Genomic DNA, 115,343 nt, shown 5'->3' with positions numbered 1-115,343 from the left:
GGGGACGGCACCACCGCGGCGCTTGTCGGCCTCGACGGCACCATCCCGTGGATGTGCCTGCCCCGGTTCGACTCCGACCCCGTCTTCTCCGCGCTGCTGGACCACGCCCGGGGCGGCCACTTCACCGTGACGCCCGAGAATCTGCGCGAGGCCCGGCAACGGTACGAACCCGACACCGGGGTGCTGCACACGGAACTGCGCAGTGACACCGGACTGGTGCGTGTCACGGACGCGCTGGCCCTGCGCTCCGGAGCCGACCTGTCCGACGACGCGCCGTCCGGCCGCGGGGAACTCGTCCGGTCCGTACTGGTCCTGGAGGGACGGGTACGCCTCAAGGTGGAGATGGAGCCGCGCGGCGGCGCCGACGCCCACCAGCTGTACAGCGGACTGGAGGTACGGCCCGCCCGCAACGAGGGTCTGCGCCTCCACCTGCGTTCCAACCGCCCTCTGAGCGGCTTGCGGACCGTGCAGGACCTGGAGCAGGGCGACCGGCTCGACCTCGTCCTGTCCTGGGGGCGCTTCCACCGCCACCACCGCTTCGACCCCGACGCCATGCTCCACCAGACGGCGGACGCCTGGCGGCGGTGGATGCGCAACTGCGACTACGCCGGCCCGCAGGAGGCACTCGTCAGGCGGGCCGCGATCACCCTGAAGCTGTGCGACGACTGGGCGAACGGCTCGCTCGTCGCCGCCCCCACCTCCTCGCTGCCCGCGCCCATCGGAGGCGTCCGCAACTGGGACTACCGCTACGCCTGGATCCGGGACGCCGCCTTCGCGGTCTTCGCCCTGCGCCGCATCGGCTTCGGCGGCGAGGCCGACGCCTTCCTCGGCTGGGTCCTCGACGCGTTCGAGCGCAGCCGCCGGCCGCTCATCATGTACACCCTGGACGGCGGCCGGGTACCGGACGAGATCGAGGACGCCGGGCTGGAGGGATACCGGGGTTCCTCGCCCGTCCGCTGGGGCAACGGCGCCGCCGACCAGCGTCAGCATGACGTGTACGGCGAGATCCTGGACTGCGCCGATCAGTGGCTGCGCCGGGGCGGCGAGATACAGCCCGCCATGTGGGCCAGTCTGGCCGGGCTCGCCGACACGGCCGCCCACGCCTGGCGCCGGCCGGACCAGGGGCTGTGGGAGATCCGCGGCGAGGGCCGTCCGTTCACCTACTCCGTCGGCCTGTGCCAGGTGGCCCTGGACCGGGCGGCCAGGATCGCGGAACGCTACGGCCTGCCCGGCAACGTCGGCCAATGGCGGCGGGAGGCGGACCGGTTGCGTGAACTCATCCTGGAACAGTCCTGGGACGAGGACGCGCGGACACTCAGCGTGTACATGGACGGCGGCGGCGTCCTCGACGCCAGTCTGCTGAATCTGCCGCTGCGCCGGGTCGTGCCGGTCGACCACCCGCGCATGGTCGCGACCACCCGGGCCGTCGCCGAACGGCTGTCGGCCGGCGGCGGACTGCTCTACCGCTACCTGCACGACGAACATCCCGACGGCCTCCCCGGCGACGAGGGCGCCTTCGTCCTGTGCAGCTTCTGGATGGTGGACAACCTGGTCGGCCAGGGCCGTCTCGACGAGGCCGAGGAACTGTACGACTCGCTGTGCTCACGGGCGAGCCCCCTGGGGCTGCTGTCGGAGCAGATCGACCCCACGACCGGAGTATTCATGGGCAACGCACCCCAGGCCTTCAGCCATATCGGGACCATCGCCAGCGGAGTCAATCTCGAACGGGCGAGGAGTGCCGCGCGATGACCATCCGACGACTCGTCGTCTTCGGGGGGACGGGCGACCTCACGGGCCGCTATCTCCTGCCGGCACTGGCCGCTCTGTACGCGGCGGGACACCTCGACGACCGGTTCACCCTGCTGGCCGCCAGCAGGGAGGACTGGAACGGCGCACGGTACCGCGAGTGGGCCGAGGAGCAACTCGACCGTCACGCAACCGGTTTCCCGGCCGACGCCCGGCAAGCCGTCACGGCGTCGGCCGACTACCGCAGGGCCGACGTCACCGATCCCGCGGACGTGGCCGCGGCCGTCGCCGGTGACGACCCGGTGGCCGTCTACCTCGCCCTCCCGCCGGCCCTCTTCCCGGCGACGGTCACCGCGCTCCACCGGGCGGGACTGCCCCGGGGCAGCCGCATCGTCCTGGAGAAGCCCTTCGGGGAAAGCCTCACCGACGCACAGGAACTCAACGGGCTGCTCTCCGAACTCCTGCCGGAGCGCGCCGTCTTCCGGGTGGACCACTTCCTGGCCATGACGACTGTCCAGAACGTGCTCGGCAGCCGGCTCGCCAACCGGGTGCTCGAACCGATCTGGAACAGCACCCACATTGCCGAGATCGAGATCGTCTGGGACGAGACCCTCGCCCTGGAGGGGCGGGCCGGCTACTACGACCAGGTCGGCGCGCTGAAGGACATGGTGCAGAACCACCTGCTGCAACTGCTGTGCCTGGTCGCCATGGAACCACCGCTCACCCTCGGCGAGCGGGACCTGCGCGACCGCAAGGTCGACGTCCTGCGATCGGTGCGGCCGCTGACCGACTACGACGTCGTACAGCGTACCCGCCGCGCCCGCTACTCGGGCGGACGAGGCGTCGACCACGAGGTGCCCGCCTACGCCGACGAGGCCGGGGTCGACCCGCGGCGCCGGACCGAGACCTTCGCCGAGATCACCTTGGAACTCGACAGCTGGCGGTGGGCGGGCACCCGCTTCCGGCTGCGCAGCGGCAAGGCCCTCGGCAGGGACCGCAAGGAGGTCGCGGTGCGCTTCCGTTCCGTCCCGCACCTGCCGTTCGGGCAGGACCAGGACGTCCGGCCCAACGTGCTGCGCTTCGGACTGGAACCGGAGAGCCTGAGCATGGATCTGACCGCGACGGGGTCCCGTCCCGAAACACTCAGCCAGCTCTCGTTGACCGCCCGGATGGACGCCCCCGACCTGCCGGCCTACGGCCGTCTGCTGCTGGACGTCCTGCGGGGCGACCCGGCCCTGTCCATCCGCGGCGACGAGGCCGAGGAGGCGTGGCGTGTCGTCGAGCCGGTCCTGTCCGCCTGGGAGATGGGGCTGGTGCCCCTGGAGGAGTACCCGGCCGGCTCGCAGGGACCACCGCCACGCCACGCCACGCCCGAGCGGCGGGACGACCTGCTGCACGAGGAGTCGGTCATGCCGGCGGAGTGAGCACGCGGTGGTCCCTCGGCCGGCCGAAGGACCACCGCCGCGCGCACGAACGCGCACGCCTGGGGCGGACCCGGCCGCACACGGGCTGAACGCACGGCCGACCAAAGGCGGGACATCAGCCCACGGAGAGCCTGATCAGCCCGTCGTGTGCGTGCGGTGCGCCCTGCACCGTCACCGCGACGTACCGGACCGACCCCGCACGGGTGAGCCGGCGTACCCGTCCGCGGCCGTCCAGGGTCCCGGCACGCCGGTAGCTCACCCCGTCGGTGCTGAACTCCACCAGGGCCGCCGGGGCCGCCCCCGTCTTCCACTGCGCCTCCACCCACCGCACCTCGGTGCGTGCGCCGAGGTCGACCACCATGCGGCCGTCCCGGCCGGGGCGCCACGCCGTCTCCGGGTCGCCGTCCACGGCGGCGTCCGGACGGGACATCCCGGTCGGCAGCGGACTCGTCGGGAAGGTGTTCCGGCCCAGGGCGTGGTCGTGGTGCGGGAAGGCTTGTGCGCCACGCAGCGTCACCCGGGTCTCGCGTTCGCCCCGCACGGTGGCGTCGGTGCCGCGGCCCTGCGCCTCGATCCGCAGCCGGCAGTGCGCGCCGGACAGGAGCAGGGTCGCCCCGTCCACCACCCGGACCCGCAGCCCGGACGGCAGCGACCGGCCCGACAGCGCGGTGAGGGTGAAGCGCGGCGCGAGCAGCGCGGCCGACGCCGCGTCCAGCCGCGCGCGGTAGTCGACACCCTCCCGCGTCACCGTCTGCTCGCCCTCGTAGACCTCTCGGCGTCCGCCCTGCTGGGGCACCACGACCCGCGTCTCCACCTCGTCGGCCGAGAGGTTGAACAGGGCCAGGTACCCGTCCGTCCGCGCCGCGCGGACCCGGTCGTCCGCGGCGCGGGCCGCGGCGCTCTCCGCCAGCACCCGCAACTCGTCGGCGGACACCCCGCAGTGGCCCTCGATCACGACCGGTCCCCGTGCCCCCTCGGCCGGGACGATCGTGTCGGCGTACACGGCCAGCGTGTGCTCGTCCCCGCCCCGTACCACCAGGCCCGCACGGCCGTCGACGTCGAGCCACCCGCCGCGACTGCGCAGCGACGGGGCCGGGCCGGTCGCCAGATCGGTCCACTGCTCGCCGTCGGACGATCCCTGGATCCGATACGAGCGGCCGGCCGCCGCCTCCCAGCGCAGCGTGACCCGGTCCAGCGCACGCTCGGCGCCCAGATCCACGGCCCACCAGCTGTCCGCCCGCTTGCGGTCCTCGCGGGAGACCGCCCAGCGGCTTCCACCGTCACCGTCCACGGCCAGCTCGGGCCCCATGCCGGCCGACCGCGACGAGGCCGTCGCCGTGCCGCCCCGCGCGAGGTCGGGGCCCTCGGCCCCGTCCCGCGCCTCGACCGCGTACAGCGAGTACCCGTACGTCGGATCGGGCTGTACCCCCAGCATGCGCAGGTGCCGCACCGTCGTCCCGGGGAAGGTCAGTTCGTCGACGCGCCCCGCCGCCGAGGACGTGGCGTCCTGCGCGCGGACCGTGGCCGAACCCTCCGCGAACCGGTAGGTGCGGCTGCCGTCGAGTCCTGCCAGACCCGGCATGGTCAGGTTGTGCACCTCCAGCCGCGACCCGGCCGCGACCGGGCCCTCGCACGCGTAGACGACCCCGCCCGTCGGGAGCGTCGCGTACCCGGCCAGGCCCTCGCCCAGCCGCAGCACCGTGACGCTGCCGTCGAAACCGTCCCGCAGCGCGGTGTGCACGCGCACCGTCCTGCCGGTCACCTCCGCGGCCGTCGAGGGCAGGAACATCGGGGTGTCGCCGCCGAGCCGGAACAGCCAGTCGTCGTGCGCCGGCTGCCAGGCGAACTTCACGAACCCGGGCTTCGTCACCGCACCCGCCCAGGCCGCGGGGGACTGGTGGGACACCAGACCGGGACCGGTCCCGAAATCGGTGACTCCCGACGCGTGCGCGAACAACTCCTCGCGCGACAGGGGACGCACCCGCGGCCCCGCGTCCGGCCACACGTGCAGCAGATAGCTGATGGCGAGTTCCGCCCGCGCCTCGGGTTCGTACTTCGGCTCGCCCGAGAACTTCGCCAGCCGGTACTCCGGCGGGTACGCCTGGTAGGCCTCGAGCCGCGAGGCCAGCTCCGTCTCCGCGCGGGCCGCCGCCCGGTCCCCCACGACCCGGGAGAGGAAGGCCAGCGGTATGACGTCCCTGCCGTACAGGTGCTCGCGGTCGTCCACCATCGGCATCAGCGGCTCGCCCGCGTCCGACATGACGCCCAGCAGCGTCCGCCACAGTGGCTCCGCGTTGGGCTGCCGGGTCAGGACCTCGGGCAGCGGCCGGCCCGCCGCGAGGAAGTGCGCCGCGTTGCGCCCCGAGGTGCGCCACATCTCCGCCTGGTAGTGCGGCCCGAACGAGCCGTGGTTCTCGACGATGAAGGTGTCGTACGCGTTGTGCGCGGTGTTGCGCGAGACGGGGACCCCGTCCACCCGTGCCGGGTTGGCCAGGTCGGCGGGCGGCAGGCCGCCCTCGTTGCGCGACCAGGTGCCGTAGTCGGTCGCCCACTCGGAGCGGCGCCGGTCGTCCGGCGCCCAGGCCAGCGCCGGAGCGAGGGTCTGCGCGTAGAGCCCCATCTCCTCCAGCTTGGTGTCGCCGACGTACCCGCCGTTGAGGCCGTTCGGGGTCCAGTCGCCGGAGTACGGATCGTCGCCCGTGCCCAGGGAGTGCGTGTACGCAGCCTGTTCGCGGGTGATGGTGTCCACCGCGGAGCGGGTGCCGGCGTCGAGGTCGTCCCACAACAGGTGCGCCGCGAGGACGAAGTACGACTGGAAGGTGGTGTCGAAGAACAGCGTGCGGCCCCACTGGGTGCCGCCCGTGAGCCGGTTGGAGGCGGCGAAGTGGCGCAGGGTCGCCAGGGTGCGGCGCCTGAGCGTCTCCCGGTCGATGCCGGCCGCTTCCTCGTCGAAGGTCCCGTGCGTCAGCAGCACGGCGTGGCCGAGGACGACGGCGAATCCGAAGTTCCGGTCGGTGTACGTCCCCTTGGCCTCGTCCCACTGCGTCTCGGACCAGCGGGTGTGCCGCAGGAGCACGCGATGGTACGTGGCCGCGACGTCGTCCGGCGGGTCGACGGGCCGGGCGGAACCGGAACCGGAACTGGAACCGGGGCCGGAGGCGGGGGAGTCGGCGACCGAAGGGGACCCCAGCGCGGGTTGGAGGGCGGCCGCGGCGCCGGTCGCGCCGAGGAGCCGCAGCAGGGGCCTGCGGCCGAGGGGGACGGAAATGGGGCCCATGATGGTCCTCTTCACCAGACGACAACGTTGTCAGCGGGCTCATCCTCGGACGCCCCGGAGCAGCGTGTCAATGGGTGTGGATCGAGCGGCCCGAGCGGGTCCGAGCGGTGCCCCTCAGCCCCGCTGCGGTGTCCGGTCGTGCTCCCGGACGGCGATCCTGGCCAGTTTGGTCAGCATCATGCCGTTGCGGACCTCGACGAGGTAGTCCACGGGCAGTCCGTGCATCCGGATGCCGGGACCCCTCAGCGCGTGCCAGTCGAGAACGAAGAGTGTGGCATCACCCCATGGCATCAGCTTCATGGCGATGCGCGCTGCGCCGAACGGTTCGGCCTTCGCCTCCAGTTCCAGGCGACGCCCGGGTTCGCAGACGCGCACGACGCAGGTGTCGTCGAGGACCAGCGGGCCCACACCGACCCTGACGCGCAGCCGGGCGCCCACCTGCGGCCAGTGCGGGTCCGCGGCGAGGACCTGCTGGGTGCCGGTCACCCATTCCCCGTAGCGGTGTCCGTCGGACAGCAGGCTCCAGACCTCGGACGGGGTACTCAGGATCAGGCGGCGGTTGCGGGCCAAGCTGAACACGCTCCCTCGGGACGACGGAACGCCGACACTAGCCCGGTGATCCGGCCGCCCCGGGGAACGCGCCGGGACACGCGGCCGTCCGGAGGAACACCGCGGGAACGGGCCGTCGCGTTCGGCTGCCGAGCCCCCCGGGGACCCCGGCTGCGGCCCTACGCCTCGGAGAACCGCCGCGCCAGGTCCCGGTGATGTGCCGATGCCGACCGCCCCTGAGCGGGACCGATCGCCGACCCCGGCATGCCGCTCAGCCGTTCGACCTCGTCGGCGAAGCGCAGGTGCTCGCGTCGCGCGTGCTCACGGCAGGGGAGGCAGGTGACGCGATCCGGGCGCGCCGAGGTCGCCGCGTACGGCACGCGCAGCCCGCACCCGGTGGTGACGACACCGGGCAGGTCGCCGGCCAGGCCGAAGGCGGAGGCCAGGACGTTGCGGACCGCGGCGTCGTCGGAAGGCACCTTCGCCACCACGTGCACGTGCGGATCGTCCCCGCTCACGGGTCCTCCCTCACCGGTGCGGGGTCCGCGCCGGCTCACCGGCACGGTGCGCTTCGCGCGGGTCGCTCCGCCGGCCGAGCCACTGCTCGGCGTCCCAGGCCCGGAACCGCTCGACCTCGGTGAACCCCAGCTTCGCCGCGAGGCGCATCGAGCCGGTGTTGGCGGTCTGGGTGGTGAGCACCACCGGTTCGCCGGGCAGGACACCGTCGAGCCAGTCGAGTGCCGTCGCGCACGCCTCGGTGGCGTATCCGCGTCCCCATGCCCGCGGCAGGAACAGATAGCCGAGATCGACCTTCCCCACGGCGGCCGGGCAATGGTGTTCCGCGGTTCGCCTGAGCAGGATCTGGCCGATCATCGCCCCGTCGAGATCGACGACGAAACTCCCCGGCCACCGGGCGGGTGTTCCGGGCAGCTCCCGCTCAAGCTCCTCACGCGGCCGGGGGCCGCCGAGATGGGTGTGCACCTCCGGCGACGCCAGCAGCTCGACGAACGCCGCACGGTCCCGGGCCTCGGGAGCACGGAGCACGAGTCTCGCGGTCCTGATCGGCGCGGGCGGCCAGGCGATGGAACCCAGGTCTGACATGCGCGGAGGCTAACAGCCCCGGGCCCACCGCAGGGTCGGGTTCCGCGCGTTGTGCGCGTACGGCTGTCAACCCTGACGATCGTCAAGGGCCGGTGTAGCCGTTCGGCCCGGGTTCCGCGCGGCACGCGCTTCTACGTTCAGATCATGGAACGAGAACCGCGAAACAAGGTTGGGACCGGACGGCTGCTCGGCGTGCCGGCCCTTCTGGGTGGGGGAGCAGGGGCGGTCGCGTGGCTGTCCCCCGGCGGACTGGGCGAGCCCGGTGCCGTAGAGGTGACCAGTGGGGCTTCGGCGTCCGCGTACCGGTCGGTGACGGGGGTGTTGGCGGACGCGCCGGCGTGGACGGGGGCCGTTCTGGAGGTGGCCACCGAGGGTACGCTCGTGATCCTGGGACTGCTGCTGCTCGCCGTGTGGTGGACGGCGGTCCGCCGCAAGGACGCGCGAGCGGCCGCCGGGACGGTACTGACCGGGCTGGGCACCGTGGCGGCCTACGCGGTGAGTGAGGCGGTGAAGCTCGTGGTGGACGAGGAGCGTCCGTGCCGGGCGCTCGGCGCCGGGGTCGAGGCGGTCGCCGAGTGCCCGGTGGCGGGGGACTGGTCGTTCCCGAGCAACCACGCCACCCTGGCCGCCGGGCTGGCGGTCGGCCTCACCGTGCTGCGCCCCCGCCTGGGCGTGGTCACGCTGCCGCTGGCCGGGGCCGCCGCGCTCCTGCGCGTGCTGGTGGGGGTGCACTACCCGCACGACGTGCTCGCCGGCGCGGCGCTCGGCGGGGCCGTGGTGGCCGCGGTGCTCCTCGCGTCGCTGCCCCTCGCCCAGCGGGTGGCCTCACGGTGGGGACGGCCGCGGCGCGATGATGCCGGCCTCGTGGGCCACGACCGCGGCAGCGGCCCGGTTGTCGACGCCCAGCCTCGCCAGGATGGAACTCACGTGGGCCTTGACCGTCCCCTCCACCACATGGAGTCGCCGGGCGATCTGCCCGTTGGACAGGCCGCCGCCGAGCAGGGCCAGGACCTCTCCCTCCCGGGCGGTGAGCGCCGCGACCCGCCGGCGGGCGGCGGAGCGCCGGCCGGCCAGGGCGCCCGCGCCCGTGGCGGCGAGGTGCGCGACGACCCGGGCCGCGACCTTCGGTGACAGGTAGGCGGCGCCCTCGGCCACCGCGCGGACTCCGGCGACCAGTTCCTCGGGTTCGCCCGACTTGATCAGGAAGCCCGCCGCACCGCCACCGAGCGCCTCGAGGATGTAGTCGTCCTCGCCGAAGGTCGTCAGCATGATCACACCCGTGCCCGGCACGGTGGCGCGGATCTCCGCGGCGGCGTCGATGCCGTTGACGCCCGGCATGCGGATGTCGAGGACGGCCACCGTGGGACGATGCCGTCGGACCAGTTCCACGGCGTCGCGCCCGTCGGCGGCCTCCGCGACGACGTCGATGTCCGGATCGGTGGCGAGGACGGCGCGTACCCCGGCACGGATCATCGGCTCGTCGTCGGCGATCAGCACCCGGATCATCGCGCGCTCACGGGGTGACCGTGTCCAGGGACACCAAGGTGCCCCGGCGGAAGCAGAGCCGGTAGGCGTCGCCGGACCGGTCGTCGAACCGGTCGGCGGTCATCGCGTAGTACTCGCACGTCGTGCCGTCTCCCGTGGGCTCGTCGGCCGGCTGTCGGTGGTCGGTCTGCCGCTCCGGAAGGAGACGCCGTACCTCGGATCGAGGTTGCCCCACCTCCAGGCGGGCGTAGTCCCGGGGGTCCAGGACCGACTGCGCCGCCGACCTCGTCTCCCAGACCACGACCGCCCCGCTCAGCAGGGCTCCCGTCACGAGGGGCACCATCACCGCGGCCACCGCGGTCCGGCCGAGCCGTCGCCGGGCACGGCGGTGTTCCTGCGGCAGGGTGCCACCGCGGGGGACCGGGGGCGCAAGCGGCGGCTGTGCGGGCGGCGAGGGGGCGTGCGGGATGCGCGCGACGACCGCGTAGCCGCCGTCGCGCGGTCCGTGGCCGAAGGAACCGCCGGCCAACCGCACACGTTCTTCGAGGCCGATCAGGCCTCGTCCGCCACCGCCGGGCGGGAGGTGCCCGCAGGCCGGGTCCGACGGCGGGCCGTTCGCCACGACGACCTCGGTTTCCGTCGCCGTGTGGGTCACGCGGGCGGTCGCCCTCGCGCCCCGCGCGTGTTTGGCCACGTTGGTGAGGGCCTCCTGCACGACCCGGTGAGCCGCCCGCCCGACCACCGGCGGCAGGTCGTCCGCCTCGCCGTCGATGCGCAGCTCCACGGCGAGCCCGGCCTCGGCCGCCTCGGTGGTCAGCCTGGTGAGACTGGACCCGTCGGCGCCGGGCGCGGTGGTGCCGGTCTCCTCCCGCAGGACACCGATCACCTCGCCGAGGCGGTCCACCGCGGCGGCCGCTCGCGCGCGGATGTCCGCCGCCGCCCGCTGGTGGTGTTCCGCGAGGTCCGGCGCCAGCTTGAGCGCGCCGGACGCCAGCGCGATCAGGCTGAGGTCGTGGCCGAGTACGTCGTGCATGTCCTGCGCGATGCGCGCCCGCTCGCGCGAACGGGCCTGGTCGGCGATCAGCCGCTGCTCGCGCTCCAGTTGACCGGCACGCTCCCACCCGGCCCGGACGAGCTGCCGGTACTGGCACCAGAACCGGCCCGCGAACCAGGGCAGCATCGTGGCGGCGACCACCACGGTCACGAACCGGCCCGCCAACGGGAGCCACGCGGGAACGACCGACAGGGCGGTCACCCCGGCCGCGAGGATCGCGACCAGGGCGAGCGCGGTCGGAGCCGTCCGCCCGGGCCGCCGCCCCGCGAGGAACGCGGTGACGGCGGTCGGGACGGACCACCACAGGTTCGTCGCGCTCAGACCGGCCGTCAGCGCGGTGGCCGCGGTGAGCAGGGTCCCGGGGTCTCGTGCCCACCGCGTGACGGCGGTTCCGGGGTCCCGAGTCCACCGCGTGACGGCGGTTCCGGGATCTCGAGTCCACCGCGTGACGGCGGCTCCGGTCGTCGGTGCGGTCACGCTGTCGGTCGTTGTGCTCTCCACGGAGGCGACGGTACGGACCTCGGGTCCCGTCCGACCACTGCCGAAAGTCCAATCCGCGCCCGCCCCGCCCCGCGCCGCGTCGGCCCGCACGCCGGACGGCGGCCGTCCCGCCCGACGAACGTGTTCGTTACGATCGGGACCATGTCAGAGAGAAGAGACCCGGTCAGCCGCCGGGAGCGCCCGGCGAAACCCGCGCTGTCCCGGCGGTGGATCGTGGACACGGCGGTGGCGATCATGCGCGCGGAGGGCCTGGGGAAGGTCACCATGCGCCGCCTGGCGCAGGAGCTGGACACCGGTCCCGCCTCCCTCTACGTCTACGTGGCCAACACCGCCGAACTGCACGCGGCCGTACTGGACGCGCTGCTGGGCGAGGTCGACCTCACCGGTGCGGGCGCCGAGGACGACTGGCGCGAGCAGCTGCGCGCCGTGCTGACGTCGTACACCCTCGTCCTGTTCGCACACCCTCAGCTCGCCCGGTCGGCGCTGGTCGCCCGCCCCAGCGGCGAGAACTACCTGCGGCTGGTGGAACGGATCCTCGAGCTGCTCTCCCGCAGCGGAGCCCCTCGGGCACAGGTCGCCTGGGGCGTCGACAAGCTCTTGCAGGACGCCACCGCCACCGCCGCCGAGCACGCGTCCCACGAGCACGACCCGGCGTCCGTCGACGACTGGAACTCCACCGTCCGAGCCCTGCGCGCCGCGGACCAGACCACCCACCCCGCGATCACCGCGCACATGCCCGACCTGATCGGCGGCTCCGCCCAGGACCGCATGCGCTGGTCCTTCGACGTCCTCGTCAACGGGATCACCCGCACACCCGTCCCCGGCCCGGCGCAGGGCACGGCCGGCTGAGAGCCGCCGGGCACATCACGGCCACAACACGCCCCGGCACACCACACCACGCCACGCCATGTAGACCGGCCGACCGGCTGGTCGGACGACTCACGACCCGCTGCGAACTTGTTCGCTACGAACATGTTCGTTAAGCTTGAGGCGGGGCGACCGAAGGTCCGCCCCCCCCCGTACCCCGCCAGCGCACCCTCCGGAGGCCGCCATGAGCAACGAACACCACCCCGTCGCGATCATCGGCGGCGGCCTCGGCGGTCTCACCGCCGCCCGAGTCCTGCACGTCAACGGGATCGAGGCCGCGGTCTTCGACCTGGAGGCGGGCCCGCAGGCCCGCACCCAGGGCGGCATGCTCGACATCCACGAGGAGAACGGCCAGCAGGCGATCCGCGCCGCCGGCCTCTACGACGAGTTCCGGAAGATCATCCACGGCGGCGGTCAGGCGATGCGGGTGGTCGGCCCCGACGGCACCGTCCACGTCGACATGGCGGACGAGGGCAACGGCGGTCGTCCCGAGGTCGACCGAGGCGACCTGCGGGACCTGCTGCTGAACTCCCTGCCCGACGGCACCGTCCACTGGCGCCGCAAGGCCACCGGCGCCCGGCCGCTGGGTGACGGCCGGCACGAAGTCGCCTTCGCCGACGGTTCCACTCTCACCACCGACCTGCTCGTCGGCGCCGACGGCGCCTGGTCCCGCATCAGGCCGCTGCTCTCGGACGCCGAACCCGCCTACACGGGCATCTCCTTCGTGGAGACCGACCTCCACGAGGCCGACACCCGCCACCCGCGGGGGGCGGCCCTCGTCGGCGGCGGCTTCTTCATCTGCCTCGGTGACCGGCGCGGCTTCCTCGCCCACCGCGAGACCGACGGCAGCCTCCACGCCTACACCGCGCTCAAGGTGGACGAGGGCTGGCTCGACACCATCGACTTCACCGACCAGGCCGCCGCCAAGGCCGCGGTCCTCGCCCACTTCGACGGCTGGGACGAGGGTCTGCGCGGCCTGGTCGCCCACGCGGAGACCATCACCCCGCGCCGTATCCACGCCCTTCCCGTCGGTCACCGCTGGGAGCGGACGCCCGGCGTCACCCTGCTCGGCGACGCCGCCCACCTGATGTCCCCGTTCGCGGGCGAGGGTGCCAACCTCGCCATGTACGACGGTGCCGAACTCGCCCTCGCCCTCGCCGCCCACCCCGGCGACACGGAGGCCGCGCTCACCGCGTACGAGCGGGCGCTCTTCCCGCGCGGTGAAGCCTCCGCCGTCGAGTCCGCCGGCAGCCTGGACGCCATGTTCGGCGAGGACGGCCTGGAGCGAATGATCGGCTTCTTCACCTCCGGCCCGACGGAGGGTGCCTGAACACAGGGCCACACCTTGCCTGGCCTATCGAAAAACGATAGATTCCCATCGTGGTTCGATCGAAGGAGTGGCGATGGGAAAACTGACCGTGCTCGCACTGCGTGCCGTGCTCGTGGCACTGCTCGCCGGATCGGTGTTCGTGCAGACGGTGATGGCGGTCCTGCTGGCCGTCGACGTCGAGGACAGCGACCTCTCCGGCCGAGTCGTCCCGATCCTCGCGATCGTGGTCCTCGGCGTGGTGGCGGCCCAGGTGGTCCTGGTCTGCGTGTGGCGGCTGGTGACGATGGTGCGTCGCGGCACCGTCTTCTCCCTCGCCGCGTTCCGGCACGTGCATCTGATGATCGGTGCGTTCCTGGCCGCCTCGCTGCTGGTGTTCGCGCTCGGGGTCGTGCTGGCTCCGGGCGAGGCCGTCGCTCCGGGGATCGTGCTCCTGCTGGGCGGAGCCGCACTGGCCGTCTTCGGGGTGGCGCTGGTCGTCCTGGTGCTGCGGATGCTGCTCGCCCAGGCCGTCGCGCGGGACGTGGAGGCGTCGCGGATGCGGGCCGAGCTGGCCGAGGTGATCTGATGCCGATCGTCGTGGACATCGACGTGATGCTGGCCAGGCGGAAGATGTCGGTGGGCGAGCTGGCGGACCGGGTCGGCATCACCCCCGCCAACCTGGCCGTGCTCAAGAACGGCCGCGCCAAGGCGGTGCGGTTCACCACGCTCGCGGCTCTGTGCGAGGTACTGGAGTGCCAGCCGGGGGACCTGCTGCGCTGGGAGACCGGAACACCGGCACAGACCGTCGACTCCGGTACGGCGTCGGCCGGTCCGGGCTCCTGACTTCCGCGCACCGCGGCGGCAGCGAGGGGCGGACGTCCTCGGCCGGTCCGGGCTCCTAGCTCCCGCGTCCCGCTGCCGGGCTCACCTCACCGCCCGGTGGAGTCGGCCGCGGACCGCCGCTGCCCGGCGTGCAGGGAGCCGAGGAGTGCCAGGGCGTGAGCGGACGGGCTGCCCGGCTCGGCGTGGTAGATGACGAGTTGCTGCCCCGGCGCGTCGCGGACGTCGAAGGACTGGTACGTCAGTGACAGCGCGCCGGCCTCCGGGTGGAGCAGCTCCTTGGCGTCCCGCGTCTTGCCGCGCACGGAGTGCTCCGCCCACAGGCTCCGGAACACGGCACTGTGCTCGGTGAGCGTGTCCACGAGGTCGCGCAGACGCGGGTGTTCGGGATCGAAGCCCGCCGCCTGGCGCAGGTTGGCGACGACGGCTTCGGCGGCCCGGTCCCAGTCCCGGTAGAACTGCCTGCCCGCCGGGTCGAGGAAGATCATGCGGGCCAGGTTGTCCGCCGGCGTGAAGGGGGTGAAGAGTGCGTCGGCCAGGGCGTTGGCGGCCAGGAGGTCCAGGGCGCGGTTCATCACGAAGGCGGGGGTGTGGGTGTAGCCGTCCATCAGCTGACGCAGCGCCGGACCGACCTGTTCGGTGACGTGCGACGAGCCTCGGCCGGCCGGTGCCACCCCGGCCAGGCGGTGCAGGTGGAGGAGGGCGTCCGTGTCGAGGAGCAGCGCACGCCCGAGAGCGTCCAGTACCTGCGCGGACGGATGACGCTCGCGTCCCTGCTCCAGCCGGGTGTAGTAGTCGGCGTTGACCCCGGCCAGGACGGCGACCTCCTCGCGGCGCAGCCCGGCGACCCTGCGCACACCGTGGCTCGCCATGCCGACGTCCTGCGGCCGCAGCCGGGCGCGGCGTGCCCGCAGGAACTCCCCGAGGTGGTTGTCGTCCATGCCCCCAAGGCTAGGCGGTGGACCGCCGTCCTTCCCGGGTGTGCCGCACCCAGGCAGCGAACGCCCTGGCAGCACCAGGGCGGCCTGCGCAGACTCGGTCGGGCACACACCGCTCACCGAGAGGGCAATCCCGATGACAGCGAACGCGCCCGGCAACCGGAACCCCGAGAACGCCGACGTGGTCGGCACATGGGTGACCGCGGACGGCCACATACGTCAAGAACTCCTGCCGGACGGACGCTACGACGAGGCCCGGGGGAACCGGCGCAGCGCGTACACGGGCCGGTACACGGTGACCGGCAACCACCTCGACTACGTCGACGACACCGGCTTCACCGCCACCGGCGACCTGCGGGACGGCGTGCTCCACCACGAACACCTCGTGCTGTACCGCGAGCAGGGGCCCGCGTGAGCGGACCAGTGCTGTGCCCGGACGGGCACAGGGCCTCGGGGGTCAGCCGGCCGGCGTCACCAGCTCCGCGTTGGCCCGCTCGGTGACCAGGGCGAGGACGCGCCCGGCGGCGGCCAGGTCGGCGGCCGGTATCCCGCCCCAGATGCGGGCGGTGAAGGGTGCGGTCTCCGCGCCGACGGCGGCCAGCAGTTCGTGTCCCGCGTCGGTGGGGCGAAGGTGCGGGCCGTCGGCGACGAGCAGCCGCGCGGCCAGCAGTTCGTCGAGGGTGGCGCGGATGCCGGCCGGGTCGGCCTTGAGGGAGTCCTGGACCCGGGTGACGAGATCGCCGGGCGTCTGCGGGGCGTCGGCGGTGGCGGCGGCGCGCAGGGCGACCTGCTGCTGGAACGTCACGCCGTGCCGGGCGAGGACCTGCTCCAGGACGCCGCGGGCCGCGTAGTGGGTCAGGGCGAGGACGCGGGAGTCGGCGGCGGGTGCGGTGGTGGTCATGGGGTCGTCCTCCGGGTGCGCTCGTGGTGCGGCGGGGATGGAACGAGGGGTACGTCGAGCAAGGCCGTCAGCTCGTCGGTGAACGCGCGCGTCCGAGGGGTGTCGAGGCCACCGAGCGGCTCCAGCAGCTGCCCGAGGAGTTCCTGGACGACCACGATGGCCCGACGCGTGACGGACTGCCCCTCCTCGGTGAGAGCCAGCTGGACCGCGCGCGGGTCGCGCGGGTCGCGGGTGCGCTCGATCAGTCCGGCCGAGTCCAGGGCGCGAGCGAGCTTCGAGACGTACAGCGCCTCCAGGCCGGTGTGGTCGGCGAGTCGGCGCTGGCTGGGCCGCTCTCCGCCACGCTGCATGCCGTGCAGCGACGCGACCAGTACGTACTGCGCGTGAGTGAGTCCCAGTGGAGCCACCGCGCGGTCGACCGCGACGCGCCACTTGTTGGCGAGCCGCCACACCAGGTAACCGGGCGTGGGGCCCGTCGAACCTTTGCTCATGACGAATAGAGTACATAGCTACTATCGCCATGGCTACTATCTGGACCGTCGACTGCGAACTCCGGTGCCGCGGTGGCTCGTTTCCCGGGCCGGTACGGCCGGGAAACGACGTTGCCACCGCCGGTGCCGGTCACTAATGTCGACCGGGTGACTGCCGGGTCGGCCATGGGCCACGCACGAGTGAGGTTCCCGGCCTCGGCGTGAGCGCGAGGCGGGCAAGAGCCCCGCCCCCCTTCTCCGCTTCCGAGTCCCAGCGCCCGCACAGGGCGCCTCAGTCCAGCGGCTCCCCAGACCGGAGACACCCCACTGATGTCCACTGACCAGCAGTACCCGCTTGCGTCCGACCTGTCGGCGGCCGGCGTCCAGTTGAATCACACCGCCGTCTACGCGAGCGACCGGCACCTGTCCGCGGAGTTCCTCGCCGCGGTCCTGGGCGTGCGGGTCGGCGCCCCGTTCGGGCCGTTCCTGCCCGTCGACCTCGGCAACGGCGTGACCCTCGACTTCTACGAGAAGAGGGACGAGCCGATCCAGTCGCAGCACTACGCCTTCCTCGTTCCCGACGAGCGGTTCGACCCCGTCGTCGCCCGCCTGGAGACGCTCGGGGTCACCTACTACGCCGACCCCGGCCACACCGAACCCGGCAGGATCAACCGCCTGTTCGGTGGCCGCGGCGCCTACTTCGACGACCCGGACGGTCACAACATGGAGGTCATGACCCGGCCCTACACCCGCCCTTAGCGGCCGAGCAGCTCGGCGGAGACGGTCCAGAGGCGCTCGGCGGTGGCGGGGTCGAGCGCCCACTCCTTGACACCGTGCGGGTGTCGCGCGAGGTCGGCGTCGTCGGGCACCGTGCAGGCCTCCTGCCCGTCGTCGAGATAGTGGCCTCCGGAGCGGGCGAACTCGGGAGCGACGGCGGCGACGACAGTGGTGGCGGACCCCTGCTCGACCGTCTTGTAGGTGAAGACTCCGGCGGCCTCGGCCGCGTCGAGCGACGCCTTCTGCTCCGGCGTGAAGTTCCGCTGCAACCCCGTCGCGACACCGCCGGGGTTCACCGCGTTGGCGACGATCCCGTCGGACGCCCACAGGCGGGTCGCCTCCACGGCGAAGAGGGAGTTCGCCGTCTTCGACTGGGCGTAGGCGAGCTGCGGGTGGAAGGGGCGGCGCACGAAGTGGAGGTCGTCGAAGTCGACGCCGGACCGCATGTGCGCCGTCGAACTGACGGAGACGATCCGTGCTCCGTCGCGGTCCGCCGCTCCCCGGGCCAGGGCATGGTGCAGTCCGACGGCCAGGGCGAAGTGGCCGAGGTGGTTCGTCGCGAAGTGCAGCTCCCAGCCCTCGGGTGTCCGCTCGAGACCGCCGGTGACCACGCCGGCGTTGTTGATGAGCAGGTGGAGCGGACCGCTCCACGCGTCGACGAACCGGGCGACGGTGTCCCGGTCGGCGAGGTCGAGCCGCACGACGCGGGGCCGGACCCGGCCGGTCGACGTACCGATCGTCTCGGCGACGGCGTCACCCGCGGCGGTGTTCCGGACCGCGAGCGTCACGTCCGCCCCGGCAGCGGCCAGCGCGCGAGCCGTCTCGGCGCCGAGCCCCGAGGAAGCTCCGGTGACGATCGCGCGGACGCCGGTGAGGTCGAGGCCCGCCACCACGTCGTCCGCCGTGCTGGAAGAGGTGAAGGGCGTGGAGATGAGCCGGCGAGTGTCCATGCCGCCACTATACGAACTAGACGACATTTGTATAATGCGACTGGTGCTCGTATGCTCGCCCCATGAGCAGTCCCGACGGCGGCCGCCCGTCCCCGACAGCAGCTGACGCCGACCGCCGGACGATGGTCCTGGAGTCCGCCATGACCACGTTCGCGCGATTCGGCTACCGCAAGACGTCGATGGAGGAGGTGGCGCGGGCGGCGCACATCTCCCGGCCCGGCCTCTACTTCCTCTTCTCCTCGAAGGAGGCCCTGTTCCGCGCCGCAGTCACCCAGACCCTGGACCGCGACATCGCCGCGGTCGAACAGGTCCTCGCGGACAGCGGCCGCCCCCTGCCCACGCGACTCGTCGAGGCGTTCGACCAGTGGGCGGGCCGCTACATCGGTGGTCCACTGACCCACGATGCCGCGAGGGTCATCGAGGACAACCCCGGCATCCTCGGGGAGATCGTCGAGACCGCGCCGCGGCGCTTCGAGCAACTGATCGCGGACGCGATCGCCGCCGAGTCGGGACGGAAGGCGGCCCTCCCCGTCGCACAGACGCTGATCAGCACGTCGATCGGCCTCAAGCATCAGGTCCCGTCGAGGGACTCGTACCTCGAACGCCTGGCCGTGGCCATCGGTCTCCTGCTGCGCTGAGGCCGCGGACGGCCGGGCGCGGCGACCGTCGGTGCTGGGACCTCCGCGCCTTCCCGGCGCTCTAGGGGGTGACGAGCGCGGCGCCTTCCGGGCCGGGCAGAGCCTGCGCGTCAAACGCCTCATCCTCGTCGTCGGCCCCGACCGCGTCGTACGGCATGACGGTGAGATGACAGGGACGGCAGTACTGTCCGACATCCACGGGATGCCCGGGCAGCTGCGGCCCGACCACCAACGACCGTGGAGGTCGAGGGATTTGGTCCTATTTTGTTCTGCCACGCGACCCCGCGCGACGGCAGGTGCACCGCGTCAACCGAAGGAGGCCACCAGTGAGTCGCAGGAAGAGGGCCGGCACGCAGGCCCACGCGCGGGCAACGCGCACGGCCCGCTCGACGAGAGTGGTGGCCTGAACAGTGACCGGTTTCGAAGCACGGATAGCGCAACTCGCCTCCTACCCGGTCAAGGGCTGTGCCGCCGTCCACCCCACCACGGCGGTGATCACGCCGGCCGGGATCACGCACGACCGTGCCTTCCTCGTCGTGGACGGGAACGGCGTCTACCGCACCCAGCGCCGCCATCCGCAGCTCGCACTCATCACGCCGGAGGTGAGCCCGGACGGTTCCCGGATGTCGTTGCACCACCCGGACCTGGCACCGCTGTCCTTCGCCGTCGTCCGGGACGGTCCCCGCCGCTCGGTGGACCTGTTCGGCAAGCCCTTTTGCGGCATCGATCAGGGGCCCGTCGTGGGGGAGTGGCTGTCGCAGGCGGTCGGCGAGGCCAGCCGCCTGGTCGGAGTGCCGCCGGACCACCGGCGCGTGACCGACGGACACACACCCGGTACCTCAGGCTACGCCGACAGCAGCGCCGTTCACCTCCTGTCGGAGGCTTCCGTGGCCCTGCTCAACGACAAGCTGCGGGCGGCCGGGAAGCCGGCGGTTCCGATGGAGAGGTTCCGGCCGAACATCGTCGTCGACGGCTGGGAGCACGCCCACACGGAAGACCTGCTGCGCCGCGTGACGATCGGCGACTGCGAACTGGGTTACGCGAAACTCGCTCTGCGGTGCGTGGTCACCACCGTTGACCAGCGCTCGGCACGCAGAGTGGGGCCGGAGCCGCTGCGCACACTGGCCCGCTATCGCCGTACCGAGGGCGGGCTGGCGTTGGGCGCGAAGTTCGCCGTCGTCCGACCGGGGACGGTGTCCGTCGGTGACCCGGTGGTGGTCACCCGGTGGGGAGCCTCGGAGATGTGAGGCGACGGCCGCGGTCCGGCCGCGCGGACCGCCCGCCGGTCCGTGCTCGTGTGTGCGGGGGAGGCCGCCGCCCTGGGGCCGGCGGCCTCCCCACGGGTGCCGCCGCCTGGGACCGGCGGCCTCCCCCGCCAGGCACCGCTACTCGTCGATCGCGGCCCCGAACAGCGCGTTGGCCGTCGGCGCTCCGAGACGCGCCCCGTCGTAGGTCCAGGTGCCGCGGGCGACGAGGCCCGACGACGACGCGGGCACGACCCAGACGAAGCCGTCGTCGGTGTTCTCGCCCGGGGCCGCCGCCAGGAGCCCGAAGAGGCCGTCCTTGTTGGCGTCGATCAACCGGGCCTGGCCGCCCCAGCGGTCGGACTTCTCCGCCACCCCGGGGATGTCGGCGAGCTGCTGGTCGAAGCTCTTCACCCCGACGCCGCTGAACCCGGTCGGATCGCCGCGCAGCACCCACACGGCGCCCGCGTCGGCCACGGTGCCGATGTCCTCGCCGGGCGCACCGACGGCGAGGTCGGGGTGGCCGTCGCCGTCCGTGTCCCCGGCCGACAGCTCGGCGCCCCACTGGTCACCCGCTTCCGCGGTTCCGGGCACGCCGGGAGAGTCCTGCGTCCAGTACTGCGCCGGCTCGGGCTCGAGGCCGGACAGGTCGCCGCGGCCGAGGTAGAGGGTGATGCCCCCGCCCGTCGGGGCGCCGGCCGCGGTGTTGCCGATGACGAGGTCGTCCTGTCCGGTGCCGTCCCAGTCGCCGGAGACGACGGCCGGACCACCCGGGAACGTACCCCCGTCGCCGAGACCGGAGATGTCCGGTGCGCCGTGCAGGACACGCACCGTGCCGACGCCGGGCTCCTGGCCGGTGGTGACGCCGGAGACGGCGAGGTCGGACCAGGAGTCCTCGTTGTAGTTGCCGTGCGTGAGGCTGCGGAACTCGAAGCCGGTGCCCGCCGGGGCGAGGTCGCTCGCCCGCACGCGGTGCTCCGACAGCGTCGGGCGCTGTGCCGCCTGACCGGGCGTGAGGGTGAGGAACAGCAGGGCGTCGTCCTCCAGGACGGCGAGGGAGTCACGAGGGTCGGCGTTCGGGTCCGCCGGGTCGGGGGCGGAGTACCGGGCCGCTTCCACCGCCCGCCCGAAGTGGGCCCCCGCCCGTGGGTCGCCGCTCTCCAGCCAGGTGCTGTCGGAGACGTGCAGCCCGGTCGGTGACCCCCAGAAGACGACGGCCCCGCCCGTGTCGGGCAGTCCGGCCAGGTCTTCGCCCGGGATACCGACGACCGCGTCGTCGTACCCGTCGTTGTCCAGGTCGCCGGAGGCCACGGCCCCGCCGAAACGGTCGCCGGTCTCGACGCCGCCGGGCACGCCGGAGACGTTCTGGTGGAGCACGCTCTTCTTCGTCGTGCTCAGTCCGCTGGACGAGCTGTACTGCACGGTGACGTAGCCGGCGCCCGAAGCACCGCTCACCGTGGCGCCCGGGGCGCCGGTCAGCACGTCGTCGAAGCCGTTGCCGTCGTAGTCGCAGTTGCGCTGCTGCCACCCGATGGACGGGAAGGGCACAGCGGCCTGGGACGCGGGCGCTGCGACGACCGCGCCGCCGGCGAGGGTGATGAGTGCGGCGGCGGTGACGGCCGCTCGTCTGAGGTGATGCACGGGAGGGCCTCCCTGGTCCAAGAATGCCCACGGCTGCCCGGTGGGGGCACGGACCGTGCTGCGTTCACCGAGTAGACATCCCCGGGTCGCCGAAGGTTGTACGCGCCCTTCCGCCACGATGACGACCGACGGTCGGAGCCGGTCAGTACGAGTGGCGGCGGGTACGGGTACGCAGCCGGAAGACGAGCAGGCCGGCGACGGCGAACGCGGCGGCCCAGGCCAGGCCGACCCAGGACGGCCGCTCCTGCCGGGACACCGAACCCCGACGCGGCCGCCCCGCCGGGGTCTCTATGATCCTGATGATCGACACGAGCGGGGTGCGGCCGGGGCAAGCCCGGCGCCCTGCCGGTCCGAGGTGGGGGGAGGAGCCGTGGGGCAGACCTGGGGTGCGCTCGTGGTGGCCGTCGTGGGTGTCATCGGCACCCTGGGCGCGGCCCTGCTGACCCAGAGCAGAGCCGACCGGCTCAAGCGTCATGAGCTGGACGTGACCGCCCGCCAGCAGCGCGAGGACCGTGCCCATGCCGAACAGGTACGGCAAGAGGAAGCCCGCAGCACGGCGCGACGCGAACTGATCGATCTCCGCCGGGCCTGCTACATCGCCCTGAACACCACGGCGCGTCAGTACCAGACCGCGCAGATCAATCTGATGCACGTACTGCGCGCCCGGGACGGCGCGGAGATCGACGCGTGTGTCGCGCAGCTCGAGGAACGGCGCCTGGCCCTGCGCGACAGCTACGCCGAAGCACAGATGATCGTGCCTGCCGCCGTGCTGGCGGACGCCCGGGCGGCCAACCATCAGCTCAACAGCACCTACGGCCTGCTGAAGAGGCTGGCGGCGGGCGGCGGTCCCGACGACGAGGCACTGCGTGCTTTGGAGGTCGAGACGGAGATGTCCTGGGCCCTGTTGTCCGACCTGAGAGCCGCCATGCGCCACGATCTCGGAGTCGACGAGGCGTCCGAGGAGTAGAGGACCCGGCCGGCACTGCCACCGGCCCGCACTCGGCAGCGCAACCGGCGGAACGGCCGGCCGTCTTCAGCGGGGCCGCGGCCCCGCCGCCGCGTGCCGGTCCCGCGCGCCGACACGCTGGGCGACCGCGCCGAGGGCCACGTCGACGACGGCGCGCAGCTGCTCCGCGCTCGTTCCGGCTCTGCTCATGACGGCGAGCGACTGGTTCACGGCCGCAAGGTGGGTCGCGAGGGAATCGGCCGCCTCGTCGTCCAGGCGGCCGGCCTTCAAAGCGGCCCGCAGCCGAGTGTGCTGGAAGCCGATCGCCTCACGTGCGCGCGCCGCGACGCCCGCGCTCAGTGCAGGGCTCGCCATGACGGTCTGGGCCACCAGGCACCCGTCGGGCAGGCCGGGGTCCGCGATGCGCTCCAGCGTGACGTCGAAGAACGCCCGCGCGGCTGCCAGCGGCCGGTCGGCGGCGCAGGACAACGCGGCGTCGTACTTTTCGCCGTAGCGCGTGCTGTAGCGCTCCAGGCAGCGCAGGAAGAGGGTGTCCTTGTCCCCGAGGGAGGAGTAGATGGAACTGCGGTTCAGTCCCGTCGCCCGGGACAGGTCGTCCACCGACGTGTCCGCGTAGCCGGCCCGCCAGAACTGGATCATCGCGGCATCGAGCGCCGCCGCGATGTCGAACTGCTTCCTGCCCGCCATCCCGGCGCCTCCCGCGTGCTCTGCCTCCTCGGTGGAGACCATCCTCCCATCTTGAACCAACCAGTTCAAGATGGGTTAGGGTCAGGACCTGAGCGCGGCCCGCCCGGCCGGCACGCCTGACGCCCCCGGCAGGCCGCCACACACCTCGCACCCGTGGAGGAGAGTCATGAACGACCCCGCAAGCGCCCCGCGCGGCTTCGACAACCCGGTCCGCGACCTGCCGTTGCCCGGCCTGGCCGGGTTCACCCACCGCTGGGTCGACGCGGGAGGCGTCGGGCTGCACGCCGTCGAGGGCGGTCGGCCGGACGGTCCGGCGGTCGTGCTGCTCGCCGGGTTCCCGCAGACCTGGTGGGCCTGGCGCAAGGTGATGCCGAACCTGGCTGGCCGATGCCGGGTGATCGCGATCGACCTGCCGGGCCAGGGCCACTCCGAACGCCCGGACATCAGCTACGACACGCACACGGTCGCCGCGCACGTCCACGCGGCGGTCGAGGCGCTCGGCGTCTCGACATACTGGCTGGTGGCCCACGACATCGGCGCGTGGGTAGCCTTCTCCCTCGCCTTGCAGCACCCGGGTCGGCTGCACGGCCTGGCGCTGCTCGACGCCGGCATCCCGGGCATCACACTCCCCGACGCCATACCGACCGACCCCGAACAGGCGTGGAAGACCTGGCACTTCGCCTTCCACCTCGTGCCCGACCTGCCCGAGACACTGCTCGCCGGCCGCGAACGGGAGTACGTCGGCTGGTTCCTGAAGGCCAAGACCCTCTCCTCCGACACCTTCGACGACGCCGAGATCGAGCGGTACGCCGCGGCCGTGGCCGCCGACGGCGGCCTCCGGGCATCCCTGGCCTACTACCGGGACGCCGCTGAGTCGGCGCGGAAGAACCACGAGGCGCTGGAACGACAGCGCCTGACGGTCCCGGTGCTCGGGATCTCCAGCAGCAACGGTTCCATCCCCGACATGGCAGCGTCCATCCGGCCCTGGGCCGACCGCGCCACCGGCGTCGTCGTGCCGGACGCGGGACACTTCATCCCCGACGAACAGCCCGCTGCCGTTGTTGCCGCACTGACCGCCTTCATCACCGATGACGACTGAGACCCGAGGGCGAGACGCCCGGAGCCGAGGCGTCCGGGCAGGGACGTGGCGGCCCGGCCCCGGAGGCCGGGCCGGTCAGTCGGTGGTGGTGATGCCGCCGGTGACGGCGATGATCTCGCCGGCGGTGAAGCTGGAGTCGGCGTCGGAGGCCAGGTACACGTAGGTCGGCGCGATCTCCTCCGGCTGTGCCACCCGCCCGAGCGGGCCCTCGGTGCCCAGCTGGGCCAGACCGTCCTGCGGCATGTGCGGGTCGGCGACGTTCAGCACCGTCCAGGTCGGACCGGGCGCGACCACGTTCGCGCGGATGCCGTCCTTGGCGAGATGCTGGGCGATGGACTTGGTGAAGTTGACGAGCGCCGCCTTCGACGCCCCGTAGTCCAGCATGGTGTCGCTGCCCCTGAGGGCTTCTTCCGAGGCGGTGGCGATGATCGTGTCGCCGGCCCGAAGGTGCGGGCGTGCCGCCTGTACCAGGTGGAAGTAGGCGTACACGTTGACCTTGAAGGACCTGTCCCAGTCCTCGAAGCTGAGCTGCGAGAGGTCGGTCTGGCTGTTCAGGTGCGCCGCGTTGTTCACCAGGATGTTCAGACCGCCCAGTTCCCGCACGGTCCGCTCGACCGTCTCCCGGCAGAACGCGGCGTCGGCGAGGTCACCGGGCAGCAGCAGGCACCTTTGTCCCGCGGCCTGTACCGCGTCGCGGGTCTCCTCGGCGTCCGGTTGCTCCTCGGGGAGATAGACGACGGCCACGTCCGCGCCCTCGCGCGCGTACAGCAGCGCGACGGCACGGCCGATACCCGAGTCACCGCCGGTGATGAGCGCGACCTTGCCGCGGAGCTTGTCCGCCGCACGGTAGCGCTTCGCCTCGTAGCGAGGCCGCGGGCGCATGTCACGCTCCAGCCCCGGTGCCTGCTGCCGCTGCTTGGGGTAGGGCGGTTTCGGCTCGGCGCCCACCTGCGGGTCGGTGTCTGCGGTCCGGTCGTCGTGCTGCATGTCCGTGAGCCTCCTGAGGACGTGGGTCACGCTCGGCAGCCGGGTATCCCACCGGACCCCCGGTACAAACCCGGCCGTACCCGCCCGCGGTTTCGGGCACGGATGCCCGAGTGGCGCGGCCCGCGTAATGCGGTTGAGGAGGAGGCGGACCATCGGTGAAGATCCGAGGCATGTTCTCGCGCAGGAATCGCCGCCCGAAGACTCCCGAACTCCTCCAGGCCTGGCACGCCCTCGACGAGGGTGACGTCCCGGGCGCCCTGCGCCAGTTGCGGCACGGCACCGACGACCTGCCGCTCGACGAGCTCGCCCTCGTGGTCGCCCGGGCCGCCGAAGGCGCCGGCTTCGACGATCTGCGCACCGCGTCCGAAGCCCTGACCGCCCGAGCTCCCAAGGTCCCCGTCCTCTACGACTTCGGGTACGCCTGCATCGAGCGCGGCGTGCCCTACCTGGCGATACCCGCCCTGCGCGCGGCGCTGCGGCGGGCGCCGGACGCCGCGGGGATCCTGCGGGAACTGGTCGCGGCGTACGAGCGCGAGGGCCGGCACCGCGAGGCCGTCGACGCCCTCGTCGCGCACGAGAGCGGACTCATCGACTGGCCGGACCGCTATCTGCTGGTCTTCAACGCCGTCATGGCCGGCGACCTCCCCCTGGCCCGCCGGCACGACGCGCGGCTGCCCGAGCCGCGGGAGGAGGTGTGGCTGCCCGCGCGGGCCCGCCAGCGCGCGATGCTGGAGCGAGCCACCGGGGCGGGCGGGGTGAGCCCGCTGGACGCCACCGATCTGCGGGGCTGGCAGTACGTGATCGGCGGCACGGTGCTCACCACCCTGTCCCCGTACGGGTTCGACGCGGGGATGACCGGACGGTACGCCTGGCTCCAGGACACCCACGACCAGTGCCTGCGCGGCCTGGTGCGGCTGAAGGCGGTCCTCGACGCCGCCGGAGCGCGCCCCACGTCGGTGTCCCTGCTGCCCGACCGGGGCAGCCGCATCCTCGGACTCGCGGCGGCCCGACTGCTGGACCTGCCGGCGAAGCCCTTCGCACCCGACCGCGAGGACACGCTCGTCGTCGCGTACGACCTGAAGCAGCTGGCCGACGCCGAGCAGGGACCCGAGATCCTCGACCGCCTCCACGAGCGGACGCCGGGCCAGATCCTGCACGAACACGCGAGCAACTGGACCCACCCGCCGGCGGTCACCGCCGACTGCGTCACCCTGCTGCACCAGTCGGCGACGGCACCCTGGGCGGGGCAACTGCGCGCCGGCGAGGACGGCGACGTGGAGCGCGGCGCGCCCGACAGCAGGCCGGAGGAGGAGATCGCCGCGGACATCCTGGCCGCCGACGCCACACCCGACGAAGGGGACGGCTCGACACCCGCCGACCCGGTCGGCGCACTCACCGACTTCGTGTCCGCCGTCCGCGGCACCTGGCTGCGGGCCGACCGCGCCGGCCTGTCCTCCGCGGGACCGGTCTCCAGCTCCCGCTTCCGCTGACGCGCCCACCGGCACCCGGGTGTGCCTGATTCGGGGCCGTCCTCCCCACCCCCGTGGCGGGAGGACGGCCCCGGTCTTGAGGAGCCCGCCCGCTCAGTACAGCTTGGCGACGGCCGTGCTCGTGGTCTTCTTGAAGGCGGCCACGGGCGCGTCGTGGAAGTCGCCCATCTGTCCCCACTTGACGACGGTGACGGTCCTGCCGTCCCGCCCGACCGACAGCAGGGCGATGTCGGTGGCGCCCCAGGACGTCTCGGTGTGCAGGCCGCGGACGCGCGCGCCCTCCTCGACCGGCAGCGTGCCGTAGTCGCGGCCCTCGGCCTCGACGTCGGGCGAGGACTCCTCGATGCGGTCGGCGCAGGTGCGGACCAGGTCGTCGTAGTGCTTCGCCAGGGCCTTGGCCTGAGCTGCTGTGCCCGTCACGACGGTCACCTGCACGGCGCCGGTGTCCAGGTCCGTCCAGAACTGCCGGTGCCGGTAGTCGTAGGCGGGCACACCCTCCGTGCCCACACACAGACCGAGTGCGTCCGGGAACCCGTGGGCGACCGGCCCGGCGGTCCAGGACGAGGTCGGGTGCGGCGGCAGTTGGGACGCCGACAGGAAAGCGGGCGCGCCGGCCCGCGGCGCGGCGCCCGCGGTCGGTGCCGTGAGGACCGAACCCGCCGCGAGGGCGGCAACGGCGAGAGCGGTGAGAGCGCTCGTTCGACTGCGCATGGACATGGGCGTTCCCCCGTGCGTGAGTGCGTGGACGTGGATGCCGCGGCAAGGCCGGCTGGTCGGCCCGGGCCTGCTCGACGCGGCACCAAGAGCATCAGCCGTCCCGGCGTCCGGGCGCAACAGCCGACGCCGGATCGCACCCGGTGGAACCATCCCAGCCCGTCTGACGTGCAGGTACATGAAGTGCCTGGGACACCGTCCCGGGCCGGGCGGGGTCGTACGAGGACGGGTGGACCTGTGACGGCACAGGACGACGGCGACGGCATCGACGCGGTGGCCGAATTCGCGGCCCTGCTGCGGGCGTTGAAGGAGCGCACGGACCGCAGCTACGGCTCGCTGGCCCGCCGCCTGGGCATGAACACCTCGACGCTGCACCGCTACTGCGCGGGCGACGCGGTGCCGCTCGACTTCGCCCCCGTGGAACGCTTCGCGGCCCTGTGCGGGGCGAGCCCGGAACAGCGCCTGGAACTCCACCGCCGTTGGCTCCTGGCCGTGGCATCCCGCCACCGGCCCCGTACGCCGGACACGACGCGGAGCGCGCCCGACGCCACGGCGGCGCAGGCCGTGAACGACGCGGCGGAAGGATCGGACCCGGCGGGGGAGGGCACCACCGGACCCCGTACGGCGCCGAAGGCCGACGGGGACCCGGCCGCCGCACCGGACGCAGCGCCGAGGGCCGCCGGCGGCCCGGCCGCCCAAGCGCACCCTGCGCGCCGCCCGTGGTACCGCCGTGGCCGCGTCGTGGCCTCGCTGGCCTGCGGCTGTGCCGTGCTCGCCGCGCTCGGTGCGCTGGCCGCGCCGCCGGAGGGGCGGCGGACGTCGGCCGACGGTCCCGCTCGGGTCGCCGGTCCGACGGCGTCCGGTCCGGCCGAGGCCAGGGCGCCCGGGCGACGGGAGACCTCGCCCGGCCCGAGCACCGCCCCGACCGCCCCCACCGCCACCGAGCGGGCCCCGGGCACCGCCACCCCGAAGAGGAAGCCGGGCGCCGCTCAGCCGTCCGGCGCGACATCCGCCCCGTCCCCCGGCGGACGGCCCGCCGCGCCGCCGCTCACCTGGTCGGCCAACTCGCAGGCCTGGGAGCTGGGTTGCGGCCACGATTACGTCGTCGCCAAACCCCCGGGCCAGGTCCCCCCGCCGCCCGCACCCCAGGACGCGGCGCCGTGGGCGGCGACGCAGAACGCGGTGCACGGCCGCGAGACCCTCGTGCAGCTGTCGGTGCAGGGGCGGAGCGACACGGCCGTCGTGCTGGAGGAGTTGCGCGTGCGCGTGGTCGGCCGTACGGCGCCGGCCGGGGGGAACGCCTACGCCATGGACCAGGGCTGCGGCGGCTCGATCACTCCCCGGTACTTCGCCGTGGACCTGGACCAGGACCGTCCCATCGCCCGCGCCGTCGCCGGCAACGACTCCGGCACTCCGATCCCGGCCGTGCGCATGCCTTACCGTGTCTCCGCGAAGGACCCCGAGGTGCTGCTGATCACGGCCGAGACCAGTTCGTGCGACTGCCGTTGGTACCTGGAACTGGACTGGTCCTCCCAGGGCCGCACGGGCACCGCCCGCATCGACGACAACGGTCGCCCGTTCCGCACCAGCGCCATCGAGGGCCTGCCCCGATACACGTACGACACCCTGGAACGCCAGTGGAGGCCGTACAGCTAGCGGAAGCCCGTGAGCTGCTCGGCCGGCTGTCCCGGATGCCCCGGCCGCGGTGCTCGTAGGATGCCTGGATGCCCAAGTCATCTCGGACGAGCCGCCGTACGTGGGCCGCTGCGTGGGTCCTGTTGGGCGCAGCCGGTATCGCGACGACCGCCGCCCTGAATGCGTCGCCGTCACCTGATCCGCAGTCCGGGCGGAACGAGAAGCCCGTCAGTGCCGAGTGCGCCGGGTACATCGCGCGCATCGAGGCGCAGTTGGCCGAGAACAGGCAGGAAGGCAGTGATGACGGCGGCGTGCTGGCCTTCACACGGTCCCGGGCCGGCGCCGAAGACTGCGGCGACGAGGTTCGCGACCACTTCAGCGGCGACCGGAGAGCCGTGGCACCGGAGCCGGAGTCTGTACCGACGCGGGTGTACTCCTCCTGCCTGGCCGTCGACACCGAGCCGGTGCCCGCGGGCGGGGACCCGTGCGGCGGCCGGTGAAGAGGCGCCGAGGGAGGCGTTCCATACGGCACGCGGGACTGGACGCCACCGGCATCCGCACCGTCGACGCCATGCGACGGGCGAGGTGAGGTGAGGGAGTTCCTCGTCAACCGGCAGAAGGCGTGGGACCCCGTGAGTGAGCGAGGGCGCCCGACGTTCCCAAGGTGCTCTCCCGTTTCTCCAGCCGGTACCCCGGCCGGATACGCCGGCCTCGCTGCTCCCCGCCGTTCAACTGGGCGAGGACCGACTCCACCGCCATCCGGGCGATCGCCGCCTTGTCGGGTGAGACGGACGTCAAGGTGACCGCCCCGAACCGTCCCTCGGCCACGTCGTCGAAGCCCACCACCGCGACGTCCTCCGGCACCCGCAGTCCGCGTTCGGACAGGGCACGCAGTGCTCCGATCGCGATGAGGTCGTTGTAGGCGAACACGGCGTCCGGACGACGGCCGGAGTCCAGCAGCCCGGCCATGGCCCGCGCGCCGTCGGCGTGCTCCCACCCGTCGGTCGCGGCCACCAGCCGGGAGTCCGCGACGAGACCGGCGGCGTCGAGTTCGTCGCGCCACCCGCGCAGGCGCAGATGCGCGGGCTGGCTGTGTCCCCGGCGGGCGCCGATGAACGCGACGTTCCGGCGCCCCAGCCCGATGAGGTGCCGTACGGCGGCACGGGCCGCGGCGACGTTGTCGATGGCGATGTGGTCGTGGGGCAGGTCGTACTCCCGTTCGCCGAGCAGCACCAGCGGCACCTGCTCGGTCCGTGACCGCAGATCCTCCGCCTCCAGTTCGATGGGGCTCAGCACGAGACCGTCGATCACGCGGGTCCGGAACCCCTGACTGACGAGGATCTCCTGGTCCCGTCTGCCGCGGGTGTGGTCCAGCAGCACGGTGTAGTCGTGTTCGGCCGCCGCGTTGATGATCTCCGTGGCGAGCTCGGCGAAGTAGGGATTGCCGAGTTCGGGCAGGGCGAGGGCGATGATGCCCGTGCGTCCCTTGCGCAGATGACGTGCTGTGAGGTTCGGCTGGTAGCCCAGCTCGTCGATGGAGGCCTGGACCCGGGCGCGCATCCCGGGGGTGACGTGCTGGTAGTCGTTGACGACGTTCGAGACGGTCTTGATGGACACGCCCGCGTGCAGGGCGACGTCCTTGAGGCTGACCCGCATCGATGTTCCTTCCGCCGCCCGACCGTCTGCCCGGGGCCGCGGGCCGGATCCTGGCGTCCAGGGGGAAGGCTCGCGCCAGGCTCGCATCGTTATACGTCGCAAGCCTTCCCGCTGACAAGGAGATTGTGCGGCGCCCGCGGAGCACGGAAGGTGTCCGGCGTCAGACGAACCGCCACAGGTGGTCGGCGGTGCCGTTGTCCTCGTACTGGACGATGTGGGCGCTGTTGGCGGTGGACATGTTGTCGACGCCGAGCACCTTCCCGCTGTGCCGGTTGCGTACGAGGAACCATCCCTCGCCGCGGTCCTCCAGGGTCCACAGGTGGTCGGCGGTGCCGTTGTCCTCGTACTGGACGACATGGGCGCTGTCGTCGGTGGACATGTTGTCGACGCCGAGCACCTTCCCGCTGTGCCCGTTGCGCACCAGGAACCATCCCTCGCCCTTGTCGATCAGCTGCCAGGCGTGGTCGCCGGTACCGGAGTTGTCGTACTGGACGACGTGGGCGCTGTTGGCGGTCGACATGCCGTCCACGGCGAGGACCTTGCCGCTGTGCTTGTTCAGCAACCGCCGGAACGGGGGTTCCGGAGTCCACGCGTGCCCGTCCTCGGTGGCGGTGGGGAAGGCGCAGACGCGCAGGCGCGCGGCCCCCATGGGAATGAGGGTGACCGTCTCCACGGGCGCGTCGCTGCGGGCCGGACTCTGTTGCAGGGGCGCGACGACCCGCTCGGTGTCCGCGATCCAGCCGTCGATCGGCCGGGCCTGCGCCGTGATCCGTACGGGTGCCGTGCCGTGGGTGAAGGGGTTGTCGGCGACCGGGCCGTCCAGCGGGTGGAACGAGAGGGGGGCGCCGGGGACCAGCCCGTAGTTCCAGGGGGTGGTGGCGTGCACCTCGTACTCCGGGAAGGAGTCACCGCCCGCGTAGCGCTCGTAGCGCTCGCCGATCCGCAGCGCGTAGCTGAGCGGCCCGCGGTCGACGCCGACCGCACCGTGCTGATCGGACCAGGTGCGCAACACGGTGCGCTGCGGAAGCCGCAGGGTCACCGTGTCCCCGTCGCGCCAGACGCGTTCGACGCGTGCGAAGGCCGGGCCCTGCGGAGCCGCGACCGCCGTCCCGTTGACCTCGAGCTCCGGATCGGGACACCAGCCCGGGATGCGCAGGAGCAGCGGGAAGGAGACGCGCCGTTCGGTGGATACCGTCAGCCGGACGGTCTCGGAAAAGGGGTAGTCGGTCTCTTCCCGCACCCTGACCCGTACGCCCTTTCCGACCTCGGCGGTCACCTCGCAGGGGGCGTAGAGTGCCGCGGCGAGCCCGCCGTCCGGCGTGCCGAGCCACAGCTCCTCGCTGAAGTACGGCCAGCCCATACCGTAGTTGTGCGGACAGCAGCGGTATTGGTCGACGCCGGGCTGGTAGGACTGCATGGCGAAACCGTTCTGGAACTGCCCCTGGGTCTTGCGGTCCCTGCCGAGGTCGACGCAGTTGGCGCTCGTGATGTAGTGCACGCCCTTTCCGTCGGGATCGAGGGAGGCGGGAAGGAGGTTGAAGGCCAGGTCCTCGCACCGGTCGGCCCAGACCGGATCGCCGGTGGTGCGGGTGAGCAGTTGGTGACTGGCCATGAACTCGACGATGCCGCAGGTCTCGAAGCCCTGCCGCGGGTCGGTGAAGCCGGGCCGGATGTTCTCGTCCCCCGCGAAGCCGCCCCCGGGGAACCGGCCGTATCCGTTCAGCACCTGCTCGTACGTGCGATACGTGGCCCGGATCAGTTCCGGGTCGCCCGTCAGCTGCGCGTACTGGGCCGGTTCCCGGAATCCCTGCGCGATGTTGACGTTGTGCTGGTTGGGCAGCCCGCCCGTCCAGTCGGCGCCGTAGGTGTGCATCTTCCTGGCGAGGTCGAGCAGGAAGGTGTCGCCGGTGCGGCGGTGCAGCCACACGGCGACGTCCAGTCCGTCGCCCCACCGCAACGACACCCAGCTGGAGTCGAAGGCACCTTGGCCCTGGCCGTTCATGTAGTGCAGGAAGCGGGTCGTGAACGGCACGATGCGGCGGTCGCCCGAGTACTCCTCCCAGGTGCGCAGGGCCATGAGCAGGGGCAGGAAGGGCCAGAAGTCCGGCCCCCCGTTGAGTGCCGTGCGCAGGGCCCGTGGGCCGAAGAACCCGTCCGGCTGCTGGGTGGCGAGGACGGCGTCGATCCATCGGCGGGCGTTGGCGAGCGCGTCCTGGTCCCGGGTGGCGATGGCGAGCGGTACGTATCCGCGCAGCCAGTAGGGCAGTTCCTCCCAGCCGCCGTTCTCCGGGTGGACCCAGCCGGACGTGGCGAAGTCGAGGAAGTGGGAGACCTCCTCGTAGCGGCCGCACAGTCCCGTCAGCTGGAGCCTCAGCTGACCGGCGAGCCAGCCGTGTGCGGCGATGCTGCCCGGCGGCAGCCTGAGCAGCGCGTCCGGCGCCAGAGCCCCCGTCACGGCGGACGGGGGCGCGGGTGCCGCCGACGCGGACGCGGCGACGTACGGCGGAACGGCCGAGGCGGCGGTCACGATCAGGGCGGTGTCGCGCAGGAGGCGTCGTCTGGGCAGGGACATGCGGATCCTCCGGTCGGTGGCGGGGCCCTCGTCGACGGGCGGGCGTGAACGACAGAGGTCACGGTTCGGACGCGCAGGCGGGGGCGGTTCGCGCCTACAACGTTGGAAAGGCGACCCTGGCATGACAGCACGCCCGCACTCGGCCGTCCAGGAACATGACAAAGAGGCGATCCCTTGTCTCGATCCCGTCCTTCGGGCAGTCCCAGCCACTGGGCACTCGCCCGGCCTCGGCCCACCACCCCGTCGAGCGGTCCATCATCCCGTCGATCGGCCCGTCACCCCGTCGAGCGGCCCATCACCCGGCGTTCGCCGCCGGCACCGCCGCCGTCCGGTGGCTTCACGAGCTCCTGCGGGGGAACACCGGTGTCTCCCTCGTCCTGCCCGGCGCCTCGGCGGCGAACCGGCGGGTGATCCAGGCCGGGGCGTGCCGCACCGTGGACGTGATGTAGACGCCGTCGCTGCCGTCCTTCCAGAGGTCGATGACGGGCAGTCGGAGCCTCCCGGCCACGGCGCGTACGTCCCCGGGCCCGTTGAGCCGGACTCCGACGGCACCGCCGTCGGCGGCAGCCCGGGCCATGGCAGCCATCATCTCGGCTCCGTGCAAGGGGTCCCCCTCACGTGGCTGGCAGGAGACGACGAGGCCGCCCTTGATGGCGTCCACAGGGTCCGGGCCGGGAAGGGGGAGCGCCGGTCGAGGGGGGCGCTTTCGGGTCACACGTGGCAACTCCGCATGGTGGTGGATGAATCAGAGGAGGACGAGAGGGAGCGCGGCGGCACCGACGACCGCCGCGAGGGGCCCCAGGGACGCCGGTCTGAGCGGTACATGGGCGAGGCCGGGAAGCAGTTCGGTGTGGTAGGCGGCGCTCAGCGGCTGCCAGTAGGGCGCGCCGCAGGACACGACACCACCGCCGACGACGACCGCCTGCGGGTCCCACAGATTGACCAGGCCGCCCAGTGCACGGCCGAGAACGGTCGCGCCGTCGTACAGGACACGGCCGGCAACAGGCTCGCCCTGCGCCGCGCGCCGGGCCACCATGTGCAGCGGGACGCGTTCTTCTCCGCCGGTAGCAAGGCGGTAGGCGTTCTCCCCCACTCGTCCAGCGCCACGCGTCGGACGTGGAAGGCGGTGGCGCCCGCGGGGACGCCCAGGAGGATGGCGCTTCGCTCGTCCAGGGAGATCGCGGTCCACACCTGGTCGGCTCTGACGAGCCGGAGGGCGTACTGGTTCTGGAGGATGTCGTAGAGGGAGGTGTTGAGGTCGAGGGAGAGTAGGCCGGGGCCCCGGTCGGCGCGCAGGTGCACCGTTTCCAGGCACATCGGCCGGTCGTCGGCGGTCCGCAGCCGGATCAGGCGCAGAACGCGGTGGTCCGGGGCGGTGCGCAGTTCCTCCCCGATGCTCCGCCCGGCCACGGTTTCGTCGGCGGCGATCAGCCGGGTGCCCGGTGTGAGGCCGCGGGCGTGCATGTCCTCGGTGAACGACGTCAGGGTGTGGGACTTGGAGATGGTCTGCGCGGCGACGAACGTGCCGGCCCCGTGCACCCGGTAGACGATGCCCGCGTCGGCGAGCGAGTCGAGCGCCTGGCGCACGGTGGACCTGCTGACCTCGGGGCGGGCGGACAGTTCGCGTTCGGTGGACAGGGCGGTGTGCGGTTCGAGCTTGTCGATCTCGCTGCGCAGCCGCTGCCGCAGTTTCCCGTGCCTGCGCGCCGGGGGCACCTCCGCCGGACCGCCGAGACCGCCGAGACCGCCGGGACTGCCAGGACTGCCGGACCGCCTGCCCCTGACGCGTCCCGCCCCCGACGGCCCGCTCGGGGCCGTCAGGACGTCTGTGCGGTGGGGTCGGTGCTCCCGCGGACCACCAGCCGGTGCGGGATCGTCAGATCCGATGCGGGCACCTCGTTGTCCGGGCTGTAGATGCGGTCGGCGAGGCATTGCAGAGCACGCTGGGCGATCTGGCGTTTGTCGGGGGAGACCGTGGTCAGCGCCGGGTGGCTGTACCGGCCGTCCTCGATGTCGTCGAACCCGACGATCGCCAGATCCTGCGGCACCCGCAGCCCCCGAGCGTGCGCCATGTGCAGTGCCCCGAGCGCGAGTTCGTCCGTGAAGGCGAAGACCGCGTCCGGCACGACGTCCCCGTCGAGCAGCTCGGCCATGGCCCGCGCGCCGTCCTCGCGGTGCAGTGCGCCGACCGTCCGCTCCCACCGCGGCTCGGGCGCGAGACCCGCCCGGCGCAGCGCCCTGCGGTAGCCCTCGGCGCGCTGTTCGGCCGTGCCGTTGTGCAGGTGCGGTTGCAGACCGACGGCGGCGATGCGGCGGCGTCCCAGCGTCAGCAGGTGGGTGGTCGCCTGGTCGGCGGCGGCGACGTTGTCGACCGTCACGCGGTCCGCCCGGCCCTGGGGATTGCGTTCGCCGAGCAGCACCACGGGCAGCGGGCGCGCGATGTCCGCCACCTCCTGGGCCTCCAGGGCCCACGGGCTGATGATCAGGCCGTCCATCACCCGGCCGCCGTCGCCCTTGAGCAGCCGTCGTTCCGCCTCGGCGTCCCCGTGCGTCTGGTCGATGATCACCGTCCACGACCGGCGTCCCGCCTCGTCCACCAGGAGGCCGGCGAGCTCGCCGAAGTAGGGCGAGTGCAGCTCGGGGATGGCGAGACCGATGATGCCGGTCCGGCCCGCCCGCAGACTGCGGGCGGCGAGATTGGGGCGGTAACCGAGCTCGTCGATCGCCTCCTGGACCCGCCGGCGGGTCTCCTCGGAGACCCGGGAGGCCCCGTTCACCACGTTCGACACGGTACGCGCGGAGACCCCGGCGCGGGCGGCTACGTCTTTCAGGCTGCTGCTCACCCGGACATCGTGACATGGCGCGTCTCGTTGGCCAAGATCGCTGAGGAAGGGTATTGCCACGTTGAATTCAACGATGCAACATGTGCAGGAAAGTTTCGCTGCATGTGCAAGGAGGCACCCATGAGCCAGCACGCCTACCCCGGTATCGCCCCGGCCGACCTCGATGTGGACGTGACGGCCGACGTCCGGGCCCTGTACTCGGACGGCATCACGGCGCGCAAGGGTGCCTTCAGCCGCGAATGGGCCGACCAGCTCCACGAGGACATCGCCGTGGCGTTCCAGGAGGCCCGGACCCGGCCGGGCGGCGCCGTGGGCCGCGGACCGCACCGGTACTACGTGGAGATCCACCCCGAGCAGCTGCGCGGCTTCGTCGACCTCGTCGACCACCCCTGGGTCCGCTCCGTGTGCACCGCCGTGCTCGGCCCCGACTACCGCATCGTCGAGCTCGGCTTCGACGTCCCGCTCGAGGGCGCCGTCAACCAGCCCTGGCACCGGGACTTCCCCATGCCGGAGGAGACCCGTGCCGAGCGGCGGCTGACCTCCCTCGCCTTCAACGTGACGGCCGTCGACACGGAGGAGGACATGGGGCCCTTCGAGATCGCGCCGGGCACCCAGTGGGACGACAGCCCGGAGTTCGGCCACGGCATGTTCCCGCCCCGGCCGCACTACCCGCGCTACGAGGAGCGGGCCGTGCGCAAGTTCCCGCAGCGCGGCGACATCTCCGCGCGCACCGCTCTCACCATCCACCGCGGCACCAGGAACAACTCCTCGAAGTCCCGCCCCGTGCTGGTCCTGGGCGTCGACGGTCCCGAGGCCGGCAACGGCGACCGGCACGACACGGCCGTCACCCGCGCCTACTGGGAGTCCCTGCCCGAGCGGGTCCGCCGCCACCTGGACTGCCCCGTCGTGGACGTGCTGGAGCCGGTGACGCAGAAGCACACCATCGAGGGTCTGGTCATGGGCGATGCCTGAGCTCGTCACGGCTCCCGGACCCACCGACGATCCCGCCGGGGATCCGCGGAAGGTGCCGGCCGCGGTGTACGCCGTGTCGGCCGTGTCCGCACTCGGCGGCCTGCTCTTCGGCTACGACACCGGCATCATCTCCGGGGCCCTGCTGCACCTGCGGGACGACCTGCACCTGACCTCCCGTGAGCAGGAGATCGTCGTCAGCGTCATCCTGCTCGGCGCGATGGCGGGCGCACTCCTCGCGGGGCGCCTGGCCGTGCGCCACGGACGCCGCAAGGTCGTCATCGCAGTCGCGGCGGTCTTCGCCCTGGGTGCCGCGGCGGCTGCGGCGGCACCCGGCACGGGCAGCCTCGTCGCCGCGCGTTTCGTCCTCGGCCTGGCCGTCGGCGGCGCCTCCAACATGGTGCCGGTCTACATCGCCGAGGTAGCCCCCGCCCGGATCCGGGGCCGGCTGATGGTGCTGTTCCAGCTGATGGTCGCCTGCGGGCAGCTCATCGCGTACGTCTGCGGCTGGGTGCTGTCGGACACGGGCGGCTGGCGCCTGATGTTCGGCCTGGCCGTCGTGCCCGCCGTGGTCCTCGGCGTCGGCATGCTGTTCCTGCCGGAGAGCCCGCGCTGGCTCGTCGAGCGCGGCATGCGCGAACAGGCGGCGTCGGTACTGACCCGGCTCCGCCCGCCCGGCACGGACGTCCGCCACGAGATCGACGAGATCGCGGAGGTGGCCGCGGCCACGCCCGTCGGCGGCTGGCGCGACCTGAGGCAGCGCTGGATGCGTCCCGCCCTCCTGGTCGCGGTCGGCATCGCCGCCTTCTCCCAGCTGACCGGCATCAACGCCGTCGTCTACTACGCGCCGACGATCCTCGCCGACGCCGGATTCGGCGACTCGGTCGCGCTCCTCACCGGGGTCGGGATCGGGGTGATGCTGGTGATCGCCGGTGTGGTCGGCGCGGTCGCGGTGGACCGGATGGGCCGGCGGCGCATCATGCTGTGGTTCCTGCCGGGGTCCGGTCTCGCCATGACGGTCATGGCACTCGCCTTCCTCGGCCCGGAGGGCTCGGCGGCCCAGCGCTGGACGGTGATCGTCGCCCTGTTCGCGTACATCCTGTTCAACGGCATCGGAATCCAGGCGGTGGTCTGGCTGATCGGCCCGGAGATCCTGCCGCTGAGCGTGCGCGGCCCCGCGACCAGCCTGGCCACCGTCACCCTGTGGGGTGTCGACCTGCTGATCGCGGTGACCGCCCTGACCGCCATCCAGGCGATCGGCCGCTCCGGCACCTTCTTCGTCTACGCGCTGATGAACGTCGCCTGCATCGTGTTCGTGGCGGCGAAGGTGCCGGAGACCCGGGGCCGATCCCTGGAGAGCATCGAGCGCGCCCTGCATCGCGGAGGCTCCTTCCGCAAGACGCTCGAACGCTCCTGAGCCCGGTCGGCGGCCACGACTGCCCGTGGTGTCCCAGCGGGGCCCGGGCTCCCTCGCCAGGGAGCCCGGACCCCGCCTTCAGCGCTTCCGACCGGGACGGAGCCGGTTGACGGTCACGGCAGGGTCCACTTCTGGTTGGGCCCCGTGTGGCAGGTCCACAGGTGGACCGGGGTGCCGTCGTTCCAGGTGCCCCCGGACGCGTCCAGGCACTTCCCGGACTGCGGGTTGCGCACCGTGCCGTCGGCCTGCGGCGCCCACGTCTGCGCCCCGCTGCCGTTGCACGTCCACAGCTGGATCTTCGTCCCGTCGGCGGTGCCGCCACCCGACACGTCCAGGCACTTGCCCAGGGCGCGGACGGTTCCGTCACCGGGCAGCGTCCACTGCTGGGCGCCGGTCCCGTTGCAGGTCCACACCTGGACCTCGGTGCCGTCGGCGGTCTGGGAGTTGTCGACGTCCAGACACTTGCCGTTGACGCCCTTCACCTCACCCGTCCCGGACGCGACCCCCGGCAGCTTGTTGAGGGTGTACCAGGCTTCGGTGCTCCACAGTGTTTCGCCGTCCGCCGAGCTGAAGGGACGGGGCGAGCGGACGTGGACCACGCGGTCGGCCTTGAGACCCGGGACGGCCAGGGTGACGGTTTTGCGGTCGGCGGACAGCGTGGCCGACTGCGCGCCGAGCGTCTCCTCGTCGACCTTGGGGCCGCCGTAGTCGGCCGTCGGCACGTACCGCCACTGCTTGATCTTGTAGCGGATGTCGAAGGCATTGGCACCGTTCGGGCTGAGCTTTTGCAGGCCGTAGGTCAGCTTCCCCTCCTGGCCCCAGTTGCCGCCCGCGCCCAGCCCCCCGGCGTAGAGCGCGCCGTCCGGGCCGAGGCTGATCCGAGTGACCCCGGCCTCCAGGCCCTGGGTGAGACGGAAGACCGCGCCCTGGTACTCGCCGCCGACCTTCTCCAGGAACCCGCGCTGGATTCCGCCGTAGGTCACGTCACCGAACAGCATCTGGCCGGCGAAGGGCCCGTCCTTCAACTGCAACGGCGTACTGGGCGAGTTGGCGATCTCGTTCTGCGGCAGCCACAGGACCGGCTTGGTCACCGGCTGGGAGTCGAAGGGCCCGTCCGGATTGGTGTAGTGGTTGAAGAAGCGGTTCTGCTTGATGTGGACGAGCTTGGACGACGGCAGCCATCCGCCCTGGTTGTCGGTGACGAACAGGTCGCCCTCGGGGCCCCAGCCGATGCCGTTCGGGGTGCGCAGACCACCGGCGACGTAGGAGACCTCGCCCGTCTCCTTGTTCACCTTGATGGTGGTGCCGCGGTTCTGGGCGGGCTGCGGGTCCGTGGTGGCGCCGCCGTAGTTGATGGCGACCGACAGGTTCAGGTAGAAGAACCCGTCCTTGTACAGCAGGCCGAAGGCGAACTCGTGGAAGTTGCCGCCGAACGGCCAGGTCGCCACGCGCCGGTACTGGTCGGTGACCTCGTCGCCATTGGTGTCGTTCAGCTCCGTCAGCTCGTGTTTCTGGGAGACGTAGAGCTTGCCGTCGACGTGCTTGATGCCCATCGGCTCCTTGAGGCCGGAAGCCACCTTCTTGGCCGTCACCTTGCCCGGCCCGGTGTCGCCGGTGACGTTGCTCAGCAGGTAGACCTCGCCCGCGGTGTTGTTGCTGCCGCCCCAGGTGGCCACGGCCAGACGTCCGTCCGGGAGCCAGTCCATCGCGGAGACCTGCGGCTCGAATCCGCTCGGCCGCAGGTCGGTGAGGGTGTAGTCCGGATGCACACCGGTCAGCGGCAGACCGTCGCCCGGCGAGTCCGTGCCGCCCTCGCACTCCTTGCGTCCGGGCGCGGTCACACGGACGACGTCCGCGTCGGTGCTGAGCGCGGAGTTCGGTACGACGCCGAAGTCCGAGGCGCCCGGCGGCTTCCAGGCCAGGGTGAGCTGCTGACCGCCGTCGCGCTCGAAGTGCTCGATGCGCAGCGCGTGGGTGCCGGCCGTCAGGTCGACCGTCGCGTCCTTGGGCTCGGGTCCGTGCAGACCGTCGTGGTCGACCACCAGTTGGTCGCCGATCCAGAGACGGGACCCGTCGTCGCTGGTGAGCCGGAAGGTGTAGCTGCCCGTCTGCGGTGCGCCGAGGTTGCCGAGGACGTGGGTGACGAAGTTGCTCTCCAGACCGAAGTCGTCGGCCGAGGACCAGTCGACCACGGGCATCAGCTTGTCGATGTTCGGCGTCTGGCCCGCCTTGAGGGTGCAGATCCCGCTCAGCGGGGCCTGTACGTCGAACACGCGCAGCGTGACGCCCGGTTCCTGCGGGGGAAGATCCGCGGCGGCCTCGTCGTCCGCCGGGGACGGGGACGACGACAGGCCGACGACGAGTAAGGAAGCGATGACGGTTCCGGCCAGGCGTCTGCCGAGCCGGCGGGGGTACAGCCGTGGATACACGTGACCTCCTGACGGCCCCTCGGGCACGAGGGACTCGGTCGGGCAAGTGGGGGATCCACCGCTGCCGGGACGCGCCGTCGTCCCGGATACGGGGGGGTGGCCGTGGGCCCGTGCGGGCCCAGCGTCGCACCGGACACAGTAGGGACTTCCGCATGAGCCGTCCACGCTTTGTCATCGGTGAGGGAAAAGGTCCGGCCGGATCGATCTCCGCCCCCGGACACCATGCGGCCGCGGCACCCGCACGCCACCTCCGGGCGCCGGGAGACGGGTGCATCAGCCACTTTGTCCTACGTGCGGAAAAAGTATGAAGATCTTGTGCGAAATGGGTTCCGGGGTGCGATGAAGCCAGCTAACTTCCCTGCGAAGTACCGGTCGCGGACATCGGACCGGAATCACCGGCGCGACGGCGCGCGCCGCACGAAGCCCTCGGCAGCCCGGCCAGGCCTGCCGTCACCCCCCACCCCCTCGGGAGAGCTCTGTGCGCACGAGACCGTTCCATCGCAGACGTGCCCGTCTCTTACTGACCGCCGCGGCCTGCGCCGTCGGCTGTCTGCTGCCCGTGTCCCCGACGGCCGCCGCCCCCGCGGAACCGGAGGGCGGGGCCGCAGCGGCAGCCGCCGCACCGGAGTTCCAGCAGGTCACGCTCGCCAAGGGCGTGGCCGAGACGGGTGAGCCCATGACGCTGGCGGTGCTGCCGGACCGCTCGGTCCTGCACACCTCGCGCGACGGCACCGTCCGCCGGACCGACGCCGCGGGGACGACCGGCGTCGCGGGCAAACTGAACGTCTACAGCCACGACGAGGAGGGCCTCCAAGGCGTCGCCGTGGACCCGGGCTTCTCGTCCAACCGGCACGTCTACCTCTACTACGCCCCCCAGCTCAGCACACCGGGCTCGGACGCGCCGGCGGAGGGATCGGCCGCGGACTTCGCACCGTACGACGGAGTCAACCGGCTGTCCCGCTTCGTCCTGAGGACGGACGGCACCCTCGACCTCGCCAGTGAGAAGAAGATCCTCGACGTCCCCGCCTCCCGCGGCATCTGCTGCCACACCGGCGGCGACATCGACTTCGACGCGGCGGGCAACCTGTACCTGTCCACCGGCGACGACACCAACCCCTTCGCCTCCGACAACTTCACCCCGATCGACGAGCGCCCGAACCGCAACCCCGCCTACGACGCCCAGCGTTCCTCCGGCAACACCAACGACCTGCGCGGCAAGGTCCTGCGCATCAAGGTGAACGCCGACGGTTCCTACGCGATCCCCGACGGCAACCTCTTCGCGCCCGGCACCGCGAAGACCCGCCCCGAGATCTACGCCATGGGCTTTCGCAACCCGTTCCGGATGAGCGTCGACAAGGCCACCGGCATCGTCTACCTCGGCGACTACGGCCCCGACTCGGGGGTCGCGCGGCCGGACCGGGGCCCCGAGGGGCAGGTCGAGTTCAACCGCATCACCAAGGCGGGCAACTTCGGCTGGCCGTACTGCACCGGCAAGAACGACGCCTACGTCGACTACGACTTCGCCACCGGAACCTCGGGCGCCACCTTCGACTGCGCGGCACCCAGGAACACCTCGCCGCGCAACACGGGACTGACCGACCTGCCGCCCGCACAGCCGGCCTGGATCCCGTACAACGGCGACAGCGTCCCCGAGTTCGGAGGCGGCTCGGAGTCCCCCATGGGCGGGCCGGTCTACCGCTACGACGCCGCCTCCGCCTCCGACGTGAAGTTCCCCGCGGAGTACGACGGCGACTACTTCGCCGGGGAACTGGGCCGCCGCTGGATCAAGCGCGTCGAAGCCGGCGGCGACGGCACCGTGCAGTCCATCAACCCCTTCCCCTGGAGCGGCACCCAGGTGATGGACATGTCCTTCGGACCGGACGGCGCGCTGTACGTCCTGGACTACGGCACCGGCTACTTCAGCGGCGACGAGAACTCGGCGCTGTACCGCATCGAGCACATCACGGACGGGCACGCGCCCGTCGCGCAGGCCAAGGCGAACGTCACCTCCGGCAAGGCACCCCTGCACGTGTCCTTCTCCTCCGCGGGCAGCACCGACGCCGACGGCGACGCCCTCACCTACGCCTGGGACTTCGGGGACGGCGCCACCTCCACGGCGGCCGCGCCCTCCCACACGTACACCGCCAACGGCCAGTACACGGCCACCCTCGAGGTGACGGACACGACCGGCAAGTCGGCGACGGCCTCCGTCCAGATCACCGTCGGGAACACCGCGCCGACCGTGACACTCGACACGCCCCTCGACGGGCGCATCCACGACTTCGGTGACGAGATCCCGTTCAGGGTGACGGTGACCGACCCCGAGGACGGCGCCGTCGACTGCTCCAAGGTGAAGGTCAACTTCATCGTCGGGCACGACAGCCACGGCCACCCGCAGACCTCGGCCACCGGCTGCACCGGCACCCTGAAGACCCTCGCGGACGGCGAGCACGACCCCGACGCCAACATCTTCGGCGTCATCGACGCCGAGTACACCGACAAGGGAGCCGGCGGACAGCCCGCGCTGACCACGCACGACCAGCACATCACACAGCCCAGCCACCGGCAGGCAGAGCACCACGGCGACTCCTCCGGCGTGCAGGTCGTCAGCCACGCCCCCGCGCACGGCGGCAAGACGGTCGGCCACATCGACAACGGCGACTGGATCTCCTTCACGCCCTACGCCCTCGACAACGCGACCGGCTTCACCGCGCGGGTCTCCTCCGCGGGCGCGGGCGGCACCGTCGAGGTACGCGCCGGCTCCGCGACCGGCACCCTCCTCGGCACGGTGACCGCGCCGGTGACCGGCGGCTGGGAGACCTTCCAGGACGTCACCACCACCCTCAGCAACCAGCCGTCCGGCTCCACGACGCTGTACCTCGTCTTCAAGGGCGGCAGCGGATCCCTGTTCGACCTCGACGAGTACTCCTTCACCACGTCCGGCGGTCAGCAGCCCGGCCCGCGCTCGGGCGAGGTGAAGGGGGTCAACGGCAAGTGCCTGGACGTCGACGGCGCGAACACGTCCGACGGCACCCAGGTCCAGATCTGGACGTGCAACGGGAGCGGTGCCCAGAAGTGGACGGTCCAGGGGGACGGTTCGCTGCGGGCGCTCGGCAAGTGCCTGGACGTCTCCGGCGGCGGCAGCGCGGACGGTACGAAGGTCCAGCTGTGGACGTGCAACGGCAGCGGGGCGCAGACGTGGGCGCCGCAGGCCGACGGCACGGTGCGCAACCCGCAGTCCGGGAAGTGCCTGGACGCGTCCGGCGGCACCTGGAACGACGGCACCCCGGTCCATCTGTGGACCTGCCATGCCGAAGCCAACCAGAAGTGGACCCTGCCCTAGCGAGGAGGTGACGTACGATGCGCAAGATCTCCAAAGCGGCCCTCGGCCTGTTCGTCGGCGCCACGATGTGCGTGGCACCCCAGGTCACGGCCCTGCCCGACGGGGCCGGCCACACCCTGACCGTGGAGGCCGGACCGCGTGCGGCGGCCGACCCGGCCTACCAGGTCCTCGTGTTCTCCAAGACGGCGGGCTTCCGCCACTCCTCGATCGACGACGGCATCGCGGCCCTGCGGGACCTCGGCACGGCGAACAACTTCACCGTGGACGCCACCGAGGACGCCCAGGCCTTCACCAGCGGCAACCTCGCCCAGTACGAGGCGGTCGTCTTCCTGTCGACGACCGGTGACGTCCTGGACGGCGCCCAGCAGACGGCGTTCGAGCAGTACGTCAAGGACGGCGGCGGATACGTCGGCATCCATGCCGCGGCCGACACGGAGTACGACTGGCCCTTCTACGAGGGCCTGGCCGGCGCCCTGTTCCACTCGCACCCCGCCATCCAGTCCGCGACCGTCGAGGTCGAGGACCGCGCGCACGACGCCACCGCTCACCTCGGTGGTACCTGGCAGCGGACCGACGAGTGGTACAACTACCGCACCAACCCGCGCACCACCGCCCGAGTGCTGGCCTCCCTCGACGAGTCCAGCTACTCCGGCGGGAACATGAACGGCGACCACCCGATCGCCTGGTGCAAGGACTACCAGGGTGGCCGGGCCTTCTACACCGGCGGCGGTCACACCGACGAGTCCTACACCGACCCCGCCTTCCGCCGGCACCTCCTCGGCGGAATCCGCTGGGCCGCCGGGACGACGAACGCCGACTGCCGTCCCGAGACCGGCTACACGGCCCTGTTCGACGGCTCGTCCACCACCGGCTGGAAGCAGGCAGGCCCCGGCGGCTTCACCCTCGCCGACGGCACCCTCACCTCGCACGGCGGACTGGGCATGCACTGGTACACGGCCAAGGAACTCACCGGCGACTACTCGCTCAAGCTGGACTGGAAGGCGGCCGGCGACGACAACTCCGGCGTGTTCATCGGCTTCCCCGCATCCGACGACCCGTGGTCGGCGGTGGACAACGGCTACGAGATCCAGATCGACGCCACCGACGCCGCCGACCGCACCACGGGCGCCGTGTACGGGTTCCAGTCGGCCGACATCGCCGCCCGCGACGCCGCACTGAACCCGCCGGGGGAGTGGAACACGTACGAACTGCGCGTGACCGGCGAGCGGTTGGAGATCTTCCTCAACGGCAGCAAGATCAACGACTTCACCAACACCGACCCGGCCCGGAGCCTCGAGGACGGACACATCGGCATCCAGAACCACGGCGACGGCGACGACGTGTCCTTCCGGAACATCCGCGTCAAGCAGGGTGACGGCCAGCAGCCGGGCCCCCGCTCGGGTGAGGTGAAGGGCGTCAACGGCAAGTGCCTGGACGTCGACAACTCCCAGACGGCCGACGGCACCGAGGTCCAGATCTGGACGTGCAACGGGACCGGTGCCCAGAAGTGGACGGTCCCGGGCGACGGTTCGGTGCGGGCGCTCGGCAAGTGCCTGGACGTCTCCGGCGGCGGCAGCGCGGACGGTACGAAGGTCCAGCTGTGGACGTGCAACGGCAGTGGGGCGCAGACGTGGGCGCCGCAGGCCGACGGCACGGTGCGCAACCCGCAGTCCGGGAAGTGCCTGGACGCGTCCGGCGGCACCTGGAACGACGGCACCCCGGTCCACCTGTGGACCTGCCACACGGGGCCCAACCAGAAGTGGACCCTGCCCTGACGGCCACCGGCCGGTGAACCAGCCGGCCGGCCCACGGGAGTTCACCCCGCTCGGTGCGCGGGGGGGCCGGGCTCGCCGTCACACGCTCCTACTGGTCATCACCGGCCGGTTCCACGTCGTAGGGCTCGAACGCGATGTACTCCAGGGGGTCCTCGTCCCGCCGTCCGAGCGGGGGGAGGCCCTCGGTCGCGAACCGGCCGCGCAGCCATTCCAGCAAGGTCCCGGTGAGGCCGGTGCCGAGCGGTGGCCCCTGGTCGGCGTGGCGCGGCAGCACGATCAAGGGCCAGTCGTCCGGAGTGGCGCCTTCGGTCAGCCAGCACAGTTGGTCGCCGTCGATGGAGTCGGCGAAGGGCAGGAACCCCCCGGGCTCGGGGTGTACGGCCAGCGGGTGGTACTGGGGAAACTGGGCTCGCTGCTCCTGGTAGGTCTTCCCGTACCACTCGGCCCACGGCGCGAGCGCGTACCGGTCCTCGTCGAAGGGGACGCTGAAGCGCAGCCAGCCGCACCAGGAGCCGGCCCCGTACCGCTCCATCAGTCGTACGTACTCGCCGGGCAGATGGGTGCCCAGCCGTTCGTACAGCCAGTCCCAGTGGTGCTTTCCGAGCAGGGGTGCCTCCGGCGGCGGGACGAGCGTGAGCAGAGTGTCCAGTCCGCTGCCCGCGGTGAGCGCCGCCCGCTGCCGAGCGGTTGGCTCCGGTCGCCGGGGCGGCGGCGTCCACGGAGTGTCCTCCGGTTCGGACTGCATGCCGCTTCGGACGGCCACCGGGCGCATGCCGTCGGCCACGAGCCGGGCCAGTGTCGGCACGAGCGGGGTGGTGAAGCGCCGCCAGGGGTCGCGGCCCGCGTTCTCGTCGTCCTGACAGTGCATGACGACCGGCCACTGATCGGGGTCGTCGGATGCCGTGGTGTCCCAGTAGAGGGTGTCGGCGGTACGAGTCGCGCCGAAGGGAAGGACGCCGGGGGCGGCACGTCGAGCCTGCTGCACCCAGGCTCCGTAGTCGAACCAGCCGCGGTTGACGCAGGGGACGTGGAGCCAGAGCCGGGCGCCGATGTCGAGGGGGCCGTACGCGGCGGCGACGGCCTTGTAGTCGGCGGGCAGGCCCGTCCCCAACCAGGACTCGACCGCGGCCCAGTCGACAGGTACGGCGAAGTCGGCCGGTGGGTCGCCGAAGATCTCGGCGAAGGCGTCGACGTGCGGGTCTGAGGCATTCACGGTTCTGTGGACCTTCACCCTCGAGCGGCAGTGCGGCGGGGCTGATCATATGTCCGAGCCCCCGGCGGGTTCGCGGCCGGGAGGGCCGTCTCCCTCAGGTCCGGGCGGTGCCGGCGCGTGACCGGCCCCGTGAGAGACGGTAGGAGTCCGGCAGGTCCCGTACCACCACCGACAGGTCAACTGCTTCTAGGCCGGCCTTGCTCAGGTGAGTGGCGATCAGTTCCAGCACGCCTTCGGACAGGTGTGCCTTCACCGCCGGGGACCGTCCGTGCAGGAGGGCGACTTCGACGTGCAGCACCATTCCGCCGCCGTACGTCTCGACCGGGCTCATCGAGGTCTTGGACACCCCGCTGGAGCCACTGCGGTCGACCACGAGCGCGTTGAGAGCCGTCACCAGGTCCGAGTGGTCGAGGACGTCGGTGATCCGCGGCGAGAGGGTGATGTGGACGTGCGGCACGGCACTCCTTCCGGTGATTGGTTGCTTTGGGCGACGATCTGTTCGGAGGGCTGTCCCCGCGTCCTTCGCCGCGGATGGCCGCACCGGGTCGGTGACCGGCTGCGCGGGAGATCCGAACCGGCCGGCTCGCTGCCGTGGCCAGGGGAGAGGGCGGCCCACGAGGCGGCGGTGCGCCGCGGTGGTCCCGGTGCCGGTCAGCTCAGCGCCGTGCGTACCGCCCCGGTCACCTCGGGCCGCCGCTCCAGCTCGGCCTGCACCTCGGCCAGTGTCTGGCCGGCCAGCGCCTGACGCCAGGCGTCCTCGGCGCGCACCATGGCCATCTTGACCGGGCAGGGCTCCGTGGGCGCCGGGGCGATCTCCCCCACGCGGCCGCAGCACCGGATCTCGGCGCAGTGAAACATGCGGGCGTCACCCTCGATCGCCTCGACCACGTCCAGCAGCGTGATCCGGTCCAGCGTCCTGGCGAGCTGGAACCCGCCGCGCGCACCGGGAACGGAGGTCAGCAGGCCGGCCTTGACCAGAGCCTGCAACTGCTTGTTGAGGTACGTGGACGACAGACCGTGCACGGCGGCCAGCTGCGCGTTCCCGACCGGACCGCCGCCGGTCATGTGGAGGTTCAGCAGTGTGTGGAGGGCCCACTCGACGCCCTTGCTCATACGCATGATGTGGACAGCTTAAGTCCTGGCCGGCCGGCCGAGGGCGACGGAGACCGAATCTTGACAATCAGTATCCAGGATATTTAGTGTCCAGGTTGTGGGTTTCGACGAAGCCTGCGTGACACGCTGAGAGGACACGCACGACATGACACACATCCTGGTGATCGGTGGCGGATTCGCCGGCGTCTGGAGCGCCGCCGGAGCGGTCAGGGCCGCGCGCGCGGCGGGCCCGGCGGGTGACGACATCCGCGTGACGCTCATCAGCGCAGGGGACGACCTGGTGATGCGACCGCGGCTGTACGAGGAGGATCCGGGCTCGATGCGCGTTCCGCTGGACCGGGTCCTCGGCCCCATCGGGGTGCGCAGGCTCGCCGCGACGGTCACGGCCGTCGACACCGACGCCCGTACCGTCCGCGCCGTCACCCGGTTCGGCGAGGAGATGGAGCTGGACTACGACAAGCTGGTCCTGGCCACGGGGAGCCGGCTCGTGCGAGCGCCCTTCCCGGGCGCGGAGCACCTCTTCGACGTCGACACGCTGCCCGCGGCGACCGTGCTCGACCACCACCTGCGGCGGCTGCCGGAGCGCGAACCGTCCGCCGGGCGTCACACCGTTGTCGTGGTCGGCGCCGGCTTCACCGGGCTGGAGGTCGCCACGGCCATGGGTGAGCGACTGCGCGCCATCGCGGGACCGCACGACGCGCACGACGAGATCCGCGTCGTCCTCGTCGACCGGGCCGACGTTCTCGGCCCCGAGCTGGGAGCCGGCCCCCGCCCCTACATCGAGTCGGCCGTCGAGGCCCTGGGTGTCGAGCTGCGGCTGGGCCGCACCGTGGAGTCCGTCACCGCCGACCAGGTCGTGCTCTCCGACGGCGAGGTCATCCCCACGTCCACCGTCGTGTGGACCGGCGGGACCGTCGCCAGCCCGCTGACGGCCCAGATCCCGGGCGAACGCGACCGCCTGGGCCGCCTCGCCGTCGACGAACACCTCCGGGTCAAGAACGTGCCGCACGTCTACGCGGCCGGTGACACGGCCGCCGCACAGGCCGAGGACGAGCACGTCGCGATGCAGAGCTGCCAGCACGCGCAGCCCATGGGCAAGTTCGCCGGACACAACGTCGTGGCGGACCTCCTGGGCAGCGATGCCCGCCCGTTCGAGCCCGACCCGTACACCACGTGCCTGGACCTGGGCCCCGACCACGCCGTCGAGACCGTCGGATGGGACCGGACCATCGACCTGACCGGAGAGGAGGCCAAGACGCGCAAGAGGAACATCAACGCCCGCTGGATCTACCCCTCCGTCGACGACGCGGAGGCCATCCTCGCCCACGCCGGACGCTTCGCCAACGGCGCCAACAAGCAGACCGCCGAGGTCCGCTAGTCCGTCCGGCGGGAACCGACGACACACCCTCGCCCGGCGGGGCGGGCGGCCCGCAGACGCCGTCCGCCCCGCCGGGCACCCGCACCATCACCGCCTCTCCGAACCGGCGAAAGGAGGGGGAGACATGACGGTCCCCCCGACACCGACTCGTGGCCCCGTCGGTCTGACCGGCCGCCCCGCCCGACTCTTCTCGGTCCACGTCGCGCGCAACACGAGACTCACCCCGCACATGATCAGGGTGACTCTGCGGGGCGAGTCCCTCACCGCATTCGTGGGGGACGGCCCGGACCAGCGCATCAAGCTCCTCCTGCCCCGTCACCCGTCTCAGAGCCTCGACGCGCTGCACAGCCTGACCCCGAGACAGATGCGTGAACTGCCGGACGCGGAACGCCCCGTCATGCGGACCTACACCATCAGGAGCCATGACCCGTCGGCCGGCGAAGTGGAGATCGACTTCGCACTGCACACGCCGGTGGGGCCCGCCACCCGGTGGGCGATCGACGCGGTCCCCGGACAGCCGGCCGCCTTCTTCGGCTCCGTCGCCGCCTACGACCCGCCCGCCGACACCGGGTGGCAACTCGTCGTCGGCGACGACACCGCGCTGCCCGCGGTCGCGGCCATCCTGGAATCGCCTTCCGCACCGGCGACCACCCATGCCTACGTCAGCGTGACCGATGCCTCCGCGGTGCTGCCCCTGACCACCCGCGTCGGTACGACGGTCACCTGGCTCCCCCGGGACGGCGGCAGCGGATCCGGCGACGACGACCACGGTGCGTCGCTCGTCTCCGCCGTCCGCCGCGCCAGTCTTCCGACCGGACCGGGATACGTGTGGCTCGCCGCGGAACAGTCGGTCGCGCGGGACATACGCGCGCATCTCGTCCACGAGCGCGGCATGGACCGGGAACGCGTGTACTTCTCGGGATACTGGAGCCGGGGCAGGGCCGAGGGCGAATGAGCCCCACCGCTCGGCCCGTGACCGCAGGCCGAGCGGTGGATCGGCGTCCTCGTCCCGGCTCAGTCCGGGAAGTCGAAGAGACGGTAGCGGTACGCCGCCGTGAAGCCGAAGCGCCGGTACAACGGTTCCCCGGCGGGGCTGGCCACGAGCGCGGCGAAGTGCATCCCGCGCTCTCGCCCCACGCGGAGCGCGGCGGACGTCAACGCCGTCGCGACCCCCTGCCGGCGCAGCTCCGCGGCCACGTGCACGAGGAAGATCCCCGCCACGGAATGCGCGGTGATCACCACGGTCGTCCCGACCACTCGGCCGTCCAGCACCGCGGCCAGCCGGACGATGTCCGCGTTGTCCCCACGCTGCGACTCGGCGCGCACCATCCCGGCCTCGGGCCCCGGGCCGATACCCATGGACGTCCGGTAGGTCCGTACGAGTTCCCGCAGTCGCCCGCCGTCCCGCACCGGCTCCACGCGCAGGCCGGACCGGGTCCGCGCGTCGTCGTCCGGCCGGTCGTGCCCGGCGACCGGGCCGCCGAGCGGCCGCACCATCACCGGCATCACGGTGAGCTGTCGTCCGCCGTGGTGCCTCAGGACGTCCGCGGTCTCCTCGGGGCTGTCCGGCCCCACCCACCACCACCAGGGAACCCCCGCCAGCTCCCTGCGCACGGCCGCCACGTCCGTCCCGGCCGTCGATCGTACGCGGACCACGCCGTTGAACTGCGGAGCCGCCAGCCCGCTGCGAAAGAGGTCGGCACCGAGGTCCGGGTGGTCCGCGGCGCCCCATCCCATGAGGTACTGGCGGAAGTTGGCGAACACGGACCCCATGGCCGGGGAGGCCGCCACGCCGTCCTGGATCCGCACTGTGTCGTGCGACGTACCGGCCGCGCCGGTCGAATCCACCATTGACACTGTTCCCTTCACATCGTGATGTCGGTCCCACTCAGTGTGAGCCATCGCCGACCGGGGTGTTCCCCTGTGTCACACATCGGCCGCCCGTCCGGTCAAACGCTCAGCCGATCGCCGGTGGACGCACCGACACCGTCCCGTGGCTGCTCGCACGGTCCGATCGGTGGCACAAGGCCAGGAGGGTTAGTCGTATGAAGGTCGTGGTGGTCGACGGTGGAGGCCTCATGGGCGTCGAGACCGCGCTCTGCGTCAGGGACCACGGACATGAGGTCGCCCTCGTCCAGGCCCCCGGCGACCCGCACGCGCCCGTCTCCGACGAGGTCGCCGAGGCACTGCGGGGCTGCTCCGTGCTCGTCGACCTCGCCCATCAGCCGTCCGCCGGCATCGGCACCCTCTCGGAGGACCACGGCCTGGTCGTGGACGAGGCGGCCCTCGTGGACTCCTGGGCCGGATCCACTGGCGCACTCCTCGCAGCCGGGGCCGCCGCCGGCGTCCGGCACCATGTGTGCCTCTCCGTCGTCGGCGTGGACCGTATCGGCGGTGAGGGGGTGTTCCGGGCGCTCGGGAACCGAGAGGCCATGGTCCGGCGGTCCGGGATCCCGTACTCCATCCTTCGCGCCACACAGACCTTCGACGCGGCGGAGGACATCGCGACAGCGGCCACCGAGGACTGGATCGTGTGGGTCCCGCCCGCCGAGGTGCGCCCGGTCTCCCTCACCGAGGTGGCGACGCTGCTCGCGCACACCGCCGTGACGCGGCCTGTGAACGGGGTCCGTGAGATCGCGGGCCCCGAGCAGTTCCGGCTGGACGCGTTCGTGCGCACGGCCCTGCTGACGGAGGCGGAGTACCGGCAGGTCCGAACTGACGCCCTCAGCCCCTTCTACGGCGCGCGGCTGCGGCCCCGGGACCTGCTGCCGGGCCCCGACGCCTTCATCGCGCGAACCACCTACCGGCAATGGTGCGCCGGCCGGCCCGCGCCGGACACCACCTCCTGACCCCGACGACACGAACGGCACGAGAGAGAACCGCTGATGACGACCCTCAACCTCACGCTGCTCGGCGCGTTCCGCGAGATCACGGCCGCCGAACTGCCTCCCGTCACCTCCGCCCACAGCGGCCGGCCCCTGCGCCGGTACGCCCTGCAACTGCACGTACCCGACGAACGGCACCAAGAACTGGACGCCGAACTCGAGGCGGCCGCCACCCCGGACGGAGACCACCTGCAAGGGAGCGACGCGGCGTGGCGCGTCTCGGCGGGCTGGACCGCATCCTCCCAGGGCCGCCGGCCGGAGATCTTCGTCTACCGGATCGAGATCCAGGAGGTCGAGATCCTGTACGCCGACGCTCTCGAGGTCGAGGGACTGCGCATCGTCCCGGGCATGTACAGGGAACGGGCCGACGAGGACACCATCACGGTGACCGTCGTCGCGGAGCTGAGCGGTGAGGACGACGAGCACCTGGAGGAACTCCTCAGGGAGCCCGGTGCCTGGTACGACGTCACGCGCCGGGGCATCAGCGACACACCGGTGCGGATGCGCTTCGGACGTTGTGTGTGGCAGCGGACCGAGGAAGGGGGCCGGCGGCATCACCTGGAACTCGTCGGCGACGAGGACAGCCCCGAAACGGCACCCTCCGCGCTGGACCTCGCAGCCCGGCCACGGCTGGACCGGGCCCTGGAACAGGTCGCGGCGCACACCGACGCCCTGTCCAGGCTCCTCGCGGAACTGCGCGCCGGGGGAGTACTGGGCGAGGACGCGGTCAAGGCCGTCGAAGCGGCCGCCGCCCCGCGCCCATTGACCCCGCGGGAGCAGCGTGAACTGTCCCGCACCGACCGGCTGAGCGACTACTGGAGCTGAGTCCGTCCTTCGGGAGACCGGCGCCGGCACACTTCGCGCAAAGCGGAGCATATGTGTCACATCGGTCGGACGAAGCCGGTCTTCAGGGACGAGAGTTCGCCCACACCGTCCCGGCAGCGTTGCCGGTAGCCCGAGGAGTTCACGTGGCCAGCACATCGCAGGCACCCAGTTCAGGAGCCAGGACGGCTCACCCCGATCATCTCGGGCACGTCGTCTTCATCGCGGCGGCGGCCGCGATGGGCGGTTTCCTGTTCGGTTACGACAGTTCCGTGATCAACGGCGCGGTCGAGGCGATCCGGGACCGCTACGACGTCGGTTCCGCGGTGCTGGCGCAGGTCATCGCCGTCGCGCTGATCGGCTGTGCCATCGGTGCCGCGACCGCGGGCCGCATCGCCGACCGCATCGGCCGGATCCGCTGCATGCAGATCGCGGCGGTCCTGTTCACCGTCAGCGCCGTGGGCTCCGCGCTGCCCTTCGCGCTGTGGGACCTGGCGATGTGGCGTGTCATCGGCGGGTTCGCCATCGGCATGGCCTCGGTGATCGGCCCCGCCTACATCGCCGAGGTGTCCCCGCCCGCCTACCGCGGCCGGCTCGGCTCCTTCCAGCAGGCCGCGATCGTCATCGGCATCGCCGTGTCCCAGCTGGTCAACTGGGGCCTGCTGAACGCCGCCGGCGGCGACCAGCGCGGCAAGCTGATGGGCCTGGAGGCCTGGCAGGTCATGCTCGGCGTCATGGTGATCCCGGCCGTCCTGTACGGCCTGCTGTCCTTCGCCATCCCCGAGTCCCCCCGCTTCCTGATCTCGGTCGGCAAGCACGAGAAGGCCAAGAAGATCCTCGAAGAGGTCGAGGGCAAGGACGTGGACTTCGACGCCCGCATCGGCGAGATCGAGCACGCCATGCACAGCGAGGAGAAGTCCTCCTTCAAGGAACTGCTCGGCGGCAGCTTCTTCTTCAAGCCGATCGTGTGGATCGGCATCGGCCTGTCGGTCTTCCAGCAGTTCGTCGGCATCAACGTCGCGTTCTACTACTCCTCGACGCTGTGGCAGTCGGTCGGCGTCGACCCCACCGACTCCTTCTTCTACTCGTTCACGACGTCGATCATCAACATCATCGGCACCGTGATCGCGATGATCTTCGTGGACCGCGTCGGCCGCAAGCCGCTCGCCCTGATCGGCTCCGTCGGCATGGTGATCGGACTGGCGCTGGAGGCCTGGGCCTTCTCCTTCGACCTCGTCGACGGCAAGCTCCCGGCCACCCAGGGCTGGGTCGCCCTGATCGCCGCCCACATCTTCGTCCTCTTCTTCGCCCTGTCGTGGGGCGTGGTCGTGTGGGTCTTCCTCGGCGAGATGTTCCCCAACCGGATCCGCGCCGCCGCGCTGGGCGTCGCCGCCTCCGCGCAGTGGATCGCCAACTGGGCCATCACCGCGAGCTTCCCGTCGCTGGCCGACTGGAACCTCTCCGGCACCTACGTGATCTACACGATCTTCGCCGCCCTCTCCATCCCCTTCGTCCTCAAGTTCGTCAAGGAGACCAAGGGCAAGGCCCTGGAGGAAATGGGCTGACCCGGAACGATCAGCAGGCCGGTGGGCGCGCCGCCGCGGCGGCGCGCCCACCGGCCTGCCCGGATGTCACGCCTCTTCGTCGACCCAGCTCATGAGCTTGCGCAGCTCCTTGCCGGTGGTCTCCAGGAGGTGCTCGGAGTCCTGCTTCTTGTACTCGTTGTACTTCTTCAGACCGCCGTGGTACTCGTCCATCCAGTTCTTGGCGAAGGTGCCGTCCTGGATCTCGGCGAGGACCTGCTTCATCTCGGCCTTGGTGGCGTCGGTGATGATCCGCGGGCCGGTGACGTAGTCGCCCCACTCGGCGGTCTCGGAGATCGACCAGCGCATCTTCTCCAGCCCGCCCTCGTACATGAGGTCCACGATCAGCTTCAGCTCGTGCAGGCACTCGAAGTAGGCGATCTCCGGCTGGTAGCCGGCCTCGGTCAGGGTCTCGAAGCCCGCCTTCACCAGCGCGGTGACACCGCCGGCGAGGACGGCCTGCTCACCGAACAGGTCGGTCTCGGTCTCCTCGGTGAAGGTCGTCCTGATGACGCCGGCGCGGGTGCCGCCGATGCCCTTCGCGTACGACAGGGCCAGCGCGAAGGCGTTGCCCGTGGCGTCCTGCTCGACGGCCACGAGACAGGGCACGCCGCGGCCCTCCTCGTACTGACGGCGCACCAGGTGGCCCGGGCCCTTGGGGGCGACCATGCAGACGTCCACGCCGGCCGGGGGCTTGACGAAGCCATAGCGGATGTTCAGGCCGTGACCGAAGAACAGCGCGTCGCCGTCCTTCAGGTTGTCCTTGATGTCCTTCTCGTAGACGTCACCCTGGATGGGGTCGGGGATGAGCACCATGATGACGTCGGCCTCGGCGGCGGCCTCGGCCACCGACACGACGCGCAGGCCCTGCTCCTCGGCCTTGGCCTTGGACTTGGAGCCCTCGTGCAGACCGACGCGCACGTCGACACCGGAGTCGCGCAGCGACAGGGCGTGGGCGTGGCCCTGGCTGCCGTACCCGATGACCGCGACCTTGCGGCCCTGGATGATGGACAGGTCGGCGTCGGCGTCGTAGAACAACTCAGCCATGAGACACACCTTTCGGAGAACTCCCCGAGCGGGGACGGAGGAACAGGCCCAGAAGGGCCCGGGCCACGGATTCGACCAGCGGAACGAGGCCGGGAACCCGGAGCACGGCCCCCCGCCGGCCGACGAGCAGGACACTTGACACTATCTCACGTGCACAGTGCATCGAGATGAGCAGGTGACGTGCGCGAAACAGTGTGAACGACCTGCGGAGTTCCCGGTTCCGTGTCACAGATGTCCGGCTTCGCCGGTCAGAGCGGTGACCCCAACGGCGTGCCCGTTCCGTCGGCTCCCGCGATGCCCGGCGGCCGGGGCCCCCTTGTGCTACGACACCGAAATGAGCCCCCCATGTCCCAGGACCAGACCGACACGCTCGACACCGCATCGGCGACCGGCATCGCGACGCTGGACGACCTGCGCAGGCACTTGCAGTGGGCCATCGAGGTCGAACACTCCACGCTGCCGCCCTATCTGACAGCCCTCTACTCCCTGGACGCGGAGCGCAACGCGGACGCCGTACAGCTCATCAGCGGTGTCTTCGTCGAGGAGATGATCCACCTCGCGCTGGCGGCCAACCTGCTCAACGCGGTCGGCGGCCGACCCGTCCTCGACGCCCCCCACCTGCTGCCGCCCCACCCGCGGACGATGCCGCACGCCGACCCGTCCATCGAGCTGTCGCTCCTGCCGTTCGGCCAGGAGGCACTCAGGCTGTTCCTGCGCCTGGAACAGCCGGCCCACCCCGGCGACCCGGCCGAGGGTGATCACTACGAGACGATCGGCCAGTTCTACGACGCGATCGAGAGGGGCCTGCGGCACCTGTGCGCCGAACTGGGCGAGGACCAGGTCTTCGTCGGGGACCCGGCCCGCCAGGTCGCCGGCGGCCCGTTCGTCCACACGGCGGGGCACCTCGCCCCGGTCACCGACCTCGGCTCGGCGCTCGCCGCCCTGGAGGAGATCGTCGAGCAGGGCGAGGGCGCCGCCCGTGCCGAGGTCTGGGACGGCGACAAGGACATGTTCCACCCCGGCACCCAGGCGGTCTCCCACTACTACCGTTTCCAGGAACTCGCGCTGGGCCGGCGCTTCCAGGCCGGTGACACGCCCGACTCCGGCCCCACCGGCGAGGCGGTGACCGTCGACGAGGCCGGCATCCGCCCCGTACGGCCCAACCCGCGGCTGGCGGACCACCCCGAGGGCAGTGCGATCCGAGCCGCGCAGGAAGTGTTCAACCAGACCTACTGCAAGACACTCGCGATGCTGGAGCAGGCGTTCAACGGCAACCCGGCGATGCTGGGGATGTCCGTGGGCACCATGTACGCACTCAAGGCGCAGGCGCAGGGCCTGATGGCCCTCCAGGACGACGACGGCCAGGCCGCGGGCCCGACGTTCGAGTACGTGGCACCCGAGGACCGGTCCTAGCCCATCCATCTATCCGTCCGTCCGTCCGTCCATCCATCCGGCCGGACGAGGTCTTCGTCCCCGACCGACGCGCGACCGGGTACTGCCCGGTCGCGCGTCGGCGTGTGCGGGGTGCCGGACGGCTGGGGCCGGGTCCTACCGGTCTGTCACCGGCGGTTCGGCCGGATCGGTCCCGTCGCCCTCCGGCACCAGCAGGACGGCCGTGCGCCCCGTGTGGACGACGGCGTCACTCACCCGGGGGTCCCACAGCGCGCCGAACAGGTCGCGGTGGTGCGGTGTCAGGACCAGGAGGTCCGCCTTCCACTCGGCCGCGGTCTCGGAGATCACACGGGCGATCTGAGCGGTGAGCGCGTGGACCATGACTCCTTCGGCCGCGACCCCGCTCCGGCGCAGCACGCCGACTGCCTCGTCGAGCACGGCCTCGGCTTCCGAGTCGTCCTCCAGGGGAACGACAGCGGCAAGCGTGGCAGCGAACGCGGCGACGTGCAGCACCCGGACCCTGGCACCCGTCAGCCGGGCCATCGCGGCGGCCGAGTGAACGGTGGACAGACGGGTGGGGCTGGAATCGACAGCAACGAGTATGCGTTCGTACATGATCTTCTTCCTCTTCGTGCACGACCGCGGGAGCGCGGCCGTGCGGGCGGTGCCGCTGGTCTGTCGTGGCTTCCGCCCCGTCAACGGTGGGCGAGTTCGTCCTCGACGACGCGGTCGCGGCCCGCCACGTATCCGACGGCCGTCTGCGGTATGAGCAGCGCGCTCATCACCGCGATCGGCAGACCCCAGCCGCCACTGTGTTCGTAGAGCGTTCCGATGAGGATCGGTCCCGGGATCGCCAGCAGGTACCCCACGCTCTGGGCGAAGGCCGAGAGTTGGGCCACGCCCGTGCTGGTCCTGGCCCGCAGACTCATCATCGTCAGCGCGAGGGGGAACGTGCAGTTGGCGACGCCCAGAATGAGGGCCCACGCCCAGGCGCCGCCCACCGGGGCGAAGTACAGCCCGGCGTAACCGACGAGTCCCGCCACGCCCAGGACCAGGACGACCGGGCCCTGGTGCGGACGGCGCGCCGCCATCCGCGGAATGGCGAACGCGAGGGGGACACCCACCGCCATGGTGACGGCCAGCAGCAGCCCGGCGGTGCCGGCGGGCAGGCCGGCGTCGCGGTAGATCTGGGGCAGCCAGCCCATGGTGACGTAGGCACCGGTGGACTGGAGCCCCATGAAGACCGCGAGCGCCCAGGCCGTGCGGCTCCGTGACACGCGGGGTGCGGGGTGGTCCGCCGTCCGCGCCCCGGCCGACCGGTCCGGGCCAAAGGGAGTGGCCGGTTCGCCCTTCCGGACGAAGGGCAGCCAGGGCAGGACGGCCACCACCGCGAGGGCGCCCCAGACCGCGAGGCCGAGTCGCCAGTCCCCTCCCAGGGCACTCGTCACCGGCACGGTCACTCCGGCGGCGACGGCCGTGCCGAGCGAGAGGGCCATCGAGTAGAGACCCGTCATGGCGCCGACCCTGTCGGGGAAGTAGCGCTTGACGATGACCGGCATCAGGACGTTGCTGAGGGCGATGCCCATGAGCGCGAGAGCGCTCGCGGTCAGGAACCCGGGCACCGAACCGGCCCAGGGACGCACCAGCAGGCCGAGGGCGACGGCTGCCATGCCCAGCGCCACCACACGGGCGGGGCCAAGGCGCCGGGCGAGCCGCGGAGCGGCGACACCGAACACGGAGAAGCACAGGGCGGGGACGGAGGTGAGCACACCGGCGACGGCCGCGCTCATGTGGAGTCCGTGCCGCACTTCCTCCAGCAGCGGGCCGAGGCTGGTGACGGCGGGCCGCAGGTTGCACGCGGTCAGGACCAGTCCGGCGACGAGCAGACGGCCGCGCCATGGCCCGGAGCGGCCCGTGACGCGATCCCCGCGATCTTCGGAGAGGTTCGTGAACGTGTCGATGCCGTCGCGGTCGCCTGGACCGCGCACTTGTTCTTCCTCACTGCGCATGACCAGCATCGTAGAATGATGGGATGTTTGAGGATGCCCCTCGGGCACACTGTGAGGTGTGATGTTGCTCATGGAATGATGGGATGTTTCCACTCGCGGTGACACTATCCCGCCGTGTGCGCGTCCGCTGACATGTTTTTTCGACGAGCCCGTCACGCAATCACACTGTCTACGGTCAGACATAGTAGTAATACAGTGTGTCGTGTGAACTGGTCGTCGGCATCCCGCGGCCGGTCAACCACTCATCTCCCGAAGGGAATCACCATGCGCACCACGTTGCGTGCAGCAGCGGTAGGAACCGCGCTCGTCGGACTCGCGCTGACCCCGGGCATCGCCCAGGCCACGCCCGGCGGGCCCGGCGTCAGCGGCACGATCCTGGCGCAGTGGACCGAGGGCGGCCGGGACTACGTACTCCGTGAGATCACCATCCCCGCCGGTCAGGCGACCGGATGGCACTACCACGACGGCACCCTGTTCGCCTACGTCAAGCAGGGCACGCTCAGCCACTTCGACAGCGACTGCGCCTCGGACGGCGTCTACAAGAAGGGCAGCTTCCTGAAGGAGCCGGCGGGCGCGGACCACGTGCACATCGGCGAGAACCGCGGTGCGGACGACGTCGTCCTGGACGTCCTGTACGTACTGCCGCACGGCGCGCCGCTGTCCGAGGACGCTCCCGCACCGGGCTGCGACCTGCCCGAGTAAGATTTAGGCCATGAACGCACGGCTTGCGTTGCTCGGTGGCGTGGGGCCAGGTACGACGGAGAGTGAGATCTTCAGGCTGGCGCTCCAGCAGGTCGTGGGTGAGCTGGGCGGCCTGGGGGGAATGATCCATCTCCGCGGCCCCATGTCCGCGCTGCGGCTGGTTTCGGCCGTAGGTCTGCCGTCGGTCGTCACACTTCCCTGGGAGATCATCGACCAGGAGGGCTCACTGGCCCCCGCCCGCGCCCTCTACGAGGGCAGCGGGGTCTGGTCGCCCGCCGGCGCCGAGGCCCCCATGACCACGAAGGGGCCGGTTCAGGGCAGTGGCCTGGCCGCCGTCCCGCTGTCCGGCAAGGATCGCAGCATCGGAGCGCTCTCCGTCGTCATGAGCGACGGCAGAGCGCCCACGCCACCGCAGTGGGAATTCCTGAGGGCCGTGTCCGCCTGGACCGAGGAGCGCATGGCCCAGGCGCCGCCGGCCGCCGGGCCGGCGCACACCGAGCTGAGCGGTGAGCGGCTGCGCCACGCTCTTCACGAGGTCAGCGTCGGCTCATGGGAATGGGACATCCGCACCGGACGTCTCGCCTGGGACGAGGCGGCCCTGGAGGTGTTCGGCACCAGAGCCGCGGACTTCGTCGGGAAGATCGAGAACTGGATGAAGAACATTCATCCGGACGACCTGGCACCGACTCTCAGCACGGCGGAGCGCGCGATCCGCGACCACACGGTGTACGAGGCGGAGTACCGCGTCCGCCGCCTGGACGGCACCTACGGCTGGGTCCGGGTGCGCGGCAGGGCGACGTACGACGAACACGGTGAACCCGTCCGGCTGGTCGGCGTCGGCTGGGAGAACGACGAGTCCCGGTCCGCCCGTGACGCGCTCAGCCGCGCCCTGCGCCACATGAGCGACGGATTCCTGGCGTTCGACGACGAGTGGCGGATCATCTTCGCCAATCGCGAAGCGGAGCGCGTGCTGGGCTCCTCGGAGGACGAACTGCTCGGCCGGGTCCCGTGGGCCCTGCCCGCCACGCGGCGGATCCCGGGGATGGAGAGCCGGCTCCGCAGCGCCGTAGACACGGACGAGCCCGCCAGCTTCGACGTGAGCATGCCCGAGGACCGCCGGTATCACCTGCGCCTTGTCCCCGGTCCGGGCGGCCGGACGCTCTACATCACGGACGTCACGCAGAAGCGGCGCCTCCAGGAGGAGCGGCAGGCCGCCGAGCGCGCCGCGGCCGAGCGCGCCGCGCACGTCGCGAAGCTGACCGCCGCGCTCGCCAAGGCCACGACCTCACGCGACGTCGTGGACGCCCTCGCCCCACGGGTACTGGCACCGTTCGCGGCCGTAGGGCTACTGGTGCAGACGGTGGAGGGCGAGTCACTGCACACGGTGGGCGCGGTCGGTTACGACGACGGATTCCCCAGCAGTGCCGAAGGCCTGTCCCGGGCATCGCGCGGCCCGCGCTCGACCGTCATAGCGTCCGGTACCCCCCTCTTCCTGTCCTCCGTGGGGGAACTCGTCGCACATTCACCCGACGCCCCCGAGCTGCCGGTGCGCCCGGGCCACGAGTCCTGGGCGTTCCTGCCGCTGACGGCGTCGGGCGTCACGTTCGGCGTCTGCGTCCTGTCCTTCGACCGTCCTCGGCTGCTCACCGACGACGAACGCACCCTGCTGACCACCATCACCGCGCTCGTGGCCCAGTCCCTGGAACGGGCGAGGCTCTACGATGCCGAGCACACCCGGTCCCGTGAACTCCAGCGCGGGCTCCTCCCACGGGATCTGCCCTCCGTCTCGGCGTGCACCGCGGCGGCCCGCTACCTCCCCGCGGGACAGGGCATGGACGTGGGAGGCGACTGGTACGACATCATTCCGCTCTCGGGGGGCCAAGTCGCCCTCGTGGTGGGCGACGTGATGGGGCACGGCCTGCCGGAGGCGGCGACGATGGGCCGGCTGCGTACCGCGGTCCACACCCTCGCCGACCTGGAACTGCCCCCCGACGAGATCATGAGCCATCTCAACGACATCGTCGGCGGCATGGACGAGGAGTCGTACGTCACCTGCCTGTATGCGCTCTACGACCCGACCACACGCGTCTGCTCCCTCGCGCGTGCGGGCCACCCGCCACCCGCGCTGGTGCTGCCGGACGGCAGCGTCCAGTTCCCCGAACTACCACCCGACCCGCCCCTCGGTGCGGCAGAACCACCCTTCGAAACGGTGGAGTTGACCGTACCGGAGGGCAGCCTCCTCGTGCTCTACACCGACGGGCTGGTGGAGTCGTCCGCCCGCGAGATGGACCAGGGCATGCGGACCCTCGCCGGTCTGCTGACCACCGCGTACAGTGCCGCGGCGGGTGAGGGCGGTGCGCGCCTCGATCTGGAACACCTCTGTGACATCCTGACGGCCGGTCTGCTCCCCGCCGACCAGCAGGCGGCCGACGACGCGGCCCTGCTCGTCGCCCGACTGCACGCCACGCCCGAAGAGAAGATGGCCCGGTGGCCGCTCGGCGACGACCCCAAGGCCGCCGGTCTGGCGCGCCAGCACGTCCGTGAGCAACTCGCCGCATGGGGCATGGACCACCTGATCCCCGCCACCGAGCTGATCGTCAGCGAACTCGTGGGCAACGTCGTCCGGCACGCCAAGGGCCCCCTCGTCCTGCGACTCCTGTACGACACGGAGTTGATCTGCGAGGTGTACGACGGCAGCCTGACCATGCCGCGCATTCGCCGGGCGACGGACACCGACGAGGGAGGCCGCGGACTGCAACTGATCACGGCCCTCTCCCGGCGCTGGGGGACGCGCTACACCGCGCGCGGGAAGTGCATCTGGACCGAGCAGGATCTCGCCGGCGCCGAGCACCCCCGCGACGATCCCTCCGATGCCCTGGCACTGATGTTCCCGGCCGTCGGGGACTTCGCCGGGGATCTGGACGCGTTGCCCTTCGGCGATCAGGAGCTGTGACGGAACACCCTGACTTGCCGGGGCCGGGTGTCCCGGGCCGGCCTGTACCTGCCGGACAATAGCCCCATGGAACGTGCACGTTCCGGGCGTCAGGCTCCTCCCGACTGGCTCGTCCGGAATCTTGAAGCCCACCCCGCATCCATGAACCGCGCGGCCATGGTCCGCGCGTCCGTGGCGCTGTCCCTGCCGCTGGCGGTCGGGATCGCCGCAGGGCACCCCGCCTACGGTGCGGTGGCGGCACTGGGTGCTCTCAACGGTGTGATCGGGGACACCGCCGACGCCTACCGACTGCGCGTGCTCAACATCGCCGTACCCCAGGTCACCGGAGCGGCGGGCGTCGTGGTGGGCTCACTCGTCTACGACAGTGGCTGGGTCACGGTCGCCACCCTCACGGCTGTCGCCCTGCTGTCCGGAATGATCTCCACGATCGGCACGGTCGCCTCGTCCTCCGGACTGCTGCTGCTCCTCAACGCGGTGATCGGTGCGGGACTTCCGCTCCCCGGCGCCTGGTGGACCGCACCGGTCCTGTTGAGTCTCGGCGGGCTCGGGGTGCTCGTACTGGCGCTGCTGGCCTGGCCCCTGCGAGCCGGCCTCGCGGAGCGCGCGTCGGTCGCGGCGGCCTACCGCTCCGTCGCCGAGCTGCTCGCCCGTGGAACCGACCCCGACCGGTACGGCGCCGCGCGCACCGAGGTCACCCACGCGCTCAACCACGCCTACGACCTTCTCCTCGCCCGTCGAGCCCGCCAGCACGCCCGCAGCCGGGAACTGACCCGCCTGGTGACCCAGTTGAACGCCATCAACCCCGTGGCCGAGGCGGCGCCCACCCTCCTCCTCGCCACCCGGGCCCTGCCACCGGAGGTGCCCGACGCGGTACGGCTCCTGGCCGACGACATCGAGGCGGGCCGCACGGAGCCCAGGCGGCCGGTCCTGCCCGCCCCCACCACCGACGCCGGACGCGCCGTCGAGCACGCGCTGCGGCACGCGGCCGAGGTGGTGGCCGACCCCGACGTCGACCCGTGGGGTCTGGACTACCGCACCAGCGGACCGACCCGCCTGAGGGTGCGCACGGCACGCGCGGTGCGCGAAGCGTCCCTGTCCGCCGGCTCCTGGCGGTACGGGCTTCGCCTCGCCCTGTGCATCGCCCTCGCGCAGGGATTCGTGTCGCTGGTCCCGGTGCCGCGCTCCTACTGGGTCGCTCTCACCGTGACCTTCGTCCTCAAGCCCGACTACGGGTCGGTGTTCTCCCGGGCGGTGCTGCGGGCCCTGGGCACCGTGGCCGGACTCCTGCTGGCGGCGGCGGTGCTGGCGGGTGTGCCGCGCGGCTGGTGGGACGTGCCCGTCCTGGCGGGCCTGGCGGCGTTGATTCCGGCTCTGTCGCCACGCGGGTACGGGTACCAGACCGCGGCGATCACCCCGGTGATCCTCCTCCTGTCGGACGTCCTCAACCGGAACGGCACGGATCTCCTGCTGCCCCGCCTGTTCGACTCGCTGCTGGGCTGCGCGATCGTGGTCGTCGCGGGTTACCTCCTGTGGCCCGAGAGCTGGGGCACCCGAGTCGGCCACCGACTGGCCCAAGCCGTCACGGACACGGCTGCCTACGTCGACGCCGCCTTCGGCGCAGGCGTCGACCCGTCCGACCGCACCCGTATGCGCCGCCGCCTCTACCGAGATCTCTCCACCGTTCGCACCGAGTTCCAGCGGGCCCTGACCGAACCACCGCCCACGGGCCGTCGGGCGGCGGCCTGGTGGCCACTGGTCATCGCCGTCGAGCGCATCGTGGACGCGACCACCGCAGCCCGCATCAGCGTTCATCACGGTGCGCAGGCCCCGTCCGCGGCCGAGACCCGGCAGGTCTCCCGGCAGTTGCGCGAGCTGGCGGAACACCTTCGGGAACCCGAGGGCACGACGACGCTGCCCCACCACTCGACCAGTCCCGTGAACAGTGTTCTGGACCCGGTGCGCCACGAGGTCGCGGCAGCCAGATCACTCGCCGGGCCTCGTTGAACCGACGCCGGCGGTCAGGCGCCGATGCCGTACCAGCGGGCGGCCGTGGCCCCGAAGACCGCCTCGCATTCCTCCGTCCCGAGACCCGCGGTGAGGGTCTCGGCGAGCGCGAGCACCTCGTCGTACCCGGCCGCCAGCAGGCACACCGGCCAGTCCGAGCCGTACATGAGACACCGCGGCCCCAGGGCCGACAGCAGCACGTCGGTGAACGGACGCAGCGCGCGGACCGGATCCCCGGTGGTGCGGGTCACCAGACCGGACAGCTTGACGGCGACGTTGGGGCAGACCGCCAGAGCGGCCATGTGCCCCGCCCAGACGGCGAACGCGTCCGGGTCGGTCACCGGGTTGCCCGCGTGGTCCAGGACGAAGCGGACCTCGGGCAGTTCCCGTACCGCGCGTACCGCGGCCGGCAGCTGGTCCGGGCGGACCAGCAGGTCGTGGACGAGACCCGCGTCGGCGGCCGCACGCAGCCCGCGGCGGACCTCGGACCGGGCGAGCCAGTCCGGGTCCGCCTCGTCCGTCACCGGGTGCCGCAGGCCCACCAGGGCCCGGCCGCCGGGGCCCTCGCGCAGCGCGGCGAGGTGGTCGGCGACGGCCGGGGCGGTGAGGTCGGCCCAGCCGACGACCGCCTTGGTGTGCGGGTCGTCGGCGGCCAGGGCCAGCAGTTCCGCCGTCTCCTCGGCCACGGCACACGTCTGCACCACGACGGTGGCGTCGATCGCGTTCCGCAGCAGGGCCGGGCGCAGGTCGTCGGCCGTGTAGGTGCGGTGCAGGACCGGACTGCCGCGGGTCCACGGCAGGTCGCGGACGGCCAGGTCCCACACATGGTGATGGGCGTCGACACGCACGGAGCCGGCTCACCCCTCCTTGCGCAGCCGCAGGCCGTCCATGCCGCCGTCCACGGCCAGGCACGTGCCCGTGGTCGACCCGGCGGCCGGCGAGGCGAGGTAGGCGATCGCGGCGGCGACCTCCTCGGCGGCGACCAGGCGGCCGTGCGGCTGCCGGGCCGCCAGGGCGGTGTACTCGGCGGCGGGATCGGCGGCCCGGTCCAGCAGCCGGCCGATCCAGGGCGTGTCCGCGGTCCCGGGGTTGACCGCGTTGACCCGGATGCCCTCCGGCAACAGGTCGGCGGCCATGGCCCGGGTCATCGCCACCACCGCGCCCTTGCCGGCCGAGTACAGCACCCGCTGGGGCAGCCCGGCGGTGGCGGCGATGGAGCCGACGTTGACGACCGCCGCGTGGACGGAGGCCCGCAGGGCGGGCAGCGCGGCCCGGGTGACCCGGACCATGCCGACGACGTTGGTGTCCAGGACGCGGTGCCACTCCTCGTCGGAGTTGTCCTCGACGCCGCCCTGCGCCCCGATCCCCGCGTTGTTGACGACGATGTCGAGTCCGCCGAGCCGGGAGACCGCCGCGTCGACGGCGGCCACCACCGAGGCGTCGTCGCGTATGTCCGCGCGCAGAGCCGCCGCGAAGTCGGCGGGCTCCGGTTCGGACAGGTCCAGGACGGCCACGCGGGCGCCCTGGGCGGTGAGCAGCCGGGCGGTGGCCAGGCCGATCCCGGAGGCGCCGCCGGTGACCAGTGCGGTGAGACCGGCGAAGGGCAGCGCGCCGGACAGTGCGGAACCGGTCGTTGTCATATGTGCTCTCTCCCCATGGTCTTCGGTCCTGGTCTTGATTCTGGTCCGGGTCCTGGCCCTGGTGCTGTGGCCGCCCGTGGCCCGGCGCCCGCTGTCACGGCACCGGGACGGCCGGGTCGAGCAGGTGCGCCTCGCGCAGCTCCGCCCACATCGCGGCCGGGATCGGGTGACCGGCCAGCTCGAGGTTGCCCGTCACCTCGTGCGGCGACGCGGCGCCCACGACGACGGACACCACGGCCGGGTGTCCGAACGGGAACTGCTGGGCCGCGGCCCGCAGCGGCACCCCGTGCCGTGCGCAGACGTCGTCGAGCGCCAGCGCCCGCCGCAGCACGTCGTCCGGTACCGGGTGGTAGTGGTACGGCGCGCCGGGCCGGGGGTCCGCCAGCAACCCGGAGTTGAACACACCGGCGGCGATCACCCCGACGCCCCGTTCGGCGCACAGGGGGAGCAGGTCGGCCAGCGCGGGCTGCTCCAGCAGTGTGTAGCGGCCGGCGATCAGCACCACGTCCAGGTCGGCGCGCCGCACCAGCTCCGCCAGCGGCGCGCTGTGGTTCATCCCGGCGCCGACGGCGCCGACGACTCCCTCGTCCCGCAGGCGCAGCAGCGCGGGCACGGCGTGCCGCACCGCCTCGTCGAGATGGTCCTCGGGGTCGTGCACGTGCACGACGTCGAAGCGGTCGACACCGAGACGTTCCATGCTGCCCTCGAGGCTGCGCAGGACGTCGTCGCGGCCGAACGCGTGCCGGGGCTCGGCGCCTTCGGCGATCTGCCAGCCGACCTTGGTGGACAGCTGGAACCGGGCGCGGTCCACGGTGGCCAGCGCCCTGCCGACCCGACGCTCGGACAGACCGTCGCCGTACAGCGGAGCCGTGTCGATCAGCGTGGCCCCGCCGTCGATCGCGGCGTGCACGGTGGCCGCGGCGACGTCGGGATCCACCTCGTGGTAGAGATCGCCGATCGGGGCGCACCCGAGGCCGAAGCGGGGCAGGGCGAGCCGTCGGCCGTCGGCCGGGGTCACCGCTTCGAGGCGCGCCACTGCTCGTACTCCTCCCTGCTGTCGGGGCTCAGCGGGTAGTAGTCCGACAGCCGTGCGCCCTGGTCGATGCGCATCCGGCTGAACTCCTCCCACTGCTCGTGGTCAAAGGCGCTGTCGACGATCTCCTGCGCCTTGGACACCGGGACCACCACCGCGCCGTCGTCGTCGGCGACGACGAGGTCGCCGGGCAGGGTGAGGACACCGCCGGCCGCCACGGGCACGTCGTAGGCCCAGGGGAACAGCTCGGACTGGGAGGCGTAGTGCGGGGTGGTGCCGGTGCACCAGATCGGGACGCCGAGTTCGCGGACGCGGGGCGCGTCCCGGATGCGCCCGTCGACGACGATGCCGGCGCCGCCCTTGCGCTTGAAGTAACGCACCAGCATGTCGCCGAGGCAGCCGGTGAAGGCGCTGCCGTAGGCCTGGACGACCAGGACGTCGCCGGGCTGGACCTCTTCGAGGACCGCCCACAGGGCCGTGCTGCGCTCGACGTACTCCTGGGCCAGGCCGCTGGCGACGTCCTCGCGCTGCGGCATGAACTGGAGGGTGCGGGCCGGGCCCGTCACCTTGTTGCCGAGTTCCAGGGCGGTGGGACCGGACAGATAGCTGCGGCGGATGCCGAGTTCGTGGAGCTTGGCGCAGGCGGTGGCGGAGCTGACCCGGTTCAGGCTCCGCACCAGCTCGCCGTCGGGGCGCTCCCAGGGCTCACCGTGCACGGGCAGGTCCCACACGGGCTTGGCGTCGGCCGCGGCGGCGCCGTCGGCCTCGTGGCTCGCGGGACGGGGGAGTGACATGGTCATCGGGCTCTCCGGAAGGTGGTGGGGGACGTGTGGTGGGCGAAGGGGCGGGCGTTGAGCCGCATGTCCAGCCGCAGCCGGATGCGGCGCCCCGGGGGCAGGACGATGTGCAGGCCGTTGTCGTCGACCGGTACCGAGTGCTCGGTCTCGGGGCCGGTCGGCAGGTGGTAGTCGTGGGAGTCGCCGGGATAGTGCTCGCCGCCGCCGGTCCAGTGGGCCTCGGTGATCAGGTGCTCGCCGAAGCCGCCCGCGAGCAGCCGCAGTCGGCGTGTGTGCACCGTACTGAGGTTGACCAACTGCACGGTGGTGCCGGTGGAGTCGAGGTGTTCGACGAGGGCGGCGACGTCCCAGGGGAGCCCGGGTCGGGCGGCGTCCAGGTCGTCGTAGCGCACCCGGGCGAGCGGCAGACCGCCGTTGTAGAGGGTCTGCGGTGCTCCGGTCGTCAGCTGGGTGAGGACCTCGGTGACCACCGGGTTCACCCGCTGCCACTTGTGCAGGTCGGCGCTGTCGGCGTCGGCGTCCTCGGCCGTCATCAGGGCGGTGCGGTGGGCGACCTGGGCGAGGGCCATGCGCAGGGCACGCTCGGGGTAGCCGGGGTTGTCGCCGTCGAGGTAGGCGAGCCACGGCGCCTCGTGCCCGGCCTCCTCCTTGTCGCGGAAGGCGTGCACCTCCCGCCAGTCGTAGCCGGAGTGTTCGCGGACCCGGTCCAGACGGGCGCGGTCCTCGTCGCGCATGCCGAACCACCACAGCCAGGTCCAGTAGGCGACCTGGGCGGGTTGGTGGTCGAACCATCCCTCGGGGCCGACGCGGGTGGGCAGCGCGTTGACGGTGCGTCCCGCACCCAGGCCGAGGGCGTGGGCCCAGCCGGGGCGGCGGGTCGCGCCGGTGTCGTACGGCATGGCGGTGCGACGCTGCTCCCAGACCTGGTCCAGGGGCCGCCGGGCGAGGTCCAGCCGGGCGTCGGCGCGGTCGAGCATGCCGGCACTGATGGCTCCGACCAGCGTCGCCGCACCGATCGAGTGCACGCCGTGCGGCCAGGTCCAGCCGTAGTGGCCGCCGTACCAGCGGCCCCCGTGGTCCTCGCCGACCTTGCCGGAGGGTCCGACGTTGTCGGGCATGGCACCGGCATCGGCCGCACGCTCCCGCCAGGCGTCGACGTATTCCAGGACCCAGTCCGCCAGGCGCGGGTCGTGGTCGTACAACCAGGCGTTGACGACGAGAGCGGTGGCGGCCAGGTCGACGGCGGTGTCGCCGCGGCCGAGCCGATCGCGCATCGCGTGGCCCATCCGCACGGCGTTGTCCTCGTCGGCCAGGTCGTCCCAGGAGGTGATGCCGGGGACGTCGCGCAGGGGCAGACCATAGGGGCGCATGCCCCGCTGCTCGTGCCCGAACCGGTCGTCCCACTGCGGGCCGAGGCCGGTCCGGGGGCCGTCCGAGCCGTTGTGCGGGGAGCGCAGGGTCCTGGTGGCGGGGTCGTAGTTGCCGGTCGCGCTGCCCGGGAGGTACTGCTCGGCGAAGCGCCGGGCCCGGTCGCGGAAGCGCTGGTCGCCGGGGTCGGCGGCGCAGATGCCGTAGAACATCAGCAGGGCCTCGCCCTGGTGGAACCAGTCGTAGCCGCGCTCGAACTCGTCCCGGTACAGGCCCAGTTCGGTGAGCTGTGCGGTGACTCCTTCCCAGTGGCGCTTGACCGCGGGCAGCAGGTCGTCGGCGCCGCCCAGGCGATAGAGGGCGGGCCAGTTGAAGAACGCCTCGTAGAAGTCGTCGGCGCCGTCCCGGTCGGGAATGGTGCCGGAGAAGCGCAGCCGGCCGTCGGGTTCGGTGTATCGGTCGCTGAACAGCCGCCAGGCTGAGTCGAGTTCGTCGAAGAGGTGGCGTTGCAGCACGGCCCAGGCGGGCGGCGGCCCGGTGGGCAGGGTGGCGGTGATCTCGACGGGGCGGGCTTCGGGGGGCGTGCCGCCGGACGGCGGAGTCCCGGTGGAGCTCGCCCCGGTGGCGGGGATGTCGTGTCGTGCGCTCATGTCAGCCCTTCAGGGCGCCGGAGGTCAGGCCGCTGATGATGTGCCGCTGCATGATCGCGAAGAAGGCGAGTGCCGGCGCGACGGCGAGGAGCAGGTTGGGGAAGACCACGGCGTAGTGCGTCGAGTACTTGCCGACCGCGGCGTACACCCCGGTGGTGACCGTGTAGAGACCGCTGCCGGGGCCGAGGATGATCTGCGGGTTGGCGAAGTCGTTCCACACACTGAGGCTGTGCAGGATCACGGCCGTGGCCACCATGGGACGCATCAGCGGCAGCACGACGAGCTGGAAGGTCCGCAGCCGTCCCAGGCCGTCCACGGACGCTGCCTGGTCCAGCTCCCTGGGGATGGTCCGGATGTAGGCGCTGTACAGGAACACCGACACGGGCAGGGTCAGCGCCGTCTCGAAGAGCACGAAGCCGGGGATGGTGCCCATCAGTCCGAGGTACTTGAGGACGTAGACCACCGGGATCAGCAGCACCTGGCTGGGGACGAACGTCCCGGCGACGAACAGCAGCAGCAGCGCCGTGTGCCAGCGGGTGGTGCCGCGGGCGATCACGTACGACACCGGGGCCGACACCAGCAGGGACAGGACGTTGACGAGCAGCACGAACAACAGGGTGATCCCGTAGGCCCGTACGACGTCGAAGTCCGGGTTGGAGAACGCGTCGCGCAGCGGCCGCAGGCTCAGTCGGGTCAGCGGCAGGCCGAACGGGGAGTCGCGGATGTCCTGCTCCGACTTGAAGGCGTTGACGACCAGCAGCCACAGCGGGATCACCATGAACGAGGCGGACACGAGGAGCAGGGGCAGCCGCCACAGCGAGGTTCCCGCTACGGTGCCGCTCGCGCGCCGTCGCGTCCGCGGGGCGGGCGCCGGGCGCCGCGGTCGCCGGTTCGGAGCCGTGGCGGGGGCCACCGGGCCGATGACGGGCCGGCGAGGGCTGGTGGTGGGTTCGGTGGGCATGGTCAGGCCCCCGCTCTCTCGTCGGCGCGGCGCCGCAGGAAGGTGATCGCCAGGGCGGCGATGCCGGTCACCACCGTCAGCACCATCGACTGGGCGGAGCCGTATCCCAGGGCGTTGTTCTGGAACGACTGGGCCAGGATCAGATAGGCGGCGGTCTGGGTGGAGCCCGCGGGACCGCCTCCGGTCAGGGAGAGGACCAGGTCGTAGGAGCGCAGCAGGGTCACCAGGGTCAGCACGATGTTGACGGTGACGACCGGCGCGATCATCGGCAGGGTCACACTGCGCAGGGTCCGCCACCGGCCGGCCCCGTCGATCCGGGCGGCTTCGAGCAGCGAGGCGGGGACGGTGTGCAGTCCGGCGATGTACAGCACGAGAGTGAACCCGAAGCCGGACCACACCACGACCCCGATCAGGCTCGCCAGCGCCCAGCCGGGCTGCGACAGGAACGGCAGTCCGGCGTGCCCGGCGGCGCGCAGCACGCTGTTGACCGCGCCGTTGGTGGACAGCAGCGCCGACCAGAGGAAGCCGATGATCAGCGCACTGATGACGTACGGGTAGAAGAAGACGGTCCGCAGCACGGTGTTGGTGCGGCTGGGGGTGGAGATGGCGAGGGCCAGAGCGAGTCCCACGGCGTTGACGGCGAGGGTGCCGATCACCGCCAGCAGCACCGTGATCCAGGCCGCCTGCCGGACCTCCGGATCGTCCAGGAGGGCGCGGTAGTGGTCGAGCCCCACCATCGCGGGGTGTGCCGTGTAGCCGTCCCAGTCGGTCAGACTGAGATAGCCGGACAGCACCAGGGGCACGACCATCATGACGAGGAAGAGCGCGACCGCGGGAGCGGTCATGAGCAGCCCCGTCAGCCGGTCCCGGCCGCGGGCGGTGGCGAACAGGTCGCGCACGGCCCGCGTCGGCCGGGAGGTGGTGGGCAGACTCATTTCGTGTGCGCCTTCAGCCAGGTGTCCACGTTCTTCAGCCCGTCACCGGCGTCGCCGCCCGTGTAGAGGCTCTGCACCTGCTTGTTCTGTTCGGCCTCGAAGCCGGTCGGCATCTGGTACTCGCCGCTGCCGGCGATGGCCTGGTGGCCGGTGGACTTGTCGAGGAGCGCCTGCACCTCGTCGGCCAGCGGAGAGAGCTTGTAGGGGTACCCGGTGCGGAACGAGGAGTCCTGCTTGAGCTGGCCGGCCACGGCGGCGCGGTCGGTGGTCAGGAACTGGACGAGCTTCTCCGAGGCCTTCTGGTGCTTGCCGGCCTTGAAGATGCGGTAGTTGGCCCCGGGGGTCACCGAGAGCCTCGGGGTGGAGGGGTCGTTGAGCTGGGGCGAGGCGAAGACACCGACCTCGAAGTCCTTCTTCGCCTGTGCCTCGGCGGCCACGAACCAGCAGCCCATCGGGTACATCGCGGCCTTGCCGGACAGGAACTCGGTCTCCGCGTCGGCGTACTTGGTGCCCAGGGCCTGCTTGTCCAGATAGCCCTTGTCCAGCCAGTCCTTGTACAGGTCCATGGCCGGGCCGAGGTCGGTGCTCAGGGAACGCTTGCCGTCGGAGGCCTGCTTGAACCAGTCGGGCTCACCGGTGGTGACGGTCGGTGCGAAGAGCATCATGACCTGCGCCTGCGTGACCCACTCCCCGGCCGTCTGCATGGGCAGGTATCCGGCGGACTTGAGCTTCCGCATCGCCCCCGTCAGTTCCCCCATGGTGGCGGGCGGCTCGGTGATGCCGGCCTCCTCGAAGGCCTTCTTGTTGTAGAAGACGAGGGACTGGACCTGCTGTCCGATCGCCACGTCGTAGAGGTGGCCGTCCAGTCGCTGGGCGTCCGCCATCGGCGCGTCGGCCGCCCAGCTCAGGTCGGACAGGTCCCTGAGATAGGGGAGGACCTTGTCGTTGTGCGAGCCCTCGACGACGTCGGGGGCGTTGCCCGCTGCCAGCAACTGTTGCAGTGTGCTGTCCACGGAGCCGTCGGCGGCCGTGGGCGAGTCGATCTGTACCTTGATTCCGGGGTTGGCCTTCTCGAAGGGAGCGACCAGCTCCCGCCAGTACCCCTTGGTCAGGTTCGGTGTGATGTTCACCAGCATCCGTACGGTGCCGGTGGCACCCGAGTCCGGGTCGGCGGCCGAGTCCGCCTCGAACCCGCCGCTGCCACCGCACGCGGTGGTCAGGGCCAGGCCCAACAGGATGCCTACCGCAGCGTTGATGGATCTTCTCCGGGCCATGTCGCCCTCCCTATCGATTATGTTCTATCGATAGGCGATATGATGACTCCTGTTACGTGGTTGTCAAGAGCCTGCAACCACGGACACGCGATCATCGATAAGATGCGAAGACGTTCTACGAACCTAGGGGGCCGTCATGTCGGGCGTCGGTGAGCCACTGACCCGGGTACTGCTGTCCGATCAGGTGTACACCCGGGTGCGGGGTCTCATCGTCAACGGGGACCTCAAAGCCGGCGACCGGCTGGTCGAAGCCGAGATCGCCCGTGATCTCGGAGTCAGCCAGGCGCCCGTACGGGAAGCCGTCAAGCGGTTGGTGCACGAGGGCCTGGCCGACCACATCCCGCGGCGCGGCAGCTTCGTGGCCGACGTGTCCTCGCAGGACGCGGACGCCGCGCGGGCGGTGCGGGTCATCATCGAGGAGTTCGCGGCCCGCGCGGTCGCCGAGCGAGCCGACCCGGAGTCCGTCGAGGCGTTGCGCGCCCAGGTGCGGGACATGCGGGAAGCGGCCGAGGCCGGCGACATCGGACGCTTCCGGGACGCCGACATCGCCTTCCACCGGATCCTGTGCGAAGCGAGCGCCAACCCGTTCCTGTCCCGCATCTGGAGCCTGATGGAGCCGAGCCTGCGTGCGCTGCGCGTGGTCTCCGACCCGATGTTCACCGGTGACTGGGCCGAGATGGCAGTCCAGCACGGCGTACTGCTGGAGACCCTGGAGTCGGCCGACGCCGACCGTGCGGCCGCCGCCTTCGCCGCGCACGCCCGGGGGGACGAGGGCGTTCTGCACGACGGCCACGGCCACGGCTGAGCGGAGGGTGTACGCGGGGCGCCTTCCGGCCCGGCCCCACCCGGTCGTGGGCCCGGCGTGGGCCCGTCGGCTCGAAGAGATCTGAGCCGTCCCGCGCTGTCCGCCGTCTCTCTCCCCGCCTCGGCCTGCCCTGTCGGCCCGATTGGCGGGTCCTGTGCCGCACGGGGACGGTCCGTGGCTCACTGAGCGGCCCGCCCGTGCACGACCGTCCCGGCGCTCCCGGCGTTCCTACCGCTCCCTACGGCTCGTGCCGTTGTGGCGGCACCTGACCGTCCGTCGCCGTCGCCGACTGCCGGCCGCCCCTGGCCGCCAGGTCGTGCGCGGCCTCCTCGTTTCCATGGCCCCGCGATCCGCCCGGCCTCCGCCGCGGCGACGGCTATGACGCACGCCACACCGCGCCCCCTGCGTCGTCCGCGCCGGCACACGCATCACAGACGCGTGCCTCCGACTCCTTACGCGATCGCGTCCCGGGACCTATATTGATCGCCGATTCGCGATTATCGATAGGCGATGGGAGAGTCATGTACTGGAGACGTAGTGCTCTGGTCATCGGAACCGCTGCCGCGACGGTGCTCACCGCACTGACGGCCGCCGTTCCGGTATCGGCACACACGAAGGGCACCACGCGCTATGTGAGCGTGAGCGGTTCCGACGCGAACCGCGGCACCAAGCAGTCCCCGTTCGGCACCGTGCAGCAGTGCGCCGACGTCGCACGGGCCGGCGACACCTGTGTGATCGCCGCCGGAACCTACCGGGAGACCCTGACGCCGCCGCGCGACGGCACGGCGTCCGCCCGGATCACCTTCCGTGCCGCCCCCGGTGCGCGCGTCGTTCTCGACGGCAGTGCCCCGGTCGACGGATGGGCGCAGGTCAACGCCTCGGACCTGTCGGCACTGGAGGCCGCCGACCCGACACTGAGCGGCTCGGACTTCGCCACGGCCGCCACGGCCGGGAAGATATACCGGACCGACCTCGCCCTGAACCCCGCGCTGCCCGGCAACCAGCTCTTCGTCGACGGCACGATGCTGGGGGAGGCCCAGTGGCCCTACCCGGGCACCGAGCCGACGCGCCCCGACTACAACTCCGCGGACGCCGGCACCAACGACACGCTGTACGACGACGCCCTGACCCAGCCCGCCGGGTACTGGAAGGGGGCCCGTCTGACCTCGCACAACTGGTTCGTCAGCCAGACGGGCACCGTCACTTCGTCCGCGGTCGGCTCCGTGACCGCCTCCGGGCTGGCCACCTCCTGCGTCGGCCTCAGCCCCAACCAGCAGAACCTCTACTCGCTCACCGGCAAGCTCCAGGCGTTCAGCCATGCCGGCCAGTGGTACTACGACGCCGACGCGCAGCGGCTCTACATGTGGATGCCGGACGGTGCGAGCCCGGCGGGGCACACCGTCGAGGCCAAGCAGCGCAACGTCGCCGTCGACCTGTCCGGGCGGTCCTACGTGTCCGTCGTCGGCCTCGGTGTCCGCGCCGCCACGGTGGCGACCTCGTCCACCTCCACGCACAACGTGCTGGACGGCATCGACGCCACCTACGTCTCCCACTACATGGACCTCAAGGTGGACCCGGGCAAGGTCACGCCCGCCGACCCCTGCGACGTGCTGACGGCGGGTGAGACCACCAGCGGCATCCTTCTGAAGGGCACCGCCAACACCCTGCGCAACAGCAGGATCGACTACAGCGCCGGAAACGGGGTGCTGCTGGCCGGTTCGGGCAACACGGCGACCAACAACCTCATCACCCGCGTCGACTACCGCGGCAGCTACGCCGCCGGGATCAACGTCCTCGGCAGCGACCAGACGATCACGCACAACACCGTGACCAACAGCGGCCGCAGCAACATCAACATCGACAACAAGGTCGCCGGGACCACGGCCTCCGGCCACGAGATCGCCTACAACGACCTGTCCGACTACGGCAACCTGGTCGTGGACGTCGGCGCGATCTACATCTGCTGCCAGGTGAACCTGGCCGGTACCGAGATCCACCACAACAAGCTCCACGACGCCGCACTGTTCGCGGCCAGCGCGCCCGCGCCCGGCGTGTACCTGGACCTGTCCACGTACAACGCCACGGTCTACGACAATGTGGCGTGGAACCGGACGACGTACGGCGTCGTCCTGATCAACCCCAACGGCGGCACGACCAGTGGCAACCGCGTCTACAACAACACCAGCGGAACCGACCGCAAGTCCGTCAGCCTCTTCCCGGGCACCTACTCGGACACGGAGGTGGCCAACAACATCGGCGATGCCGACACCATGGCCGGGGTGTCCTCGACCAACAACCTGCCCATGGCCGACGGTCCGCAGTTCACGGACCCCGCGCACCACGACTACACCCTCGGCTCCACCTCACCGGCACGCAACTACGGCCTGGTGCGGCCCCCGGCCACGGACGGCTACACGGACCCGCGGCCCAGCGCCGGCGCCTACCAGTACGGTGCGACACCGTGGCAGGCCGGAGTGGCCGTGCAGCGTACGACGGTCCAGGCCGAGTCGTACGCGGAGGGCAGCGGCGTCGCCACGCACGCCGCGGGAACCGGATCGGTCCTCGGCGGCTTCGACGGCGGCGACTGGGTCCGCTACGACGACGTGGACTTCGGCACCGGCCGCAACCTCCTGGTCGCGAGCATCGGCAGCGAGCGGCCGTACGCGGGCGGCCGGTTCGAGGTCCGCCTCGACTCGGCCACCGGCCCGGTCGTCGGCACGGTGCGGGTGGAGAACACGGGCGGCTGGGACACGTACCTGGACCAGACGTTCACGATCACGCCGACCAGCGGTACGCACGACGTCTACCTCAAGGCTCTGGGCACCGCGCCGGGCGTCGCGAACATCGATCACTTCTCGGTGGAGAAGGTGATCTCCCAGTAGGGCGCTGAGGGCGGGGCCCACCAACAAGTCGCGCGACCAGGCCCTACGGGTTGGGCACATCCTGAAGGACCCAGCCATTGCCGTCCGGGTCGGAGAAGTCCGCGTACGTGCAGTAATTGCGGCGCTGGGGGTCGGGTCCGCCGAGCCACTTCTCGCCCGTGCAGCGGTGGAAGATGTCGCTGGTGTCGTGATAGATCTCGCCCACCTTTACACCCCGGCCGATCAGCTCGTCCCGGGCCTCGAAGATGTCCGAGACGACGAGGTGGAGGCCCTTGGACGACCCCGGGGCGGCCAGGGTGACGCCGGTGCCGAAGAGCACCGAGCAGGGCGACCCCGGGGGTGTCATGTGGACGACCCGGTAGGTCTCGTCCGTGACGTGGTCGGCGTCGAGGCGGAACCCGACCGCCTCGTAGAAGGCCTTCGCCCGGTCGACGTCGGAGACGGGCAGCACCAGGACTTCCAGTTTGAGATCCATTTGTCGTCACTCTCTTACGTTTCACCGTGGAACGGTGCCATCGGATCAGGCGGCATAGCCCGCGCTTTCAGAGTGCGTGGTCTCCATCGACCACCATCACACGGTGTCGCAGGATACCGCCCCCACCCTGCGGCAGACGAACCGATTGGGGAAGCGTCCTGCGGGTCCGAGGTTCCGAATCGGCCAATCGTGGCTGACAACCCGCGCAGCGCAGGGCGTGAGGCTTGCCGACCTGTTGATCATTGTGACACGGTGTCACATGTTGTTCCTGTGCGTCGTCACGTACCGTCGGCGCCGCACTGCCGAGGAAAGGGGAAGTCACACATGTCATCTCTGGGCTGGAAGAAGAAACTCGTCTCCGCGAGCCTCGTCGCGCTGGGTGCGGCGGGCGTCACGCTCGGGGGAGCCGCAGCCGCGCACGCCGACACCATGATCGGGCTTTACGACACGCAGGCTCAGTGCCTCGCGGTCAAGGTCGCCTACCAGAGCGGCGACCCGGGCGGCAGCTACTACTGCGACAACGACCACGAGGCCGGCGTCTGGTACCTCTGGAAGCGGTAGCCGTTTCGGTACACACCGTGACGCCGTCGGCCCACCGACCCCCGGTCGGTGGGCCGACGGCGTCCCCCCGTACGCGGGGGTCGTGGACGGAGAGTCATCAGGCAGTCATTCGACTGTTGACTGAGCCGGACCCGTCTCCACGGAAGAGGTCAGGGGCAGGTAAAATCCGGAACCGTGGCTGATACCAGAGGTGTGCAGCAGACGCTGAGCCCGATACGAAGAGAAGCGGCGGCTGAACGGCCGACCACGATGCGCGTCAGGGGCGCTTCGTCCGGACCGGCATCGGTGCTCACGGCATGATCGGTCGGGACGAGGAACTGGAGGTCCTGCACGGCCTGCTTTCGAGCACGGTGGCAGGAAAGGGCGACGCTCTGCTGGTCCGCGGAGACCCCGGCGTCGGCAAATCCTCTGTGCTGCGCACGTTCGGTTCTCATGCCTCGGACCAGGGGGTCAGAGTCCTTCGCACCTCCGGTGTCGAGACCGAACAGTGGCTGCCGTTCGCCGCGCTGCACCTGCTGCTCCAACCGGTTCTCGGCGGAGCCGAGACGTTGCCGGCCCCCTACCAGAAGGCCCTCGATGGAGCCTTCGGGGCCAGCGACGGGGAACCCGAGATCTACCGGGTGGGGATGGCGGTCCTCGAGCTGCTCGCCGACGCCGCCGACCGCCGGCCCCTCCTGCTGCTCGTCGATGATCTCCAATGGGTCGACTCGTCGAGCCGTGACGTGCTCGGATTCGTGGCCCGGCGTACCCGGGACCTCCCCATCCTCATGATCGGCGCGGCAAGAACCTCGTCACCGGGCACGTACACCCTGGGCACGCACGCCGAACTCGTTCTGGAGCCCCTCTCCCCGGCGGCGGCGGCCGAACTGCTCGACGCCGACGCTCCGGGCCTGGCCGACGCGGTGCGGGCCCGTATCTTGCAGCGCGCCGCCGGCAACCCTCTCGCGCTCGTCGAACTGCCGAGGGCGGCGCAGGGCATCTCGCCCCCGCTCGACGATCTGCCCCTGACCCAGCGACTGGAGACCGCGTTCGCCTCCCGCACCGACTCGCTCACCCGCGAGTGCAGGACGTTCCTCCTGGTCCTGGCCGCGGAGCCCACCGCACCACTGAACCAGCTACTCGACGTGGCAAGCCGTCTCGCGGGCTCGGAAGTGACCGTGTACGCGCTACAGGAGGCCGTCGACGCCGGACTGGTGGTGCTGACCGGTCGCACACCCGAGTTCCGGCATCCCCTGATGCGCTCCGCGGTCTACACACGGGCCACCGTCGCCGACCGGCTGTCCACCCACCGGGCCCTGGCCGAGACGCTGGAGGGATCATCTGGGCGGCGGCTCGTCCACCTCGCCGCGGCCACACTCGGGCCCGACGACGAACTGGCCGGCCAGCTGGAGCGCTTCGCGAACGACGCCCAGAAGCGGGGGCAACTGGCCGCGGCCGTACCGGCCCTGCGCCAGGCAGGCGAGCTGGTGCACGACGCACGCCGTCAGACCGGTCTGCTGGTCCGTGCGGCCGAGCTGGCCAGCGAGATCAACGACCGTGTCCAGGCCCAGATCCTGCTGGACAGGGCCGATCTGGCGGAGCTGGGACCCACGGAGCGGGCCCGCCTCATGCTGGTCTCCGACAAGGCCGCGTTCGAGCCCGATGAGCCGCAACGCCGTATCCAGGACATGATCGACGCGGCAGCGGGGGCGTTCGACGTCGGCAGTACGAACGTCGCCGAGAACCTGCTGTGGCGTGCCGCCGCCCGATGCTTCTTCCAGGACGGCGACGCCCGTGTGCGTGCCCAGGCCGCCGCCGAACTGGACCGGTGGAAGCCCGACCCGGACGCCCCCCACGTCTTGACGGTGCGGGCCTACACGGAGCCGTACCGCCGTGGGACCGACCTGATCGCACGGCTCGAAAAGCTCGAGCCGGACCGCGAGGACGGCCGGCTGCTGCACTACCTCGGCAGCGGCTCGATGGTCATCGGTGACGTGGGCCGTGCCACGCGCTACCTGGCCCAGGCGGCATCCGTGTGGCGGTCGCAGGGCCGTCTCGGGCTGCTCGCGCGATCCCTGGCGGGATCCTGGCCACGCCTCTACCTCGGGCAGTTGGCCCAGGCCCGTGAAGAGTCCGCGGAAGGGATCGCGCTCGCCGAGGAGACCGGGGAGTGGATCGTGTGGCTCGGCCTCAAGGCCACGTCGGCGCTCGCGGCGGTGCTGCGGGGAGAGCGCGAAGCCGCGGCTCGCAGCGTCCGGGAGCTGAGAGCGCACAGCCTCTTCCCCGTCATGCCCTTCGCGAGCGTCATGGCGCAGCAGGTCGACGGTCTCCTCGCCCTGTTCGACGGCCGCGCCGTGGAGGCGTACGACGCTCTCGCGCGTGCGTTCGACAAGACCGACCCGCACTACCACTCGACCAGTCGTTGGCTGCTCGTCCCGGACCTGGTGGACGCGGCCGCGGCCGCGTCCGCGGGCCGGAGCGAACAGGCGCGAGAGCTGCTGGCCGAGCTGCCGGAGCTGGCAGACCGGCTGCCCTCGGAAATGATGATCGTCGCCCGCACCTACAGTGCGGCAGTCCTCGCTCCGGACGACACCGCCGAGGAGTGCTACGACTCCGCGCTGTCCACACTGCCGGACACGTGGCCGCTGGCGCGGGCCCGACTCCATCTGCAACACGGCCGGCGACTGCGCCGACAGCGTAGGAACGTCGATGCGCGCAAGCCCCTGCGGCTCGCACGTGACGAATTCGACCGCGTCGGTGCGCAGCCCTGGGCGGACATGGCACGTGAGCAGTTGCGGGCCGCGGGGGAGTCGGACGGACGTCGGCGCCCGAGCAAGGGCGAGAGCCTGACGGTCCAGGAACGGCAGATCGCCGAGTTGGCCTCGCAGGGGCTGAGCAACCGGGAAATCGGCCAGCGCCTGTTCATCTCGCACCGGACCGTCGGAGCCCATCTGTACCGGATCTATCCACGCCTGGGCATCACCAGCCGCGGCAGGCTCTCCGCGGCGCTGGCCGCGCTCGGAGACGACCAGCCGACCTCGGGCTGAGCGGACTCGCACGGCAGCGACGGCATCACACGAAGGCGCCACTTTCCTGGCGGAGCGCCGCCACCAGACGGTCGAGTTCCTGGCGCGTGTTGTACAGCGTGGGGGTCACCCGGACGGCGCTGCCGCGCGCGATACCTGTGCGTGCGACCGTGAGTACACGGTGTTTCTTGAGCAGCAGCGTCGCCATCTTCTGCGCCTGCGCGTAATCCCTCATCGCAGGAAGTCGAAAGCTGGTGACCGCTCCGTGGCGTGCGGTGTCGTCGGGGGTGAGGATCTGCATGCCCGGGATGTCCCGTACGCGCTCCACCCAGTAGTCCCGGAGGTATTGCAGGTGATGTTGCTTCCGCGATCCCCCGATGCCGCGGTGAAACTCGATGGCCTTGGGAACGGTCAGGGCTGCCGCGAAATTCACTGTGCCCACGCTGGACCGCGAGCGCGTGTCCTCAGGAGGAAACATCGTGTTGCCCATACACGGTTCGACGCTGCCCAATCTCGAGCCGCGAATCCAGATGGCACCGGTACCGAGAGGCGCGCACAGCCACTTGTGCAGCGAGAACCCGACGAAGTCCGCGCCGAGGTCCGGCAACGTGTAGTCCAGGTGGCCAATCGTCTGGGTGGCGTCCACGATGGTGTCGACACCCCGGGCCCGTGCCATGCTCACGATCTCGCGGACCGGCATCACGATTCCGGTCCGATTGGACAGGTGGGTGACCAGGAGCAGTTTCAGACCGGCGGGTGCCTTCTTCAACTGTGTCCGGTAAGCATCAAGGATGTTCGCCGTCGTGGCCGGCTCGGGTATGGAGAACCTGATAACCCTCGCACCCCGGCGATGGGTGAGAGAATCCATCGCCTGCTGCATCTCGTCGTAGTCGAGATCGGCGTACATGACCGCGTCGCCGGGCCTCAGGGAACCGTATTGCAGAATCAGGTTCTGCATGGCCTCGGTGCCGTTTCGAGTGAGGGTGAACTCCTCCTTCGAAGCGCCCATCAGCTTCGCGACCTCGGCACGCACGTTGTCCATGGCCACCGTGCGCTCACGGCCCGGAATGCCGTCACGGACGAAGGTGACGTTGTGGCGATTGAGATAGCGAGTCTGCTTCGCGAACTCTTCCTCGACCGACCGCGGCATGACACCCCAGTAAGCGTTCTCCAGGTTCGCGACGGAACGGTCGACGTCCCACAGCGCCGGAAGGCTCCCGGTGTCCGCGTGGGCCGGAGCGGACATGACCGGCAGCGTGCCTGCCGCGCCCGCCGTCGCGGCGGCGGAGGCCATGAACGTACGTCGATTCACTGCTCTCCCTCGAAACGGGTCACGGAACACCGCGGTCGAATGTCACATGCTTCGAGCGGTCACCTCGGGCACGACCGGCGTGTGCCTCAAGTGAAGCCACACTAGCCGCAGATGACACAGTCTTGCCACCCTCTGAAAACTTTGTTGTTTTGCTTGCTCACCACCTGTGCGGCGGCGACGTGGACGCGAGGGCGCTCGTGCCTCGCCCCGATGTGATGTCCGACCGTCAACCGACGGATGAACTTCTGGTTGTGCCGGACCACAGTGACTGTGATCCCCCATCGCATCACTGGAAGGTATCGCCATGAGTGGTGACCACCACGGTGTGCAGGCTCGACACTCGGCCGCACACGCTCTCCTGCCTCTCTCCTTGTGCCTCGGCCGGATAACGGGCGCTCTCGAGTGGGAGGACGTTCCAGCGGAGTTCCGCTACGACCCTGACCACCCGCTCCTCGTCACGATCCGCTTCGCTCCCGAGGGCGCCCCACCGGTCACCTGGCGTGTCGGCCGCGACCTGCTTCACGAAGGCCTGCGCACCACGAGCGGCATGGGTGACGTCCAGGTGTGGGCCGACAACCCCACCGACCGGCAGACCGCGTGGCTCCAGATCCATGCACACGGTGGCATAGCCATCTTCAGACTGCCCGTCCCGGAACTGGGCGAATGGCTCGACCGCACGTACCTGCACGTCCCGGCCGGTACGGAGTCGTCGCGGCTCGGGACCGAGGCCTTCCTCTCGGAACTGTTCGGCGGTCCCGAAGCACCGGCTCGATGACCTGGGCGCCCAGGGAGCGATCACGGGGGTGGCGACCCGCGCTGGGCATCGGTGTGAATGTGCTTCTCGACCAACGGCAGCAAGGCACGCACAGCCGGCGTGAGCTTCGCCTCCGAGGCGGTGGCGACCCCGGTCTCCCAGGTGAGCGGCGGCCCGGAGATGGTCACCACCCGCAGGCCCGCGTCCCCGACGGGTGCCGCGAAGGCCGGCAGGACGGCTACTCCGAGACCGCCGCGGACGTAGGCGGGAGCGGTGACGATGTCGGGGACCTCGATGACGACCCGGCGCTGCAGGCCCATGGCGGCCATGCGCTCGTCGACGATGATGCGGTTCCCGTAGCCCAAAGGGGAGTCGATGAAGCCGGCGTCGGCCAGGTCGCGCAGGTCCACCTCGGTGCGATCGGCGAGGGGATGGTCCGCGGGCAACAGGCCGATCATCGGTGTGCTGGTCAGGCGCCGCACGGTCAGGCCGGGCAGCGGCCTGGGCAGGGAGAGGAACGCGATGTCCAGGGTTCCCTGGGCGAGGCCCTCCGCCAGGCCCACCGATCCACGGGACGCCACCTGGAGCTGAAGCCGGACGCCCGGGTGAGTGGTGTGGTAGTCGGCGAACAGTGCGGGAAGGTCGACCAGGCTGAGGACGGACAGTGTGCCGATCGTCACCGAGCCCCGCAGCCCGCCTTGGACCTGGGCGACCGCGTCACGTCCCGCCCGCGCTGCCTCCACGGCCTTTCTGGCCTGGGGGAGCAGGGCCGCGCCCGCCTCGGTGAGGGAGACGCGCTTGGAGGTGCGGTCGAAGAGCCGGGCGTCGAGTTCGCGTTCCAGGGCGCGGATCGAGGCGGAAACGCCCGACTGCACGACGTGCAGCCGTTGGGCGGCCCGTGTGAAGTTCAACTCCTCGGCGACGGCCAGAAAGTACTCGAGATGTCGCAGCTCCATGCAACCATCATTCATCGTGCTCGATGTGAGCACAAACAGATGTTGGACGTGATGAGTGCTGTTGGTGATCGTGGGGTGAGCACCTACAGATCACAGGAGAGTCCCTATGACGGCCTCATCACCTGCCGACGCACACCGCCTCCGACCCGCGCGGGCCGGGAAGGTCGGTCACGGCACGGCATTCTGGCTCATCGCCTTGGCCTACATGATCAACCTGGCGTTCACCGCCGTCCCGGCCCCGCTGTGGACCATCTACCAGCAGGAGGACGGTTTCTCGACCTTCATGATCACGGTGGTTTTCGCCGCCTACTCCGTCGGCGTGATCATCAGTCTCTTCCTGGTCGGACACATCTCGGACTGGCACGGCCGGCGGCGCGTGCTCCTGATCGGTGTCCTGACCGAGGCGGTCTCCGCGCTCATGGCCCTGTTCTCCACCTCGCTGCCCATACTCATACTGACCCGACTCGTCGTCGGCTTCGGTATCGGCATGGTGACCGCCACGGCCACCGCCTTCCTCATCGAGCTGCACCACCGGGCCCGGCCGGGAGCCTCCCGCACCCGTGCGGACATCGTCGCCACGGCCTCCAACATCGGCGGACTGGCCGTCGGCCCCCTGGTCGGTGGACTGCTCGCCGAGTTCGTCGCACGTCCGCTCCAGACCCCCTACCTGATCTTCCTCGGCCTGTTGCTGGTCAGTGCGGTGGGAGTCGCCCTGAGCCCGGAGACCGTGGAACTCTCCGCGACGCGCCCGGCCTATCGGCCCCAGCGGGTGTCGGTACCGCACGCCGCGCGCCCGACGTTCTACGCGGCCTCGGCGGCCACCTTCGCCGCCTTCGCGGCCTTCGGCCTGTTCACCTCTCTCGGGCCGGGCTTCATCGCGGGCACCCTGCACCATCCCTCCCGCACCCTGGCCGGCTTCGCAGCCTTCATGGTCTTCGGCGCCGCCGCTGTCACCCAGACCACGCTGCCGGGTGTCGCCCAGCGCAAGCTGCTCTCCTACGGCCTGGTCCTGATGCCTATCGGGCTCATCGCCGTGACCACCGCCGTCTACCAGGCCCAACTGGCCCTGTTCCTCGGCGGCGGAGTCGTCACCGGAGCCGGTGCGGGCCTGCTGTTCAAGGGAAGCGTCACCACCGTGCTGGGGCTTGCCGACCTCGACTCGCGCAGCGAGACCCTCGCAGGGCTGTTCCTCTCCGCGTACACCGGCCTGTCACTGCCCGTGCTGGGCATCGGCATAGCGACGCAGTTCATCTCCAGTGAGGTCGCCCTGATCGCCTTCACCGCCCTGCTCGTCACCCTCTGCGTCGCGGGCAGCCGGCGCCTTCTGGGACCCGTGCACATCGCGGCCGCCACGGCGCCGAGCGCACCGGCTCAGTACCAAGGCGCAGGCGACGCCTGAGGCCCCTGGAAGCGGCGTCGACCGTCCGCGCGGTCTGCGGCAGAGCAGGCCACGGGCATGACGAACCGCCGTCGCGGTGATCACGTGAACAGGACCTGACGGAACGCCCCGCCCTCCCGCTCGACACCGGGAGGGCGGGACAGGCGGTCCCTGCGACGCTCAGGCGCTCAGCGCAGACCGAAGGCGCGGATCAGGGTCTGGCCGACGCCGTTGCCCTCGGTGTCCTCCGCCGTCGTCCGCAGGCTCACGTAGCGCGCCTTGCCCGGTGCGTCGAGCCGTGCCGTCCAGCCGTCCGCCGACTTTCGCAGCGCCGTCCGGTGCCAGGTGGCGCCGTCGTCGTACGACACCTCCACGGTCGCCGTGCGGATCGCGCCGGCTCCCGCCGCTCCCTTGAGGTGCGAGGCCGTGACGGTCAGCTCCGTGCGCCGGTGGGCGCGGCCCGACAGATCGGTGTCCACCGCGTAGTCGAGCTGCACCAGGGGCAGCGGTGTGAGACGGGTGGGATCCGTGGTGGCCGAGGTGAAGTCCCAGACGGTGCGGGTACGGGTCGAGTACGGGCGGTCCGGGAGGTTCCGGCTGCCTTCCAGCACGAGCCGGTAGGGCTTCGGATCAGGCGACAGGCCCCCAACCGTGACGATCCGTTCGTTGACGTCCTCGCCGAGCAGTTCGCCGCCCTGGTGGAGCGAGATCCTGGACGTGTCGTTGTCGGCCCAGACGACGCCCGCGTGCCCGCCGGAGTCGCCCCACGCGGTCATGACGGAGGTGCTGATGTTGTCACCGGCCCGGAAGGGGCCCTGCCAGCTGGTGCCGTTGTCGTTGAGCAGGCGCGGGTGCTGGATCGGGGCGAACCAGGTCTCCCGTGTGGTGCTGCCCGGCTTGTACGAGCGCGCCACGCCCCGCTGGCCCAGGTCGGGCCTGGAGGCGAAGGACACCCACTGGACGTCGTCGTCCGCGGTGACCCACGAGGTGAGTTCACCCTGGGCCCGGACCCGGGTGGGCACGATGCCCAGCGGTTGGCCGAGGAGGGAGATGTCCTGGCGGTACTCGACCGCCCGGCCCTGCGACGTGTCGCGGAACGTGTCGTCGACGCGTGCCAGGTCCCCGGGGGCGGGGCGGTAGGACGGGTCCCGGGGGACCGCGCCGTCGTGGTGGCGGACCAGGTCGTAGGCGTAGCGCGGGACGGGGTGGGAGACGACCTGGAGCGTGGTCGTGCCGGTGCCGCGGAACCGGGCCAGCAGCCGCGTGCTGTCGTCGGTGCCCAGCGACGCCACCGGCAGCGGGGCGGCCTCCGGCAGGTCGGCCCAGGGGTCGAACTTCCCGTACCCGTCGTTCAGGATCAGGAGCTGACGGGCCCCGGCCTTCGCCGCCGCGGCGGCCTGGTCCGTCGGGGCCACGGTGTCGCTGCGACGGACGACCGCGACGCGGTCCCGGACCGCGGCCCCGCGGAACGCGGCCGCGGAGCCGTCACCGGCCCAGACGGCCCGGTAGGCGCGCGTGCCCTCAGGCAGTTCGGGTGACAGGCTCTGGACGGTGACGTCGTCGAAGGTCTGCGAGCCCGCGGAGAACGTGAGCGGTGGCTGGATCTGCCGCCACCGGGTCGCGAAGGTGTACGAGCCCGTCCGCACCTCGGGCGTGGGCGTGACCCACAGGCTGTCGTAGCGCCAGTACTCGGCCACATAGCTGTCCATGAAGGGGAACAGTCCGGTGTTGCCGCGGTACTGGTCGATCCGCAGGAACTGGTTGGCCGTGGTGTGTGGGGTGACGGCGGCCGCCTTGCGCAGGTCGGCGGCGTCGAAGGCGACCGTGCGGTCCGCGTCGAGGACGACCTCGGGTGCGGTGAACATCGCGAAGCCCAGCGTGTGCGTGCCGTCGACGCCGGGCACGGCGGAATTCATCCACACCGAGTAGGTGCTCGGGGACAACCGGAGGTCCAGGCGGCCCGAGCCGTCCACGGAGTAGACCTCCGGTGCGGTGTTGCGCTCGACGTCCTTGAGGATGACGGTTCCGGACAGCGGCTTGTCGTGGCGGTCCTTCGCCGTGAGCGCCAGGGTCGCGCGACGGCCCTCCTTGTTCACCCCGACCGGGGTGCGGGCCAGCACGGCTCCGTCGGCGCCGGTGGCGACCAGGCGGGTGGCATAGGCGCCGTTGTCCTCGGCCGCGTCGAGATGAGTGATCACGCCGACCGAAGCGGTGCCGTGGGCGGGCACGGTCACCTGTGCCTCAGACAGGGTGAACAGGCCCTCGGGCAGTTCGGCGGGGCTCAGCGCGAGATCCAGCGTGACCGGCGCGGGGCCGGAGTTGGTGTAGGTGACGTCCCGGCGGACGGTCTGACCCGGGGTGTACGGGTAGTGCGCCTGAGCGAACGCGTCACCGGATGCCAGCAGCGTCGAGCGCACCGCGGCGGCGACGTCCACCCGCCCGCTGCCCGCGTCGAACGGGCTGAATCGCTGGGTACCGGCGGTGGTGCCGACCAGCGCCTCCTTCAGCCGCTGGCCCGTCCAGTCGGGGTGGTCGGCGGCCAGCAGGGCCGCGGCGCCCGCCACATGCGGCGTGGCCATCGAGGTGCCGGACAGGGACTGGTAGGCGCCCTCACCCTCCGGCGCGTACTGCGAGCGCGCCGCGAGAACGCCCACACCCGGTGCGGTCAGGTCCGGCTTGATGGCGTTGTCGCCCACGCGAGGACCGCGGCTGGAGAAGTCCGCGAGCTGGTCGACGCCCTTGCCCGGACCGTTCACCGCGCCCACCGTCAGCGCCGCGTCGGCGGCGGCGGGCGTGCCCACGGTGTACGCCTCCGGGCCGGAGTTGCCCGCGGCTACGACAAACAGCGCCCCGGTCTCCGCACTGAGCCGGTTCACCGCCTCGCTGAGCGGGTCGGTGCCGTCGGTGGGGGAGTCGCCCAGACTCATGCTGACGATCTTCGCGTGCTGGTCGCGGACCGCCCACTCCATGCCGGCGAGGACCCAGGAGTCCTGACCGCTCCCGCTGTTGTCGAGGACCTTGCCGATGTGCAGCGACGCGCCCGGGGCGACGCCCTTCTCGACCCCGCCGGACGCGGCGCCCGTACCGGCCACGGTGGACGCCACATGGGTGCCGTGACCGTTGCGGTCGGTGACGTCCTGGTCCGGCACGAAACTCTCGGTGGCGGCGATGCGCCCGGCGAAGTCCGGGTGACCCGCGTCGATTCCGGTGTCCAGGACGGCGACGCCCACGCCCTCACCGGTGTTCCGGCCCGACCAGACCTCCGGGGCTCCGATCTGCGCCGTCGTGTCCGACAGCGTGGCCCGCACCTTGCCGTCCAGCCACACCTTGGCGATGCCGCCGGCCAGCCGGCCCCCGGACGTGGCCGAACGGGCTGCGGAGCCGCCGGCCGCGGTGTCCCCGGTACCGGTGAGCGAGGTCCAGAAGTCCGCCGCACGGGAGTGCTCCGCGGAGATGGCCGCACCCTGGATGCTGCTGAGCGCCCGGGTCCGCCGGGCGCCCTCGGGCGTCCTCGCGCTGCGCGAGCGGGCCGCTGTGTCGGTGTAGGTGACGATGAGCGGCAGTTCATCGGTGCGCGCGTCGTCGTACCCGTCCTCGAGCAGCTCCGTGACGTTGAAGAGCCGCCCGTCCAGGGCTCCCGACCCGAGGTACGGGACGGCCGCGTCGGGATAGACGTACGTGTCGGAGCCCGCTGACATCACATGTGCGCCGCCGCTCCTGCCGTGGGGATCGGTCACCGACACCACGGTCTCGGCCCCGCCCTCGCCGGTCACGGTGACCTTGTCGCCGGTGACCAGTGTCAGGGTGCGGGTCGGCCCCGCCGGAGCGGTGGGCGGCGCGGGGGACACCGTCGCCGGGACCGCCGAGGTGGCCGGAGCCGTCGCGGCGTGCAGCAACAGGGCCGCGAGGCCGACGGTCAGCCCGCGTCTGCGGGACCAGGGAATGGGCAAAGGGACCTCACCAACTAGATGTGCAGGGATCGATCGAAGTCAGCCACCCGCTCGCGAGGCTGTAAAGGCACCCCTTTGGCCCTTCTGTGCCATGTCACCAAGTGGACACGATGCAAAAGGTGCATCGTTCCGCAAGCGCGACACACTGCACCGTGTGTAATCCCAGTGTTTCGTCGTACGGTACGCAAGGCGCCCCGGATGTTTCGCGCCACAGGGGTCAGGGTGGGAGAGCGATGGCGGAAACCGATGCGCCGATGGCGCTGGTCGGACTCGACGCGGACACGGAGGCCGTCTACCGCGAACTGCTCACACGCGGCGGTGGGACCGCCGACAGTCTGGTCACGGCATTCGGGCTGAACCGGTCCCAGGCAGTGGCCCACCTCGACCGCCTGCACCGCAACGGACTGCTCAGCCGTCGTTCCTCCGGCGAGTACCAGACCGTGGATCCGCGACACGCGCTCCGCGCGCTGGTCGAGTCGCGCACCCGGCAACTGGCGGCCGTGCGCGACGCCGCCGCCTCGCTCGGAGAACTCTTCGACGAGGCACGGCGGTCGAGCACCCCCCAGCCCGACACCCGGACCATCAGCGGCGCGGAGGAGGTCGGTGACTCCTACTACCGGCTCAAACAGGCAGCCCGGCGCGAGATCTGCGAGCTGGAGCGCCCGCCCTACCTGCTGGCTCCCAACGAGCCGCTGGACGAGGCCGCGATCCGCCGTGGGGTGCGGGTACGGGCCGTCTACGCCGCCGCCAGCTTCGACGACGACGGTGGCTGGCAGGACCTCGGCAGCCTGGTCTCCCGTGGCGAGGAGGCCCGGGTGGTGCCGGCGCTGCCGGTCAAGCTGGTTCTGGTCGATCGCTCGGCGGCCATGGTGTCGCTGACCCTGGAAGGCGGCAGCACCGACTGCCTCTACACCGAGGCGCCGCCCCTGATCGAGGTGCTGTCCGAACTCTTCGACCGCTACTGGGCCGTCGCCGCCCGTCTGAGCGATGCGGTCACCCCCTCGGCACCGGGACCGGTCAGCGCCGGTGCGGGCGGCGGCGCGCGGCGGCCGACCGAAGAGGAGCGCCAGCTTCTCGCCCTCTTCGCCGCCGGCGTCAAGGACGACGCCATCGCCCGCCAGTTCGGCATCTCGACGCGGACCCTGCGCCGCCGGATCCAGAACCTGTACGCGGAGCTGGGCACCACCAACCGGTTCGGTGCCGGCGTGGCGGCAGCCCGCCGCAACTGGCTGTGAGCGGACGCCCGCGAGACCGGTTCCGGCCGCGTCGTCCGACACGCACACCTGGGGGCCCCGGACACAGCGTGCCCGCCCACGGCCCCTCCAGCTGCGCTCCGCACTGAGGAACACTAGGGAGACCGTTGTACTCACGATCGAGACCGACGCGCTCGGCGATAGCCACCGCCTTGCTGTCCGTGACACTCATGACCACCATGGGCGCCACCCCGGCCATGGCGGCCGGACCGCCCACCGGCCCGGACACCGCCGCGGGCAGCCGGGCACACACCACCGGCACCTCGTGGATCACCCTGATCACCGGCGATCGGGTCGCCGTCGACGCCGCCGGAAACCCGGTGGGTGTCGAGCGCGGCGAGGGACGGGAGAACATGCCGGTCCGCATCAGCCGCGACGGCGACCACGTCCTCGTCGTCCCGGAGGACGCCTTCGCTCTCCTGGCCAAGGACCGGGTCGACCGCCGGCTCTTCGACGTCACCGTGCTGACCGACCCCCGGCAGCGCGAGGCGAACCTCAGGGACGGGCTCGGCGTCATCCTCACCTACCAGGGCGAGGCACCGGCCGCCAGGTCCGCGGTGCGCGCCGTCGGCACGGCCGACGTCGCCCGCACCTTCGACGCGCTCAACGGGCAGGCGGTCACGGCCCGACCGGAGGACGCCGGAAGCCTGTGGAAGGCACTCACCGACGAGCGGACCGGCTCCCCGCACGCCCGGCTGGTCCCGGGCGTGCGCAAGGTGTGGCTCAACGGTCTGCGCCGGGCCTCGCTGGACACCGGCGTCGCGCAGATCGGCGCCCCGACCGCGTGGGCGGCCGGCTACGACGGCGAAGGGGTGAAGGTCGCGGTACTCGACACCGGCGTCGACTCCGGCCACGCCGACCTGCCCCGGGGCAGCAAGGTTGTCGCCGAGCGGAACTTCACCCCTTCCGCCGACGCCCGCGACCACTTCGGACACGGCACCCATGTCGCCTCCACCGTCGCGGGCACGGGTGCCCGCTCGGACGGCCGGTACAAGGGCGTCGCCCCCGGTGCCCAGCTCATCAGCGGCAAGGTGCTCGACGACAACGGCAGCGGCGACGACGCCGGCATCATCGCCGGCATGGAATGGGCGGTCGCCGAGGGTGCCCGGATCGTCAACCTCAGCCTCGGCTCCGCCGACACACCCGGCACCGACCCACTGGAAGAGGCGGTGGACCGGCTGTCACGGGAGACCGGCGCCCTCTTCGTCATCGCCGCCGGCAACGACGGACCCGGCGACTCCACCCTCGGCTCGCCCGGCACCGCCGACGACGCGCTGACCGTCGGCGCCGTCGACTCCGACGAACGCATCGCCCCGTTCTCCTCACGCGGACCGCGTCTGGCCGACGCCGCCGTCAAGCCCGACGTCACCGCCCCCGGCGTGGACATCACCGCCGCGGCCGCCGAGGGCAGCCTCTTCGACCTCGACCCCGGCATCCCGCACCCCGCGCCCGGTTACCTGACCATCTCCGGCACGTCCATGGCGACCCCGCACGTCGCCGGCGCTGCGGCGATCCTGCTCCAGCGGCACCCCGGGTGGACAGGACGTCAACTCAAGGCAGCGCTGGTCGCGTCCACCGCCGACGGCGGCCTCGGCTCCTACCTCCAGGGTTCCGGACGTGTCGACGTACCCGCGGCCCTGGAGCAGCGCGCCGTCGCCGAGCCGGTGTCCCTCACTTTCGGCACCGCCTCGTTCCCGCACGGCGACGACGTGGCACGGGAACGCACCGTCACCTACCGCAACGTCGGTGACACACCACTCGACCTGGACCTCTCCGTGTCGGGTACGGGTCCCGACGGCAGCGCCGCACCCGAGGGGATGTTCACCCTCGACCGGCAGCGGCTGACCGTCCCCGGCGGCGGCACCGCCACCGTCACCATGACCGCCGACACGGCCCTCGGCGGGAACCTCTACGGTGCCTACAGCGTCGAACTGGTCGCCGTCGGCGACGGACAGCACGTACGTACGGCGGGTGCCGTGGTCCGCGAGGCCGAGGTGTACGACCTGACGCTGCGTCACCTGAACCGCCAGGGCGAACAGGCGGCGGTCTTCAGCACCGTGCTGTCCGACCTCGACCGGGGGCAGTACACCCTGATCACGAACGACTCCGGGTCGACCACGTTCCGGCTGCCCCGCGGTTCCTACAGCCTGGACACGCTCATCACCGCGCTGAACGGCGGCGGCACGGCCGCGGTGGCGGCCGACCTGGTGATCCGCCCGCTGCTCGAACTGACCGAGGACACCACGGTGACCTTCGACGCCCGCGACGCCGAGCCGGTCACCTTCGACGTCCCGGACCGCCGGGCCGAGCGCAGCGACCTGTCGACCGCGTACACGCTCGACGTCGGGCAGCGCCATCTGTTCGCGCTCGGCTCCGGCGGACTGCGGGACTTCCGGGTGGCCCAGATCGGACCCCGCCCGACCGGCAGCCGCATGCAGTCCGGTGTCGCGGCCGTCTACGAGCACGGATCCGACGTGTACAACGTGGCCTATGGCCGTACCGGCCCCCTGTACGCGGGCTACCACAGGACAGTACGGACGGCCGACCTGGCCAGGATCGACACCACGGCCGGTGCCTCCGTCGAGGGCCGCAGGGGCGTGCTGTTCACCACCCCCACGGTCAACGACACGATGGTCGCACCCGAGCCCGTCAAGGGCGACCTCCCCTTCACCAAACACGTGTACGTCAACACGGACCAGGTGACCTGGGCCCAGGACTTCCTCCAGGTGGGCGACGACGACATGCTCGCCGAGACGCTGTACAGCATGGAGAGCCGGCCCTTCGTCGAGCGGCGCGTCTACCGGACCGTGTACAACGTGGGCGTCTTCGGGCCGCGCCTCGACGCCCACTCGAACCTCTACCGCAACGGCAACGCCGTCTACGGCACGCTGGGTCTGTTCGACGACGGCGTGGGACACGACGGCTACTCCCAGCACGGCGCCGGAACCACCGAGATCGCCCGCAACGGCAGACCCTTGCAGAGCGCGGACCACTCGGTGGCCGACGGACTGCAGTTCACCGCCCCCGCCGACAAGGCGCGCTACACCGTCTCCACCCGGACACAGCGCGACACCGTCGCCTCCGTCAGCACCGAGATACGGGCCACCTGGTCGTTCGAGTCCGCGCGGACCGACGGTGAGCAGGCGCTGCCCCTCTCCGTGGTCCGGTTCACCCCCGCCCTCTCCGAACGCAGCACCTCGAAGGCCCGGGCGTCCGTCGCCGTACCGGTGACCGTGCAGGGCGCCGCGGCCGGACGGAACCTGGCCTCGCTGCGGGTGTACTACTCCACCGACTCCGGCAAGCACTGGCAGCGGGCCACCGTGCTGGCCGGCGGCATCCGGGTGACGAACCCGGCGGCCGGCGGGACCGTCTCGTTCAGGGCCGAGGCGAGCGACCGCCGGGGCAACACCGTCGTTCAGACCATCAAGGACGCGTACCGCACCGCATAGACGCACACGGGAATCCCCCCGGAGCACGAAGGCTCCGGGGGGATTTCCGTGCATGCCCCCGGGCCGAAGGCCCGTCCCGCCCCTTCGACCGACAGAGGAATCGTGTGAGACCACAGCAACGAACCCCGCACCGGCGCCCCTCGACGGCGCTGCTCACGGCGGTCACCGCCCTGCTGACGCTCGTCCCGCAGGCCGCCCTGGCCGGAGAACGACCGGCCCCCACCCCGCGTACCACCGCGCCGGACACCGCCGCCTTCGCCACCTCCCCGCGCACCGTCACTCTGATCACCGGGGACCGGATCACCGTCACACCCCACCGGCCCGGCCCGCCCACCCTCACCGCGGAGGGACCGGACGGCCTCCCCTCCCGGGCCCGCGTCCAGTCCAAGGACGGCGACCTGTACGTCTACCCCCTCGCGGCCGAACGGCATGTCGCGGCCGGACTGCTCGACGAGGCCCTGTTCAACGTGACCCGGCTGGTCGCCGACGGCTACGACGACGCCCGCACCCCGGGACTGCCACTCATCCTGACCTACGGCTCGGCGGCCCAGCGGCGGGCCGACCTGTCCTCGCTCCCCGAGGGCGCCGCCAGGGCACGCCCCTTGACCAGTATCAACGCCACCGCGCTCCAGGAGAGCCGGGAGGACGCGGACCGCTTCTGGGCCGACCTCACCGACCCGGGCACGACGGGGCGGAGCGAGGGCGGGCCGAAGGCGTCGCCGACGGCCGCGCTCGGCGGCGGGGTGCGGAAGGTCTGGCTGGACGCCAAGGTCCGCACCGATCTCGCCGAGAGCACCGCGCAGATCGGGGCACCCGAGGTGTGGAAGGGCGGAAACACCGGGCAGGGCGTGGACGTCGCCGTCCTCGACACCGGTTACGACACCGGACACCCGGACCTCTCCGGCGGGCAGGTCGTGTCCGCCCGCAGCTTCGTCCCCGGGCAGGACGTCCTCGACCGGCAGGGACACGGCACCCACGTCGCGTCCACCGTCGCGGGGAACGGGGCCGCCTCGGACGGCAAGGAGAGGGGCGTCGCCCCCGGAGTGCGCCTGCACGTCGGCAAGGTGCTCGGCGACGACGGATCCGGCCCCAGCTCCGGTGTGATCGCCGGGATGGAGTGGGCGGCGCGCGAGGCAAGGGCCCGTGTCGTCAGCATGAGCCTCGGCGGAACCGTACCGTCGGACGGCTCGGATCCACTGAGCCAGGCCGTGAACGCGCTCAGCGCGGAGACCGGCACACTGTTCACCGTCGCCGCCGGCAACGAGGGCCCCGGTGAATCCACCGTCTCGGCACCCGGCGCCGCGGACGCCGCACTGACCGTCGGCGCCGTGGACTCCGCGGACGCGATGGCGAACTTCTCCAGCCGCGGCCCTCGCTTCCGGGACGACGCGGTCAAGCCCGAGATCACCGCGCCGGGCGTCGGCATCCTCGCCGCGCGCTCGCGGTACGCCACCTTCGGCAGCGGCGCCTACGCCAGCTTGAACGGCACTTCCATGGCCACGCCGCACGTCGCCGGAGCGGCCGCGCTGGTGGCCGCCCGGCACCCGGAGTGGACCGGCGCGCGCATCAAGGACGCCCTGGTCAGCACCGCGGCCCCGACGCCGGCCAACCCGACGGACCAGGGTGGCAGCGGACGCGTCGACGTCGCCTCGGCGGCCTCGGCGGACCTCGTGGCCACCGGCGTCGCGGACGCCGGCATCCACTCTTCGGGTGGCGAGCCCGGCGAGAAGGTGACGCGCGAGGTCGAGTGGGTGAACACCGCGGACCGGCCCGTCACGGTCGCCGTGCGGGTCGCGGCCCCCGGGGCGCCCCAGGGACTGTTCACCGTCGCCGACCGTGAGATCACCGTGCCCGCGCGAGGGAGCACGGCCACCACCGTCACCACCGACCTCGATCTGGCGCCCGCCGGCTCCCGGTTCACCGGACAGGTCACAGGCCTGATCGACGGGCGCACGCTCACCCGCACCCTGCTCGCCGTCAGCACCCGCGAGGAGATGCACCACCTGCGGGTGCACGTCACGGGGCGGGACGGCGAGCCGCTCTCCGACCTCATCCGTTTCCAGCGCAAGGGCGACCCGTACTCCGCGCTCGCCGTGACGGACACCGAGGGTGACGTCGACATGGTCGTACCGAACGGCACCTACACCGTGTGGATGTGGGGGACCGTGCGCGGAACCCACGGTGAGTCCTCGCTGGGCCAGGCCCTGCTGATCCGCACCGACGTCCAAGTGCGTGACACCGACCGGTCGCTGACGCTCGACGGCACCGGGCTGCGCCAGACCCGGCTCGAAACTCCCCGGCCCAGCCAGGTCACCGACGCGCGCACCGACTTCAGCCGGTCGTTCGCGGACGGCACACCCCCGATCAACGACACCACGACGCTCGGCACCGGCTACGACAGCCTGTGGGCTCTGCCCACCGGCAAGCCCGCGGACGGCGATCTCCTGTACACCGTGCGTTCACGCCACGAGCAGCCCCTGCTGAGTCTGTCCACCGATACCGGGAACCTGGACGACCTGTGGCTTCAGCCCTGGTCGGCGCGGCCCGCGGAACGCACCCGGACCCTGCGCGCCGTGTTCGCCGGTGACGGCACGCCGCAGCAGTACGCGGCGTCGGGAGCTCGCGGCAAGGTGGCCGTGGTCCGCTACACGGGCGAGGACCAGGTGGTCGCCGCCGAGCAGGCCGGTGTGGCACTGCTGGTCCTGGTGGGTCGCGACGACGGCCGGCTGTTCCAGCCGGGGGACCGCACTGCGCTGGTCGTCGCGGGAATCTCCCGCGGCGAGGGCGAGGCTCTGATCGGACGGATCGGCAGCAGCAAGGCCGGATCGGTGCCGATGCGGGTCGTCGGGCATGCCGAGACCGGCTACCTCTACGACCTGGTGCACACCTGGCGCGGCGGCATTCCGCCAACGCGGCACTACGCTCCGGAGCGCGACGAACTGGCCCGGGTCGACGTGGAGTTCCGCAACGCGCCCGGCCGCGAAGTGACCGAGAACCGCTTCGACGTGCAGCCCTACGAAGTGGCGCGGTTCGACAGCCGCCGCGTGTCCACCGCGGGCGCCCACCGCACCGACTGGGTGACCGCCGCGCCCGAGGCCGCCTGGACCGAGCAGGCCTACGAGGAGAACACCTCCTTCCAGCACTCCGGCCGCGTCGCGTACCCGGCGGGACGCGCCACGGACGTCCAGTGGTTCGGCCCCGTCGAGCACCCCCGGCTCAGCGAAACGCTGGAACCCCCGCGGCGGCAGGGCAACTCCCTCACGGGCGCCATCAGCGCCTACGGTGACGGTGGACACGGTCACGCGGGCACCGTGGGCCCCGGCACGGTGACGCAGAATCTCTCGCTCCACCGGAACGGGAAGCTCTTCCACGAGACCGAGGGCGGTTGGTTGGGGGTCGAAGTCCCCGGCGCAGCGGGAAGGTATCTGCTGACCGTCGACACCAGGCGTACCGGGGGGCACCCCTACTCGACCGCGACACACACCGAGTGGGGCTTCTCGTCCGCGCGGGCCCGGCCAGGTACCGCGCCGCTGCTCCCGCTGGTGCAGTTGGACTACACCGTCCCCACCTCGGCGGCCGGCGTCGCCCCCCGCGACGCGGAACTCGTCGTCACCGCCTCGCACCTGCCCGGCGCCTCGACGTCCCGGGTGCGCACCGAGAAGGTCGAGCTGTCCTACGACGACGGGCGCACCTGGCATCGGGCGGATGTGCGGTCCGCCGGTGAAGGAGCAGTGCGGGTCCGACTGGACGCACCCCGGCGTGCCGCGTTCCTGTCCCTGCGGGTCCGTGCCGCGGACACGCAGGGCAGCACGGTGACCCAGACGGTGACGAGGGCGACCGGTCTCGGGTGAAGGGACACTGACCGGACGCCCCCCTGACGGGAAAGGCCGGTATCCGGCAGCGGAACGCCCGCGGTCGGGTGGCTTTCGAGGAAGGCCACCCGACCGCGGGCGGGAGCGTTGCCCGGATCGGGACGACGCCGCAAGAGGAGGTCACGTCGCCGCCGCCGACGGCGACGTGCCGGCCCGTCCCGAACCGGCGTCACGGAACGGGCCCGACGGTCAGACGCCGCCGTTCTCCCAGTGGTGCGTCGCCGTGGTCGCGGTGACACCGTTCGCGTAGACGAGTGCGACGCGGTGGTTGTACTGCACGGTGTACATCTTCTTCCCGCCGATGACGACGGCTCCGCTGGACGGGAAGTAGTCGTCGGTGGCCGAGGCGTCCTGAGTGGCCACGTACGCCTGTCCGGCCGGGATGGAGTACATGCTCAGCGGGGCCTGCGTGGAGGCGCCGAGACCGGCCGGGTACTCGGCCTTGTCGGGATAGCTGGAGCCGTAGAGTGCCACCGGCGTGCTCCCGGCGGGCTTGATGATCTTCACACCGTACCGGATACGGGTGTTGGTGCCGCCCGGGTTGTGGAACCACACCTTCGCCCCGCTGAACCAGACGGCGGTCCAGTCCTCCCGCACCTCGGCCACCACGAACTGCTGACCGGCCTGTGCCGTGCTGCCCCAGTCGTTCACCCGGTTGGTACCCGCGGCGGTGCCGTGGATCGCCTGGTCGCCGAAGAGCGGGGCGGTCTCGTCCGGGGCGGTGCGCAGGTAGACGAAGTTGGCCTGCTGCTGCCGCTCGGTGCAGGTGGGCGTCTGCCCGGTGGGGTCGTCGGAGGGACACACCTGGAAGGTCTGCACGTTCTCCGTGAACGAGGGCGTGATCGCCACGACCTCGCCCGGCTGGGGCACCTCGGGCAGACCGCTGACCGGCGCCCCGAGCAGGCTCATGAAGTGGTTCCAGTCCCACGCGTAGCCGGGGTCCCAGTGCATGCCGGCGACCAGCGCGGAGTTCGGCCCGGCAACGTTGTCATGGCCGATGACGTGCTGCCGGTCCAGCGGTACGCCGAACCGCCCGGCCAGGTACTTCACCAGGTCGGCCGTGGCCTGGTACTGCGACTCCGTGTACCAGGCGGCGCCGTGAGCGGCGAAGCCTTCGTGCTCGATCCCGATGGAGTGCAGGTTGGTCGAGTAGTTTCCCGCGTGGAAGGCGATGTCCTTGGTCGGGACCATCTGGGTGACCGCACCGGACGACGACATGACGTAGTGGGTCGAGGCGGGGTTCGTGGGGTTGGCCAGACCCGCGACACCGGCGTCGTAGGTGGACTCCAGGTCGTGGATGACGATCGTGTCGATGCGGATGCCGTTCGCGGGCCGGTCGGCCACCTGCCCGCCGACCGGAGAGCCGGCGACGAAGGTGCAGTCGACGGTCGCGGGGCATTCGACCGCGGCCGCCGTGGACGCCTTCTTGAGGTGCAGTGCGTCGATCTGCTGCCGGTCGGGGGTGACCGAGGGGCTGGCGGCCAGGCGCAGGCGCTGGCCGTCCGGGGTCGTGGCCGAGGCACCGCCCCGCATCGTGCGGAAGACGCGATCGGCGAAGCTCGCCGCCGCCTTCTCCTGCTTGGCCTGGCTGTAGCGGGCCACGGCCCCGTACCACTCGCCGGGGTCCGTGGGCGTCGCGCCGACCAGTTCCCGCTCGTACGAGGCCAGCAGCGCTGCGCCGCCCCGGATGTTCGCGGCGTCGTCCTCACGCAGGTCCCGCGCCGGCAGACCGGTCAGCTCCGCGGCCTGGCGCAGTGTGTGGAGGGCGGGGTCGGCGGCGAGGGTCTCGACGTCGGCCCGGCCGGCGGCACCGGCACCGCCGCCGGCCAGCATGGCGGGGGTGACGTCGGTGAGGTTCATCGGCCCGTAGCCGCCGTCGGTGCTCGGCAGACCGCCGTGTCCGTCCCACGCCGATTCCTGGTGGGACAGGGCGAGCAGGACGGCGGGCGGGATGTGGTACTCGTCCGCCGCGGCGAGCAGGGCCTCCTGGCGTTTGTCCGAGGCGTCACTCGCCGTGTCGGCCTGTGCCGCGCCCGACATGGCCAACAGGCCACCCGCGACGAGTGCGCCCACCGTGACACCGACGGGCAGAACGGCTGCCCTTCGTGACTTGTGCAAGGTGATGCTCCTTATGAAGAAGTAACGGGCATCGAGGCACGCCGATCAGCGGCCGTGGCAGGCCGTCGGCGCAGGGCAACTCGATGCGAGGATGACTATAGGGCGAAGCTGCTTGTAGGTGCCACGAGAATCCGCATGGTCCAACACCGTGTGTTGTGACAATGACGTGACGGTCGCGACCGGGTCAGGAAGGACGGAACTCGACGACGACGCGATAGCCGGCCGGCTCCGACGTGATGTGGAGTTGCGGGTCGTCGAACAGGCGCTTGAGCGCGGCGTGCCACTCCTGATTGCCCGTGGCCCGGTCGAGTTCGGTGCCCGAGGACCACTCGGCGACATGAACGAACCGCGTCTCGGGGGCGTCGGCCAGGGGGCGGTGCAGCCGGGACCGGATGAATCCGGGCTGCGTCGACATGATCCGGGCGTTCTCCTGGTACGCCTCGGTGAAGTAGTCGGCCTCCTCCGACGGCACGGTGTAGGTCTTGATGAGGACGACCGGATCGGCGGTGTGCGTCTTCGAGTTCAGTGAGTCGGTCATGTCCATTCGACAAGCGACGGCTCGCCCCTGTGACGAGCGGTCGAAACCCCCTCAACAGGGATCTTCCTGCCGAGGTGTCACAACCACTGCCCGCCGACGGTCTTAGTGGTGACCAATACCGCCACTCCCGGCGCGAGTTGAGGTCCGACCCCATCTGGTCGGACAGATGTGTAGGAGAACAGTGCCAGCCATATGCGCCGCCCGAGGCGGCCGGTGACCACGTCGGTCGAGGTGTCCGCACTCACGGTGCGCTACGGCGGGGTGAAGGCGGTGGAAGACTTCACCCTCTCCCACTCCAGCGGTGGCGTGATCGGACTGATCGGCCCCAACGGTGCAGGAAAGACAACCTTGTTGAACGCCCTCTCCGGGGTGACACCACCGACCTCCGGAACCATTCGCGTGAACGGCCGCGACCTCACCGGAGCCGGCCCCGTGCGCACCGCCCGCCTGGGGGTGACCAGGACCTTCCAGAACCTTCAGATCTTCGGCTCGCTGACCGTGCTGCACAACGTCATGCTGCCGCGCACCGCTCGAAGTGTGCACCTCTCCCTCGGCCACGTCCTGGGTCTGGCCACCTCCAGGAGGCGGGTCGAGGCCGAGCGCCGCACGGCCGGTGAGCTGCTGGACAGGGTAGGGCTCGGGCCCTACGCACACCTGCCCGCGGAGAGCCTGGCCTACGGACTCCAGCGCCGGGTGGAGATCGCGAGGGCGCTGGCGGGAGACCCCGCACTGCTGCTCCTGGACGAACCTCTCGCAGGCCTCGCGCGCGCGGAAAGTGCCGATCTGACGGCACTGTTCACGGACATCGCGGCGGAAGGTGTGACCGTACTGATGGTCGAGCACGATGTCGCCGGTGTCTTCGCGGTGTCGGACCGGGTGCTGGTCCTGGACCACGGCCGGCTGCTGGCGGACGGCACATCCGAGCAGATCGCGGCCGACCCCGTGGTGCGCGCCGCATACCTGGGCGAGGAGACGTGAGCGAACTGCTGCGGGCCACCGGGCTGGTGTCCGGATACGGCCGGATCGAGGCCCTGCACGGAGTGGACGTCGCGGTGGACGCCGGGCAGGCCGTGACCGTGATCGGACCCAACGGTGCCGGGAAGTCCACGCTGTTGCGCACCCTGGCGGGCCTGTCCCGTCCCTGGCGGGGGACCGTCGAGTTCGACGGCACGGACGTCACCCGCTGGCCGGCGGAGCAGCGGGCGCGAGCGGGGCTGGTGCTCGTCCCCGAGGGCCGTCACGTGTTCGCCGGGCTCACCGTCGAGGAGAACCTGCGGCTGGGCGGCTACGCGGCGGACCGGGCCGCGGCCGGGCTGGACGCGGTCTATGACCTCTTCCCGGCTCTCGTCGCCCGCCGACGGCAGCCCGCGGGCACCCTGTCGGGCGGCGAGCAGCAGATGGTGGCCATCGGCCGCGGCCTGATGAGCCGCCCGAGACTGCTGCTGCTGGACGAGCCGTCGCTGGGGCTCGCCCCGCAGGCGGTCCGGCTGGTGACCGACGCACTGGTGGAACTGGCCGTGCGTGGCACGACGCTGGTCCTGGTCGAGCAGAGCGCGAGCGTCGCCTTCCGGGTGGCACAGCGCGGACACCTCATGGAGCGGGGAGAACTCGTGGCATCGGGACCCGTCGGCCGACTGAGCGAAGACCCCCGGGTCGTCCGGGCCTACTTGGGAGGGCCCGTCGGATGAACGTCCCCGCACCGCAGTCACTCAGGATCGGAATCCGGTAGCCACGCATGTCGCAGTTCTTCGACTTCACCCTCTCCGGACTCGGAGCCGGCACCACCTACGCACTGGTCGGCCTCGGGGTCGCCCTGGTGTATCAAGTCACCGGCGTCATCAACTTCGCGCAGGGCGACTTCGTCATGCTCGGCGGGCTGGGCTGCGCGGTGCTGCACGAGGCGGGCACGCCCCTGTGGGCGGCGGCCCTGACCGCGATCGCCGCCACCGCCGCCGTCGGTGCCCTGCTGGATCTCGTCGTCGTCCGACGAGCCCGGGACGCCGACAGCGAACGGCTCATCATCTTGACGATCGGCGCCTCCGTGACCCTTGAGGGCGCGGCGCTCCTCGTGTTCGGCCCGGACTCCCACTTCGTCCCGTCCTTCTCCGAGGGCCACGCGTTCGAGGTGTTCGGCGCCCATGTGGTCCGGCAGTACGTGTGGTGCGGCGTGGCCACCGGGCTGGCGGTCCTGCTGATGTGGCTGTTCCTCACCAGAACCCTGTGGGGTACCGCGATGCGCGCCACGGCCATGGAACCGGAGGCGGTCCGCCTCGTGGGTGTCTCGCCGGCCCGGATGAGCCTGCTGGCGTTCACCCTGGCCGCGGCGCTGGGCGCGCTGGCCGGAGTGTTCCTGGCTCCGCTCCAGCCGCCGGACGCGTCCGTGGGCATCCCCTTCGGGCTCAAGGGCTTCACCGCGGCGGTCATCGGCGGACTCGTCTCCCCGGCGGGCGCCGTGGCCGGCGGGCTGCTGGTCGGACTGGTGGAGGCGTTCGCCACCGGATATCTCAGCAGCGAGTACAAGGACACGCTCACCTACGGGCTGCTGCTCGCGGTGCTGCTGCTGCGGCCCACCGGGCTGCTGCGCCGGGCGTCGGTGGTGCGGGTATGAACGCGTCGCACCGGGCACGCGCCCTGGTCGGCTCCCGTGCCGCCGGGTACGCCGTCTTCGTCGTACTGCTGCTGACGGTCCCCGCCGTCTTCACGAGGGTGCCCTTCTACACGATGTCGGTCGCGGTGCTGATGTGTTTGCAGGCCACGGCGGCCCTGGGCCTCGTTCCGCTGGTCGGCCGGGCCGGCCAGATCTCCCTCGGGCAGGCCGCCTTCTTCGCCGTCGGCGGATACACCTCCGCGATCCTCACCGGCAGATGGCACGTCAACGCCCTGCTCGCGCTGACCGCCGGGGCCGCGCTGGCCATGGCCGTGGCCTACATCGTGGGGCTGTTCATCTTCCGGGCGCAGGGCCAGTACCTGGCGCTGGCGACCCTGTCGTTCGGTCTGGTGGTCAGCTCCCTGGCCAATCAACTGCCGCTGACCGGCGCCTCGAACGGTCTCTCGGGCATTCCGTCGCTGGCGCCGTTCGGTGTGGAGCTGGACACCGACCTGTCGGTCTACTACCTCGTGGCCGGCGTGCTGCTGGTCGCCGTGCTGTCCGTGGACGCGCTGCTGCGGTCCCCTGCGGGGGACGCGCTGAGCGCGCTGGGCGACAGCCCCGTGGCCACGGAGGCCGCCGGGGTGTCGGCCGCCGCGCTGCGCCGGGGCGCGTTGGCGCTCGCGGCCGGGCTCGCCTCGGTCGCGGGCAGTCTGTACGCCCATTGGTCGTCCTTCATGGACTCCGGTCAGGCGGGACTCCTCAACTCCGTGCAACTGCTCGTCATCGCCTCGGTCGGCGGACTGCGCACCCCGTGGGGCGCGCCGCTCGGTGCGCTGGTGATCGTCACGTTCTCCGAGGCGTCCAAGGATTTGATCCCGAAGGTGTTCCCGTCCGCTACCGGGAATTTCGACATCATCGTCTACGGGATCGCGTTGATAGCCGTGCTGCTGTTCCTGCCCAGAGGCGTGGGCGGCGTGACAGCGGTCCGCAGAGAGCGGTCGGTTCGGAAGCGGCAGGACGGTCCTGCCCCCGCCACGACGGCTCGTACTCAGGAAAGAGAGACACAGTGATCCGGACAGGTACCTCGTTGGCGCTGACCGGCGCGATCCTCGTCGGCGCCTTGGGGCTCACCGGCTGCGCCGCGTCCGAGGAGGACGACGGGACCGGCGGGCGTTCGAAGGGGGGAGACATCGCGATCGGCGCCAGCCTGGAGTTGTCGGGGCCCACGCAGAGCATCGGCACGGCGTACAAGAAGGCCCTCGAACTCCAGGTGGACTCGATCAACGAGCAGGGCGGAGTGCTGGGCGGACGCAAGCTCCGGCTGATCGTCAAGGACAACCAGACCAAGCCCGCGCAGAACATCACCAACGTCAACGACCTGATCAACAACGATCATGTCGTGGCGGTGATCACGGGTGGTTGTTCGGCGTGCACCGTCCCGGTCACCAGCATCGTGGAGAAGCGCAAGGTGCCCCTGATCTCGCTGGCCTCGGCAACGGCCATCACGGAACCGGTGGCGGAACGTCAGTACACGTTCAAGATCTCGCCCAACCCCGCTCAGGACGCCGAAGTGCTGCTGGCCGATCTGAAGAAGAAGGGGGTGAGGAGTGTCGGCCTGCTCAACGTCGACAACCCCTACGGGCAGGAGGGCCGGGCCGCGGTCCTGGCCCAGGCGAAGAAGGCCGGCATCGAGGTCACCGGCACGCAGCAGTTCGGCCAGGAGGACAAGGACATGAGCGTCCAGGCGAAACGCCTGGTCGACGACCGTCCCGAGGCCGTGGTGGTCTGGGCGGTCATGCCGGCTGCCGGGATCATCGCCAAGAATCTTCGGGACGCGGAATTCGACGGTGGTGTCTATCTGGATGCCGGCGCCGGTGCGGAACTCTTCGTCAAGGGTGCTCAAGGAGCCGCGGAGGGTGTCCACATGGTCTTCCCCCGCGTCCTGGCGATCGGTGACGTCACCTCGGGCGGTGACAGCGTGCGGGACCAGAAGCAGTGGGTGGCGCGCTACACGGACAGGTACCAGGACTACTCCGGGTTCGCCTCTTTCGCGGCCGACGCCGCACTGATGCTGCGCGACGCCATCGCCAAGTCGGGCGGCACGGACGGTGCCGAGCTGCGCGACACGATCGAGACGATCGGCTTCGACGGAGTGTCCGGCCCGATCCGGAACTCGGCGAAGGAGCACTCCGGTCTCCAGCCGGAGTCGCTCGGCGTACTCGTGGTGCGTGACGGCGACTGGCATCTGGCGAACTGACGGGCGGCCGAGGGCCACCCGTGGTTTTCGGCCTTCCTCGCCAGGGCGAGGAGACGACGCCGGATGACGGGCAGACGAACAGTCATGGTGGACACACAACTTCGGCACAGGGAACGGACTCGGCAGGAATCCCGTGCGCGAGGAACCATGGCGATCTGGCGGTGGGCCAGGTGGGCGGCTCTCTTCCTCGCCGTCGGCTGGGCACTGAACTCGGTCGTGAAGCTGGCCGAGGGTGCGCAGGGACGCGAGCTGTGGTGGCCGTTGCTCAGTACCGTCATCTGGGCAGCGGTGACCGTGCACGGTTTCGCGACCTACCGTCGGATCAGGACCAGGACACTGCCGGCCCTCACCCGCCGGACAGCGGCCTGACCGCTGCCCCGAGCACGGCCACGTCATGACCTCACTCAGGGGCCGGGCCGCGCGCAGGTCTGTCTTCCCTGCCCTGCCTGGCTTCCGGGAGCATGTCCGGTCGCGCCGGTCGCGCCGGTCGCTCGTCGGACGCGGCACCTGGGCAACGGGCATCCGCGTCCGGCGGGGTCACGACCAGGATCTCGTCCGATGAACTCCATACGCGTCGTTCCGCTTTGCCAGGGGCGAGGCGGACATCGGCCTCCCGGCGCGGGGTGCGTGCGTCGTGCGCCCGGTACCCGATCGCGCACTCCCCACGCCCGTGGGCGGACGCCACCACGGTGGCGAACGACGCGACCCGGCCGGGGAGCACGTAGTGCGAGGCCGGGCGCAGGGCCAGGGCGCCACCCCGTGCGGCGAAGAGCTCCTCGAACACGGCGGCCATGCCGGTGTCCTGCGCGATCCTGGTCATGACCAGGGAGGTCAGCTCGCCGCGCACGACAGCGTCCCCTTCCGGGCCCAGCGGGGCCAGGGCCAGGCTGCGGTGGTCGGTCAGTTCGGCGACGACGGGCAGGGACTGTCCCGTCTCCTCCTCGACGGCCCTCAGGTTCAGCAGCGTGAGCAGGAGCTGGTCGTCCGGCCGGGCCCGGTGAGGACCCGCGTCCGGTGCGAGCGCGATCACGCTGTCATAGCCGAACAGGTCGAGCGCGCGCAGCGTGTCGGGTCGGGTCGGTTCCCCGACGTGGTACGACACGGCGACCCTTTCGTCGTCAGTGGGGCCCACGGCCCCCGCGGTCACCGGTCCGTCGTCGGCGCCGCTGACGACGTGCAGGTGGGAGCCCGGCGGTGCGGTGCGGCTGAGCGACTCCATGACCAGTGGAGCGCGACGGTTCCACCCCAGCAGCAGCGTCTTCGAGAAGGACCGCTGCCGGTCGGGCGGGCCCGCCATGACGGTGTGATCCACGGCGGTGCCCTCCCGCTTCGCGACGGGCGGCCGATCGTCCCGCGCGACGACGATCAAACGGTCCCCGGGGCCGCATCGCGCGCCAGACGCCGGTGTGAGCAGGGCGCGGCCGTCGGCCGCCAGGTACCCGACGGCACAGGCCTCCTCGTACCGCGAGGAGATCTCGGCGAACGTCAGCCCCAGGGCGTCCGGCGCGTGGACCACGTGGAACTCGGCGCCCGCGAGATCGAGAAGGTCCCGCAACGCCCGCACCAGGCCGGGGTACCGGGCGGCCTGGACGAGCAGCCGCGCCGCCGTGGTCTCGACGTCCAGGACGAAGCCCCGCGTTCCGGCAGCGAGCCGGGCCGCGGTCAGGAACCGCTCGTCGCGTACGGCGGCCACCACCGGTGGGCCCGCCCCGGCGCCGAGCAGTGCTCGCAGGGCCAACAGCACCCGGACCACCTCCGCGTCGGCATCGGCGTCGTCGCCCGGCAGCACCAGGACGCAGTGCGCCGCGGCAGGAGTGAGCAGCGCGAGCGCGGCGGGGTCGGTCGGGGCGCCCGTACGGCAGACGACGCGTACTCCACGAGTCACGCCCAGCGCCGCGCTCAGCTCCGAGGCCATCACGGCGGAGTCGCGATCGGCGAGCACCGCGACGGCCCCGCGTACCCTGCCGACCTGGCTGATGACCATCTCACCGACCACGGTGAACACCTGGTCGGACCAGCCGAGCACCACCGCGTGCCCCTTCTCCAGCACCCTGGACCGACCCCGGCGCAGTTCCTCCAGGCGGTCACCCAGCCCGGTCGTGATCACACCCACCAGGGTGGAGACACACAGCAGGGCGATCAGTCCGAGGAACACCGACAGGAGCATCCGGAGCGGCGCGCCGGTCACCCCGCCGAGGCGGAGGGTCTCGGCGCTCGTACGCCACACCGCCACGAGCCGTTCCGTCAGGGAGCGGGGTGCCCGCGGGTCGGTCCACACCAGGAGCGTGCTGACGGGAACGACGATCGCCAGACAGCAGGCGGCCAGCCAGCCGAGCAGTGCCCCGGTGCTTCGGGCCAGTGTCCGGTCGAAGACATAACGCGCTCGGTGTCGCCAGGAAACCGCCCGCCGGCGCCCCATATGTGTACCCCCTACCGCCCCGCGCACCGCGTGAGCCATCAGCGGAAGAGTGCTGATGCGAGAGCCGCGACACACCGTGCCACGGGGATATTCACCCGTTAGGGAACGGCATGGCGGGCTGCGGCTCCGGGCAGCGCTGCCCGGAGCCGCAGCCCGTTGTCCTGCCGGGGTGACGTCGGGTCAGCGGAGGCCGAAGGCCCGGGTGACCGTCTGGTGGACGGTGTTGCCGACGGTGTCCCGCGCACTGGCGCGCACCGTGACGAACTCCGCCCGGCTCGGGGCGTCGAGGCGGAACCCGCCGTCCCCGGTGCGGGCGGCGCGGTGCCAGCTGCGGCCGTCGTCGTAGGACAGCTCCAGGGTGGGTGCGCCGAGGTGGCCGACGGGCGCGGCGCCGGGCAGGTGCGCGGCCGTCACGGTCACCGTGGCGTGCCGCTTGGCGCGGCCTGCACCGTCGACGTCGACACGGTAGTCGAGCTGCACGAGCGGCAGCACGGTCCTGGCCTCCGGGTCGGCGGCGGCAGCGGAGACGAAGTCCCACTGGGTCCGGGTCGCCGAGGAGTACGGCGTGAACGGCGCCTCGCGCTCACCGGTGACGACGAGCCGGTAGGGCAGCTTCCCGGGGCCCGGAGCCTTGCCCTCGACGAGCGAGAAGACCCCCTCCCCGAGGGTCGTGCCGCCCTGGGACAGGGTCATGTGCTGCGTGGTCGTACCGGTGTCGTCCTGGCTGAGGCCGATGTGGTCCCGGCTGCCCCAGGCGGGTACGTCGATGGCCATCGAGTCACCGATGCGCAGGGGCGAACGATACGCGTCGTTGAGGTGGGGTCGTTCGACGGGCCCGAACCACTCCTCCGACTGTCGGCTGCCGGGCCGGTAGGCCGTCTTGGCGCCGATCTCGTAGACCACGCCTCCCGCGTACGCCTCCTGGTTCCAGCGGTGGTCACCGGTGGAGACCCAGTCGGTACGGGCGCCCTTGACGGGCTCGGGCTGGGGGCCGCCGAAGGTCCAGCCGCTGCCCGGGATCCAGTCGTAGCGGAACTCCCCGCCGGACCCGTCGGGCAGCGGGCTGTCGAAGGCTACGTCGACCCGGGCCAGGGAGCGGGAGTCCGCCCGGGTGGTCATCCGGGCCGGGATCTCGTTGTGCCAGCTCGCCAGGAGGTCGTACACGTAGGGGCTGACCGGCTGGGAGGCCACGGTGACTCGCGCCCCGCGGACCTTCGCCTGGGCGGCGAGCTTCTCGCCCTCGTCGGTGCTCAGCAGCGCGACGTCGAGGGCGACGGGCGGCCCGAAGGGCTCGCCGTAGCCGCGCAGGGCACGGCCGTCCTCGTTGTTGACCACCAGAAGCAGTGCGGCCCCCGCGGCCACGGCGTTGGCCGCCTGGACGCCGTCGGCGACATCGTCGTCGCGGCGTACCACCACCGCCTTGCCGCGGGCGTCGAGCCGGGCGTACTCGGCTGCGGCGCCGTCGCCCGCGAAGACCAACGGCAGTGTGCGCGTGCCCTTCGGCAGTGCGGTGACACCGTCCTGGCGCAGGACGTCCGTGAAGTCGGTGGTCCGGGTGGACACCGTCAGCGCGGGCTGCTCCTTGCGCCAGCGGGCGTTGACGAGGAAGTCGCCGTGGGTCACCTTGTGGGTGGTCGGCTGCGCCCACAGGCTGTCGTACGCGGTCTGCGTCTCCAAGCCCGTCCGGTACGTCGTCCCTCCCATGGAGCGCTGGTAGTCCAGCCGCTGGTAGGTCGCCTCGGTCCGCTGGGGCACCGTCGTCTCGATGCGCTCGACCCGGCTCGCGTCGAAGGTGACCGCGGTGTCCCGCGTCAGCCGGACCTCGGGGTCCCCGAGCAGCGCCATGCCCCACGAGTGGGGGCCGTGGACGCCGGGGACGGTCTTGAAGGCGAGGGCCGAGTAGGTGTCCTCGGGCAGGTACAGCTCGGCCGTGCCGCTATCGCCGACGAGGACGGGGAGGGACTCGGAGTCCCCCGACTTCAGCAGGTCGAACACGCCCGGCACGGGGTTGCCGTCCGCGTCCTTGAAGTGCACCGTCAGCTTGTGCCGGACCGGGCCCGCGGACACCGCGGTGTGTGCCACGTTCCGCGCGTCGGCGTCCGTCGCGAGGATCTGGCCGCTGTAGGCGCGGCCACCGGCCGAGCCCGAGCCGTCGATCGTCAGCGTGACATCGGCGGTGCCGTGCGCCGGGACGGTGACCCGGGAGGCGGACAGCCGGAACATCCCCTCGGGCGCGTGCGTCGCCGCGACCGACAGATCCAGGGTGACCGCGGCGCCGGTGGTGTTCGTGTACGTCACCGGGCGCCGCACGGGGCCCGGTGAGCCGCCCGGGGCGTAGGCGGTCGCCGAGGCGTACACCCCGGCGCGCACCGCGGCGTCGACGTCCACCCGGCCGCTGCCGGCCTGGAACGCGTCGTACTGCGGAGTGCGGTGCGAACTGCTGGCAAGGACGTCCTTCAGGGCGCTGCCAGTGAGGTCGGGACGCGCGGCGGCGAGCAGAGCGGCGGCGCCGGCGACGTGCGGCGTGGCCATCGAGGTGCCGCTCAGACTCTGGTACGCACCGCTGCCGCCCGCGGCGAAGGAGGAGTTGGCGGCGAGGATGCCGACTCCGGGGGCGGTAATCTCCGGCTTCAGCGCGCCGTCGACCCGGGGGCCCTGGCTGGAGAACGGGGCCACGGTGTCGGTGGCGTCCACCGCGCCCACGGTCAGCGCGGAGGTGGCCACACCAGGGGCGCCGATGCTGCCGGCCTCGCCACCGTTCCCCGCGGCGACGACGAACAGCGCGCCGGTCTCGGCGCTGAGCCGGTCCACGGCCTGGCTCATCGGATCGCTGCCGTCGGACTGCTCGCTGGAGCCCAGGCTCATGTTGACGATCTTCGCGTGGCGTTCGACAGTGGCCCACTCCATGGCGGCCAGCGTCCACGAGATCTGCCCGCGCCCGGAGTTGTCCAGCACCTTGCCGATGCTCAGCCGCGCTCCGGGCGCCACCCCCTTCTCCTTGCCGTCGGAGGCCGCACCGGTGCCGGCGATGGTGGACGCCACGTGGGTGCCGTGCCCGTCGTGGTCGTCGGTGTTCTCGTCCGGTACGAAGCTCTGCCGCGCCGCTATCCGGTCGGCGAGGTCCGGGTGCCCGGCGTCGACGCCGGTGTCGAGCACGGCGACCTCGACGCCCTGCCCGGTGTTGCCGCCGGCCCAGGCCCTCGGGGCGCCGATCTGCGCGGTGCTGTCGGCCAGGTCGGCCTCGACCGTGGCGTCGAGCCAGATGTGTGCGACCCCGCCGCGGAAGGCGGCGTCGGTACCTGAATCCCTGACGCCGTCGGCGGCCGGGCGCGCCCCGGTGACGGAACGCCAGAACTCCGCGGTCCGCGTCCGGTCGGTACTGAGCGCGGTGCCCTGCACACTGGCGAGGTCGCGCACCTTGCGGGCGCCGTCGGGGACAGTGGCCGTACGGTGCGCCGCCGCGTCCCGGTACGACACGATCAGCGGGAGCCGCTCACGGGAGGCGTCGTCGTACCCGTCCTCGATCAGGCCGGTGACGTTGAACAGTTCGCGGTCGAGGCTGCCCTTGGCGACGAAGGGCAGCGCGGACTCCGGATACACGAACAGGTTGCCGTCCGCCTCGGTGAGACGCGACCGCGCGGGCTTTCCGTCGGCGTCCCGGACGGTGACCGTCCCACCGGCTCCGCCCGAGCCCTGACGGGTGGTCACCACGTCTCCGGTGATCAGTGTCACCGTGTGTTCCCCGGTGGGGACGCGGGTGGCGACGCCGGTGGGGACGCCGGCGGACGAGGGCGCCTGGTGCGCGGCGAGTGCGGGTGCGGGGCCGGGCCCCGCCACGGCCGGTACGCTGAACGGTCCCGTGAACACGAGCACCGAGGCGGCGGCAACTGCCGTCACGCTCCAGCATCTTGGGTGTTGCTTCAAGTGTCTGTATCTCCTGCGGTCGCGCCGGACGGGGGACGAACGTCCCCTGGCACTCCAAAGGTCACCGAACAAACGAACAAACGATCGGTCTCTCTGAAGCGCGGTGAGCATACGGCCACCGCGTACACCGTGTGAAGGGCTCCCGCCTCCGGTCACACGACACCGTTCACTGTTCACCCCGAGCGCTGGACACCGGCGACCGCTGTGCGCGTCCGCAGGCGGCCACGCACAGCGGTCGCCGAGACGTCATTCGACGAGCGCGCCTGAGTCCCCCGGACACCTCCCTATGCCGGCCGCGACAGCCGGCTCCGCTTCAGGAGAGGTAGTCCTCGACCTGCGAGGCGGGCCGAACGTGTGCGTTGTCGGGGTCTTGACCTGCGGCGACCCGCGCCTTTCGCTGCCGGAGCAGGTCCCAGCACCGGTCCAGCTCGACCTCCAGACGGGCCAGCCGGGCGTGCTCGGTCGACTCGTCGATGACCTGCTCGGCAAGCTGCTCCCGCAGGTCCTTCTCCTGACGGATCATTTCGTTGATGCGACCGAGGAGCTGTCCCTCGGCGTCGGCTTCGGAGCTGGTCATGATTCTCCCTGAACGATGGGTTGCCGCTGTTGGCACGGCCGACGGGTGAGCCGGTCGCACTCTTCATTGTCATGGACGGGGGACAAATGTGCCGCGTGACGTCCTTCTCGCCTTGAGCTCGGATGATGCGGCTCAGACAGTGTGAAGAAGTCCAGTATGGTGTGGTGGCCGAGTGGCCCGGATGAGGCTGAAGTCACACTGTGTCAGACTGATGTACGGCAAGGCGGCCTCGGACGCGTGACTGTCGCGTTCACGGACCACGAGCGAGTCATGCGCACAAGCACCCCCCATGTGATCCGGAAGAAGCAGGAGAGCAATGCCTACTGGTAGAACGACGGATCTGGCTCGGTTCCTTTCCGACCTCGAGGCGTACGCGGAGCTCGCCGAGGTCAACTTCGACAACCGAGCCGTCGAGCAGGTGCTCGACGTCTTCGCGGAGCAGTTCGCCACGGGAACCATCACGGTCCGCACCACGACACACGAAGCCTCCCACCGCAGTGTGAACTTCCGTTACATGTACCCGGATTCGCCCCACGATCCGGTCGGGATAGCCCGGGCACACGGACTTCTGCCCGACGCCGATCCCGCCGTCATGTCGCTGCTCGCGGAGGTCACCGAGAAGATCCCGCTGTGGTGGGGGCTGGACGCGTCGGTGGGACACGGCGTGCAGAAGGTCTGGGCGTTCTTCGAGCAGCCCTTGGAATTCGATGAGATCGCCTCGCTCGAAAACATCCCCCGTTCCCTGCGTGATCATCGTGCGCGTTTCGGCGAGGCTCGTATCGACAGATTCGCCATCATGGGTTTCGATTTCCGCGACAACACAACGAACCTCTACTCCGAGATGGTCAGTCCCGGCTATTTCGAGCAGGAGGAAGTAGCCAGGATGATCCGGGACATGGGGTCTCTCCCGCCGGACAACGAGGAGATCGGGCGCTGCCGGGGAGCGATCAACGTCTATTACACGTTCGACTGGAACTCCCCACAGGCCCGCAGGCTGTGCTTCGCCGTACCGTCGAGGGAAGGCGAGTTCCCCTCTCACCTGCACCCGCTCGCCGCCCGCTTCGCCGCCGAGGCCCCGGTGCAGGCCGAGCGGAGGGAGCTGATCTTCAACCCCACCTTCGGTGCCCGTGGGAGCTACCTGAAGATGGAGGCGGACTACACCGGTGATGCGGCGTCCCGGGTCTTCGGCTACTGGAACCGCTGATCGCCCTCGAACGCATCCATCGCCGGCACGGCCCCCGGAAGCAACGCTCCGTGGGGCCGTGCCGGCCGGTCGGCGCCGGCACCGACCGGCCGGAGACTCCGCCGGTTCCCGGAACGCGGGCCTAGCGCTGCCCTGCGGCCCACTCGTCGAAGTGGGTCTCCGCGATGCGGGCGCCGGCGCCGGGGAGCAGATCCGACTCCTGAAGCGCGGCACCCCAGTAGAGACCGTTCGGGTCCGTCACGACCGTTCGGGTGTCGTCCCGCACGGCCAGGCCCTTGCGGATGAAGTCCTCCAGCCGGAACACGTCGGGACCCGCGACCTCCACCGTCCCGTTGACAGGCGCGCCGACGGCCGTACGGCCCACGGCAGCGGCCACGTCACCCGAGAAGATGGGCTGGATCTTGATGGGGGCGACCGTCACGGTGTCGCCCTCCGTCGCCGAGTCCGCCAGGGACTTCGCGAACTCGAAGAACTGCGTGGCGTGCACGATCGAGTACGCAATCCCGGAATCCTTGATCATGTCCTCCTGGGCCTGCTTGGCCTGGAAGTAGCCGCTCCCCTGGAGACGGTCGGTCCCCACGACGGAGAGGGCCACGTGGTGGCCGACACCGGCCTCCGCCTCGGCCTTCAGGAGGTTGGACGTCGAGACGCGGAAGAACTCCTTGACCGCGTCGTCCGCGAACGACGGAGAGTTCGACACGTCGACGACGACCGAGGCGCCCCGCAGCACCTCTGCCAGGCCCTCGCCCGTCATCGTGTTGACGCCGGTGTTCGGGGAGGCCGGGACCGCCTCGTGCCCGTGCTCGCCGAGCCTGGCGACGACCTGCGAGCCGATGAGCCCGGTTCCGCCGATTACTACAACCTTCATCGGACGCCTTTCAGAGGATTCTCTCGGTGGCGCACTCGACGCCGTGACCGAGCTGTCTTCACATAACCAATGACCGGGTGGGCGCGCCACCTGTGACAGGGCGAGGAGTGCGGAGAATGACTGCGGAATGACTGCCGACCCG

The 115,343-nt window shown here is 71.5% G+C and carries 89 protein-coding genes and 2 pseudogenes (1 of these 91 cut by a window edge); 45 read left to right on the top strand and 46 right to left on the bottom strand.

The window, feature by feature from the left end; all coding sequences use genetic code 11:
- Positions 1-1,749, top strand: partial view of a glycoside hydrolase family 15 protein gene (locus B9W62_RS01005; protein ID WP_087804234.1) — the 3' portion only. It extends 78 nt beyond the left edge of the window; only the last 1,749 of its 1,827 coding nucleotides appear in the window; its start codon lies off the left edge, out of view; it ends in the stop codon at positions 1,747-1,749.
- Entirely contained in the window at positions 1,746-3,170 is a 1,425-nt protein-coding gene (locus tag B9W62_RS01000; RefSeq protein WP_087804232.1) for a glucose-6-phosphate dehydrogenase, read from the top strand. The genes B9W62_RS01005 and B9W62_RS01000 overlap by 4 nt, the downstream gene beginning before the upstream one ends.
- 115 nt (positions 3,171-3,285) lie before the next feature.
- Here the strand turns inward: B9W62_RS01000 and B9W62_RS00995 are convergent, their stop codons facing one another.
- The 4 genes from B9W62_RS00995 to B9W62_RS00980 all read right to left on the bottom strand — a co-directional run bounded on the left by B9W62_RS00995 (position 3,286) and on the right by B9W62_RS00980 (position 8,097).
- Positions 3,286-6,447: a discoidin domain-containing protein gene (locus B9W62_RS00995; RefSeq protein WP_087804230.1), complete on the bottom strand. Its 3,162-nt coding sequence runs from the start codon at positions 6,445-6,447 to the stop codon at positions 3,286-3,288.
- A 114-nt stretch (positions 6,448-6,561) separates the two neighbouring features.
- Positions 6,562-7,017, bottom strand: coding sequence for an SRPBCC family protein (locus B9W62_RS00990; protein WP_087804228.1), 456 nt, complete (start codon positions 7,015-7,017; stop codon positions 6,562-6,564).
- A 158-nt stretch (positions 7,018-7,175) separates the two neighbouring features.
- Positions 7,176-7,514 (bottom strand): hypothetical protein, encoded by a 339-nt coding sequence (locus tag B9W62_RS00985; protein ID WP_087804226.1) that lies wholly within the window; start codon positions 7,512-7,514, stop codon positions 7,176-7,178.
- A gap of 10 nt (positions 7,515-7,524) precedes the next feature.
- Entirely contained in the window at positions 7,525-8,097 is a 573-nt protein-coding gene (locus B9W62_RS00980) for a GNAT family N-acetyltransferase (protein WP_179235289.1), read from the bottom strand.
- A gap of 144 nt (positions 8,098-8,241) precedes the next feature.
- On the opposite strand from B9W62_RS00980, the pseudogene B9W62_RS00975 reads away from it, so the two are divergent.
- Positions 8,242-8,880 (top strand): annotated as a pseudogene (locus B9W62_RS00975) (phosphatase PAP2 family protein); the annotation flags it as partial.
- 42 nt (positions 8,881-8,922) lie between these two features.
- Here B9W62_RS00975 and B9W62_RS00970 read toward each other — a convergent pair.
- Together B9W62_RS00970 and B9W62_RS00965 are read right to left on the bottom strand one after the other, a co-directional pair.
- Positions 8,923-9,603, bottom strand: a complete 681-nt coding sequence (locus B9W62_RS00970) for a response regulator transcription factor (RefSeq protein ID WP_087804223.1) — start codon at positions 9,601-9,603, stop codon at positions 8,923-8,925.
- A 7-nt stretch (positions 9,604-9,610) separates the two neighbouring features.
- A complete protein-coding gene (locus B9W62_RS00965; protein ID WP_179235288.1) occupies positions 9,611-11,137 on the bottom strand; it encodes a sensor histidine kinase in 1,527 nt (508 codons plus the stop codon).
- Between the two features lie 141 nt (positions 11,138-11,278).
- Here B9W62_RS00965 and B9W62_RS00960 point away from each other — a divergent pair, with 141 nt between their 5' ends.
- From B9W62_RS00960 to B9W62_RS00945, 4 genes are all read left to right on the top strand, one after another.
- Complete coding sequence (locus B9W62_RS00960) at positions 11,279-11,986, top strand: TetR/AcrR family transcriptional regulator (protein WP_087804219.1); 708 nt, start codon at positions 11,279-11,281, stop codon at positions 11,984-11,986.
- A gap of 202 nt (positions 11,987-12,188) precedes the next feature.
- The gene (locus B9W62_RS00955; protein WP_087804217.1) at positions 12,189-13,334 is read left to right on the top strand and encodes an FAD-dependent oxidoreductase; all 1,146 of its coding nucleotides are present in this window, start codon (positions 12,189-12,191) and stop codon (positions 13,332-13,334) included.
- Between the two features lie 73 nt (positions 13,335-13,407).
- Entirely contained in the window at positions 13,408-13,899 is a 492-nt protein-coding gene (locus B9W62_RS00950; RefSeq protein ID WP_087804215.1) for a DUF2975 domain-containing protein, read from the top strand.
- Positions 13,899-14,156: a helix-turn-helix domain-containing protein gene (locus B9W62_RS00945; protein WP_087804213.1), complete on the top strand. Its 258-nt coding sequence runs from the start codon at positions 13,899-13,901 to the stop codon at positions 14,154-14,156. Before B9W62_RS00950 ends, B9W62_RS00945 begins: the two co-directional genes overlap by 1 nt.
- A gap of 86 nt (positions 14,157-14,242) precedes the next feature.
- On the opposite strand, the gene B9W62_RS00940 is transcribed toward B9W62_RS00945, so the two are convergent.
- Entirely contained in the window at positions 14,243-15,094 is an 852-nt protein-coding gene (locus tag B9W62_RS00940) for a helix-turn-helix transcriptional regulator (protein ID WP_087804211.1), read from the bottom strand.
- 133 nt (positions 15,095-15,227) lie between these two features.
- On the opposite strand from B9W62_RS00940, the gene B9W62_RS00935 reads away from it, so the two are divergent.
- Positions 15,228-15,506: an Atu4866 domain-containing protein gene (locus B9W62_RS00935; protein ID WP_087804209.1), complete on the top strand. Its 279-nt coding sequence runs from the start codon at positions 15,228-15,230 to the stop codon at positions 15,504-15,506.
- 42 nt (positions 15,507-15,548) lie between these two features.
- Here B9W62_RS00935 and B9W62_RS00930 read toward each other — a convergent pair whose 3' ends face one another.
- Both B9W62_RS00930 and B9W62_RS00925 read right to left on the bottom strand, forming a co-directional pair.
- Positions 15,549-15,992, bottom strand: coding sequence for a MarR family transcriptional regulator (locus B9W62_RS00930; protein WP_087804207.1), 444 nt, complete (start codon positions 15,990-15,992; stop codon positions 15,549-15,551).
- A complete protein-coding gene (locus B9W62_RS00925) occupies positions 15,989-16,483 on the bottom strand; it encodes a MarR family winged helix-turn-helix transcriptional regulator (RefSeq protein ID WP_087804205.1) in 495 nt (164 codons plus the stop codon). The genes B9W62_RS00930 and B9W62_RS00925 overlap by 4 nt, the downstream gene beginning before the upstream one ends.
- Before the next feature lie 309 nt (positions 16,484-16,792).
- Between B9W62_RS00925 and B9W62_RS00920 the strand changes: the two genes are divergently transcribed.
- Positions 16,793-17,221 carry a VOC family protein gene (locus B9W62_RS00920; RefSeq protein WP_087804203.1) on the top strand — a complete coding sequence of 143 codons (429 nt, stop codon included), beginning with the start codon at positions 16,793-16,795 and terminating at the stop codon, positions 17,219-17,221.
- Here the strand turns inward: B9W62_RS00920 and B9W62_RS00915 are convergent.
- Entirely contained in the window at positions 17,218-18,189 is a 972-nt protein-coding gene (locus B9W62_RS00915; RefSeq protein WP_087804201.1) for an SDR family NAD(P)-dependent oxidoreductase, read from the bottom strand. The two genes, B9W62_RS00920 and B9W62_RS00915, sit on opposite strands and share 4 nt — an antisense overlap.
- A 62-nt stretch (positions 18,190-18,251) precedes the next feature.
- Here B9W62_RS00915 and B9W62_RS00910 point away from each other — a divergent pair, with 62 nt between their 5' ends.
- Positions 18,252-18,827, top strand: a complete 576-nt coding sequence (locus B9W62_RS00910; RefSeq protein WP_087804199.1) for a TetR/AcrR family transcriptional regulator — start codon at positions 18,252-18,254, stop codon at positions 18,825-18,827.
- Positions 18,828-19,237: 410 nt separating this feature from the next.
- Positions 19,238-20,074, top strand: coding sequence for an MOSC domain-containing protein (locus B9W62_RS00905; RefSeq protein WP_087804197.1), 837 nt, complete (start codon positions 19,238-19,240; stop codon positions 20,072-20,074).
- A 138-nt stretch (positions 20,075-20,212) separates the two neighbouring features.
- Here the strand turns inward: B9W62_RS00905 and B9W62_RS00900 are convergent, their stop codons facing one another.
- Positions 20,213-21,712, bottom strand: coding sequence for an FG-GAP-like repeat-containing protein (locus tag B9W62_RS00900; RefSeq protein WP_087804195.1), 1,500 nt, complete (start codon positions 21,710-21,712; stop codon positions 20,213-20,215).
- A 370-nt stretch (positions 21,713-22,082) separates the two neighbouring features.
- On the opposite strand from B9W62_RS00900, the gene B9W62_RS00895 reads away from it, so the two are divergent.
- The gene (locus B9W62_RS00895) at positions 22,083-22,679 is read left to right on the top strand and encodes a hypothetical protein (protein ID WP_087804193.1); all 597 of its coding nucleotides are present in this window, start codon (positions 22,083-22,085) and stop codon (positions 22,677-22,679) included.
- A gap of 66 nt (positions 22,680-22,745) precedes the next feature.
- Here B9W62_RS00895 and B9W62_RS00890 read toward each other — a convergent pair whose 3' ends face one another.
- The gene (locus tag B9W62_RS00890; RefSeq protein ID WP_087804191.1) at positions 22,746-23,366 is read right to left on the bottom strand and encodes a TetR/AcrR family transcriptional regulator; all 621 of its coding nucleotides are present in this window, start codon (positions 23,364-23,366) and stop codon (positions 22,746-22,748) included.
- A gap of 166 nt (positions 23,367-23,532) precedes the next feature.
- Here B9W62_RS00890 and B9W62_RS00885 point away from each other — a divergent pair, with 166 nt between their 5' ends.
- Positions 23,533-24,465: an alpha/beta fold hydrolase gene (locus B9W62_RS00885; protein ID WP_087804189.1), complete on the top strand. Its 933-nt coding sequence runs from the start codon at positions 23,533-23,535 to the stop codon at positions 24,463-24,465.
- 75 nt (positions 24,466-24,540) lie between these two features.
- On the opposite strand, the gene B9W62_RS00880 is transcribed toward B9W62_RS00885, so the two are convergent.
- Positions 24,541-25,452, bottom strand: a complete 912-nt coding sequence (locus B9W62_RS00880; protein ID WP_087804187.1) for an SDR family oxidoreductase — start codon at positions 25,450-25,452, stop codon at positions 24,541-24,543.
- Positions 25,453-25,622: 170 nt separating this feature from the next.
- Between B9W62_RS00880 and B9W62_RS00875 the strand changes: the two genes are divergently transcribed.
- The gene (locus B9W62_RS00875) at positions 25,623-26,942 is read left to right on the top strand and encodes a tetratricopeptide repeat protein (protein ID WP_087811673.1); all 1,320 of its coding nucleotides are present in this window, start codon (positions 25,623-25,625) and stop codon (positions 26,940-26,942) included.
- A 93-nt stretch (positions 26,943-27,035) separates the two neighbouring features.
- Here the strand turns inward: B9W62_RS00875 and B9W62_RS00870 are convergent, their stop codons facing one another.
- Positions 27,036-27,659 carry a hypothetical protein gene (locus B9W62_RS00870; RefSeq protein ID WP_087804185.1) on the bottom strand — a complete coding sequence of 208 codons (624 nt, stop codon included), beginning with the start codon at positions 27,657-27,659 and terminating at the stop codon, positions 27,036-27,038.
- Between the two features lie 234 nt (positions 27,660-27,893).
- On the opposite strand from B9W62_RS00870, the gene B9W62_RS00865 reads away from it, so the two are divergent.
- Together B9W62_RS00865 and B9W62_RS00860 are read left to right on the top strand one after the other, a co-directional pair.
- Positions 27,894-29,312 (top strand): helix-turn-helix domain-containing protein, encoded by a 1,419-nt coding sequence (locus B9W62_RS00865; protein ID WP_107424179.1) that lies wholly within the window; start codon positions 27,894-27,896, stop codon positions 29,310-29,312.
- Between the two features lie 122 nt (positions 29,313-29,434).
- Positions 29,435-29,791, top strand: coding sequence for a hypothetical protein (locus B9W62_RS00860; RefSeq protein WP_256976149.1), 357 nt, complete (start codon positions 29,435-29,437; stop codon positions 29,789-29,791).
- 106 nt (positions 29,792-29,897) lie between these two features.
- On the opposite strand, the gene B9W62_RS00855 is transcribed toward B9W62_RS00860, so the two are convergent.
- The 6 genes and pseudogenes from B9W62_RS00855 to B9W62_RS00830 form a co-directional block, all read right to left on the bottom strand.
- Positions 29,898-30,947: a LacI family DNA-binding transcriptional regulator gene (locus tag B9W62_RS00855; protein WP_087804183.1), complete on the bottom strand. Its 1,050-nt coding sequence runs from the start codon at positions 30,945-30,947 to the stop codon at positions 29,898-29,900.
- Positions 30,948-31,107: 160 nt separating this feature from the next.
- A complete protein-coding gene (locus tag B9W62_RS00850) occupies positions 31,108-33,519 on the bottom strand; it encodes an RICIN domain-containing protein (RefSeq protein WP_087804182.1) in 2,412 nt (803 codons plus the stop codon).
- Between the two features lie 337 nt (positions 33,520-33,856).
- Positions 33,857-34,096 carry a beta/alpha barrel domain-containing protein gene (locus B9W62_RS00845; RefSeq protein WP_179235287.1) on the bottom strand — a complete coding sequence of 80 codons (240 nt, stop codon included), beginning with the start codon at positions 34,094-34,096 and terminating at the stop codon, positions 33,857-33,859.
- A 168-nt stretch (positions 34,097-34,264) separates the two neighbouring features.
- The gene (locus B9W62_RS41165) at positions 34,265-34,555 is read right to left on the bottom strand and encodes an ROK family protein (protein WP_087804179.1); all 291 of its coding nucleotides are present in this window, start codon (positions 34,553-34,555) and stop codon (positions 34,265-34,267) included.
- Between the two features lie 59 nt (positions 34,556-34,614).
- Positions 34,615-35,451 (bottom strand): annotated as a pseudogene (locus tag B9W62_RS00835) (GntR family transcriptional regulator); the annotation flags it as partial.
- The gene (locus B9W62_RS00830; RefSeq protein WP_087804175.1) at positions 35,337-36,362 is read right to left on the bottom strand and encodes a LacI family DNA-binding transcriptional regulator; all 1,026 of its coding nucleotides are present in this window, start codon (positions 36,360-36,362) and stop codon (positions 35,337-35,339) included. The pseudogene B9W62_RS00835 and the gene B9W62_RS00830, both read right to left, overlap by 115 nt.
- Before the next feature lie 120 nt (positions 36,363-36,482).
- Between B9W62_RS00830 and B9W62_RS00825 the strand changes: the two genes are divergently transcribed.
- Together B9W62_RS00825 and B9W62_RS00820 are read left to right on the top strand one after the other, a co-directional pair.
- Positions 36,483-37,334 (top strand): phytanoyl-CoA dioxygenase family protein, encoded by an 852-nt coding sequence (locus B9W62_RS00825; protein WP_087804173.1) that lies wholly within the window; start codon positions 36,483-36,485, stop codon positions 37,332-37,334.
- Positions 37,327-38,748, top strand: a complete 1,422-nt coding sequence (locus tag B9W62_RS00820) for a sugar porter family MFS transporter (protein WP_087804171.1) — start codon at positions 37,327-37,329, stop codon at positions 38,746-38,748. The genes B9W62_RS00825 and B9W62_RS00820 overlap by 8 nt, the downstream gene beginning before the upstream one ends.
- A gap of 113 nt (positions 38,749-38,861) precedes the next feature.
- Here B9W62_RS00820 and B9W62_RS00815 read toward each other — a convergent pair whose 3' ends face one another.
- On the bottom strand, positions 38,862-41,177 hold the full coding sequence (locus tag B9W62_RS00815; RefSeq protein WP_087804169.1) for a ricin-type beta-trefoil lectin domain protein: 2,316 nt from the start codon (positions 41,175-41,177) through the stop codon (positions 38,862-38,864).
- A 478-nt stretch (positions 41,178-41,655) separates the two neighbouring features.
- Between B9W62_RS00815 and B9W62_RS00810 the strand changes: the two genes are divergently transcribed.
- Both B9W62_RS00810 and B9W62_RS00805 read left to right on the top strand, forming a co-directional pair.
- Positions 41,656-44,520 (top strand): PQQ-dependent sugar dehydrogenase, encoded by a 2,865-nt coding sequence (locus tag B9W62_RS00810; protein WP_087804167.1) that lies wholly within the window; start codon positions 41,656-41,658, stop codon positions 44,518-44,520.
- Positions 44,521-44,537: 17 nt separating this feature from the next.
- A complete protein-coding gene (locus B9W62_RS00805) occupies positions 44,538-46,295 on the top strand; it encodes a ThuA domain-containing protein (protein ID WP_087804165.1) in 1,758 nt (585 codons plus the stop codon).
- A gap of 88 nt (positions 46,296-46,383) precedes the next feature.
- Here the strand turns inward: B9W62_RS00805 and B9W62_RS00800 are convergent, their stop codons facing one another.
- From B9W62_RS00800 to B9W62_RS00790, 3 genes are all read right to left on the bottom strand, one after another.
- Positions 46,384-47,508 carry an SMI1/KNR4 family protein gene (locus tag B9W62_RS00800; protein ID WP_087804163.1) on the bottom strand — a complete coding sequence of 375 codons (1,125 nt, stop codon included), beginning with the start codon at positions 47,506-47,508 and terminating at the stop codon, positions 46,384-46,386.
- Positions 47,509-47,602: 94 nt separating this feature from the next.
- On the bottom strand, positions 47,603-47,965 hold the full coding sequence (locus B9W62_RS00795) for a tautomerase family protein (protein WP_087804161.1): 363 nt from the start codon (positions 47,963-47,965) through the stop codon (positions 47,603-47,605).
- Positions 47,966-48,159: 194 nt separating this feature from the next.
- Positions 48,160-48,627 carry an RrF2 family transcriptional regulator gene (locus B9W62_RS00790; RefSeq protein ID WP_087804159.1) on the bottom strand — a complete coding sequence of 156 codons (468 nt, stop codon included), beginning with the start codon at positions 48,625-48,627 and terminating at the stop codon, positions 48,160-48,162.
- A gap of 139 nt (positions 48,628-48,766) precedes the next feature.
- On the opposite strand from B9W62_RS00790, the gene B9W62_RS00785 reads away from it, so the two are divergent.
- Positions 48,767-49,999, top strand: coding sequence for an NAD(P)/FAD-dependent oxidoreductase (locus B9W62_RS00785; protein ID WP_087804156.1), 1,233 nt, complete (start codon positions 48,767-48,769; stop codon positions 49,997-49,999).
- 124 nt (positions 50,000-50,123) lie between these two features.
- Entirely contained in the window at positions 50,124-50,954 is an 831-nt protein-coding gene (locus B9W62_RS00780; protein ID WP_087804154.1) for a siderophore-interacting protein, read from the top strand.
- Positions 50,955-51,013: 59 nt separating this feature from the next.
- On the opposite strand, the gene B9W62_RS00775 is transcribed toward B9W62_RS00780, so the two are convergent.
- A complete protein-coding gene (locus B9W62_RS00775) occupies positions 51,014-51,850 on the bottom strand; it encodes a GNAT family N-acetyltransferase (protein WP_087804152.1) in 837 nt (278 codons plus the stop codon).
- A gap of 194 nt (positions 51,851-52,044) precedes the next feature.
- Between B9W62_RS00775 and B9W62_RS00770 the strand changes: the two genes are divergently transcribed.
- The 3 genes from B9W62_RS00770 to B9W62_RS00760 all read left to right on the top strand — a co-directional run bounded on the left by B9W62_RS00770 (position 52,045) and on the right by B9W62_RS00760 (position 55,271).
- Positions 52,045-52,848, top strand: coding sequence for an SDR family oxidoreductase (locus B9W62_RS00770; RefSeq protein ID WP_087804150.1), 804 nt, complete (start codon positions 52,045-52,047; stop codon positions 52,846-52,848).
- 36 nt (positions 52,849-52,884) lie between these two features.
- On the top strand, positions 52,885-53,709 hold the full coding sequence (locus B9W62_RS00765; RefSeq protein ID WP_087804148.1) for a hypothetical protein: 825 nt from the start codon (positions 52,885-52,887) through the stop codon (positions 53,707-53,709).
- Positions 53,710-53,852: 143 nt separating this feature from the next.
- The gene (locus tag B9W62_RS00760; RefSeq protein WP_087804146.1) at positions 53,853-55,271 is read left to right on the top strand and encodes a sugar porter family MFS transporter; all 1,419 of its coding nucleotides are present in this window, start codon (positions 53,853-53,855) and stop codon (positions 55,269-55,271) included.
- Between the two features lie 66 nt (positions 55,272-55,337).
- Here the strand turns inward: B9W62_RS00760 and ilvC are convergent, their stop codons facing one another.
- Positions 55,338-56,336, bottom strand: coding sequence for a ketol-acid reductoisomerase (ilvC, locus tag B9W62_RS00755; RefSeq protein WP_087804144.1), 999 nt, complete (start codon positions 56,334-56,336; stop codon positions 55,338-55,340).
- A 345-nt stretch (positions 56,337-56,681) separates the two neighbouring features.
- Here ilvC and B9W62_RS00750 point away from each other — a divergent pair, with 345 nt between their 5' ends.
- Positions 56,682-57,749: a ferritin-like domain-containing protein gene (locus tag B9W62_RS00750; RefSeq protein WP_087804142.1), complete on the top strand. Its 1,068-nt coding sequence runs from the start codon at positions 56,682-56,684 to the stop codon at positions 57,747-57,749.
- A gap of 135 nt (positions 57,750-57,884) precedes the next feature.
- On the opposite strand, the gene B9W62_RS00745 is transcribed toward B9W62_RS00750, so the two are convergent.
- Together B9W62_RS00745 and B9W62_RS00740 are read right to left on the bottom strand one after the other, a co-directional pair.
- The gene (locus B9W62_RS00745) at positions 57,885-58,427 is read right to left on the bottom strand and encodes a universal stress protein (protein ID WP_087804140.1); all 543 of its coding nucleotides are present in this window, start codon (positions 58,425-58,427) and stop codon (positions 57,885-57,887) included.
- The gene (locus B9W62_RS00740; RefSeq protein WP_087811672.1) at positions 58,424-59,737 is read right to left on the bottom strand and encodes a CynX/NimT family MFS transporter; all 1,314 of its coding nucleotides are present in this window, start codon (positions 59,735-59,737) and stop codon (positions 58,424-58,426) included. Before B9W62_RS00740 ends, B9W62_RS00745 begins: the two co-directional genes overlap by 4 nt.
- Before the next feature lie 264 nt (positions 59,738-60,001).
- On the opposite strand from B9W62_RS00740, the gene B9W62_RS00735 reads away from it, so the two are divergent.
- The 3 genes from B9W62_RS00735 (at position 60,002) to B9W62_RS00725 (ending at position 65,396) form a co-directional block, all read left to right on the top strand.
- Complete coding sequence (locus B9W62_RS00735) at positions 60,002-60,439, top strand: cupin domain-containing protein (RefSeq protein ID WP_087804138.1); 438 nt, start codon at positions 60,002-60,004, stop codon at positions 60,437-60,439.
- A gap of 10 nt (positions 60,440-60,449) precedes the next feature.
- Positions 60,450-63,392, top strand: a complete 2,943-nt coding sequence (locus B9W62_RS00730; protein WP_179235285.1) for a SpoIIE family protein phosphatase — start codon at positions 60,450-60,452, stop codon at positions 63,390-63,392.
- A 66-nt stretch (positions 63,393-63,458) separates the two neighbouring features.
- Entirely contained in the window at positions 63,459-65,396 is a 1,938-nt protein-coding gene (locus B9W62_RS00725; protein ID WP_087804136.1) for an FUSC family protein, read from the top strand.
- A gap of 14 nt (positions 65,397-65,410) precedes the next feature.
- Here B9W62_RS00725 and B9W62_RS00720 read toward each other — a convergent pair whose 3' ends face one another.
- The 8 genes from B9W62_RS00720 to B9W62_RS00685 all read right to left on the bottom strand — a co-directional run bounded on the left by B9W62_RS00720 (position 65,411) and on the right by B9W62_RS00685 (position 74,054).
- Positions 65,411-66,244, bottom strand: coding sequence for an amidohydrolase family protein (locus B9W62_RS00720; RefSeq protein WP_087804134.1), 834 nt, complete (start codon positions 66,242-66,244; stop codon positions 65,411-65,413).
- Between the two features lie 9 nt (positions 66,245-66,253).
- Positions 66,254-67,036 (bottom strand): SDR family NAD(P)-dependent oxidoreductase, encoded by a 783-nt coding sequence (locus B9W62_RS00715; protein ID WP_087804132.1) that lies wholly within the window; start codon positions 67,034-67,036, stop codon positions 66,254-66,256.
- A 94-nt stretch (positions 67,037-67,130) separates the two neighbouring features.
- Positions 67,131-68,072, bottom strand: a complete 942-nt coding sequence (locus B9W62_RS00710; RefSeq protein WP_256976146.1) for an aldo/keto reductase — start codon at positions 68,070-68,072, stop codon at positions 67,131-67,133.
- Complete coding sequence (locus B9W62_RS00705) at positions 68,051-68,869, bottom strand: RraA family protein (RefSeq protein WP_179235284.1); 819 nt, start codon at positions 68,867-68,869, stop codon at positions 68,051-68,053. The genes B9W62_RS00710 and B9W62_RS00705 overlap by 22 nt, the downstream gene beginning before the upstream one ends.
- A complete protein-coding gene (locus B9W62_RS00700; protein ID WP_087804130.1) occupies positions 68,866-70,884 on the bottom strand; it encodes a DUF8034 domain-containing protein in 2,019 nt (672 codons plus the stop codon). Before B9W62_RS00700 ends, B9W62_RS00705 begins: the two co-directional genes overlap by 4 nt.
- A 1-nt stretch (position 70,885) precedes the next feature.
- The gene (locus B9W62_RS00695) at positions 70,886-71,845 is read right to left on the bottom strand and encodes a carbohydrate ABC transporter permease (protein ID WP_256976144.1); all 960 of its coding nucleotides are present in this window, start codon (positions 71,843-71,845) and stop codon (positions 70,886-70,888) included.
- A gap of 2 nt (positions 71,846-71,847) precedes the next feature.
- Complete coding sequence (locus tag B9W62_RS00690; protein WP_087804128.1) at positions 71,848-72,780, bottom strand: carbohydrate ABC transporter permease; 933 nt, start codon at positions 72,778-72,780, stop codon at positions 71,848-71,850.
- Positions 72,777-74,054: an ABC transporter substrate-binding protein gene (locus B9W62_RS00685; RefSeq protein WP_087804126.1), complete on the bottom strand. Its 1,278-nt coding sequence runs from the start codon at positions 74,052-74,054 to the stop codon at positions 72,777-72,779. Before B9W62_RS00685 ends, B9W62_RS00690 begins: the two co-directional genes overlap by 4 nt.
- Before the next feature lie 136 nt (positions 74,055-74,190).
- On the opposite strand from B9W62_RS00685, the gene B9W62_RS00680 reads away from it, so the two are divergent.
- Positions 74,191-74,859, top strand: a complete 669-nt coding sequence (locus B9W62_RS00680) for a GntR family transcriptional regulator (RefSeq protein ID WP_087804124.1) — start codon at positions 74,191-74,193, stop codon at positions 74,857-74,859.
- Between the two features lie 638 nt (positions 74,860-75,497).
- Positions 75,498-77,741 carry a carbohydrate-binding protein gene (locus B9W62_RS00670; RefSeq protein ID WP_256976142.1) on the top strand — a complete coding sequence of 748 codons (2,244 nt, stop codon included), beginning with the start codon at positions 75,498-75,500 and terminating at the stop codon, positions 77,739-77,741.
- Between the two features lie 43 nt (positions 77,742-77,784).
- On the opposite strand, the gene B9W62_RS00665 is transcribed toward B9W62_RS00670, so the two are convergent.
- The gene (locus B9W62_RS00665; protein WP_087804120.1) at positions 77,785-78,216 is read right to left on the bottom strand and encodes a VOC family protein; all 432 of its coding nucleotides are present in this window, start codon (positions 78,214-78,216) and stop codon (positions 77,785-77,787) included.
- A 324-nt stretch (positions 78,217-78,540) separates the two neighbouring features.
- Between B9W62_RS00665 and B9W62_RS00660 the strand changes: the two genes are divergently transcribed.
- Both B9W62_RS00660 and B9W62_RS00655 read left to right on the top strand, forming a co-directional pair.
- Positions 78,541-78,777: a hypothetical protein gene (locus tag B9W62_RS00660; protein WP_087804118.1), complete on the top strand. Its 237-nt coding sequence runs from the start codon at positions 78,541-78,543 to the stop codon at positions 78,775-78,777.
- A gap of 296 nt (positions 78,778-79,073) precedes the next feature.
- Positions 79,074-81,803, top strand: a complete 2,730-nt coding sequence (locus B9W62_RS00655) for an ATP-binding protein (protein ID WP_087804117.1) — start codon at positions 79,074-79,076, stop codon at positions 81,801-81,803.
- A 25-nt stretch (positions 81,804-81,828) separates the two neighbouring features.
- Here the strand turns inward: B9W62_RS00655 and B9W62_RS00650 are convergent, their stop codons facing one another.
- Positions 81,829-83,076, bottom strand: a complete 1,248-nt coding sequence (locus tag B9W62_RS00650) for an aminotransferase class V-fold PLP-dependent enzyme (protein WP_087804115.1) — start codon at positions 83,074-83,076, stop codon at positions 81,829-81,831.
- 322 nt (positions 83,077-83,398) lie between these two features.
- Between B9W62_RS00650 and B9W62_RS00645 the strand changes: the two genes are divergently transcribed.
- On the top strand, positions 83,399-83,869 hold the full coding sequence (locus tag B9W62_RS00645) for an SsgA family sporulation/cell division regulator (RefSeq protein ID WP_087804113.1): 471 nt from the start codon (positions 83,399-83,401) through the stop codon (positions 83,867-83,869).
- A 20-nt stretch (positions 83,870-83,889) separates the two neighbouring features.
- Here the strand turns inward: B9W62_RS00645 and B9W62_RS00640 are convergent, their stop codons facing one another.
- Positions 83,890-84,804 carry a LysR family transcriptional regulator gene (locus tag B9W62_RS00640; protein WP_087804111.1) on the bottom strand — a complete coding sequence of 305 codons (915 nt, stop codon included), beginning with the start codon at positions 84,802-84,804 and terminating at the stop codon, positions 83,890-83,892.
- A gap of 106 nt (positions 84,805-84,910) precedes the next feature.
- Here B9W62_RS00640 and B9W62_RS00635 point away from each other — a divergent pair, with 106 nt between their 5' ends.
- Positions 84,911-86,203, top strand: coding sequence for an MFS transporter (locus B9W62_RS00635; protein ID WP_087804110.1), 1,293 nt, complete (start codon positions 84,911-84,913; stop codon positions 86,201-86,203).
- A 167-nt stretch (positions 86,204-86,370) separates the two neighbouring features.
- Here the strand turns inward: B9W62_RS00635 and B9W62_RS00630 are convergent, their stop codons facing one another.
- Positions 86,371-90,132: a S8 family serine peptidase gene (locus B9W62_RS00630; protein ID WP_087804109.1), complete on the bottom strand. Its 3,762-nt coding sequence runs from the start codon at positions 90,130-90,132 to the stop codon at positions 86,371-86,373.
- A gap of 233 nt (positions 90,133-90,365) precedes the next feature.
- Here B9W62_RS00630 and B9W62_RS39430 point away from each other — a divergent pair, with 233 nt between their 5' ends.
- From B9W62_RS39430 to B9W62_RS00610, 3 genes are all read left to right on the top strand, one after another.
- Positions 90,366-91,367: a helix-turn-helix transcriptional regulator gene (locus tag B9W62_RS39430; RefSeq protein WP_107424177.1), complete on the top strand. Its 1,002-nt coding sequence runs from the start codon at positions 90,366-90,368 to the stop codon at positions 91,365-91,367.
- Positions 91,368-91,555: 188 nt separating this feature from the next.
- Entirely contained in the window at positions 91,556-94,834 is a 3,279-nt protein-coding gene (locus B9W62_RS00615) for a S8 family peptidase (RefSeq protein ID WP_143665449.1), read from the top strand.
- A gap of 104 nt (positions 94,835-94,938) precedes the next feature.
- Entirely contained in the window at positions 94,939-98,685 is a 3,747-nt protein-coding gene (locus tag B9W62_RS00610; protein WP_107424176.1) for a S8 family serine peptidase, read from the top strand.
- Between the two features lie 210 nt (positions 98,686-98,895).
- On the opposite strand, the gene B9W62_RS00605 is transcribed toward B9W62_RS00610, so the two are convergent.
- Together B9W62_RS00605 and B9W62_RS00600 are read right to left on the bottom strand one after the other, a co-directional pair.
- Positions 98,896-100,824: an N-acetylmuramoyl-L-alanine amidase gene (locus tag B9W62_RS00605; RefSeq protein WP_087804104.1), complete on the bottom strand. Its 1,929-nt coding sequence runs from the start codon at positions 100,822-100,824 to the stop codon at positions 98,896-98,898.
- A gap of 184 nt (positions 100,825-101,008) precedes the next feature.
- Positions 101,009-101,362 (bottom strand): antibiotic biosynthesis monooxygenase family protein, encoded by a 354-nt coding sequence (locus tag B9W62_RS00600; RefSeq protein ID WP_087811666.1) that lies wholly within the window; start codon positions 101,360-101,362, stop codon positions 101,009-101,011.
- Between the two features lie 213 nt (positions 101,363-101,575).
- Between B9W62_RS00600 and B9W62_RS00595 the strand changes: the two genes are divergently transcribed.
- The 6 genes from B9W62_RS00595 (at position 101,576) to B9W62_RS00570 (ending at position 106,578) form a co-directional block, all read left to right on the top strand.
- Positions 101,576-102,340, top strand: coding sequence for an ABC transporter ATP-binding protein (locus B9W62_RS00595; RefSeq protein ID WP_256976140.1), 765 nt, complete (start codon positions 101,576-101,578; stop codon positions 102,338-102,340).
- On the top strand, positions 102,337-103,050 hold the full coding sequence (locus tag B9W62_RS00590; protein WP_087804100.1) for an ABC transporter ATP-binding protein: 714 nt from the start codon (positions 102,337-102,339) through the stop codon (positions 103,048-103,050). The genes B9W62_RS00595 and B9W62_RS00590 overlap by 4 nt, the downstream gene beginning before the upstream one ends.
- A 47-nt stretch (positions 103,051-103,097) precedes the next feature.
- A complete protein-coding gene (locus B9W62_RS00585) occupies positions 103,098-103,970 on the top strand; it encodes a branched-chain amino acid ABC transporter permease (RefSeq protein ID WP_087804098.1) in 873 nt (290 codons plus the stop codon).
- A complete protein-coding gene (locus B9W62_RS00580; RefSeq protein ID WP_087804096.1) occupies positions 103,967-105,022 on the top strand; it encodes a branched-chain amino acid ABC transporter permease in 1,056 nt (351 codons plus the stop codon). The genes B9W62_RS00585 and B9W62_RS00580 overlap by 4 nt, the downstream gene beginning before the upstream one ends.
- Positions 105,019-106,209, top strand: coding sequence for an ABC transporter substrate-binding protein (locus B9W62_RS00575; RefSeq protein WP_087804094.1), 1,191 nt, complete (start codon positions 105,019-105,021; stop codon positions 106,207-106,209). The genes B9W62_RS00580 and B9W62_RS00575 overlap by 4 nt, the downstream gene beginning before the upstream one ends.
- A 147-nt stretch (positions 106,210-106,356) precedes the next feature.
- Complete coding sequence (locus tag B9W62_RS00570) at positions 106,357-106,578, top strand: hypothetical protein (RefSeq protein ID WP_256976139.1); 222 nt, start codon at positions 106,357-106,359, stop codon at positions 106,576-106,578.
- A gap of 31 nt (positions 106,579-106,609) precedes the next feature.
- Here B9W62_RS00570 and B9W62_RS00565 read toward each other — a convergent pair whose 3' ends face one another.
- The 3 genes from B9W62_RS00565 to B9W62_RS00555 form a co-directional block, all read right to left on the bottom strand.
- The gene (locus tag B9W62_RS00565) at positions 106,610-108,628 is read right to left on the bottom strand and encodes a CASTOR/POLLUX-related putative ion channel (protein WP_087804091.1); all 2,019 of its coding nucleotides are present in this window, start codon (positions 108,626-108,628) and stop codon (positions 106,610-106,612) included.
- 180 nt (positions 108,629-108,808) lie between these two features.
- Positions 108,809-112,552 (bottom strand): S8 family serine peptidase, encoded by a 3,744-nt coding sequence (locus B9W62_RS00560; protein ID WP_087804089.1) that lies wholly within the window; start codon positions 112,550-112,552, stop codon positions 108,809-108,811.
- A 313-nt stretch (positions 112,553-112,865) separates the two neighbouring features.
- The gene (locus tag B9W62_RS00555; protein WP_087804087.1) at positions 112,866-113,129 is read right to left on the bottom strand and encodes a DUF2630 family protein; all 264 of its coding nucleotides are present in this window, start codon (positions 113,127-113,129) and stop codon (positions 112,866-112,868) included.
- 316 nt (positions 113,130-113,445) lie between these two features.
- Between B9W62_RS00555 and B9W62_RS00550 the strand changes: the two genes are divergently transcribed.
- Positions 113,446-114,333 (top strand): aromatic prenyltransferase, encoded by an 888-nt coding sequence (locus B9W62_RS00550; protein WP_087804085.1) that lies wholly within the window; start codon positions 113,446-113,448, stop codon positions 114,331-114,333.
- A 121-nt stretch (positions 114,334-114,454) separates the two neighbouring features.
- On the opposite strand, the gene B9W62_RS00545 is transcribed toward B9W62_RS00550, so the two are convergent.
- Positions 114,455-115,201: an SDR family oxidoreductase gene (locus B9W62_RS00545; RefSeq protein ID WP_087804083.1), complete on the bottom strand. Its 747-nt coding sequence runs from the start codon at positions 115,199-115,201 to the stop codon at positions 114,455-114,457.
- Positions 115,202-115,343: the final 142 nt, after the last annotated feature.

Source organism: Streptomyces sp. CS113 (assembly GCF_002188365.1).
Lineage (GTDB): Bacteria > Actinomycetota > Actinomycetes > Streptomycetales > Streptomycetaceae > Streptomyces > Streptomyces tendae.
Note: the sequence above shows the minus strand (reverse complement) of the source record. Positions and strands in the feature narration are given on the sequence as shown.

What these genes read in the sequence shown, in the direction of transcription:
- B9W62_RS01000 (WP_087804232.1), top strand. Translation starts at nt 1,746, where the DNA reads ATGACCATCCGACGACTCGTCGTCTTCGGGGGGACGGGCGACCTCACG.
- B9W62_RS00995 (WP_087804230.1), bottom strand. Translation starts at nt 6,447, where the DNA reads ATGGGCCCCATTTCCGTCCCCCTCGGCCGCAGGCCCCTGCTGCGGCTC.
- B9W62_RS00980 (WP_179235289.1), bottom strand. Translation starts at nt 8,097, where the DNA reads ATGTCAGACCTGGGTTCCATCGCCTGGCCGCCCGCGCCGATCAGGACC.
- B9W62_RS00970 (WP_087804223.1), bottom strand. Translation starts at nt 9,603, where the DNA reads ATGATCCGGGTGCTGATCGCCGACGACGAGCCGATGATCCGTGCCGGG.
- B9W62_RS00960 (WP_087804219.1), top strand. Translation starts at nt 11,279, where the DNA reads ATGTCAGAGAGAAGAGACCCGGTCAGCCGCCGGGAGCGCCCGGCGAAA.
- B9W62_RS00955 (WP_087804217.1), top strand. Translation starts at nt 12,189, where the DNA reads ATGAGCAACGAACACCACCCCGTCGCGATCATCGGCGGCGGCCTCGGC.
- B9W62_RS00950 (WP_087804215.1), top strand. Translation starts at nt 13,408, where the DNA reads ATGGGAAAACTGACCGTGCTCGCACTGCGTGCCGTGCTCGTGGCACTG.
- B9W62_RS00945 (WP_087804213.1), top strand. Translation starts at nt 13,899, where the DNA reads ATGCCGATCGTCGTGGACATCGACGTGATGCTGGCCAGGCGGAAGATG.
- B9W62_RS00940 (WP_087804211.1), bottom strand. Translation starts at nt 15,094, where the DNA reads ATGGACGACAACCACCTCGGGGAGTTCCTGCGGGCACGCCGCGCCCGG.
- B9W62_RS00935 (WP_087804209.1), top strand. Translation starts at nt 15,228, where the DNA reads ATGACAGCGAACGCGCCCGGCAACCGGAACCCCGAGAACGCCGACGTG.
- B9W62_RS00930 (WP_087804207.1), bottom strand. Translation starts at nt 15,992, where the DNA reads ATGACCACCACCGCACCCGCCGCCGACTCCCGCGTCCTCGCCCTGACC.
- B9W62_RS00925 (WP_087804205.1), bottom strand. Translation starts at nt 16,483, where the DNA reads ATGAGCAAAGGTTCGACGGGCCCCACGCCCGGTTACCTGGTGTGGCGG.
- B9W62_RS00920 (WP_087804203.1), top strand. Translation starts at nt 16,793, where the DNA reads ATGTCCACTGACCAGCAGTACCCGCTTGCGTCCGACCTGTCGGCGGCC.
- B9W62_RS00915 (WP_087804201.1), bottom strand. Translation starts at nt 18,189, where the DNA reads ATGGACACTCGCCGGCTCATCTCCACGCCCTTCACCTCTTCCAGCACG.
- B9W62_RS00910 (WP_087804199.1), top strand. Translation starts at nt 18,252, where the DNA reads ATGAGCAGTCCCGACGGCGGCCGCCCGTCCCCGACAGCAGCTGACGCC.
- B9W62_RS00890 (WP_087804191.1), bottom strand. Translation starts at nt 23,366, where the DNA reads ATGGCGGGCAGGAAGCAGTTCGACATCGCGGCGGCGCTCGATGCCGCG.
- B9W62_RS00885 (WP_087804189.1), top strand. Translation starts at nt 23,533, where the DNA reads ATGAACGACCCCGCAAGCGCCCCGCGCGGCTTCGACAACCCGGTCCGC.
- B9W62_RS00880 (WP_087804187.1), bottom strand. Translation starts at nt 25,452, where the DNA reads ATGCAGCACGACGACCGGACCGCAGACACCGACCCGCAGGTGGGCGCC.
- B9W62_RS00875 (WP_087811673.1), top strand. Translation starts at nt 25,623, where the DNA reads ATGTTCTCGCGCAGGAATCGCCGCCCGAAGACTCCCGAACTCCTCCAG.
- B9W62_RS00870 (WP_087804185.1), bottom strand. Translation starts at nt 27,659, where the DNA reads ATGTCCATGCGCAGTCGAACGAGCGCTCTCACCGCTCTCGCCGTTGCC.
- B9W62_RS00855 (WP_087804183.1), bottom strand. Translation starts at nt 30,947, where the DNA reads ATGCGGGTCAGCCTCAAGGACGTCGCCCTGCACGCGGGCGTGTCCATC.
- B9W62_RS00850 (WP_087804182.1), bottom strand. Translation starts at nt 33,519, where the DNA reads ATGTCCCTGCCCAGACGACGCCTCCTGCGCGACACCGCCCTGATCGTG.
- B9W62_RS00845 (WP_179235287.1), bottom strand. Translation starts at nt 34,096, where the DNA reads ATGGCCCGGGCTGCCGCCGACGGCGGTGCCGTCGGAGTCCGGCTCAAC.
- B9W62_RS41165 (WP_087804179.1), bottom strand. Translation starts at nt 34,555, where the DNA reads ATGGTGGCCCGGCGCGCGGCGCAGGGCGAGCCTGTTGCCGGCCGTGTC.
- B9W62_RS00825 (WP_087804173.1), top strand. Translation starts at nt 36,483, where the DNA reads ATGAGCCAGCACGCCTACCCCGGTATCGCCCCGGCCGACCTCGATGTG.
- B9W62_RS00820 (WP_087804171.1), top strand. Translation starts at nt 37,327, where the DNA reads ATGCCTGAGCTCGTCACGGCTCCCGGACCCACCGACGATCCCGCCGGG.
- B9W62_RS00805 (WP_087804165.1), top strand. Translation starts at nt 44,538, where the DNA reads ATGCGCAAGATCTCCAAAGCGGCCCTCGGCCTGTTCGTCGGCGCCACG.
- B9W62_RS00790 (WP_087804159.1), bottom strand. Translation starts at nt 48,627, where the DNA reads ATGCGTATGAGCAAGGGCGTCGAGTGGGCCCTCCACACACTGCTGAAC.
- B9W62_RS00785 (WP_087804156.1), top strand. Translation starts at nt 48,767, where the DNA reads ATGACACACATCCTGGTGATCGGTGGCGGATTCGCCGGCGTCTGGAGC.
- B9W62_RS00780 (WP_087804154.1), top strand. Translation starts at nt 50,124, where the DNA reads ATGACGGTCCCCCCGACACCGACTCGTGGCCCCGTCGGTCTGACCGGC.
- B9W62_RS00775 (WP_087804152.1), bottom strand. Translation starts at nt 51,850, where the DNA reads ATGGTGGATTCGACCGGCGCGGCCGGTACGTCGCACGACACAGTGCGG.
- B9W62_RS00770 (WP_087804150.1), top strand. Translation starts at nt 52,045, where the DNA reads ATGAAGGTCGTGGTGGTCGACGGTGGAGGCCTCATGGGCGTCGAGACC.
- B9W62_RS00765 (WP_087804148.1), top strand. Translation starts at nt 52,885, where the DNA reads ATGACGACCCTCAACCTCACGCTGCTCGGCGCGTTCCGCGAGATCACG.
- ilvC (WP_087804144.1), bottom strand. Translation starts at nt 56,336, where the DNA reads ATGGCTGAGTTGTTCTACGACGCCGACGCCGACCTGTCCATCATCCAG.
- B9W62_RS00750 (WP_087804142.1), top strand. Translation starts at nt 56,682, where the DNA reads ATGTCCCAGGACCAGACCGACACGCTCGACACCGCATCGGCGACCGGC.
- B9W62_RS00740 (WP_087811672.1), bottom strand. Translation starts at nt 59,737, where the DNA reads ATGCGCAGTGAGGAAGAACAAGTGCGCGGTCCAGGCGACCGCGACGGC.
- B9W62_RS00735 (WP_087804138.1), top strand. Translation starts at nt 60,002, where the DNA reads ATGCGCACCACGTTGCGTGCAGCAGCGGTAGGAACCGCGCTCGTCGGA.
- B9W62_RS00730 (WP_179235285.1), top strand. Translation starts at nt 60,450, where the DNA reads ATGAACGCACGGCTTGCGTTGCTCGGTGGCGTGGGGCCAGGTACGACG.
- B9W62_RS00725 (WP_087804136.1), top strand. Translation starts at nt 63,459, where the DNA reads ATGGAACGTGCACGTTCCGGGCGTCAGGCTCCTCCCGACTGGCTCGTC.
- B9W62_RS00715 (WP_087804132.1), bottom strand. Translation starts at nt 67,036, where the DNA reads ATGACAACGACCGGTTCCGCACTGTCCGGCGCGCTGCCCTTCGCCGGT.
- B9W62_RS00705 (WP_179235284.1), bottom strand. Translation starts at nt 68,869, where the DNA reads ATGACCATGTCACTCCCCCGTCCCGCGAGCCACGAGGCCGACGGCGCC.
- B9W62_RS00700 (WP_087804130.1), bottom strand. Translation starts at nt 70,884, where the DNA reads ATGAGCGCACGACACGACATCCCCGCCACCGGGGCGAGCTCCACCGGG.
- B9W62_RS00695 (WP_256976144.1), bottom strand. Translation starts at nt 71,845, where the DNA reads ATGCCCACCGAACCCACCACCAGCCCTCGCCGGCCCGTCATCGGCCCG.
- B9W62_RS00690 (WP_087804128.1), bottom strand. Translation starts at nt 72,780, where the DNA reads ATGAGTCTGCCCACCACCTCCCGGCCGACGCGGGCCGTGCGCGACCTG.
- B9W62_RS00685 (WP_087804126.1), bottom strand. Translation starts at nt 74,054, where the DNA reads ATGGCCCGGAGAAGATCCATCAACGCTGCGGTAGGCATCCTGTTGGGC.
- B9W62_RS00680 (WP_087804124.1), top strand. Translation starts at nt 74,191, where the DNA reads ATGTCGGGCGTCGGTGAGCCACTGACCCGGGTACTGCTGTCCGATCAG.
- B9W62_RS00665 (WP_087804120.1), bottom strand. Translation starts at nt 78,216, where the DNA reads ATGGATCTCAAACTGGAAGTCCTGGTGCTGCCCGTCTCCGACGTCGAC.
- B9W62_RS00660 (WP_087804118.1), top strand. Translation starts at nt 78,541, where the DNA reads ATGTCATCTCTGGGCTGGAAGAAGAAACTCGTCTCCGCGAGCCTCGTC.
- B9W62_RS00655 (WP_087804117.1), top strand. Translation starts at nt 79,074, where the DNA reads ATGATCGGTCGGGACGAGGAACTGGAGGTCCTGCACGGCCTGCTTTCG.
- B9W62_RS00650 (WP_087804115.1), bottom strand. Translation starts at nt 83,076, where the DNA reads ATGGCCTCCGCCGCCGCGACGGCGGGCGCGGCAGGCACGCTGCCGGTC.
- B9W62_RS00645 (WP_087804113.1), top strand. Translation starts at nt 83,399, where the DNA reads ATGAGTGGTGACCACCACGGTGTGCAGGCTCGACACTCGGCCGCACAC.
- B9W62_RS00640 (WP_087804111.1), bottom strand. Translation starts at nt 84,804, where the DNA reads ATGGAGCTGCGACATCTCGAGTACTTTCTGGCCGTCGCCGAGGAGTTG.
- B9W62_RS00635 (WP_087804110.1), top strand. Translation starts at nt 84,911, where the DNA reads ATGACGGCCTCATCACCTGCCGACGCACACCGCCTCCGACCCGCGCGG.
- B9W62_RS39430 (WP_107424177.1), top strand. Translation starts at nt 90,366, where the DNA reads ATGGCGGAAACCGATGCGCCGATGGCGCTGGTCGGACTCGACGCGGAC.
- B9W62_RS00615 (WP_143665449.1), top strand. Translation starts at nt 91,556, where the DNA reads ATGACCACCATGGGCGCCACCCCGGCCATGGCGGCCGGACCGCCCACC.
- B9W62_RS00600 (WP_087811666.1), bottom strand. Translation starts at nt 101,362, where the DNA reads ATGACCGACTCACTGAACTCGAAGACGCACACCGCCGATCCGGTCGTC.
- B9W62_RS00585 (WP_087804098.1), top strand. Translation starts at nt 103,098, where the DNA reads ATGTCGCAGTTCTTCGACTTCACCCTCTCCGGACTCGGAGCCGGCACC.
- B9W62_RS00580 (WP_087804096.1), top strand. Translation starts at nt 103,967, where the DNA reads ATGAACGCGTCGCACCGGGCACGCGCCCTGGTCGGCTCCCGTGCCGCC.
- B9W62_RS00570 (WP_256976139.1), top strand. Translation starts at nt 106,357, where the DNA reads ATGGCGATCTGGCGGTGGGCCAGGTGGGCGGCTCTCTTCCTCGCCGTC.
- B9W62_RS00565 (WP_087804091.1), bottom strand. Translation starts at nt 108,628, where the DNA reads ATGGGGCGCCGGCGGGCGGTTTCCTGGCGACACCGAGCGCGTTATGTC.
- B9W62_RS00555 (WP_087804087.1), bottom strand. Translation starts at nt 113,129, where the DNA reads ATGACCAGCTCCGAAGCCGACGCCGAGGGACAGCTCCTCGGTCGCATC.
- B9W62_RS00550 (WP_087804085.1), top strand. Translation starts at nt 113,446, where the DNA reads ATGCCTACTGGTAGAACGACGGATCTGGCTCGGTTCCTTTCCGACCTC.
- B9W62_RS00545 (WP_087804083.1), bottom strand. Translation starts at nt 115,201, where the DNA reads ATGAAGGTTGTAGTAATCGGCGGAACCGGGCTCATCGGCTCGCAGGTC.